Source organism: Bordetella saccharivorans (assembly GCF_045862855.1).
GTDB classification, from domain to species: domain Bacteria; phylum Pseudomonadota; class Gammaproteobacteria; order Burkholderiales; family Burkholderiaceae_B; genus Bordetella_A; species Bordetella_A petrii_F.
In genome coordinates, this window is record NZ_BAAFZO010000001.1 from 4,893,739 (window position 1) to 5,003,645 (window position 109,907).

General features: G+C 69.7%; 103 protein-coding genes, 3 tRNA genes and 1 rRNA gene (1 of these 107 running past the window's edge). 52 read left to right on the forward strand and 55 right to left on the reverse strand.

Annotation, left to right across the window (positions count from 1 at the left end):
• Window positions 1–70: 70 nt before the first annotated feature.
• Window positions 71–1,601: ribosomal RNA gene (locus tag ACKTT0_RS23465) — 16S ribosomal RNA — on the reverse strand.
• 512 nt (window positions 1,602–2,113) lie between these two features.
• Here ACKTT0_RS23465 and rng point away from each other — a divergent pair.
• Complete coding sequence (gene rng, locus ACKTT0_RS23470) at window positions 2,114–3,577, forward strand: ribonuclease G (protein WP_407852133.1); 1,464 nt, start codon at window positions 2,114–2,116, stop codon at window positions 3,575–3,577.
• 15 nt (window positions 3,578–3,592) lie between these two features.
• On the opposite strand, the gene ACKTT0_RS23475 is transcribed toward rng, so the two are convergent.
• Together ACKTT0_RS23475 and msbA are read right to left on the reverse strand one after the other, a co-directional pair.
• Window positions 3,593–4,318: a TerC family protein gene (locus tag ACKTT0_RS23475; RefSeq protein ID WP_407852134.1), complete on the reverse strand. Its 726-nt coding sequence runs from the start codon at window positions 4,316–4,318 to the stop codon at window positions 3,593–3,595.
• A 178-nt stretch (window positions 4,319–4,496) separates the two neighbouring features.
• Window positions 4,497–6,272: a lipid A export permease/ATP-binding protein MsbA gene (gene msbA, locus ACKTT0_RS23480; RefSeq protein ID WP_407852135.1), complete on the reverse strand. Its 1,776-nt coding sequence runs from the start codon at window positions 6,270–6,272 to the stop codon at window positions 4,497–4,499.
• 71 nt (window positions 6,273–6,343) lie between these two features.
• On the opposite strand from msbA, the gene ACKTT0_RS23485 reads away from it, so the two are divergent.
• From ACKTT0_RS23485 to ACKTT0_RS23495, 3 genes are read left to right on the forward strand one after another with little or no spacing between them, the layout of a single operon-like run.
• Window positions 6,344–7,315: a glycosyltransferase family 9 protein gene (locus tag ACKTT0_RS23485; protein ID WP_407852491.1), complete on the forward strand. Its 972-nt coding sequence runs from the start codon at window positions 6,344–6,346 to the stop codon at window positions 7,313–7,315.
• Between the two features lie 13 nt (window positions 7,316–7,328).
• The gene (locus ACKTT0_RS23490) at window positions 7,329–8,093 is read left to right on the forward strand and encodes a YdcF family protein (protein WP_407852136.1); all 765 of its coding nucleotides are present in this window, start codon (window positions 7,329–7,331) and stop codon (window positions 8,091–8,093) included.
• Between the two features lie 4 nt (window positions 8,094–8,097).
• Window positions 8,098–8,376: a YkgJ family cysteine cluster protein gene (locus ACKTT0_RS23495; RefSeq protein WP_407852137.1), complete on the forward strand. Its 279-nt coding sequence runs from the start codon at window positions 8,098–8,100 to the stop codon at window positions 8,374–8,376.
• Window positions 8,377–8,385: 9 nt separating this feature from the next.
• Here the strand turns inward: ACKTT0_RS23495 and ACKTT0_RS23500 are convergent, their stop codons facing one another.
• Genes ACKTT0_RS23500 through ACKTT0_RS23510 form a run of 3 tightly spaced genes read right to left on the reverse strand, consistent with a single transcriptional unit; the run spans window position 8,386 to window position 11,746 of the window.
• Window positions 8,386–8,883, reverse strand: coding sequence for a GAF domain-containing protein (locus ACKTT0_RS23500; RefSeq protein ID WP_407852138.1), 498 nt, complete (start codon window positions 8,881–8,883; stop codon window positions 8,386–8,388).
• The gene (locus ACKTT0_RS23505) at window positions 8,880–9,854 is read right to left on the reverse strand and encodes a Bug family tripartite tricarboxylate transporter substrate binding protein (RefSeq protein ID WP_407852139.1); all 975 of its coding nucleotides are present in this window, start codon (window positions 9,852–9,854) and stop codon (window positions 8,880–8,882) included. Before ACKTT0_RS23505 ends, ACKTT0_RS23500 begins: the two co-directional genes overlap by 4 nt.
• Before the next feature lie 56 nt (window positions 9,855–9,910).
• Window positions 9,911–11,746: a gamma-glutamyltransferase family protein gene (locus ACKTT0_RS23510; RefSeq protein ID WP_407852492.1), complete on the reverse strand. Its 1,836-nt coding sequence runs from the start codon at window positions 11,744–11,746 to the stop codon at window positions 9,911–9,913.
• Window positions 11,747–11,891: 145 nt separating this feature from the next.
• On the opposite strand from ACKTT0_RS23510, the gene ACKTT0_RS23515 reads away from it, so the two are divergent.
• Window positions 11,892–12,833 carry a LysR substrate-binding domain-containing protein gene (locus tag ACKTT0_RS23515; protein ID WP_407852140.1) on the forward strand — a complete coding sequence of 314 codons (942 nt, stop codon included), beginning with the start codon at window positions 11,892–11,894 and terminating at the stop codon, window positions 12,831–12,833.
• 48 nt (window positions 12,834–12,881) lie between these two features.
• On the opposite strand, the gene ACKTT0_RS23520 is transcribed toward ACKTT0_RS23515, so the two are convergent.
• Genes ACKTT0_RS23520 through dnaE form a run of 5 tightly spaced genes read right to left on the reverse strand, consistent with a single transcriptional unit; the run spans window position 12,882 to window position 20,176 of the window.
• Window positions 12,882–13,994 carry a glycosyltransferase gene (locus tag ACKTT0_RS23520; protein WP_407852141.1) on the reverse strand — a complete coding sequence of 371 codons (1,113 nt, stop codon included), beginning with the start codon at window positions 13,992–13,994 and terminating at the stop codon, window positions 12,882–12,884.
• The gene (locus ACKTT0_RS23525) at window positions 13,991–14,740 is read right to left on the reverse strand and encodes a glycosyltransferase family 2 protein (RefSeq protein ID WP_407852142.1); all 750 of its coding nucleotides are present in this window, start codon (window positions 14,738–14,740) and stop codon (window positions 13,991–13,993) included. The genes ACKTT0_RS23520 and ACKTT0_RS23525 overlap by 4 nt, the downstream gene beginning before the upstream one ends.
• Window positions 14,737–15,588 (reverse strand): polysaccharide deacetylase family protein, encoded by an 852-nt coding sequence (locus tag ACKTT0_RS23530; protein ID WP_407852143.1) that lies wholly within the window; start codon window positions 15,586–15,588, stop codon window positions 14,737–14,739. Before ACKTT0_RS23530 ends, ACKTT0_RS23525 begins: the two co-directional genes overlap by 4 nt.
• Complete coding sequence (locus ACKTT0_RS23535) at window positions 15,585–16,685, reverse strand: glycosyltransferase family 4 protein (protein WP_407852144.1); 1,101 nt, start codon at window positions 16,683–16,685, stop codon at window positions 15,585–15,587. The genes ACKTT0_RS23530 and ACKTT0_RS23535 overlap by 4 nt, the downstream gene beginning before the upstream one ends.
• Window positions 16,685–20,176 carry a DNA polymerase III subunit alpha gene (dnaE, locus tag ACKTT0_RS23540; protein WP_407852145.1) on the reverse strand — a complete coding sequence of 1,164 codons (3,492 nt, stop codon included), beginning with the start codon at window positions 20,174–20,176 and terminating at the stop codon, window positions 16,685–16,687. The genes ACKTT0_RS23535 and dnaE overlap by 1 nt, the downstream gene beginning before the upstream one ends.
• A 128-nt stretch (window positions 20,177–20,304) precedes the next feature.
• Between dnaE and lpxO the strand changes: the two genes are divergently transcribed.
• The gene (lpxO, locus tag ACKTT0_RS23545) at window positions 20,305–21,204 is read left to right on the forward strand and encodes a lipid A hydroxylase LpxO (RefSeq protein ID WP_407852146.1); all 900 of its coding nucleotides are present in this window, start codon (window positions 20,305–20,307) and stop codon (window positions 21,202–21,204) included.
• Between the two features lie 138 nt (window positions 21,205–21,342).
• On the opposite strand, the gene ACKTT0_RS23550 is transcribed toward lpxO, so the two are convergent.
• Window positions 21,343–22,734, reverse strand: coding sequence for an L-serine ammonia-lyase (locus ACKTT0_RS23550; RefSeq protein ID WP_407852147.1), 1,392 nt, complete (start codon window positions 22,732–22,734; stop codon window positions 21,343–21,345).
• A gap of 147 nt (window positions 22,735–22,881) precedes the next feature.
• On the opposite strand from ACKTT0_RS23550, the gene ACKTT0_RS23555 reads away from it, so the two are divergent.
• The 5 genes from ACKTT0_RS23555 to ACKTT0_RS23575 all read left to right on the forward strand — a co-directional run bounded on the left by ACKTT0_RS23555 (window position 22,882) and on the right by ACKTT0_RS23575 (window position 28,060).
• Window positions 22,882–24,543, forward strand: coding sequence for a Na/Pi cotransporter family protein (locus ACKTT0_RS23555; RefSeq protein ID WP_407852148.1), 1,662 nt, complete (start codon window positions 22,882–22,884; stop codon window positions 24,541–24,543).
• A gap of 146 nt (window positions 24,544–24,689) precedes the next feature.
• A complete protein-coding gene (locus tag ACKTT0_RS23560) occupies window positions 24,690–25,655 on the forward strand; it encodes a Bug family tripartite tricarboxylate transporter substrate binding protein (RefSeq protein WP_407852149.1) in 966 nt (321 codons plus the stop codon).
• A gap of 3 nt (window positions 25,656–25,658) precedes the next feature.
• Entirely contained in the window at window positions 25,659–26,324 is a 666-nt protein-coding gene (locus ACKTT0_RS23565) for a 3-oxoacid CoA-transferase subunit A (protein ID WP_407852150.1), read from the forward strand.
• A 1-nt stretch (window position 26,325) separates the two neighbouring features.
• Window positions 26,326–27,066 carry a 3-oxoacid CoA-transferase subunit B gene (locus ACKTT0_RS23570; protein ID WP_407852151.1) on the forward strand — a complete coding sequence of 247 codons (741 nt, stop codon included), beginning with the start codon at window positions 26,326–26,328 and terminating at the stop codon, window positions 27,064–27,066.
• 19 nt (window positions 27,067–27,085) lie between these two features.
• The gene (locus tag ACKTT0_RS23575) at window positions 27,086–28,060 is read left to right on the forward strand and encodes a Bug family tripartite tricarboxylate transporter substrate binding protein (RefSeq protein ID WP_407852152.1); all 975 of its coding nucleotides are present in this window, start codon (window positions 27,086–27,088) and stop codon (window positions 28,058–28,060) included.
• Here the strand turns inward: ACKTT0_RS23575 and ACKTT0_RS23580 are convergent.
• Complete coding sequence (locus ACKTT0_RS23580; RefSeq protein ID WP_407852153.1) at window positions 28,032–28,604, reverse strand: TetR/AcrR family transcriptional regulator; 573 nt, start codon at window positions 28,602–28,604, stop codon at window positions 28,032–28,034. The two genes, ACKTT0_RS23575 and ACKTT0_RS23580, sit on opposite strands and share 29 nt — an antisense overlap.
• 42 nt (window positions 28,605–28,646) lie before the next feature.
• Here ACKTT0_RS23580 and ACKTT0_RS23585 point away from each other — a divergent pair, with 42 nt between their 5' ends.
• Window positions 28,647–30,236, forward strand: coding sequence for an MFS transporter (locus ACKTT0_RS23585; RefSeq protein WP_472977671.1), 1,590 nt, complete (start codon window positions 28,647–28,649; stop codon window positions 30,234–30,236).
• On the opposite strand, the gene ACKTT0_RS23590 is transcribed toward ACKTT0_RS23585, so the two are convergent.
• From ACKTT0_RS23590 to polA, 3 genes are all read right to left on the reverse strand, one after another.
• The gene (locus ACKTT0_RS23590) at window positions 30,224–31,015 is read right to left on the reverse strand and encodes a dienelactone hydrolase family protein (RefSeq protein WP_407852155.1); all 792 of its coding nucleotides are present in this window, start codon (window positions 31,013–31,015) and stop codon (window positions 30,224–30,226) included. The genes ACKTT0_RS23585 and ACKTT0_RS23590 overlap by 13 nt on opposite strands.
• Before the next feature lie 51 nt (window positions 31,016–31,066).
• Window positions 31,067–31,924: a ZIP family metal transporter gene (locus ACKTT0_RS23595; protein ID WP_407852156.1), complete on the reverse strand. Its 858-nt coding sequence runs from the start codon at window positions 31,922–31,924 to the stop codon at window positions 31,067–31,069.
• Between the two features lie 70 nt (window positions 31,925–31,994).
• Window positions 31,995–34,712, reverse strand: coding sequence for a DNA polymerase I (polA, locus tag ACKTT0_RS23600; RefSeq protein ID WP_407852157.1), 2,718 nt, complete (start codon window positions 34,710–34,712; stop codon window positions 31,995–31,997).
• Here polA and ACKTT0_RS23605 point away from each other — a divergent pair.
• Window positions 34,711–35,391: an LOG family protein gene (locus ACKTT0_RS23605; RefSeq protein ID WP_472977672.1), complete on the forward strand. Its 681-nt coding sequence runs from the start codon at window positions 34,711–34,713 to the stop codon at window positions 35,389–35,391. The genes polA and ACKTT0_RS23605 overlap by 2 nt on opposite strands.
• Before the next feature lie 9 nt (window positions 35,392–35,400).
• On the opposite strand, the gene ACKTT0_RS23610 is transcribed toward ACKTT0_RS23605, so the two are convergent.
• Window positions 35,401–36,258, reverse strand: coding sequence for a LysR family transcriptional regulator (locus tag ACKTT0_RS23610; RefSeq protein ID WP_407852159.1), 858 nt, complete (start codon window positions 36,256–36,258; stop codon window positions 35,401–35,403).
• A 121-nt stretch (window positions 36,259–36,379) separates the two neighbouring features.
• Here ACKTT0_RS23610 and ACKTT0_RS23615 point away from each other — a divergent pair, with 121 nt between their 5' ends.
• Window positions 36,380–36,778, forward strand: coding sequence for a tautomerase family protein (locus ACKTT0_RS23615; RefSeq protein ID WP_407852160.1), 399 nt, complete (start codon window positions 36,380–36,382; stop codon window positions 36,776–36,778).
• A 64-nt stretch (window positions 36,779–36,842) separates the two neighbouring features.
• Here ACKTT0_RS23615 and typA read toward each other — a convergent pair whose 3' ends face one another.
• The 8 genes from typA to scpB all read right to left on the reverse strand — a co-directional run bounded on the left by typA (window position 36,843) and on the right by scpB (window position 48,089).
• Window positions 36,843–38,666 carry a translational GTPase TypA gene (typA, locus tag ACKTT0_RS23620; protein ID WP_407852161.1) on the reverse strand — a complete coding sequence of 608 codons (1,824 nt, stop codon included), beginning with the start codon at window positions 38,664–38,666 and terminating at the stop codon, window positions 36,843–36,845.
• Complete coding sequence (gene truB, locus ACKTT0_RS23625) at window positions 38,663–39,412, reverse strand: tRNA pseudouridine(55) synthase TruB (RefSeq protein WP_407852162.1); 750 nt, start codon at window positions 39,410–39,412, stop codon at window positions 38,663–38,665. The genes typA and truB overlap by 4 nt, the downstream gene beginning before the upstream one ends.
• A 39-nt stretch (window positions 39,413–39,451) precedes the next feature.
• Window positions 39,452–39,853: a 30S ribosome-binding factor RbfA gene (gene rbfA, locus ACKTT0_RS23630; protein WP_028353952.1), complete on the reverse strand. Its 402-nt coding sequence runs from the start codon at window positions 39,851–39,853 to the stop codon at window positions 39,452–39,454.
• Window positions 39,854–39,880: 27 nt separating this feature from the next.
• Window positions 39,881–42,838, reverse strand: a complete 2,958-nt coding sequence (gene infB, locus ACKTT0_RS23635) for a translation initiation factor IF-2 (protein ID WP_407852163.1) — start codon at window positions 42,836–42,838, stop codon at window positions 39,881–39,883.
• Window positions 42,839–42,928: 90 nt separating this feature from the next.
• Window positions 42,929–44,407, reverse strand: a complete 1,479-nt coding sequence (gene nusA / locus ACKTT0_RS23640) for a transcription termination factor NusA (RefSeq protein ID WP_407852164.1) — start codon at window positions 44,405–44,407, stop codon at window positions 42,929–42,931.
• Window positions 44,404–44,910, reverse strand: coding sequence for a ribosome maturation factor RimP (gene rimP, locus ACKTT0_RS23645; protein ID WP_407852493.1), 507 nt, complete (start codon window positions 44,908–44,910; stop codon window positions 44,404–44,406). Before rimP ends, nusA begins: the two co-directional genes overlap by 4 nt.
• A 342-nt stretch (window positions 44,911–45,252) precedes the next feature.
• On the reverse strand, window positions 45,253–46,953 hold the full coding sequence (rluB, locus tag ACKTT0_RS23650) for a 23S rRNA pseudouridine(2605) synthase RluB (RefSeq protein WP_407852165.1): 1,701 nt from the start codon (window positions 46,951–46,953) through the stop codon (window positions 45,253–45,255).
• Window positions 46,954–47,003: 50 nt separating this feature from the next.
• Window positions 47,004–48,089, reverse strand: coding sequence for an SMC-Scp complex subunit ScpB (gene scpB / locus ACKTT0_RS23655; protein WP_407852166.1), 1,086 nt, complete (start codon window positions 48,087–48,089; stop codon window positions 47,004–47,006).
• 71 nt (window positions 48,090–48,160) lie between these two features.
• On the opposite strand from scpB, the gene ACKTT0_RS23660 reads away from it, so the two are divergent.
• Window positions 48,161–48,237, forward strand: a tRNA-Met gene (locus ACKTT0_RS23660).
• 725 nt (window positions 48,238–48,962) lie between these two features.
• On the opposite strand, the gene ACKTT0_RS23665 is transcribed toward ACKTT0_RS23660, so the two are convergent.
• Entirely contained in the window at window positions 48,963–49,865 is a 903-nt protein-coding gene (locus ACKTT0_RS23665) for a LysR family transcriptional regulator (protein ID WP_407852167.1), read from the reverse strand.
• 72 nt (window positions 49,866–49,937) lie between these two features.
• On the reverse strand, window positions 49,938–50,924 hold the full coding sequence (locus tag ACKTT0_RS23670; RefSeq protein ID WP_407852168.1) for a CobW family GTP-binding protein: 987 nt from the start codon (window positions 50,922–50,924) through the stop codon (window positions 49,938–49,940).
• Window positions 50,925–50,975: 51 nt separating this feature from the next.
• Here ACKTT0_RS23670 and ACKTT0_RS23675 point away from each other — a divergent pair, with 51 nt between their 5' ends.
• Window positions 50,976–51,311 (forward strand): cupin domain-containing protein, encoded by a 336-nt coding sequence (locus tag ACKTT0_RS23675; protein ID WP_094807027.1) that lies wholly within the window; start codon window positions 50,976–50,978, stop codon window positions 51,309–51,311.
• Between the two features lie 108 nt (window positions 51,312–51,419).
• On the opposite strand, the gene ACKTT0_RS23680 is transcribed toward ACKTT0_RS23675, so the two are convergent.
• Window positions 51,420–51,495, reverse strand: a tRNA-Asn gene (locus ACKTT0_RS23680).
• 191 nt (window positions 51,496–51,686) lie between these two features.
• Between ACKTT0_RS23680 and ACKTT0_RS23685 the strand changes: the two genes are divergently transcribed.
• Window positions 51,687–51,762, forward strand: a tRNA-Thr gene (locus tag ACKTT0_RS23685).
• 53 nt (window positions 51,763–51,815) lie between these two features.
• On the opposite strand, the gene maiA is transcribed toward ACKTT0_RS23685, so the two are convergent.
• Genes maiA through ACKTT0_RS23700 form a run of 3 tightly spaced genes read right to left on the reverse strand, consistent with a single transcriptional unit; the run spans window position 51,816 to window position 53,923 of the window.
• The gene (maiA, locus tag ACKTT0_RS23690) at window positions 51,816–52,460 is read right to left on the reverse strand and encodes a maleylacetoacetate isomerase (protein ID WP_407852169.1); all 645 of its coding nucleotides are present in this window, start codon (window positions 52,458–52,460) and stop codon (window positions 51,816–51,818) included.
• Window positions 52,461–52,496: 36 nt separating this feature from the next.
• Complete coding sequence (gene ispH / locus ACKTT0_RS23695; protein WP_407852170.1) at window positions 52,497–53,477, reverse strand: 4-hydroxy-3-methylbut-2-enyl diphosphate reductase; 981 nt, start codon at window positions 53,475–53,477, stop codon at window positions 52,497–52,499.
• Complete coding sequence (locus tag ACKTT0_RS23700) at window positions 53,477–53,923, reverse strand: FKBP-type peptidyl-prolyl cis-trans isomerase (protein ID WP_407852494.1); 447 nt, start codon at window positions 53,921–53,923, stop codon at window positions 53,477–53,479. The genes ispH and ACKTT0_RS23700 overlap by 1 nt, the downstream gene beginning before the upstream one ends.
• Before the next feature lie 216 nt (window positions 53,924–54,139).
• Between ACKTT0_RS23700 and radC the strand changes: the two genes are divergently transcribed.
• Window positions 54,140–54,817: a RadC family protein gene (gene radC / locus ACKTT0_RS23705; RefSeq protein ID WP_407852171.1), complete on the forward strand. Its 678-nt coding sequence runs from the start codon at window positions 54,140–54,142 to the stop codon at window positions 54,815–54,817.
• Between the two features lie 17 nt (window positions 54,818–54,834).
• Here the strand turns inward: radC and ACKTT0_RS23710 are convergent, their stop codons facing one another.
• Window positions 54,835–55,737, reverse strand: a complete 903-nt coding sequence (locus ACKTT0_RS23710) for a LysR family transcriptional regulator (protein ID WP_407852172.1) — start codon at window positions 55,735–55,737, stop codon at window positions 54,835–54,837.
• Window positions 55,738–55,866: 129 nt separating this feature from the next.
• Between ACKTT0_RS23710 and ACKTT0_RS23715 the strand changes: the two genes are divergently transcribed.
• The 7 genes from ACKTT0_RS23715 (at window position 55,867) to ACKTT0_RS23745 (ending at window position 63,513) form a co-directional block, all read left to right on the forward strand.
• Window positions 55,867–57,264: a M20 family metallopeptidase gene (locus ACKTT0_RS23715; protein ID WP_407852173.1), complete on the forward strand. Its 1,398-nt coding sequence runs from the start codon at window positions 55,867–55,869 to the stop codon at window positions 57,262–57,264.
• A 53-nt stretch (window positions 57,265–57,317) separates the two neighbouring features.
• Window positions 57,318–58,289 carry a Bug family tripartite tricarboxylate transporter substrate binding protein gene (locus ACKTT0_RS23720; RefSeq protein WP_407852174.1) on the forward strand — a complete coding sequence of 324 codons (972 nt, stop codon included), beginning with the start codon at window positions 57,318–57,320 and terminating at the stop codon, window positions 58,287–58,289.
• Window positions 58,290–58,316: 27 nt separating this feature from the next.
• On the forward strand, window positions 58,317–58,946 hold the full coding sequence (gene kynB / locus ACKTT0_RS23725; protein ID WP_407852175.1) for an arylformamidase: 630 nt from the start codon (window positions 58,317–58,319) through the stop codon (window positions 58,944–58,946).
• A 50-nt stretch (window positions 58,947–58,996) separates the two neighbouring features.
• Entirely contained in the window at window positions 58,997–59,845 is an 849-nt protein-coding gene (gene kynA / locus ACKTT0_RS23730) for a tryptophan 2,3-dioxygenase (protein ID WP_407852176.1), read from the forward strand.
• Between the two features lie 137 nt (window positions 59,846–59,982).
• Window positions 59,983–60,249, forward strand: coding sequence for a type B 50S ribosomal protein L31 (locus ACKTT0_RS23735; RefSeq protein WP_028353971.1), 267 nt, complete (start codon window positions 59,983–59,985; stop codon window positions 60,247–60,249).
• A 127-nt stretch (window positions 60,250–60,376) separates the two neighbouring features.
• Window positions 60,377–62,107, forward strand: a complete 1,731-nt coding sequence (locus ACKTT0_RS23740; protein ID WP_407852177.1) for an ArnT family glycosyltransferase — start codon at window positions 60,377–60,379, stop codon at window positions 62,105–62,107.
• The gene (locus ACKTT0_RS23745; RefSeq protein ID WP_407852178.1) at window positions 62,104–63,513 is read left to right on the forward strand and encodes an MATE family efflux transporter; all 1,410 of its coding nucleotides are present in this window, start codon (window positions 62,104–62,106) and stop codon (window positions 63,511–63,513) included. The genes ACKTT0_RS23740 and ACKTT0_RS23745 overlap by 4 nt, the downstream gene beginning before the upstream one ends.
• Here the strand turns inward: ACKTT0_RS23745 and ACKTT0_RS23750 are convergent.
• From ACKTT0_RS23750 to radA, 3 genes are all read right to left on the reverse strand, one after another.
• Entirely contained in the window at window positions 63,492–63,716 is a 225-nt protein-coding gene (locus ACKTT0_RS23750; protein WP_407852179.1) for a hypothetical protein, read from the reverse strand. The two genes, ACKTT0_RS23745 and ACKTT0_RS23750, sit on opposite strands and share 22 nt — an antisense overlap.
• A gap of 165 nt (window positions 63,717–63,881) precedes the next feature.
• A complete protein-coding gene (locus ACKTT0_RS23755) occupies window positions 63,882–64,664 on the reverse strand; it encodes a sulfite exporter TauE/SafE family protein (RefSeq protein WP_407852180.1) in 783 nt (260 codons plus the stop codon).
• 64 nt (window positions 64,665–64,728) lie between these two features.
• Window positions 64,729–66,090, reverse strand: a complete 1,362-nt coding sequence (gene radA / locus ACKTT0_RS23760) for a DNA repair protein RadA (RefSeq protein WP_407852181.1) — start codon at window positions 66,088–66,090, stop codon at window positions 64,729–64,731.
• Window positions 66,091–66,244: 154 nt separating this feature from the next.
• On the opposite strand from radA, the gene ACKTT0_RS23765 reads away from it, so the two are divergent.
• The 4 genes from ACKTT0_RS23765 to hpaI are packed head-to-tail and all read left to right on the forward strand — an operon-like array spanning window position 66,245 to window position 70,106.
• Window positions 66,245–67,966, forward strand: a complete 1,722-nt coding sequence (locus ACKTT0_RS23765; protein WP_407852182.1) for a vWA domain-containing protein — start codon at window positions 66,245–66,247, stop codon at window positions 67,964–67,966.
• The gene (locus ACKTT0_RS23770; RefSeq protein WP_407852183.1) at window positions 67,963–68,625 is read left to right on the forward strand and encodes an RNA polymerase sigma factor; all 663 of its coding nucleotides are present in this window, start codon (window positions 67,963–67,965) and stop codon (window positions 68,623–68,625) included. Before ACKTT0_RS23765 ends, ACKTT0_RS23770 begins: the two co-directional genes overlap by 4 nt.
• Window positions 68,622–69,266, forward strand: a complete 645-nt coding sequence (locus ACKTT0_RS23775) for a hypothetical protein (RefSeq protein WP_407852184.1) — start codon at window positions 68,622–68,624, stop codon at window positions 69,264–69,266. The genes ACKTT0_RS23770 and ACKTT0_RS23775 overlap by 4 nt, the downstream gene beginning before the upstream one ends.
• A 42-nt stretch (window positions 69,267–69,308) precedes the next feature.
• Window positions 69,309–70,106 carry a 4-hydroxy-2-oxoheptanedioate aldolase gene (gene hpaI, locus ACKTT0_RS23780; protein ID WP_407852185.1) on the forward strand — a complete coding sequence of 266 codons (798 nt, stop codon included), beginning with the start codon at window positions 69,309–69,311 and terminating at the stop codon, window positions 70,104–70,106.
• 12 nt (window positions 70,107–70,118) lie between these two features.
• On the opposite strand, the gene ACKTT0_RS23785 is transcribed toward hpaI, so the two are convergent.
• Window positions 70,119–70,835, reverse strand: a complete 717-nt coding sequence (locus ACKTT0_RS23785; protein ID WP_407852186.1) for an SDR family oxidoreductase — start codon at window positions 70,833–70,835, stop codon at window positions 70,119–70,121.
• 21 nt (window positions 70,836–70,856) lie between these two features.
• A complete protein-coding gene (gene alr / locus ACKTT0_RS23790) occupies window positions 70,857–71,987 on the reverse strand; it encodes an alanine racemase (RefSeq protein WP_407852187.1) in 1,131 nt (376 codons plus the stop codon).
• A 113-nt stretch (window positions 71,988–72,100) separates the two neighbouring features.
• Between alr and hpnC the strand changes: the two genes are divergently transcribed.
• The 3 genes from hpnC to hpnE are packed head-to-tail and all read left to right on the forward strand — an operon-like array spanning window position 72,101 to window position 75,116.
• Complete coding sequence (gene hpnC, locus ACKTT0_RS23795; protein ID WP_407852188.1) at window positions 72,101–72,943, forward strand: squalene synthase HpnC; 843 nt, start codon at window positions 72,101–72,103, stop codon at window positions 72,941–72,943.
• Window positions 72,940–73,803 (forward strand): presqualene diphosphate synthase HpnD, encoded by an 864-nt coding sequence (hpnD, locus tag ACKTT0_RS23800; RefSeq protein ID WP_407852189.1) that lies wholly within the window; start codon window positions 72,940–72,942, stop codon window positions 73,801–73,803. The genes hpnC and hpnD overlap by 4 nt, the downstream gene beginning before the upstream one ends.
• Window positions 73,800–75,116, forward strand: coding sequence for a hydroxysqualene dehydroxylase HpnE (gene hpnE, locus ACKTT0_RS23805; protein ID WP_407852190.1), 1,317 nt, complete (start codon window positions 73,800–73,802; stop codon window positions 75,114–75,116). The genes hpnD and hpnE overlap by 4 nt, the downstream gene beginning before the upstream one ends.
• A 13-nt stretch (window positions 75,117–75,129) precedes the next feature.
• Here hpnE and crcB read toward each other — a convergent pair whose 3' ends face one another.
• Window positions 75,130–75,516 (reverse strand): fluoride efflux transporter CrcB, encoded by a 387-nt coding sequence (crcB, locus tag ACKTT0_RS23810; RefSeq protein WP_407852191.1) that lies wholly within the window; start codon window positions 75,514–75,516, stop codon window positions 75,130–75,132.
• A gap of 64 nt (window positions 75,517–75,580) precedes the next feature.
• Here crcB and ACKTT0_RS23815 point away from each other — a divergent pair, with 64 nt between their 5' ends.
• The 5 genes from ACKTT0_RS23815 to ACKTT0_RS23835 are packed head-to-tail and all read left to right on the forward strand — an operon-like array spanning window position 75,581 to window position 80,049.
• On the forward strand, window positions 75,581–76,210 hold the full coding sequence (locus tag ACKTT0_RS23815) for a PepSY-associated TM helix domain-containing protein (protein WP_407852192.1): 630 nt from the start codon (window positions 75,581–75,583) through the stop codon (window positions 76,208–76,210).
• A 22-nt stretch (window positions 76,211–76,232) separates the two neighbouring features.
• Entirely contained in the window at window positions 76,233–76,748 is a 516-nt protein-coding gene (locus ACKTT0_RS23820; protein ID WP_407852193.1) for a DUF2271 domain-containing protein, read from the forward strand.
• 25 nt (window positions 76,749–76,773) lie between these two features.
• Complete coding sequence (locus ACKTT0_RS23825; RefSeq protein ID WP_407852194.1) at window positions 76,774–77,574, forward strand: DUF4198 domain-containing protein; 801 nt, start codon at window positions 76,774–76,776, stop codon at window positions 77,572–77,574.
• 53 nt (window positions 77,575–77,627) lie between these two features.
• Window positions 77,628–78,671 (forward strand): FAD:protein FMN transferase, encoded by a 1,044-nt coding sequence (locus tag ACKTT0_RS23830; RefSeq protein WP_407852195.1) that lies wholly within the window; start codon window positions 77,628–77,630, stop codon window positions 78,669–78,671.
• A gap of 7 nt (window positions 78,672–78,678) precedes the next feature.
• Entirely contained in the window at window positions 78,679–80,049 is a 1,371-nt protein-coding gene (locus tag ACKTT0_RS23835; protein ID WP_407852196.1) for a sulfite reductase subunit alpha, read from the forward strand.
• A 22-nt stretch (window positions 80,050–80,071) separates the two neighbouring features.
• On the opposite strand, the gene ACKTT0_RS23840 is transcribed toward ACKTT0_RS23835, so the two are convergent.
• A complete protein-coding gene (locus tag ACKTT0_RS23840) occupies window positions 80,072–81,028 on the reverse strand; it encodes a tripartite tricarboxylate transporter substrate binding protein BugE (RefSeq protein ID WP_407852197.1) in 957 nt (318 codons plus the stop codon).
• Window positions 81,029–81,030: 2 nt separating this feature from the next.
• The gene (locus ACKTT0_RS23845) at window positions 81,031–82,500 is read right to left on the reverse strand and encodes an N-acyl-D-amino-acid deacylase family protein (protein ID WP_407852198.1); all 1,470 of its coding nucleotides are present in this window, start codon (window positions 82,498–82,500) and stop codon (window positions 81,031–81,033) included.
• 124 nt (window positions 82,501–82,624) lie between these two features.
• Here ACKTT0_RS23845 and ACKTT0_RS23850 point away from each other — a divergent pair, with 124 nt between their 5' ends.
• Window positions 82,625–83,608 (forward strand): LysR family transcriptional regulator, encoded by a 984-nt coding sequence (locus tag ACKTT0_RS23850; RefSeq protein ID WP_407852495.1) that lies wholly within the window; start codon window positions 82,625–82,627, stop codon window positions 83,606–83,608.
• Here the strand turns inward: ACKTT0_RS23850 and clpB are convergent.
• Complete coding sequence (gene clpB / locus ACKTT0_RS23855) at window positions 83,589–86,183, reverse strand: ATP-dependent chaperone ClpB (RefSeq protein WP_407852199.1); 2,595 nt, start codon at window positions 86,181–86,183, stop codon at window positions 83,589–83,591. The two genes, ACKTT0_RS23850 and clpB, sit on opposite strands and share 20 nt — an antisense overlap.
• 299 nt (window positions 86,184–86,482) lie before the next feature.
• Between clpB and ACKTT0_RS23860 the strand changes: the two genes are divergently transcribed.
• Both ACKTT0_RS23860 and ACKTT0_RS23865 read left to right on the forward strand, forming a co-directional pair.
• Complete coding sequence (locus ACKTT0_RS23860; protein WP_407852200.1) at window positions 86,483–87,211, forward strand: helix-turn-helix domain-containing protein; 729 nt, start codon at window positions 86,483–86,485, stop codon at window positions 87,209–87,211.
• Between the two features lie 14 nt (window positions 87,212–87,225).
• The gene (locus tag ACKTT0_RS23865) at window positions 87,226–88,392 is read left to right on the forward strand and encodes a hypothetical protein (protein ID WP_407852201.1); all 1,167 of its coding nucleotides are present in this window, start codon (window positions 87,226–87,228) and stop codon (window positions 88,390–88,392) included.
• A gap of 19 nt (window positions 88,393–88,411) precedes the next feature.
• Here ACKTT0_RS23865 and ACKTT0_RS23870 read toward each other — a convergent pair whose 3' ends face one another.
• The 3 genes from ACKTT0_RS23870 to ACKTT0_RS23880 are packed head-to-tail and all read right to left on the reverse strand — an operon-like array spanning window position 88,412 to window position 89,615.
• On the reverse strand, window positions 88,412–88,663 hold the full coding sequence (locus ACKTT0_RS23870) for a DUF3820 family protein (RefSeq protein WP_407852202.1): 252 nt from the start codon (window positions 88,661–88,663) through the stop codon (window positions 88,412–88,414).
• Window positions 88,644–89,246 carry an NUDIX domain-containing protein gene (locus ACKTT0_RS23875; RefSeq protein WP_407852203.1) on the reverse strand — a complete coding sequence of 201 codons (603 nt, stop codon included), beginning with the start codon at window positions 89,244–89,246 and terminating at the stop codon, window positions 88,644–88,646. Before ACKTT0_RS23875 ends, ACKTT0_RS23870 begins: the two co-directional genes overlap by 20 nt.
• Window positions 89,247–89,303: 57 nt before the next feature.
• A complete protein-coding gene (locus ACKTT0_RS23880) occupies window positions 89,304–89,615 on the reverse strand; it encodes a hypothetical protein (RefSeq protein WP_407852204.1) in 312 nt (103 codons plus the stop codon).
• A 174-nt stretch (window positions 89,616–89,789) separates the two neighbouring features.
• Here ACKTT0_RS23880 and ACKTT0_RS23885 point away from each other — a divergent pair, with 174 nt between their 5' ends.
• On the forward strand, window positions 89,790–91,562 hold the full coding sequence (locus ACKTT0_RS23885) for a peptidase M14 (protein ID WP_407852205.1): 1,773 nt from the start codon (window positions 89,790–89,792) through the stop codon (window positions 91,560–91,562).
• Here the strand turns inward: ACKTT0_RS23885 and ACKTT0_RS23890 are convergent.
• Window positions 91,511–92,416, reverse strand: coding sequence for a sigma-70 family RNA polymerase sigma factor (locus ACKTT0_RS23890; RefSeq protein WP_407852206.1), 906 nt, complete (start codon window positions 92,414–92,416; stop codon window positions 91,511–91,513). The genes ACKTT0_RS23885 and ACKTT0_RS23890 overlap by 52 nt on opposite strands.
• Window positions 92,417–92,425: 9 nt before the next feature.
• Entirely contained in the window at window positions 92,426–92,869 is a 444-nt protein-coding gene (locus tag ACKTT0_RS23895) for a carboxymuconolactone decarboxylase family protein (protein WP_407852207.1), read from the reverse strand.
• 199 nt (window positions 92,870–93,068) lie between these two features.
• Between ACKTT0_RS23895 and ACKTT0_RS23900 the strand changes: the two genes are divergently transcribed.
• On the forward strand, window positions 93,069–93,521 hold the full coding sequence (locus ACKTT0_RS23900) for a copper resistance protein NlpE (protein WP_407852208.1): 453 nt from the start codon (window positions 93,069–93,071) through the stop codon (window positions 93,519–93,521).
• Window positions 93,522–93,557: 36 nt separating this feature from the next.
• Here the strand turns inward: ACKTT0_RS23900 and ACKTT0_RS23905 are convergent, their stop codons facing one another.
• Entirely contained in the window at window positions 93,558–93,755 is a 198-nt protein-coding gene (locus ACKTT0_RS23905) for an oxidoreductase-like domain-containing protein (protein WP_407852209.1), read from the reverse strand.
• A 64-nt stretch (window positions 93,756–93,819) separates the two neighbouring features.
• On the opposite strand from ACKTT0_RS23905, the gene ACKTT0_RS23910 reads away from it, so the two are divergent.
• Together ACKTT0_RS23910 and ACKTT0_RS23915 are read left to right on the forward strand one after the other, a co-directional pair.
• Window positions 93,820–94,620 carry an AraC family transcriptional regulator gene (locus ACKTT0_RS23910; RefSeq protein ID WP_407852210.1) on the forward strand — a complete coding sequence of 267 codons (801 nt, stop codon included), beginning with the start codon at window positions 93,820–93,822 and terminating at the stop codon, window positions 94,618–94,620.
• An 82-nt stretch (window positions 94,621–94,702) separates the two neighbouring features.
• The gene (locus tag ACKTT0_RS23915) at window positions 94,703–95,380 is read left to right on the forward strand and encodes a LysE family translocator (protein WP_407852211.1); all 678 of its coding nucleotides are present in this window, start codon (window positions 94,703–94,705) and stop codon (window positions 95,378–95,380) included.
• Here the strand turns inward: ACKTT0_RS23915 and ACKTT0_RS23920 are convergent.
• The 6 genes from ACKTT0_RS23920 to ACKTT0_RS23945 all read right to left on the reverse strand — a co-directional run bounded on the left by ACKTT0_RS23920 (window position 95,263) and on the right by ACKTT0_RS23945 (window position 98,984).
• Window positions 95,263–96,225, reverse strand: coding sequence for a hypothetical protein (locus tag ACKTT0_RS23920; protein WP_407852212.1), 963 nt, complete (start codon window positions 96,223–96,225; stop codon window positions 95,263–95,265). The genes ACKTT0_RS23915 and ACKTT0_RS23920 overlap by 118 nt on opposite strands.
• 151 nt (window positions 96,226–96,376) lie before the next feature.
• On the reverse strand, window positions 96,377–96,502 hold the full coding sequence (locus ACKTT0_RS23925; protein WP_269321379.1) for a hypothetical protein: 126 nt from the start codon (window positions 96,500–96,502) through the stop codon (window positions 96,377–96,379).
• An 86-nt stretch (window positions 96,503–96,588) separates the two neighbouring features.
• A complete protein-coding gene (locus ACKTT0_RS23930) occupies window positions 96,589–97,350 on the reverse strand; it encodes a DUF4336 domain-containing protein (RefSeq protein WP_407852213.1) in 762 nt (253 codons plus the stop codon).
• Window positions 97,351–97,371: 21 nt separating this feature from the next.
• Window positions 97,372–97,797: an organic hydroperoxide resistance protein gene (locus ACKTT0_RS23935; protein ID WP_407852214.1), complete on the reverse strand. Its 426-nt coding sequence runs from the start codon at window positions 97,795–97,797 to the stop codon at window positions 97,372–97,374.
• Between the two features lie 130 nt (window positions 97,798–97,927).
• Complete coding sequence (locus ACKTT0_RS23940; RefSeq protein WP_407852215.1) at window positions 97,928–98,389, reverse strand: MarR family winged helix-turn-helix transcriptional regulator; 462 nt, start codon at window positions 98,387–98,389, stop codon at window positions 97,928–97,930.
• Window positions 98,390–98,474: 85 nt separating this feature from the next.
• Window positions 98,475–98,984: a GNAT family N-acetyltransferase gene (locus tag ACKTT0_RS23945; protein ID WP_407852216.1), complete on the reverse strand. Its 510-nt coding sequence runs from the start codon at window positions 98,982–98,984 to the stop codon at window positions 98,475–98,477.
• Between the two features lie 75 nt (window positions 98,985–99,059).
• Here ACKTT0_RS23945 and ACKTT0_RS23950 point away from each other — a divergent pair, with 75 nt between their 5' ends.
• Entirely contained in the window at window positions 99,060–99,323 is a 264-nt protein-coding gene (locus ACKTT0_RS23950) for a hypothetical protein (RefSeq protein WP_407852217.1), read from the forward strand.
• Window positions 99,324–99,561: 238 nt separating this feature from the next.
• On the opposite strand, the gene ACKTT0_RS23955 is transcribed toward ACKTT0_RS23950, so the two are convergent.
• Window positions 99,562–100,524 (reverse strand): GlxA family transcriptional regulator, encoded by a 963-nt coding sequence (locus tag ACKTT0_RS23955; RefSeq protein ID WP_407852218.1) that lies wholly within the window; start codon window positions 100,522–100,524, stop codon window positions 99,562–99,564.
• An 89-nt stretch (window positions 100,525–100,613) separates the two neighbouring features.
• Between ACKTT0_RS23955 and ACKTT0_RS23960 the strand changes: the two genes are divergently transcribed.
• The 5 genes from ACKTT0_RS23960 (at window position 100,614) to ACKTT0_RS23980 (ending at window position 107,127) form a co-directional block, all read left to right on the forward strand.
• Window positions 100,614–101,846, forward strand: a complete 1,233-nt coding sequence (locus ACKTT0_RS23960) for an MFS transporter (RefSeq protein WP_407852219.1) — start codon at window positions 100,614–100,616, stop codon at window positions 101,844–101,846.
• 113 nt (window positions 101,847–101,959) lie between these two features.
• Window positions 101,960–102,364 carry a DUF2946 family protein gene (locus ACKTT0_RS23965; RefSeq protein ID WP_407852220.1) on the forward strand — a complete coding sequence of 135 codons (405 nt, stop codon included), beginning with the start codon at window positions 101,960–101,962 and terminating at the stop codon, window positions 102,362–102,364.
• Between the two features lie 58 nt (window positions 102,365–102,422).
• Window positions 102,423–104,576 carry a TonB-dependent receptor gene (locus ACKTT0_RS23970; RefSeq protein WP_407852221.1) on the forward strand — a complete coding sequence of 718 codons (2,154 nt, stop codon included), beginning with the start codon at window positions 102,423–102,425 and terminating at the stop codon, window positions 104,574–104,576.
• 5 nt (window positions 104,577–104,581) lie between these two features.
• A complete protein-coding gene (locus tag ACKTT0_RS23975) occupies window positions 104,582–105,955 on the forward strand; it encodes a PepSY-associated TM helix domain-containing protein (RefSeq protein WP_407852222.1) in 1,374 nt (457 codons plus the stop codon).
• Between the two features lie 284 nt (window positions 105,956–106,239).
• On the forward strand, window positions 106,240–107,127 hold the full coding sequence (locus tag ACKTT0_RS23980) for a DMT family transporter (protein ID WP_407852223.1): 888 nt from the start codon (window positions 106,240–106,242) through the stop codon (window positions 107,125–107,127).
• Between the two features lie 34 nt (window positions 107,128–107,161).
• Here ACKTT0_RS23980 and ACKTT0_RS23985 read toward each other — a convergent pair whose 3' ends face one another.
• Entirely contained in the window at window positions 107,162–107,818 is a 657-nt protein-coding gene (locus ACKTT0_RS23985) for a TetR/AcrR family transcriptional regulator (protein ID WP_407852224.1), read from the reverse strand.
• Between the two features lie 147 nt (window positions 107,819–107,965).
• On the opposite strand from ACKTT0_RS23985, the gene ACKTT0_RS23990 reads away from it, so the two are divergent.
• Window positions 107,966–109,453 carry an MFS transporter gene (locus ACKTT0_RS23990; RefSeq protein ID WP_407852225.1) on the forward strand — a complete coding sequence of 496 codons (1,488 nt, stop codon included), beginning with the start codon at window positions 107,966–107,968 and terminating at the stop codon, window positions 109,451–109,453.
• Window positions 109,454–109,599: 146 nt separating this feature from the next.
• Window positions 109,600–109,907 carry the beginning of a porin gene (locus ACKTT0_RS23995; protein ID WP_407852226.1) on the forward strand. 805 nt of this gene lie beyond the right edge of the window, so 308 of the gene's 1,113 nt are visible here — the first part of the coding sequence; it begins with the start codon at window positions 109,600–109,602; its stop codon lies beyond the right edge, outside the window.

A 109,907-nucleotide genomic window follows, 5' to 3' on the forward strand; every position in this document is an offset into this window, starting at 1 on the left:
AACCGATCCCGGCTACACATGTCAACAACCGATAAGCGTGGACGCTTAATAGTCCGCACTTCAAGCTCTTAAAGGAGGTGATCCAGCCGCACCTTCCGATACGGCTACCTTGTTACGACTTCACCCCAGTCATGAATCCTACCGTGGTAATCGCCCCCCTTGCGGTTAGGCTAACTACTTCTGGTAAAACCCACTCCCATGGTGTGACGGGCGGTGTGTACAAGACCCGGGAACGTATTCACCGCGACATGCTGATCCGCGATTACTAGCGATTCCGACTTCACGCAGTCGAGTTGCAGACTGCGATCCGGACTACGATCGGGTTTCTGGGATTGGCTCCCCCTCGCGGGTTGGCTGCCCTCTGTCCCGACCATTGTATGACGTGTGAAGCCCTACCCATAAGGGCCATGAGGACTTGACGTCATCCCCACCTTCCTCCGGTTTGTCACCGGCAGTCTCATTAGAGTGCCCTTTCGTAGCAACTAATGACAAGGGTTGCGCTCGTTGCGGGACTTAACCCAACATCTCACGACACGAGCTGACGACAGCCATGCAGCACCTGTGTTCCGGTTCTCTTGCGAGCACTGCCAAATCTCTTCGGCATTCCAGACATGTCAAGGGTAGGTAAGGTTTTTCGCGTTGCATCGAATTAATCCACATCATCCACCGCTTGTGCGGGTCCCCGTCAATTCCTTTGAGTTTTAATCTTGCGACCGTACTCCCCAGGCGGTCAACTTCACGCGTTAGCTGCGCTACCAAGGGCCGAAGCCCCCAACAGCTAGTTGACATCGTTTAGGGCGTGGACTACCAGGGTATCTAATCCTGTTTGCTCCCCACGCTTTCGTGCATGAGCGTCAGTGTTATCCCAGGAGGCTGCCTTCGCCATCGGTGTTCCTCCGCATCTCTACGCATTTCACTGCTACACGCGGAATTCCACCTCCCTCTGACACACTCTAGCCCGGTAGTTAAAAATGCAGTTCCAAGGTTAAGCCCTGGGATTTCACATCTTTCTTTCCGAACCGCCTGCGCACGCTTTACGCCCAGTAATTCCGATTAACGCTTGCACCCTACGTATTACCGCGGCTGCTGGCACGTAGTTAGCCGGTGCTTATTCTGCAGGTACCGTCAGTTGCCCCAGGTATTAGCCAGGGCCGTTTCTTTCCTGCCAAAAGTGCTTTACAACCCGAAGGCCTTCATCGCACACGCGGGATGGCTGGATCAGGGTTGCCCCCATTGTCCAAAATTCCCCACTGCTGCCTCCCGTAGGAGTCTGGGCCGTGTCTCAGTCCCAGTGTGGCTGGTCGTCCTCTCAAACCAGCTACGGATCGTCGCCTTGGTAGGCCTTTACCCCACCAACTAGCTAATCCGATATCGGCCGCTCCAATAGTGCGAGGCCCGAAGGTCCCCCGCTTTCCCCCATGGGGCGTATGCGGTATTAGCTACGCTTTCGCGTAGTTATCCCCCGCTACTGGGCACGTTCCGATACATTACTCACCCGTTCGCCACTCGCCGCCAGACCGAAGTCCGCGCTGCCGTTCGACTTGCATGTGTAAAGCATCCCGCTAGCGTTCAATCTGAGCCAGGATCAAACTCTTCAGTTCAATCTCTGTAGTTCGCGCACCGCTACCGAAGCAGCGGCACTTTGCTCAAAGGAAGTGAGGTTCGATGAATATCTTTGACATATTCAAGGTTCTTCACTTCGATGTGAGCACTTGGTTCTCTTTGGCCTGGCAAGCCCGGCTTACGCCAGACTCGCCTCGCGCGGCCCACCAAGCGCCCACACTTATCGGTTGTTTCGTTGTTAAAGAACAGGTACCGCTCACTGCCCGCCAGCTGCATCGCAACCGGCCTGCTGTCTCAGCAGCACAGAAACGAGATTATGAGGCCTTTTTTAAAACCTGTCAAATCGATCGATGCCTGATTTGCCGCTTCCCGCTGCCCCGCCGAAACCACCGGCCGAACCGCGAAAAGGCGAGACTATACACGAATTTCCAGCCGCCTGCTAAACATCCGATACGACGCATGCGAGTAGCCCTACAGGCAGCGCAACGCTTGCCACGTGTCTGTCACCGTTTACTATTCGATCTGGACCACGACGCCCTATTCTCAGGCTATGACTGAAGACATCCTGATCAACATTACTCCCTTCGAAACGCGGGTCGCCCTGGTTGAACAGGGCGCGGTCCAGGAGCTGCACGTCGAGCGCAGCATCCAGCGCGGCCATGTCGGCAACATCTACCTGGGGCGCGTGGTGCGGGTGCTGCCCGGCATGCAGAGCGCCTTCATCGATATCGGCCTGGAACGGGCCGCTTTCATTCATATTGCCGATTTGCGCGAGAACCGCAGCGAGCGCAGCCAGGGCCTGACGCCGACGGCCATCGAGAAGCTGCTGTTCGAGGGCCAGACGCTGATGGTGCAAGTGATCAAGGATCCACTGGGCACCAAGGGGGCCCGGCTGTCGACCCAGATCAGCATCGCGGGACGCATGCTGGTCTACCTGCCGCATGACCCGCATATCGGCATCTCGCAGAAGATCGATTCCGAGGCCGAGCGTATCCAGCTGCGCGAGCGGCTGCAGGCGCTGATCCCGCCGGACGAAAAAGGCGGGCTGATCGTGCGCACGCAGGCCGAGGGCGCCACCGACGAGGAACTGGGCGCCGACCTGGAATACCTGCGCAAGCTGTGGAGCCGCGTCCAGGCCGGCGCCCGCAACCAGCCGGCCCCCGCCCTGCTGCACCAGGACCTGACGCTCGCGCAGCGCGTGCTGCGCGACATGGTGGGCCCGAACACCGGCGTGATCCAGGTCGATTCCCGCACCACCACGGCGGCGCTGAAAGAGTGGGCGCGCGTCTACACCCCCTCGGTGGCCGAGCGCATCCAGCACTACAGCGGCGAGCGCCCGCTGTTCGACACCGCCAACGTGGACGAGGAAATTGCGCGCGCGCTATCGCGCCGCGTGGACCTGAAGTCGGGCGGCTACCTGATCATCGACCAGACGGAAGCCTTGACCACGGTGGACGTCAATACCGGCGGGTTCGTCGGCGGGCGCAATTTCGACGACACCATCTTCAAGACCAACCTGGAGGCCGCGCAAGCGATCGCGCGGCAGTTGCGGCTGCGCAACCTGGGCGGCATTGTGATCCTGGACTTCATCGACATGGAAGACCTGGAGCACCGCGAGACGGTCCTGGCCGAACTGAAGAAGGCGCTGGCGCGCGACCGCACCCGCATGACCGTCAACGGCTTCACGCAGCTGGGCCTGGTGGAGATGACCCGCAAGCGCACCCGCGATTCGCTGGCGCACCAGTTGTGCGAGCCTTGCCCGATGTGCGAGGCGCGCGGCAATGTGCGCACCGCGCGCACCGTATGCTATGAGATCCTGCGCGAGATCCTGCGCGAGGCGCGCCAGTTCAACCCGCGCGAATTCCGCATCCTGGCGTCGCAGAATGTGGTGGACTTGTTCCTGGAGGAAGAAAGCCAGCATCTGGCGATGCTGGGCGACTTCGTCGGCAAGCCGGTGTCGCTGGAGGTGGAAACCGCTTATTCGCAGGAACAGTACGACATCATCCTGACCTGACCTGCGCGACCGGCGCTATCTGGGCTCGGAGCCCGGCGACTGCCCGTGCCCGGCCTGCTTGTGGGCCGCCAGGCGCCGGCCGACGGCGACCACCACGAAGGCCCCGGCCATTTCGGCCAGCAGCTTGGCGGCGGTGCTGGGCGGACCGAGCCGCTCGACAAAATAGACATCGGTGACCAGCATGCCGCCGGCGATCCAGCCGAGCAGGCCGGCCCCGAACGCGACCAGCAGCGGGAACCGGTCCATCAGCCTGAGCACCAGCGTGCTGCCCCAGATGATCACGGGCACGCTGACCAGCAGGCCGAATATCACGTAGAAGATCTGGTGTTCCGCATGGGTGTTCTCGGCCGCGCCCGCGATGGCGATGACGTTGTCCAGGCTCATGGCGAAGTCCGCCACGATGATGGTCCTGACCGCCTTGAGCACGGATGTGGTGCTCTGGATCTCGCCATGGCCGTCGTCTTCCGGAACCATCAGCCGGATGCCGACCCATAGCAGCAGCAGGCAGCCGATAATCTTCAGGAACGGGACGTCCAGCAGGACCAGCGCGAAGCTGATGAGGATGACCCGCAGCAGCACTGCCCCCGCCGTTCCCCACAGGATGCCCGCCCATCGCCTGCCGGGCGCCAGCCCCCTGCAGGCCAGGGCGATGACCACGGCATTGTCGCCACCGAGGAGTATGTCGATCAGGATGATCTGGAAGACGGCGCCCCAATGGAGCGTCTCGAAGAACTCGAGCATCTGCGTGATCCGTGACGGCGGGGGCTTTCAGCGCAGCCCGACAGCAGATGCGCGGCGAAGTCCTCAGGGGCTGGAAGATGCGTCCATTCTATTTAAGTTTTCCGTCAGCCATCGAATTCCGCTGCTGCCACCAGGGGAGTTGACGCATCAAGCAACGGCCCCGCGCGGACGGGGCGCGTCAGTCTTCGCGGAACTGCATGTTGTAGAGCGTGGCATACAGGCCCTGGGCGGCCAGCAGGTCGGCGTGCGACCCTTGCTCGACAATCTGGCCGCCGTCCAGCACGATGATGCGGTCGGCGTTCTGGACGGTGGACAGCCGGTGCGCGATGACCAGGGTGGTGCGCCCGCGCATGAGGCGCTCGAGCGACGCCTGCACCTGGCGTTCGGATTCGTTGTCGAGCGCGGAAGTCGCTTCGTCGAGGATCAGGATGGGCGCGTTCTTGATGAGCGCCCGCGCGATGGCCAGGCGCTGCCGCTGGCCGCCGGACAGGCGCGCGGCGTTCTCGCCCACCGGCGTGTGCATGCCTTGCGGCAGGCCTTCGACGAAGTCGAGCAGGTTGGCGGCCGCGAGCGCGTCGCGCACCTGTTCTTCGCTGGCCTGGCCCAGCGCGCCGTAGCCCACGTTGGCCGCGATGCTGTCGTCGAACAAGACGACATCCTGGCTGACCAGCGACAGGTGCGAGCGCAGGCTGCGCAGGCTGAGCTCGTCAATAGGGACGTCGTCGACCAGGATGCTGCCGGAATCCGGCAGGACGAAGCGCGGCAGCATGTTGACCAGCGTGGTCTTGCCGCTGCCCGAGCGCCCGACCAGCGCCACCGTCTGGCCCGGTTCGACCTGGAACGAGACCGCGCTGACGGTATCGCGGTCGGCGTCATGAAAGCGGTGCGTGACCTGGCGGAACTCGATCTTGCCACGCACGGGCTCGGACAGTGTGCGCGTGCCGGCATCGGCTTCCGGCGCCTGGTCCACCAGCGTAAAGACGCTTTCGGCGGCGACCAGCATCTTCTGCATCTTGCCCGCCAGGTTGGTCAGGCGCTTGATGGGGTCGAAGATCTGCGCCAGGGCGGCCATGAACGAAGCGAAACTGCCCACTGTCAGGGTGCCGTTGTTGGCCTGGCCGAGGGCGACCGCGATGATGGCCGCCACCGAGATCGAGATGCAGACCTGGGTGAGCGGAGTCATGGCGGCATCGGCCGTGGCGGTGCGCATGGCGAAGCGGCGCAGCCGCGCATTGACGAAAGAGAAGCGGCTGCGTTCGGCCTCATAGCCGTCGAACAGCTTGATGACCCGCTGGCCGTCGATGCCCTCGCCCACCACCCGGGTCAGCTCGGCGTTCATGTTGACCGTCTCGCGGTTGATGCGGCGCAGCCGGCGGATGAACACGCGGGCGATCAGCACCGAGACCGGCAGCATGATCAGGATGATCAGCGTGAGCATCCACGACATGTACAGCAGCACGCAGATCAGGGCCACCACGACCAGGGTCTCGCGCACCAGCACGGTGATCACGTCGGTGGCGTAGCCCGTGACGTTGCCGGCATCGATGGTGAAGCGGTTGAGCAGCCGGCCGGTGTCGCCACGCTTGAAATCGGCGTCGGGCAGGCCCAGCAGGCGCTCGAACATGTCGCGGCGGATGCCGAGCAGTACGTTGTTGGCGACCCAGGCCAGGAGATAATCGCTGAAGAAATTGCAGACCCCGCGCAGGAAGATCAGGCCGACGACTGCCAGGGGAATGGCCCACACATAGTACGGCTTGGCGCCCGAAAAACCCTCGTCCAGCAGCGGCTTCATGATGACGGCCAGCGTAGGCTGGGTGGCGGCCGCGCCGGCCATCAGCAGGATGGCCAGCAGCAGGCCTTTCCAGTAGGAACCCACGCGGCTGTAGACGCGCTTCCAGAGTTCGGCCTTGACCGGATGGGAACCGGCGGGTGCTTGGCGTGAGGCGGAATTCAAGGGGCGGCTCGCTTTAATACAATTGTGCCCGGGATTGTACCGTCCGCCTGCCGGAGAACCTGTTGCCCTCGATACCCGAGATTTCCTGTGTGTATGTACGACTGCCCAACTGGGTCGGCGATGTTTGCATGAGCCTGCCCAGCCTGGAACTGCTGCGCGCCACCGGCCTGCCGCTGGTAGTGTGCGCGCGGCCCTGGGCGCGCGACCTGCTGGCCGGCGTCCCGGCGCGCGGCTTCATTCCCATGCGCGGCCGCCTGCTGGACGACCGGCGCGCCGTGCGCGAGCACCAGCGCACGCTGGGCGGCGACGCCGCACGCGCGCGCGGCCTGGCCCTGCCGGATTCGCTGTCCAGCGCCGCCGTCTTCCGCCTGGCGGGCGTGCCCAGCGCCGGCTATCGCGACGACGGCCGCAGCCTGCTGCTGCGCTGGCCCATCGCCAAGCCGGCGGCCGGCCTGCACGCCGTCGAGTCGTGGCACTACCTGACCCGCAGTGCGCTGCAGCGCTGGGGGCTGCCGGCGGGCGACGCCCAGCCCGGGCCGCGCCTGCCCCTGCCTCTCACTCCGGAACACCAGGCCGCGGCCGCTGCGCTGCTGCGTGAAACCGGCCTGGCCGGCCAGCCGTTCGTGCTGATCGCCCCCACCGCGACCGGCCTGCACAAGGGCCGCATCAAAGTATGGCCCGGCTTCGACGCCTTGACGCGGACCCTGCAGGCGCGCGGCCATACCGTGGTAATGTGCCCGCCTCCCGCCGAGGCCGACGAGGCGCGGCGCAATGCGCCGACCGCCCGCTTGCTGCCGCCCCTGCCGCTGGGCGCATTTGCGGCCTTGACCGCGCGCGCCGCGCTGGTGGTGTGCAATGATTCAGGGGTATCGCATGTGGCCGCCGCCGCCGATGCGCTTCAATTGACGCTGTTCGGCGTGACCAGCCCGGGGCGCACCGGGCCCTGGTCGCCGCGCGCGGTCTGCCTCGGGTCGGAGCAAGCCTGGCCCGAGGCCGCCGAAGTCGAGCGCCAGGCGTGCGCCCTGTTGGAATCGGCCCCCTGACCGGATTGTTTACATGACTATTACGCATTACCTGGCCAATCTGATCATCCCCCTGAATCTCTGCGTGACCCTGGTCGTGCTCGGCCTGGTGCTGGGCCTGTTCCGCCTGCGCCGCACAGGCGCCGCCCTGGCAGCGTTCGGGCTGGCCTGGGCGCTGGCCTGGTCGCTGCCGGCGACCTCATTGTGGCTGGGCGGCCGGCTGGAATCGCGCTACCCTCACCTGCCCCCGGACCAACTGCCGACGGCGGACGCCATCGTGGTGCTGGGCGGCAACACCGCCAACGGCCGGGCCAACTGGTTCCTGCCGTACGACAAGGAAACCGCCGTCGTGCGCGTGGACACCGCGCTCAACCTGTACCGCGCCCACCGCGCCCCCAAGGTGGTGCTGTCCGGCGGCGCCCTGGAAGGCGACGTCAGCGAGGCGCGCGGCATGGCCTACCAGATGAAGCAGCAGGGCGTGCCGGAAAGCGCCCTGCTGCTGGAGAATTCCAGCCGCACCACCTACGAGAACGCCACCCTGACCGAAGACGAACTGAAGGAACACGGCTTCGGCAAGATCTTGCTGGTGACCTCGGCCCTGCACATGCCGCGCGCCATGGCGGCTTTCTCCAAGCAGGGGGTGGAGGCCATCCCGGCCTCGACACCGCCGCAGATCGTGCTGCCGCGCGACGGCTCGGTGTCGCCCTGGGTACCGCACATGCGCACCCTGGACGCGAGCCGGTCCATCATCAAGGAATACGCCGGCCTGCTGGTGTATTGGCTGCGCGGCTGGGTCTGAGGCCATGGAACATCCGGGCGCCCTCGCCTGCCGGCCCGGCTGCGGGGCTTGCTGCATCGCCCCGTCGATCACCCGGCCGCTGCCCGGCATGCCCGGCGGCAAGCCCGCCGGCGTGCCCTGCGTACAACTGTTGCCGGACATGCGCTGCGCGGTATTCGGCCATCCGTCGCGGCCGGATTTCTGTGGCGGCCTGCAACCCCAGGCCGACATGTGCGGCAGCGACCGCGCGCAGGCGATCGCCTGGCTGGCGCGGCTGGAGGCCGCGACGGCACCCGGGCGCTGACGCCGCGGCTCAGCCGGCCGCCAGCAGGCCGGGCACGGCCAGCAGGCCGGCCAGCCGGGCGGTGGCGACCTGCTCCGGCGTGACCACGTCGGCCGTCATCAGGAAGTTGGCGGTGCCCAGGCACTCGCCGCGAGCCACCACCGGCACATTGATCACCGAGCGCAGCCCCAGCGCCGCGATGGCGGCGTGATCGTCGAAGGCCTGGCGAATCGCCTCGCTGCCCTGCCCGATGAACAGACGCTGCTCCAGCAGGACCTGCCTGCCCCATTCGGTGCCGGCCTTGCGCTTGGAACCGCCGGGCGGATAGGCGCGCGGGTTGGAACTGTAGAGGCGGACCACCGCCATGGGCCCAGGATCGTAGCGGTTGATGGTGCACAGGCGGTGACCCAGCGCCTGGGCGGCGAAGGCATCAATGGCGCGGAACAAGGCCTGCGGATCATGGTCGGCGCAGCCCTGCGCCAGGGCGTCGATGTGCGGCAAGAGGCCGGCGTAGGCATCTTGCATCATTGCAGCGTGATTCCCAGGTCGCGCACCAGCTTGCCGTACTTGTCGGCATCGCGCGCCAGCGTCTCGGCGAACTCGGCCGGCGTGGTCTGCAGCACTTCGACGCCCATGTCGCCCATCTTCTTGATCACTTCGGGCTTGGCCAGCACCGCATTGATTTCCTTGTTCAGCCGTTCGACCAGGGCGGGATCCATGCCGGCCGGGCCGAACGCGCCATACCAGACGGCCAGCTCATAGCCCGGCAGGGTCTCGGCCACGGTGGGCACATCCGGCAGGAGCGGCGAGCGGCGGCTTTCTGTCACGGCCAGCAGCTTGAGCTTGCCGACCTGGACATGCGGCAGCGTCTGGGTGCCGGCGCTGAACAACACCTGCGTGCGGTCGGCCACAGTGTCCATGACGGCCGGCGCGCCGCCGCGGTACGGCACGTGCAGCATGCGGATGCCGGTGGCCTTCTCGAACAGCGCGGCGCTGAGATGATTGGTCGACCCCGCGCCGGCCGAGGCATAGGCCACCTGGTCGGGCCGGGCCTTGGCGTATTCGATGAACTCGGCCACGCTATCGACCGGCAGCGACGGATTGACCACCATGGTGTTGGTGACCAGGGCCAGTTCGGCGATAGGGGTGAAGTCCTTGACGCCGTCGAACGGCATGTTGGAGTACATGGCCTGGTTCATGGTGTGGGTGCTCATGGAACCGACCAGCAGCGTGTAGCCATCGGGCGCGGCGCGCGCCACCTGGGCCGAGCCGATGTTGCCGGAGGCGCCCGAGCGGTTCTCGACCACCACCGGCTGGCCCAGCGACTGGGTCATGTGCTCCGAGAGCAGGCGCGCCAGGATGTCGGTGGAGCCGCCCGCCGCCCACGGCACGATGATGGTCATGGGTTTCTCCGGCCAGGCGGCCTGGGCCGTCCACGGCAGCAGCGCCGCGGCGGCGAGGGCCAGCGGCCCGAGGAATTTGCGTGCGGAAAAGGTCATGGCGATACCCCCTTGCGTCCTGTGCGGACTGTTGTGTGAAACATGATGGCCGCGCTTCAGCGCCCGACGGCATACCCCTGCATGCCGCGCGGATTGGCGCCAGCCCGCAGCAGCAGGCCGCCCGCGGCGGGTTCGCGCGTGCAGGCGCTGACCCGCCCTTCGGACCAGGCCGGCCCGACCCGCACGTCATGCCCCGCGGCGCGCAGCGCCTCGACCGTCTCGGCCGGGAAGCGCGCTTCGAGCGTCAGGCGGTTGAGCACCGTGGTGCGCGGCCAGAACGAACCGGGAAAGTGGTCGACGTGCCAGGCCGGCGCGTCGATGGCTTCCTGCAGGTTCATGCCGAGGGCGGCATGGCGCAAGAAGAAGGCGACGGTCCATTGATCCTGCTGGTCGCCGCCCGGCGTGCCGAACACCATATAGGGCTCGCCGTCGCGCAGCGCCAGGCCGGGCGACAGCGTGGTGCACGGCCGCTTGCCCGGCTGCAGCGTGCCGGGCAGGCCGTCCTCGAGCCAGGTCATCTGCAGGCGCGTGTTGATGGAGAACCCCAGCTCGGGAATGGCCGGGCTGGACGACAGCCAGCCGCCGGACGGCGTGGCGGCCACCATGTTGCCATGACGGTCGATGACATCGAGGTGGCAGGTGTCGCCGACGAAAATCTCGCGGCGCGCCCATTCCTGCACCGGCGGCAAGGCGGCGAAGGTGGGTTCGCCGACGCCATAGCGCGTGTCGGCGGCCGCCAGGGCGCGCTCGGCCGCGTGCAGGTCGGGCAGCCGGGCGACGCGGCCGCCCGGGTTGCCCGGCTGCAGTTGCGTCGCAGCGGCGGGGCCGATGCTGGCGGCGCGCTGGCGCGCATAGGCGTCATCCAGCAAGGCGGCCAGGGGCACGTCGACGTGGTCCGGATCGCCGTACCAGGCCAGCCGGTCGGCGAAGGCCAGCTTGGCCGCTTCGGCCACGCGGTGCGCGAACGGCGCCGAATCGGCCTGCAAGCCCTCGATGCCCAGATGGCGCAGCATGGCGAGCTGTTGCAGGAAGACCGGCCCCTGCGACCAGGGGCCGCACTTGGCCACGGTATAGCGGCCGTAGTCGACCGTGGCCGGCGCGCCGTAGGCCGGACGCCAATCGGCCAGGTCTTCGCGGCGCAGCAGGCCGGCGTTGCGTTCGCCGCTGCAGTCGCGCACTTGCTGCCCGCGGTAGTAGGCGTCGATGGCCTCGGCCACGAAACCGCGGTACCACGCGTCGTGCGCGGCCTCGATGCGGCCGGCCCGGCCGCCGGAAGCGCCGGCGCAGGCGGCCAGGATGCGCCGGTAGGTGCGCGCGATGGCCGGGGTGCGGAACACGCTGTCCGGATGCGGCACGCGGCCGTCCGGCAGCCAGACGGCGGCCGAGGAAGTCCATTCAGTGCGGAACAGCGACTCGACCGCGGCAATAGCCTGCGAAATGCGCGGCACCAGGGGGAAGCCCTGCTCGGCATAGGCGATGGCGGGCGCCAGCACGTCCTCCAGTTCCCAGGTGCCATAGTCGCGCAGCAGGGCCAGCCAGGCTCCGAAGGCCCCCGGCACGGTTGCGGGCAGGAGCCCGATGCCCGGCACCAGCTCGAAGCCGCGCTGCCGGAAGTAAGCGGTCGTGGCCAGCGCGGGCGCGGGTCCTTGCCCGCACAACTCGCGCATGCGCCGTTCGGACTCGCTCCAGAACAGTATCGGCACCTCGCCACCGGGACCGTTCAAGTGCGGCTCGACGACTTGCAGCACGAAGCCGCCCGCCACCGCCGCGTCGAAGGCGTTGCCGCCGCGCTCCAGCACCCCTATGGCGACCTGGGAGGCCAGCCAGTGGGTAGAGGAGACGACGCCGAAGGTGCCGCGGATTTCCGGGCGAGTCGTGAAGGCGGGCGATATAGACACGGGCTGATCAGCGTAGAAGTGGCGGCCGAAGGCAGAGTATAGAAGTCACGAATAACGAATTCTCTTGTTTTACTCATGACCTTATAACCATTAGGTTATATTGCAAACCCGGCCCGATCCCGCCTTTGTGCTGTGCCTTATGTCCACGCTCGTCCGCCTGACCAGCCGCCTGAAGAGCCGCCACCTGACCCTGCTGCTGGCCGTGGCGCGGCACCGCTCGCTGACCCGGGTCGCGCAGGAAGCCGGCGTGAGCCAGCCGGCCGCCACCAAGACCCTGGCCGAGATCGAGGACATCTTCGGTGGCCCTTTGTTCACGCGTTCGCGCCAGGGCCTGCAGCCCACCCCGCTGGGCCAACTGGCACTGGTGCGGGCCCAGCACATGCTGCAGGACCTGGAACACTGGGCGGACGAAATCGACGCGCTGCGCAGCGGCCACGCGACGCACCTGAACATCGGCGCGGTGCCGTTCGTGTCGGGCCCGCTGCTCACGCGCGCCATTGAATGGCTGGGCAGCCGCCATCGCATCACCGTGACGCTGCAGCGCGCCACCACCGACCATCTGCTGCGGGCGCTGCGCAGCCATGAACTGGACTGCGTGATCGGCCGGGCCTCGGCCATTGCCGGGGCGCGCGACGTCTGGCACGAACTGCTCTACCCGCAACGCCCCGCCTTGATCGCCAACCCCCGCCTGGCGCGCCGCCTGGCACGGCGCCGCCCGGACTGGCGCGAACTGGCGGGGATGAACTGGATCCTGCCATCGCCGGCCACCCCGATCGGCACGATGGTCACCGAACTGTTCGTGCGCGCCCAGGCCCAGCCGCCGGTGCCCATCGTGGAAACCTATTCGCTGGAAGTCATCGAGGGGCTGCTGGCCGGCCACGACGACTTGCTGTCGATCGTGCCGCGCGATATTGCGCTGGAATTGTGCCGGAGCCAGCGTGTGGCGCTGGTGCCGTGGCAGTTCGACTGGGCCTTGCCGCCCATCAGCCTGATCCGGCGGATACGCGACGTGCCGCTGCAGGCGGAAGAGCGCTTCGCCGAGATCCTGCGTGAATTGTGCGTCGCCATGGGCGGCGACTGAGCGCGGCGGCGCGCGCGGACATGCTGCCGCGCCCGGCGACGGGTTGCCTCAGGCAGCCAGCGCGCGCTGATAGACGGCCAGCGTGGCGCGGGTGAACGTGGCGAGGTCGAAGGTATCCACGGCGGCGCGGCGCGCGGCCGCGCCCATGGCCGCGACGCGGTCCGGATCCGCCAGCATGGCGCGCAGCGTCGCGGCGATGGCGGCGACATCGCGCGCCGGCACGATCCAGCCGTCCTCGCCGTCCACGACATTCTCGGGCAGTCCGCCGGCGTCGCTCACGAGGGCCGGCAGGCCCAGCGACATGAGCTCGCGGCAGGCATATGACAAGGCCTCGCGATACGACAGCACGAAGCCGGCGTGGCAACAGGCCAACGCATCGCGCACGTCGTCCAGCAAGCCCGGGAACACCACCTGGTTCTGCATGCCGGCGGCGCGCACGCGCGCCAGCTTGGCCTCGGAGGGCGGATCGCCCGCCACCAGGACCAGGATGCGCTCGCGCTGCCCGGGCGGCAAGCTGCCGGCCGCATCGACCAGGTCGAGCCAGCCCTTGCTGTAGTCGGTGCCGCCGGCGCTGCCCAGCAACAGGCGGCCGCGCCAGCGCGGCCCGAAATAGCGGTCGCGCAAGGCCTCCAGCGCCTGCGGCGCGGGCGGCGCGAAATGATCCGTGTCGATGCCGTGCCGGATCGTGGTGATGGGCAGGCGCCGATACGGCGATTGCTCGAGCAGGCCGCGCACGTAGTCGCTGACGGCGATGACCTGGTCGGTGGCCAGCCGCGCGCGCAGCCAGTGCCCCACCGTGTCCAGCGGATGATCGTTGTGCTTGGTGAATACCACGCGCGGCCGGCGGCGCAGGCCCGCCAGCGCCAGCATCACCTGCTTGTGGTCGCCCGTGCCGTTGACGTGGACGATGTCGTAGCCTTCCTGGACCACCAGCCGGCGCAGCGCCGCCCGCTCGCCAAACCACGAGGCGGGCCGGGTCGAATAGCGCATGTCCACCGCCCGCGCGCCGGGAATGGCGGCGACGTAGCGGAACAGCCGGCTGGTGTCCGGAGTGGCCACGCAGACCTGGTGCGCGCCCGATAGCGCCCGCGCCAGGCTGGTCACGTACGTGGCATGTCCTCCACCGTTGCGCGGATGGAAATTGGTGTAGAGGATCTTCACTTGCGGGCGTCGGAGAGGAAGCTGAGCTTCGCGTAGCGGAAGAAGCTGCCAGCCGCCGCCGTCACCGCCAGCACCAGCCCATGGCGGCCATCCAGGAAGCCGCGGCGGATCAGGTAGATGCGCACGAACGTCCAGAAGCCATGGCCGAGGGCACTGAAGATGGTGGCGCGCTTGCCGCGCGCGTGCATCATGGCGGCGGCATCGGACGAATAGCGATTGATCTTGGCGACCAGCGCATCCAGGTTGGGATACGGGTAATGCTCGAGGTGGCCGCGCAGCCGCAGCGCCTGGCCCTGCGGCACGACGCGCTCGTGCACGGCGGCATCGTTGAAGCGCGCGGTGCCGCGCTTGAACAGCCGCAGCACGTAGTCGGGCCACCAGCCGCTATGGCGGATGAAGCGGCCGCAGAAGTCCGACAGGCGCGCCACTTCGTAGGCATCGGCCTGCGGCGCGGCCAGCACCGCCTGGATCTCGCGCGCCAATTCGGGCGTGACCCGCTCGTCGGCATCGATCGACAGCACCCAGTCGCCCGTGGCCAGGTCCAGCGCGCGATTCTTCTGGGGGCCGAAACCGGGCCAGTCGGGCGTGATTTCGACGCGCGCGCCGAAATCGCGCGCCAGCGCCACGGTATTGTCGGTGCTGCCCGAGTCGACCACGATGAACTCGTCGGCGAAGGCAACGGATTCCAGGCAGCCGACGATGTGGGCGGCTTCGTTCTTGGCGATGATGATGACCGACAGCCTCATGCGCGGTTCCTCAAGCGTTTCTTCCAGCCCTTCCAGGCATGATAGCGCGGCCCCACGACCGGATGGCGCGACAGCCAGATCCGGCGGTTGAGCCAGGACCCGCCCAGGTTGCGCACCGCGAAGCGGTAGATGTGGCCGGGGTCGTTGCCCGGCAGGTTCTGGCCCAGCGCATCGGTGGTATACAGGTGGCGAAAGCCCGCCTCGCGGGCAGCCTGTACGTAGTCGGCATCGAAATAGCCCTGCGGCCAGCAGAGATGGTCGCTGACCTGGCCCAGCTCCTGGACCAGCATGGCGCGCGAATCGGCCAGCTCGCGGGCGATGTGCTCGCGCTTGGCGGCCACGTCGGCGCCGCATTGCTTGTCCCAGCGCGTGTGCGTGTGCGTGTGCGAATGGACCTCGAAGGTGCCGGCCGCCAGCATGGCCTGCACTTCGCTCCAGCGCAACATGACCTCGTCGGTGCGGCCCGCCGCCACCAGTTGCTTGGTCTGGCCATGGTCGGGCGATGCCGGCAGCGGCGCGCCCTGCCCCGCATGCGGCCGCACCGCTCCCTGCCCGGCCCATCCGGTGACGAGGAACAGCACCGCCTTCATGCCATAGCGCTGCAGCACCGGATGCGCGTAGGTCCAGTTGTTGAGGTAACCGTCGTCGAAGGTGATGACCACCGACTTCTCGGGCACCCGGCCGCCGGCCAGGTAGGCGGCCAGCTGCGCCGTGCCGAGCGCGGTGTAGCCGGCGCGGGCCAGGCCGGCGATCTGCTGCTCGAACACCTCGGGCGTGACCGCGATCATGCCGCCCGACGGACTGACATGGTGGTACATCAGTACCGGCACATTGGGTGCGTTGTTCATGAGCGCCGCTCCGCCAGCCATTTGCGATAGATTGCCTCGGTGTTCTCGGCCAGGCGGGCGGGCGAGAAGATGCCCTCGTCCCACACCATGGCGCGCCCGGCCTCGCCCATGCGGCGGCGCAGGGCGGGATCGTCGATCAGGCGCTGCAACGCGGCGGTGAGCGCCGGCTGATCCTTGACCGGCACCAGGATGCCTGTGACGCCGTCGCGCATCATCTCGGGCACCCCGCCGACCTGCGTGCCGATGACGGGCAGCCCGGCCGCCTGGGCCTCGACGTAGACCGTGCCGGAGGCTTCCTGCTGCGTGGCCAGGGCGAAGATGTCGAAACCCGCCAGCAGATTCGGCACGTCGCGCCGGGTGCCCATCAAATGGACGCGGTCTTGCAGGCCGAGCTCCCGCACGTACGCCTGGGTCTGCTCGAACGTGGGCGAGCCGGCGCCCACGAACACCAAGTGCAGGTTGGGCCGCTGCGCCATCAGCGGGCGGATGGCGTCGACCAGGTCCTTGTGGCCCTTGGCGGCGCGCATGACCGCGACGCAGCCGACCACGACATCGTCGTCGGCCAGCCCGAGCTCGCCGCGCAGCGTGGAGTGCTCGACCGGCGGCGGCAGCACCACCGGCGAGTAAAGCGTGGCGGTGTGCCCGGCCGGCACGCCGCGGCTGATCAGGTAGCGGCGCACGTATTCGCTGACCGTGGTGACCCGGTGCGGCAGCCAGGTGTACGACAGCATCGAGCCGACCTTGTTGGCCAGGTGGCGCGTGCGCACGATCAGCGGCGTGCCCGACAGGCGCCCCGCCGTGCCGGCGATGAGCGTGTCGATGCGGCTATGGGTATTGACCACGTCGTAGCGGCCCTCGCGCAGGATGCGGCACACCGCCGGGACACCCTTGAGGTAGTTGCCCAGGCCGCCCATGGGAATGGTATGCACCGTGAAGCCCGCGTCGCGCAGGCGCGGCACCAGTTGGGCCTGCGGCTGGCAGACGGCCTCGAGATGATGGCCGCGCGCCCGCATGGCGTGCATTTCCTTGAAGATGCGGTGTTCCTGGCCGCCGAACGCGACGGCGGCCTCGGTGTGGAGAATGCGCAGGGGCTGCATCAGTAGGTGACCTCCACGCCATCGGGCTTGGCCCAGGCGGCCAGGTTTTCGAGCAGGGCATCGGCCATGCGCACGCGCCACTCTTCGCCCAGGCGCACGGTGCACAGGAAGTTGTCGCGCCGGTAGACGATATCGACGGGTACGCCCGGCACGCCGTTCTCGGGTTCGGCGCGGAACGGGTTGAGCATCTGCCGCAGCCGCGCCGCGTCCGCCTGCCCGTTGAGCTTGACGCGCAACGACTTGGCGCGCGCCTCGCGGGCCAGTTGCAAGTCGTAGAGCTGCTCCGCGACGATGCGCATGCCGCCGGAATAGTCGTCGTTGCTGACCTTGCCCTGCACGATGATGAGCTGGTCCTCGCGCAGGCGCGCGCGGTGTTTTTCGTAGAGTTCGTTGAACACCGAGATCTCGACCTGGGCCGTGCCGTCGTCGAGCACCGCGAACACCATCTTGCCGCGCCGCGTCATCATGGTGCGCACGCCGGCCAGCACCCCGCACATCCATTGCAGGTCGCGCTGCGGCTCGAGGCGGGCCAGGGTCATCGGCACGATGCGACGCACTTCGTCGCGCCAGTGGTCGAACAGGTGGCCGCTGAAGTAGTAGCCCAGCGCGGATTTTTCCTCGGTGAGCTTGGCATGCAGGTTCCAGGGCGCTACCTTGCTGAGCTCGCCGGCCACCACGTCGCCGCTGTCGTCGCCGAACAGCGACACCTGGTTGGCGCTGCGGGCCGCCTGCTCGGCGGCTTCCATGGCGGTGCCCACCGAGGCCAGCATGGCCGCGCGGTTGGGTTCGATGGTATCGAAGGCGCCGGCCTTGATCAGCGCCTCGATGGTGCGGCGGTTGACGGCGTGCTTGTTGACGCGCCGGCAGAAGTCGAACAGGTTCTGGAACGGGCCTTCGGCCTGGCGCGCGCGCAGGATTTCCTCGACCGCGCCCTGCCCCGTTCCCTTGACCGCGCCCAGGCCATAGCGCATGGTGCGCGGCGGCTTGCCCTGGCGGGTGTGCTCGTCGGCCACCGGCTCGAAGCGATAGCCCGACGCGTTGACGTCGGGCGGCAGCACCAGCACGCCGTTGTCCTGCGCATCGCGGCAGAACACCTGCACCTTGTCGGTGTCGTCCATGTCCGAGGACATGGTGGCGGCCAGGAACTCGGTGGGATGGTAGGCCTTGAGCCAGGCAGTCTGGTAGGCGATCAGCGCGTACGCGGCTGAGTGCGACTTGTTGAAGCCGTAGCCGGCGAACTTCTCCATCAGGTCGAACAACTTGATCGCCAGGTTGGGATCGTGGCCTTTTTCCTTGGCGCCCTTCTCGAACAGCTCGCGGTGCTTGGCCATTTCCTCGGGCTTTTTCTTGCCCATGGCGCGACGCAGCAGGTCGGCGCCGCCCAGCGAATAGCCGCCGATGATCTGCGAGATCAGCATCACCTGTTCCTGGTAGACGATGACCCCGTAGGTGCTCTTCAGGGTGGCTTCCAGGTCCGGGTGGAAGTAGTCGACCGTGGCGCGCCCGTGCTTGCGGTTGACGAAGTCGTCGACCATGCCGGATTCGAGCGGCCCCGGACGATACAGGGCCAGCATGGCGATGATGTCTTCGAAGGTGCTGGGCCGCAGCTTCTTCAGCAGTTCTTTCATGCCGCGCGATTCGAGCTGGAACACGGCGGTCGTGTTGGCGTCGCACAGCACCTTGTAGGCCGCCGGGTCATCCAGCGACAGAGCCATGATGTCGAAATCGCGCTTGTTTTCGTTGAACTGGCGCACATAGCGCACGGCCCAGTCCAGGATGGTCAGGTTGCGCAGCCCCAGGAAGTCGAACTTCACCAGGCCGGCGGCCTCGACGTCGTCCTTGTCGAACTGCGAGACGGCGCTGTTTTCCTGGCCCGGCTGGCAATACAGCGGGCAGAAGTCGGTCAGCTTGCCGGGCGCGATCAGCACCCCGCCGGCGTGCATGCCGATATTGCGGGTCAGGCCTTCGAGCGGCCGCGCCAGGTCGACCAGGGCGCGGACCTCTTCCTCTTGTTCGTAGCGGTCCTTGAAGGCCGGCTCGTCCTTGAGCGTGCGGTCGAGCGACCAGGGATCGGCCGGGTTGAACGGAATGAGCTTGGACAGGCCGTCGCAGAACAGGTAGGGCATGTCCAGCACCCGCCCCGCGTCGCGCACCACCGCCTTGGCGCCCAGCGTGCCGAAGGTGGCGATCTGGCTGACGGCCTCGCGGCCGTATTTCATCTTGACGTAGTCGATGACGCGTTCGCGGTTGTCCTGGCAGAAGTCGATGTCGAAGTCGGGCATCGACACGCGCTCCGGATTCAGGAAGCGCTCGAACAGCAGGTCGTAGCGGATCGGGTCGAGATCGGTGATGCCCAGCGCGTACGCGACCAGCGAGCCGGCGCCCGAGCCGCGGCCCGGCCCGACCGGCACGCCGTTGTTCTTGCCCCAGTTGATGAAGTCCTGCACGATCAGGAAGTAGCCGGGAAAGCCCATCTGGATGATGGTCTTGCATTCCCAGCGCAGGCGTTCGTAGTACTGGGCGCGCTTGGACTCGCGCTCGGCCGGATCGGGGAACAGGAACTCCAGCCGCTTTTCCAGGCCTTCTTCGGACAGCTGGACCAGGTAGTCGTCCAGCGAGATGCCGTCCGGCGTGGGGAAGTTGGGCAGGCGCGGCTTGCCCAGCACCAGCGTCAGGTTGCAGCGCTTGGCGATCTCGACCGTATTGGCCAGCGCCGACGGCACGTCGGCGAAGCGCCGCGCCATTTCCTCGCTGCTCTGCAGGTATTGTTCCTTGGTGAAGCGGCGCACCCGGCGCGGGTCGGCCAGGATCTCGCCCTGGGCGATGCAGACGCGCGCCTCATGGGCCTGGAACTCGCTTTCGTCCAGGAACTGCACCGGGTGGGTGGCCACCACCGGCAGGCCGGCCTCGGCCGCCAGCCGCATGGCCGCCTGCGTGTAGGCTTCGTCGCCATCCGCGCCGGCGCGCTGCAGTTCGATATAGAACGCGCCGGGAAACAACTGGCCCCACTGGCGCGCCAGCGACAGCGCGGTGACCGCGTTGCCGGCGTCGAGCGCATGGCCGATGTCGCCGGCCCGGCCGCCCGAAAGCACGATCAGGCCCTGGCGGCCCTGCAGCCATTCGCGGCGGATCTCGGCGCGGCCGCGGCCCTGGTTTTCCAGGAAGGACCGGGTCAGCAGTTCGCACAGGTTGAGGTAGCCTTCATGGTTGCGCACCAGCAGCAGCAGGCGGAACGGCTTGTCGGGGTCGTCGTCGTTGGTGAGCCAGACATCGCAGCCGGCGATCGGCTTCACGCCGGCGCCACGGGCGCCCTTGTAGAACTTGATCAGGCCGAAAATGTTGGAAAGATCGGTCAGCGCCACGGCGGGTTGCCCCAGCTTGGCGACGCGCTTGATCAGGTCGGGGATGCGGACGATGCCATCCACCACCGAGAACTCGGAATGGACGCGCAGGTGGACAAATGCAGGCGTGGTTGTAACGGCTTCGGACATGGCCCGAATTGTACCCAGTCGGCCATCGCGCCGGCGGCTTTTCCGTCGGCCGGCAGGCCTGCGCCCGGCGGCCAGCTATGTAACAATAGCGGTTCCCCTATCCCGGCCCTGGATGGGCCTCCCGCACTATGAAATGGCTGATACCGGGCATATGGCTGGCCTCCATTCTGTTTGCCCACTTTCGTGGCCGCGTCCGCTTGCGCCTGTCGCGGCAACTGCTCGATCACTCCGTCCTGCTTGCGCCCGTGAACGCCTTCATGGTGCTGTGCTCGCGGGTGCCCACCACGGCCTACCTGCCGACCCGGGAAATCCCCGAACTGCAGGTGCTGGACGACAACTGGGAAGTCATCCGCGACGAAGCCCTGAAAATGGCCGAGTTGCGGCGCATCAAGGCCGCCGAACGCCATGACGACATCGGTTTCAATTCCTTCTTCAAGTACGGCTGGAAACGCTTCTACCTGAAGTGGTACGACGCGCGCCATCCGTCGGCCGAGGAACTGTGCCCGCGCACCGTGGCGATCCTCAAGGGGCTGCCCAAGGTGAAGGCGGCCATGTTCGCCGAGCTGCCGCCCGGCGGCAAGCTGAACCGCCATCGCGACCCGTTCGCCGGCTCGCTGCGCTACCACCTGGGCCTGGCCACGCCCAACGACGACGGCTGCCACATCATCGTCGACGGCGAGCCCTACAGCTGGCGCGACGGCGAAAGCGTGGTGTTCGACGAAACCTATGTGCACGAGGCCTACAACAAGACCGAGGCCAACCGCATCATCCTGTTCTGCGATGTCGAGCGCCCGCTGAAATGGCGCTGGGCCGAGGCCTTCAACCGCTGGTTCGGGCGGGTGGTCATGTCGGCGGCCAGCTCGCCCAACGACGGCGGCGACCAGACCGGCGCCATCAACAAGCTGACCCACGCCCACTGGGTCATCGACCAGAAGCGCAAGCAGTTCAAGGCCTGGAACCGCACCGTCTACAAGTTGACCAAGTGGGGGCTGATCGTGCTGGCGGTCGTGGCCTTCCTGGCCTGGTAGGCACGGCCTGTCGGCCTGGCCGGTGCCAGGCACCCGCGGAGCCTGACACCCCGGAAGAATCGGGCGCCCCCCGGCCTGGCTAGGTGCCGCCAGCGTCGCCCCCTTGGGGGAGCAGCGCTCCGGGGGTTGGCGCGTCCTTCAGCATTCGACGATATTCACGGCCAGGCCGCCGCGGGCGGTTTCCTTGTACTTGGTCTTCATGTCGGCGCCAGTCTCGCGCATGGTCTTGATGACCGAATCGAGCGACACATAATGGTGCCCATCGCCGCGCAGGGCCATGCGGGCCGCGTTGACCGCCTTGATCGACGCCATGGCGTTGCGCTCGATGCAGGGAATCTGCACCAGCCCGCCGACCGGGTCGCACGTCAGGCCCAGGTTGTGCTCCATGCCGATCTCCGCGGCGTTCTCGACCTGTTCCACCGAGCCCCCCAGGGCCGCGGCCAGCGCGCCGGCGGCCATGGAACAGGCCACGCCGACCTCGCCCTGGCACCCTACCTCGGCCCCCGACAAGGAAGCGTTGTACTTGTACAGCAAGCCGATGGCGGCGGCCGTGAGCAGGAAATCCCGCACCCCCTGCCGGCTGGCGCCGGGCACGAAGCGGTCGTAATAGTGCAGCACGGCCGGGATGATGCCCGCCGCCCCGTTGGTGGGCGCGGTGACGACGCGCCCGCCGGCGGCATTTTCCTCGTTGACCGCCATGGCATACAGGTTGACCCAGTCCATGACCGATAGCGGGTCGGACAAGGTGCGCTCGGCCCGCAGCGTCAGGCTGCGGTAAAGTTCGGGCGCGCGACGCCGCACCTTGAGAGGGCCGGGCAGGTCGCCGTCGGCCTCCGGGTAATTGATGCCGCAGCCGCGGCTGACGCATTCCTGCATCACCTGCCAGATGCGGTCCAGCGCGCCCTCCACCTCTTCCTGGCTGCGCCACGTGAGTTCGTTCTGCAGCATGAGTTGCGCCACGCTGTGGCCGCTCGCGCGGCACATGTCGAGCAGTTCCCGGCCGGTCCGGAACGGGAACGGCAACTGGTCGTGGGCGGCGATGACCTGGGTATTGGCGGCTCCGGCGGTCACGACGAAACCGCCGCCCACGGACAGGTAGCGCGCCTCGCGCAGGCGTTCGCCGGCGGTGTCGAAGGCATGGAACTTCATGCCGTTGGGATGTTCGGCGAGCGCCTCGCGACGGTAGAACAGCAGGTGTTCCTTCTCGATGAACGGCACGGCGTGATGGCCCAGCACCGGCAGCGACCGACTGGCGCGCACCGCCTGCAGCAGGCCGGCGATGGCGGCCGGGTCGACCGTATCGGGCGCCTGGCCCATCAGGCCCAGCAGCACGCCCTTGTCGCTGCCATGGCCCTTGCCGGTGGCGCCCAGCGAACCGTACAGCTCCACCCGCAGCGCGGCCACCCGGGGCAGCAGGCCGTCGCGCTCCAGGCCCTGCGCGAACAGCAGGGCGGCGCGCATCGGGCCGACAGTATGCGAACTGGACGGCCCGATGCCGATTTTGAACAGATCGAAGACGGATACGGCCACAGGACAACCCCGCGAATCAGCAATGGTCGGAGCATCATACGCGGGCGCCAGGGCTGTTCCAAGCGGCCCATTCCCCCGCGCGCCCGGGCGTGCGATCATTGTCTACTTTGTGACACGTCATTTCAGGAGCCGGGATCGGTAGCTGCCATGTCGGGATTGCTTCCTCTGCTTGATTTCGCCGGCTATGTCGCCCTGTTGTTGTGGGGCGTGCACATGGTGCAGACCGGCGTGCAGCGCGCGTTCGGCGCGGCGCTGGGGGCCGCGCTGGGCCGCGCGCTGGGCACCCGGCTGCGCGCCTTCGCGACCGGCCTGGGCATTACCGCCGCGCTGCAGAGCAGCACGGCGACCGGCCTGATGATCACCGGCTTCGCCGCCGGCGGCGTGGTCGCGCTGGCGCCCGCGCTGGCCGCCATGCTGGGCGCCAATGTGGGCACCACGCTGATCGTGCAAGTGCTGTCGTTCGACCTGACCTCGCTGGCGCCGGTGCTGATCCTGGCCGGCGTATGGATGTTCCGCCGCTATCCGCCCGGCCGCACCCGCGACCTCGGGCGCGTGTTCATCGGCCTGGGCCTGCTGCTGCTGTCGCTGCACCAGTTGGTGGAGTTGTTCGCGCCGCTGCAGAACGCGCCGCTGCTGGCATTGTTGCTGGACGCCCTGGCGACCCAGCCGGTCGCCGCCGTGCTGCTGGCGGCCGCGCTGGCCTGGGCGGCCCATTCCAGCGTGGCCATCGTGGTGCTGGTGATGTCCCTGGCCGACCATCACATGGTGGCGCCGGCGCTGGCCTTCGCGCTGGTGCTGGGCGCCAACCTGGGCACCGCCGTCAACCCCATGATCGAAGGCGTCAGCGGCGACGACCCGGCCGCCCGCCGCCTGCCGCTGGGCAACCTGCTGACGCGCGTGGCCGGCGTGCTGGCCGGGCTGATGCTGCTGCCCTGGCTGCCGGCCTGGATGAACGCGCTGGGCGGCGACAGCGCGCGCGAAGTGGCGAACTTCCACACCGTGTTCAACGCCGTCGTCGCGCTGGTGTTCCTGCCGCTGCTGACTCCTTATGCGGCCCTGCTGACGCGCTGGCTGCCCAAGCGCGCCGACCCGAACGACCCGGCCCGTCCGCAGTATCTCGACGAATCGGCGCACGACGTGCCCGCCGTGGCGCTGGGCAATGCCGCGCGCGAAGCCCTGCGCATGGCCGACATGCTGCAGACCCTGCTGCTGTACGCCCGCGCCGGCTTCAAGCGCGACAATCGCCACCGCATGGTGCAGGCGCGCCAGCTCGACAATGCGATCGACAAGCTCGAGAACGCCATCACCACGTACCTGGCGCTGCTCGACCGCGAGAACATGACGGATGCCGACGTGCGGCGCCTCGACGACATCCTGGCGTTCGCCAGCAACATCGGCCATGCCGCCGACATCGCCCACCATGGCCTGCTGAACCACGTGGCGCGGCTGCGCAAGCAAGGCTGGATGCTGCCGGCCGGCCAGCAGCAGCGGCTCGACGAGACACTGGCCCGGCTGGTGTCCAACCAGCGCGAGGCCGCCGCCCTGTTCGTCAACGACGACGTGCGGCAGGCGCGCGAGCTGGCCGGCGAGAAGGCGCGCTTCCGGACGCTCGAAACCCAGGAAGCCGAGGCGCACCTGCAGAAGATCAAGTCGGGCGAGATCGAGGCCGTCGAAGTCGGCGCCCTGTACCTGGACATCCTGCGCGACATGAAAAGCATCAATTCGCACCTGGTGGGCGCCTCGGCCTACCCTCTGCTGGCGCGCCACGGCGAACTGCTGCCCAGCCGGCTGCGCGAATCCAGCGACTGAGCGGCACGGCCTACTTCACCGCGCCGGAAGACTGGCTTAGGCAATAAAAAATAGGCGATCCCGCCGGGCCGCCAGCACACTATCCCCATAAAGAAGCCGCGCGGCATCGCCCGGACGCCGCGCCACACCACCGGCAGGAGACAAGCATGCCGTCGATTCGTTGGGCCGCCGCGGCGGCCGGTGTTCTGCTGTGCGCGTCCGCCTCGGTCTCGGCGGCCTGGCCCGAACGGCCCATCACCATCATCGTGCCGGCGGCCCCGGGCGGCACCACCGACATGGCCAGCCGCATCATCGCCGACAAGCTGGCCGCCCGGCTCGGCCAGTCGGTGGTGGTGGAAAACCGCGCCGGGGCCGCGGGAATCATCGGCACGCAGCAGCTCGTGCGGGCGGCCCCGGACGGCTACACGCTCATCATGGGCAACATCGGGCCCAATGCAATCAACTACAGCATGTATGCCGACCTGCCCTACAGGCCGGCGGACTTCGCGCCCATCACGCTGGTGATCTCGGTGCCCAATGTGCTGGTGGTGAACGCGCAGTCGCCCGCCCGGACCGCCGCGCAGTTGATCGACATGCTGCGCAAGGATGCCGGCAAGGATTCGTTCGGCTCGTCCGGCACCGGCCAGTCGCCGCACCTGTCGGCCGAGCTGTTCAAGCAGCGCGCCGCCGTGCAGGCCACGCACGTGCCGTACAAGGGCGCCGGGCCGGCCGTGGCGGCGCTGCTGGCCGGCCAGTTCACGTTCATGATCGACAACCTGCCGAGTTCCATGCCGCATATCCAGGCGGGCAAGCTGCGGGCGCTGGCGGTGACCAGCGCCGAGCGCGTGCCGCAATTGCCCGACGTGCCGACCATGCAGGAGGCGGGCATCGACGACATGGTGGTGACCGCCTGGTTCGGCCTGATGGCGCCGGCCGGCACGCCGGCCGCGGTGATCGACCGGCTGGCTGGCGCGGCGCGCGAAGTGCTGGCCCTGCCAGACGTGCGCCAGCGCTTCGGCGCCATGGGCGGACAGGCGGGCGGCAACTTGCCGGCCGAGTTCGCCGCTTTCATCGACGCCGAGCGCGCGCGTTGGCACGCCACCGTGCAGGCCGCCGGCCTGGCGCCGAGGTAAGGCATGATCGACAAGATCCAGGCCTCGATCGCCGCCGCGGTGGCGCCCATCCAAGATGGCGCGCAGGTGCTCGTGGGCGGTTTCGGCGACGCGGGAGTTCCCTATGAACTGCTGCACGCCCTGCTCGACCAGGGCACGCGCGACCTGACCCTGGTGTGCAACAACGCCGGCACGCGCGACACCGGCGTCGCGGCGCTGATCCTGGCCCGGCGCGTGCGCAAGATCATCTGCTCGCACCCGCGTCCGCCCATGTCGGACGCCTTCGCCAATGCCTATCGGGCCGGGCAGGTAGAGCTGGAATGCGTGCCGCAGGGTACCCTGGCCGAGCGGCTGCGCGCCGGCGGTGCCGGACTGGGCGCCTTCTTCACGCCCACCGGCTACGGCACCCTGCTGGCCGAGGGCAAGGAACAGCGCGTCGTGGATGGCACCGGCTATGTGCTCGAACAGCCGTTGCGCGGCGACTTCGCCCTGATCAGGGCGCACCTGGGCGACCGCTGGGGCAACCTGATGTACCGCTGGGCGGCGCGCAATTTCAACCCTGTCATGTGCATGGCGGCGCGCCACGCCATCGCCCAGGTCGACCGGGTGGTGGAACTGGGCGCGCTGGCGCCGGAAACCATCATGACGCCCGGCATCTTCGTCAAGACAGTCGTCCCCCTGGAGCACTGAGATGGCACCCGCCCAGACCGCGCCGCGCCAGCCGCCGCCTCACGGCCTGCCCGCGCTGACCCGCGAGCAGATCGCCCAACTGGTCGCCAGCGACATTCCCGACGGCTCGATCGTCAACCTGGGCATCGGCATCCCGACCCGCGTGTCGGACTTCCTGCCAGCCGACCGCGAGATCGTGCTGCACAGCGAGAACGGCATCCTGGGCATGGGCGAGGCCGCCGCCGGCCCGGCCATCGACACGGACCTGATCAACGCCAGCCGCGTCCCGGTCACCCTGGTGCCGGGCGCGTCGATCAGCGAACACACCGTGTCGTTCGCCATGATGCGCGGCGGCCACCTGGACTATACGGTGCTGGGCGGCTTCCAGGTGGCCGCCAACGGCGACCTGGCCAACTGGCTGACCCAGTCGGCCGACGCGATCCCGGCGGTGGGCGGCGCCATGGACCTGGCGGTGGGCGCGCGCCACGTATACGTGACCATGGAGCACCTGACGCGCGACGGACAGCCCAAGCTGCTGGAACGCTGCACCTATCCCCTGACCGGCGCCGGCGTGGTCGACCGGGTCTATACCGACCTGGCGGTGATCGACGTCGACGCGGCCGGCTTCGTCGTCCATGCCTTGCCGGACGGCATTTCGCTGGCGCAACTGCAGGCCCTGACCGGCGCTCCGTTGCGGACCGGCGAACCGCTGCTGCGCATCGTGCGCGACGGCGCGGGCCGCGCGCACTACGCCTCGCCCTGACCCGCCACGGAGACACCCCATGCGCCACGCCCTGTCCCGCCTGACCCTGCTGCTGTCCTGCTGCGCCTTGCTGGGCAGCCCGGCCCTGGCCGCAACGGCCTACCCGGACCGGCCCATCACCCTGCTGATCCCCTACCCGCCCGGCGGCAGCGCCGACATGCTGGGCCGGCCGCTGTCGGCCGCGCTGCAGGAACGCCTGGGGCAACCCGTGGTGCTGGAATACAAGCCCGGGGCGGGCGGGTCGATCGCCACGGCGCAGCTGGCGCGCGCCCGGCCCGACGGCCATACCGTGCTGATGGTGCTGGCCGCCCATGCGATCAACCCCAGCCTGTACAAGTCGCTGCCGTACGACACGCGCAAGGATTTCGCCCCGGTATCGCTGGTGGCCACCCTGCCCATGCTGGTGGCCGCCCCCTTGTCCACGCCGGCCGACAACATCCCGCAGCTGATCGACTATGCCCGCGCTCACCCCGGCAAGCTGACCTTCGCCTCCGCCGGCCCGGGCAACACCAGCCACTTGTCGGCCGAAATGTTCAAGACCGCCACGGGCATACAGATGCTGCACGTCCCCTACAAGGGCAGCGGCCCGGCGGTGGTGGCGCTGCTGGCGGGCGAAGTGTCGCTGATGTTCGACAGCATCTCGACCTCGCTGCCGCAGGTGAAGGCGGGCAAGCTCAAGGCCCTGGCGGTGACCGGCGAAGCCCGCTCGCCCCTGCTGCCGGACGTGCCCACGGTGCAGGAGTCCGGGGTGCCGGGCTTCGTGGTCAACGGCTGGTACGGCATTCTGGCGCCGGCCGGCACGCCGCCCGAGGCGGTGGACAAGCTCAGCCGCGCCATCGCCGACGCGCTGCGCGAGCCCGGCCTGCGCCAGCAACTGACCGGCTACGGCTACGCGCCGGTCGGCAGCACGCCGCAGGCTTTCGGCCAGCTCATCGACAGCGAGCTGCAGCGCTGGAGCAAGGCCGTCAAGGATTCGGGCGCATCGGTACAGTAGCCCGGGCCGGCCCGTCCAGCAAGGACTGCGCGTCGTCGAGCATGGCGTCCCATTCGGCCTGGCCGATGTCCATGAAGCCGAAGAAGCGCAGCATGAAGGCGCCCTCGGTGGCCAGGAACGCCAAGCGGGCGCGGCGGCCGGCTTCGGTCGACAAGTCCAGCCCGGCGATGCGCTCGCGGTACCAGGCCCGCGTGCTGGCCAGGTGTTCGGGCGTCTGTGCCAGGGCGGCCAGCAGGCCTGCCGATTTGGCGCTCGCCTCGTCGGTGGGCCGGGTCGCGGCCACATGGGCCCGCACCTTGTCCAGCGGGCTGCCTTCCGGCCCCGCGACCTGCTCGAAGATACGGTCATAGGCGGCGCCCCAGCGCTCGAACAGCGCGTCGATCAGGGCGTCCTTGTTGCCGAAGCAGTATTGCACCCCGCCTTTGGTGATGCCCGCCGCCTTGGCCACGGCGTCGATGGTCAGCCCGGCGGCCCCGCAGGCCTCGATGATGGCCTCGGCGGCGTCCAGCAACTGCTCGCGGTCTACGGTACGGCGACGACCCATTGTTACCTCTTTTTCAATACATACGTATGGAATGTAATTATAATGGCCTGGACATCGCGGCGCCAGGCTGGAGGCCGGCCTTTCCCGCCGGTCTCGCTTCAGCGCCCCTTGGGAAATTCCATGTCTGCCCGATTCCATCGCTGGCTGGTACTGGCCATCGTGTCCGTCGACCTATTCCTGATCGTCATCGACATGTCGGTACTCTACACGGCCCTGCCGCATCTTACCCAGGCCCTGGGCGCGTCGGCGTCCGAGAAACTCTGGATCGTCAACGCCTATCCGCTTGCGGTGGCGGGCCTGCTGCCGGGCATGGGCACGCTGTCCGACCGCTACGGCCCCAAGCGGCTGTTCACCAGCGGCCTGGCCGTGTTCGGCGTGGCCTCGCTGGCCGCGGCCTATGCGCCGACGCCCGCCGCGCTGGTCGCGGCACGCGTGCTGCTGGCCGTCGGCGCGGCCATGATGATGCCCGCCACGCTGGCCATCATCCGCCATACCTTCGACGACGCGCGCGAGCGCGCGCTGGCCATCGGCATCTGGGCGTCGGTCGCCTCGGGCGGCGCCGCCTTCGGCCCGGTGGTGGGCGGCGCGCTGCTCGAGCATTTCTGGTGGGGCTCGGTGTTCCTGATCAACGTGCCCATCGTCATGGTGGTGCTGCCGCTGGGGCTGCGCTTTGTGCGTCCGCAGCGCGGCGCCAGCCGGCGCGCCTGGGATGTCATCGGCTCGCTGCAGATCCTGGCCGGCCTGACCGGGGTGGTCTACGCCGTCAAGGAAATCAGCCTGCGCGATCCGTCGTATCCGGCCGCCGCCGCTGCGGCGCTGGGCGGCGCGGCCTTCCTGGCGCTGTTCGCGCGGCGGCAGCTGCGCGCGGCCGATCCGTTGATCGATTTCCGGCTGTTCCGCAATCGCATGTTCAGCGGCGCGGTAGGCGTGGCGCTGGTGGCGTCGGTCGCCTTTTCCGGCATCGAACTGATCTTCAGCCAGTGGCTGCAATTGGTGCGCGGCATGTCGCCGCTGCAGGCCGGCCTGTTCATCCTGCCGGCCCCGCTGGCCGCGTTCGTGGCGGGCCCGGTGGCCGGGCTGCTGCTGCCGCGCCTGGGCGAGCGGCGCAGCATGTGGATGGCCATGGCGGCGGCGGGCCTGGGCGCGCTGGCCCTGGCGCTGCTGTACCGGGCCGCGCCGGAATTGCAGCTGGCATGCCTGGCGCTGCTCGGCTTCGGGCTGGGCGCGGCCATGACGGCCGCTTCCAGCGCCATTCTGGTGGGCGCCCCGGCCGACCGCGTCGGCATGGCCGCGTCGGTCGAAGAAATGTCGTACGAGGTGGGCGCGGTGCTGGGCGTGGCGCTGATGGGCAGCCTCGCCACCGCCGCCTACGGGACGGCGCTGGTGCTGCCCGAAGGCCTGGCCGTGCCGGCGGCCGTGCGCGACAGCCTGGACGAGGCGCTGGCGGCGGCGGCCGCGGCGGCGCCCGAGCCGGCGGCGCTGCTGGCCGCCCTGGCGCGGCGGGCATTCGACCACGCTTTTGTGGCGGTGCTCGTCGCCACCGCGCTCCTGTTGCTGGCGACCGCCTGGACGCTCGGCCGGACGGGATCCGGGCCGCAGGGGCAGCCGCGCCGGACGGCTCAGGCCAGGTAGCGCTCGAACCACGCCAGCATGCGCTGCCAGCCGTCGCGCGCATCGTCCTCGCGGTAGCTGGGACGGTAGTCGGCCAGGAAGGCGTGGCCGGCTTCCGGATAAACCACCACCTCGGAGGCGCGCGCCGCCGCGTTGCCCTGCGCCAGGCGGCCCTTCAACGCATCGACATCCTGCAGCGGGATGCTGGCGTCCTGGCCGCCATAGAGCCCCAGCACCGGCGCGTGCAGATCGGCCGCCACGTCCAGCACCACCTGCTTGATCAGCGGCCCGTGGCCGCTGCTGAGCTTGCCGTACCAGGCGACGCCGGCCTTGACGGCGGGGTTGCGCGCAGCATACATCCACGTGATGCGGCCGCCCCAGCAGAAGCCGGTAATGCCCGTGCGCGCGGTGTCGCCGCCGTGGGCCGCCGCCCATGCCAGGCACGCGTCGAGGTCGCCGTAGACTTGTTCATCGGGCACCTTGGAGACGATGTCCGCCACCAGCTTGGGGATGTCCGTGTACTGCGATGCGTCGCCCTGCCGTTGATACAGCTCGGGCGCGATGGCCAGGTAGCCGGCCTTGGCCAGGCGGCGGCAGACGTCCTTGATATGCTCGTGCACACCGAAGATCTCCTGCACCACCAGCACCACCGGCAGGCCGGTCTTGCCCTGCGGCGCCGCGTAGTAGGCGGCAATCGTGCCGTCGGCCACGGGCAGTTCGAAGTCGCCGTGGGACAGGCCCTGGGGATCGGTATGGATGGTCGTGGCGGCCGGCTGGCCGGCCGCGGGAGAAAAACTCATAGCGGGCTCCTGGAGGCGCACCGGCCGGCCCGCGGCGTTGGCGCGCCGGCCCTAGTGCGAGTGGCTGGCCGGCGCCGCCGTGCCGTGCTCCGCGTGGTCGTGCGCGGCGCCGTGGGCATGGTCGTGCAGATGGCCGTGATGCATGAATGAGGTAACGCCATAAATGACGATAACCCCGGCGCCGACCAGCAGCAACTGGGGCACCGCGTCGGCCAGCGAGCCGCGCTCGTGCATCTGCGGGATCAGGTCGGCCACCGAGATGTACAGGAAGCTGCTGGCGGCAATGACGAGCACATAGGGCACCAGGCCTTGCGCCTGTTGCAGCACGAAGTAGCCCGCCAGCCCTCCCAGCGCCGTGCACAGGCTGCTGGACAGGATCAATATGAAGGCCCGCCGGCGCGCCAGCCCGGCATTGAGCAGCACCACGAAATCGCCCAGCTTGTGCGGCACTTCATGCACGATGATGGACGCCGCCGTGAGCAGGCCGAGGAGCGGGTCGGCCAGGAAGGCGGCCGCCACCAGCACGCCGTCGCATAGATTGTGCAGGGAGCTGCCGATCAGGATCAGCACCCCGCCGCGGCCCGCCTCGTGGCGGTCGTGCCCCTTGTGATGATGGTGGCCGTCGCCTTCGTGGTGGTGGCTGTGGCGCAGCAGCGCGATCTTCTCGAGCACGAAGAAGCCCAGCAGGCCCGCCAGCATCAGGCCGAACAGCACGTGCATGTCGGCCTCGGCGCTCTCGAACGCCTCCGGCAGCAAGTGCAGCAGCGCGACCGACAGCAGCACGCCCACCGACAGGCTGACCATGTGATGGAGGTACTTGCTGAAGACGCGATAGGCCAGCCAGCTGGCGATGGACACGGCGATCAGTCCGCCGGCCACGGTGGCCAGCAAGATCCAGAGGAGCAGCATGGGGAAAGGAGGTCGGGATGGGGCACGAAAGCAACATTATATCGTTACAGGGGCGGCCCCGCCCCGCGGCTCAGTGCGCCTGCTCCCAATTGGGGCCGGCGCCGACCTCGGCCACCAGCGGCACCCGCAGCTCGGCCACTCCGCACATCAGTTCGGGCAGGCGCGCCCGCACCAGGTCGAGTTCCTGGTTAGGCACTTCCAGCACCAGTTCGTCGTGCACCTGCATGATCATGCGGGTGCTCAGGCGCTCGGCGTCGAGCCAGTCCTGCACCGCCACCATGGCCATCTTGATCAGGTCGGCCGCGGTGCCCTGCATGGGCGCGTTGATGGCGGCGCGCTCGGCGCCCTGGCGCCGCGGCCCCGAGCCGGCGCGGATGTCCGGCAATTGCAGGCGGCGGCCGAACACCGTTTCGACGTAGCCTTGCTGGCGCGCCAGCTGGCGGGTGTGTTCCATGTACTGCGCGACGCCGGGATAGCGGGCGAAATAGCGATCGATATATGCCTGGGCGGCATCGCGGGTGATGCCCAGGTTCGACGCCAGGCCGAACACGCCCATGCCGTAGATCAGGCCGAAATTGATCGCCTTGGCGGCGCGGCGCTGGTCGGCGGCGACCTCGGCCAGCGGCACGCCGAAGATCTCCGCCGCGGTGGCGCGGTGGATGTCCTCGCCCGCGGCGAAGGCCTGCTGCAAGTTGGCGTCGTCGGACACGTGCGCCATGATGCGCAGCTCGATCTGCGAATAATCGGCCGACAACAGCAGGCCGCGCTCGGCCACGAAGGCCTCGCGCACGCGCCGGCCCGCCTCGGTGCGCACGGGAATGTTCTGCAGGTTGGGATCGGACGAGGCCAGCCGGCCGGTGATCACGGCGGCCTGGGAATAATGCGTGTGCACGCGCCCGGTGCGCGCGTTGATCATGCGCGGGAGCTTGTCGGTGTACGTGGACTTCAGCTTCGACAGGCCGCGATACTCGAGCAGCACCTGCGGCAGCGGGTAGTCCTGCGCCAGCTTGCTGAGCACTTCTTCGTCGGTGGACGGCGCGCCGCTGGCGGTCTTGCGCACCACCGGCAGCTGCATGCGGCCGAACAGGATTTCGCCCAGTTGCTTGGGCGAATTCAAGTTGAAGGGCTGCCCGGCCAATTCGTAGGCGCGCTGTTCGAGCGTCAGCATTTCCTGGCCCAGCCGGTGGCTTTGGCGGCCCAGTTCGTCGGCGTCGACCTTGACGCCGTTGCGCTCGACCACGGTCAGCACGCGCGAGACCTGGATCTCGAGCCGGTAGATGCGCTCCAGGCCCGCGTCCGCGGCCACGCGCGGCCGCAGCGCCTGGTGCAGTTGCAGCGTGAAATCGGCGTCCTCGCAGGCGTAGTGGCCGGCCTTGTCGACCGCGACCTCGTCAAAGCCGATCTGCTTGGCGCCCTTGCCGCAGAGATCCTCGTAGGTGACGCCGCCGCGTCCCAGGTAGCGCTGCGCCAGGTCGTTCAAGCCGACGCTGCGGTGCGACTCCAGGACATAGGCCTGCAGCATGGTGTCTTCCTGGATGCCGGCCAGCGCGATGCCCTCGTTGGCGAATACATGCGTATCGTACTTGGCATGATGCAGCAGCTTGGCGCGCGCCGGGTCTTCTAGCCAGCCGCGCAGGCGCTCGAGCACTTCCGCCTTGGGCAGTTGCTCGGCGGCGTCGGGGCCGCGGTGGGCCAGCGGGATATAGCACGCCACGCCAGGCGCCACCGCCATGGAAATACCCACCAGGCGCGCCTGCATCTCGTCGAGCGAGGTGGTCTCGGTATCGAGCGCGACCAACGGCGCCGCGGCCGCCTGCGCCATCCATTCGTCGAACGCGGGCCAGCCGGCGATGATCTGGTAGCGCAGCTCGGCCGGCGCGGCCGGCGCCTCGGCGATGATGCGCGCGTCGCCCTGCGGCACGCGCTGCGCGTCGCCGGTCAGTTCACGCAGCCAGGTACGGAAGCCGTAGCGCTCGTACAGGGCCTGCAGGGTGTCGGTGTCGGGCTGGCGCGGCGCCAGGTCGCCGACGCTGTCGACATGGCCGGCCAGGTCGCAATCGCATTTCACGGTGAGCAGCTGGCGCGTCAGCGGGAACTGCGGCAGCGCCTCGCGCAGGTTGTTGCCCGCCACGCCCTTGATGCTGTCCGCCTGCCCGGCCAGCGCGTCGATGGAACCGAATTCCGCCAGCCACTTGACGGCCGTCTTGGGACCGACCTTGGTCACGCCGGGGACGTTGTCCACCGCATCGCCCACCAGCATCAGGTAGTCGACGATGCGCTCCGGCGGCACGCCGAACTTGTTCAGCACGCCCGGCTCGTCGAGCACCTCGCCGCTCATGGTGTTGACCAGCGTGACATGCGCGTCGACGAGCTGGGCGAGGTCCTTGTCGCCGGTCGAGACGATGGTGTGGATGCCCTGCTGCGAGGCCTGGCGCGCCAGCGTGCCGATGATGTCGTCGGCCTCGACACCTTCGATGGCCAACACCGGCCAGCCCAGCGCCCGCACCGCCTGGTGGATGGGTTCGATCTGTGCCGCCAGGTCTTCCGGCATGGGCGGCCGATGCGATTTATAGTCGGGATAGAGTTCGTCGCGGAATGTCTTGCCGCGCGCGTCGAAGATGCAGGCGGCGTAGTCTGCCTTATGATCCGAGACCAGCTTGCGCAGCATGTTGACCACGCCGTACAGCGCGCCCGTGGGTTCTCCTTGCGCATTGCGCAAATCGGGCATAGCGTGGAAGGCGCGGTACAAGTAGCTCGAACCGTCTACCAGCAATAAGGTTTTTTTCATGGTTACAAAAGCAGAACGAGAAATGCCCGCCGGCAAGCAAATACCGGTGATTATGTCAGAGATACGGACGGCGGCAGAGAAACTGGCCGACATCGGCCCCGCCGTCAGCGTGTTCGGCAGCGCCCGCATCAGCCGCGACTCGCCTCACTACGAGACCTGCGAAGCCATTTCGGCCGCCCTGGCCGAGGCGGGCTTCGCCGTGATCGCCGGCGGCGGGCCGGGCATCATGGAAGCCGCCAACAAGGGCGCCTTCGAGGCCGGCGGCACCAGCGTCGGGCTGAACATCAGCCTGCCGCACGAAGCGCACAACAACGAGTACCAGACTATCAGCCTTTCGTTCGAATATTTCTACTCGCGCAAGGCCACATTCTTCATGCACAGTTTCGCCTATGTGGCGCTGCCGGGCGGCTTCGGCACCATGGACGAACTGTTCGAGGCGCTGACGCTGATCCAGACCGGCAAGGTGCCGGCCGCGCCGATCATCCTGGTGGGCAGCGAGTACTGGCAGGGCCTGGTGGACTGGCTGGCCGACCAGATGCTGCCCAATGGCATGATCGCGGCCCACGACCTGGAATTGTTCACCCTGGAGGACGACCCCCGCAAGGTGGTGCGGCGCGTGGTGGAATTCCACGCCGAACGCCAGAGCGGCGCCGAATACGCGCCGTCCCTGCCGGGCTGAGCCGGCGCCTCAGGCCAGTGCCTGGGCAACCGCCGCGCGGGCCCGGGCGACGAACTCGTTGTCGGCGGCTCCCGCGAGCAGGCGGAACTGCGCCTGCGGCAGCCCCGGCAGGCCGGCGCGCGCCAGCCGCGCCACGCCCGGCGCCAGGGCCGACTCGTTCAGGCACGCCACCCCCAGGCCGGCCGCCAGGGCGAGCTGCAGGCCCGCCACGCCGGAGGCCACATGGGCCACCGTGTACAGCAGGCGCCGGCGTATCAGCACGGTTTCGGTGAATTGCCGCAGGGCGCAGGTCTCGGGCAGCACCAGCAGCGGCAACGGCGCGCCGCGGTCCAGCTGGAGGCCCTCGGCGGCCATCCACCACAGGGCCTCGCGCCGCAGCAATTCGCCCGGCGGCCGCGCCGCCGCGCCGGGCGCGCGGACGTGCATCGCCACGCCCAGGTCGAACTGGCCGCGCGCGCAGGCGGCCTCGACCTCGCCGCTTTTCAGGATGGCGACGTGCAGGCGCACCTGCGGATATTGCTGGTTGAGCCGCCGCAGCAGCCCGGCGATGTCGCGCGGCCGGAAATAGTCGGTCAGCGCCAGGCGCAGTTCTCCCTGCAGCGGCACCCCACGCAAGTCGCGCAGGGCCTCGTCGCTCAGGGCCAGGATGCGGCGCGCGTGGGCCAGCAGGCGCAGCCCGGCCGGCGTGGCGTGCACGCCGGCCTTGGTGCGCACCAGCAGCAGCTGCCCGGCGCGCTCCTCGAGCTTGCGGACCTGCTCGCTGACCGCCGACTGCGACAGGTGCACGATCGGCGCGGCGGCCGTCAGGCTGCCCGCGTCCAGCACCGCGGTATACGTGCGCAACTGCTCCAGGTCGAATCCAGGCATGGCCGGTCCATCGGTTTTTCCGTTGGATCAGATCTTAAATTCCCGTTTTTCCGCTGTCAAAGAAAGCCCTAGACTGCCCAGGCGGTCGACTTTCCGGCCGCGTCGAACAAGGAGCCCCATCATGCCCCACCTGGTTGTCCATCTTTCCGGCCGCCCCGACGCCGCCCTCAGCCGCCGCGTCGTCGATCGCATCACAACGTTGACCCAGTCCGTCCTGGGCAAGGAACTGCCGCTGATCGCCATCGCGCTGCAATACATCGCCCACGACGCCTGGTTCATCGGCGGCCGCCCGCTGGCCGAAACCGGCCACAACGCCTTTCACCTGGACATCAGCGTGACCGACGAGACCAATACCAAGCAGGAAAAGGCGCGCTTCATCGCCGCGGTATATGCCGCGTTCGAGGAATTACTGGGGAATCTGCACGAATGCTCGTACGTGCATGTGATAGACGCCCGCGCGGCCGCCTATGGCTACGGCGGCGCCACGCAGGAATACCGCCATCAGCGGGCGGGCGTCTGAGCGCCGGCGCGCTCCGCGGACCGGCATGGCGCGGCACCACGCCGCGCCGGGCCGCCGGCAGGCATCAGGCCGCGCTTTCGCGCGCCGCGCGGCGGCGCTCGTGCTCCTGCAGGTGACGCTTGCGCAGGCGGATCGACTTGGGCGTGATCTCGACCAGCTCGTCATCGTCGATGAACTCGACCGCGTACTCCAGCGTCAGCTGGATCGGCGGCACCAGGCGCACGGCCTCGTCCGTGCCCGAGGCGCGGATATTGGTCAGCTGCTTGCCCTTGATGGGGTTGACCACCAGGTCGTTGTCGCGGCTGTGGATGCCGATGATCATGCCTTCGTACAGCGCCTCGCCGGGGCTGACGAACATGCGGCCGCGGTCCTGCAGCTTCCACAGCGCGTAGGCTACGGCCTCGCCGTTGTCCTGGCTGATCAGCACGCCATTGCGGCGTTCGCCGATGGCGCCTTCGCGCACGGGCGCGTATTCGTGGAAGATGTGGCTCATCAGGCCGGTGCCGCGCGTCAGCGTCAGGAACTCGTTCTGGAAGCCGATCAGGCCGCGGGCCGGGATCAGGTATTCCAGGCGGGTGCGGCCGCGGCCATCCGGCTGCATATCCTGCAGGTCGCCCTTGCGGCGGCCCAGCTCTTCCATGACGCCGCCCTGGTGGGCGTCTTCCACGTCGATGGTCAGGGCCTCGAAGGGTTCGCAGCGAACGCCGTCGATCTCCTTGAACACCACGCGCGGCCGCGACACGGCCAGTTCATAGCCTTCGCGGCGCATGGTCTCGAGCAGGATGGTCAGGTGCAGTTCGCCGCGCCCCGACACTTCGAACACCGTGTCGTCGCCGGTATCGCGCACCCGCAGGGCCACGTTGGACTTGAGCTCGCGGTCGAGCCGGTCGCGCAGCTGGCGGCTGGTGACGAACTTGCCTTCCCTGCCGGCCAGCGGCGAGGTGTTGACCATGAAATTCATGGTCAGCGTGGGCTCGTCGATGCGCAGCATGGGCAGCGGCTCGGGCTGGCCCGGATCCATCACGGTGCAGCCGATGCCGATCTCTTCGATGCCGTTGATCAGCACGATGTCGCCGGCCTCGGCCTCGTCCACCAGCTCGCGCTCCAGGCCCTTGAACTTCAGCACCTGGTTGATCCGGCCTTTGCCGGCCGCGCCATCGGGGCCGAACTGGTATGCCACGTCCATGCCGGGCCGCATGCGGCCGCGATTGATGCGGCCCACGCCGATCTTGCCCACGTAGCTGTTGTAGTCCAGCGAGATGATCTGCATCTGCAGCGGGCCATTGGGATCGTCGTCACGCTGCGGCACGTGCTGCAGGATGGCTTCGAACAGCGGCCGCATGTCGCCGTCGCGCACGTCGGGCGTGAGGCCCGCGTAGCCCGACAGGCCCGAGGCATAGATCACCGGGAAGTCGAGCTGCTCTTCGGTGGCACCCAGCTTGTCGAACAGGTCGAAGGTGGCATTGATAACGTAGTCCGGACGCGCGCCGGGACGGTCGATCTTGTTGACCACCACAATGGGCTTGAGACCCAGCGCCAGCGCCTTGCGGGTCACGAAGATGGTCTGCGGCATCGGCCCCTCGACCGCATCGACCAGCAGCAGTACGCCGTCGACCATCGACAGCACCCGCTCGACCTCGCCGCCGAAGTCGGCGTGCCCCGGGGTATCGACGATGTTGATGTGGGTGCCCTGGTACTCGACCGCGCAGTTCTTGGCCAGGATGGTGATGCCGCGCTCTTTTTCCAGGTCGTTGGAATCCATGACCCGTTCCGACACGGCCTGGTTCTCGCGGAAGGTGCCGGATTGGCGCAGTAGCTGGTCGACCAGCGTGGTCTTGCCGTGGTCGACGTGGGCAATGATGGCGACGTTGCGCAGGGCGCGAGTCATAGCGTGTCCTTTAAGGTCTTGGCGGGCAGCAGGCCCGCCGGCAATTCAGTCAGTGCAAGCAAGGCCTGCTTGGGGTCTGGCATGGCCTGCAGGGCCTCCAGCGTGACGGCGCGGTCCAGCGAAAATGGCCCGACGTGCGTGCGCCGCAGCGCCGCCAGGTGGGCATGGCAGCCCAGCACCCGCCCGATGTCCTGGGCCAGGGTGCGGATGTACGTGCCCTTGCTGCAGGCTACGTCGATCTCGGCCCGCGTGCCCGACAGCGCCAGCAGCTCGATGCGATGGATCGTGACCTGGCGCGCCGGGCGCTCGAGCTCGATGCCCTGGCGCGCGTACTCGTACAGCGGCTTGCCATCGCGCTTGAGCGCCGAGTACATCGGCGGCACTTGCTCGATGGTGCCCTGGAAACGTGACAGCGCATCGCGCAGGCTGGCTTCGTCCACGGCGAAACCGTCGGGCGCGCGGGCCACCACGTTGCCGGTCAGGTCGCCGGAGTCGGTTTCCTCGCCGAACTGCAGCGTGGCGCGGTACGCCTTGTCGGCGTCCAGCATCGCGCCGGATATCTTGGTGGCGCGCCCCATGCAGCACACCAGCAGGCCGGTGGCGAACGGGTCGAGCGTGCCGGTGTGGCCGGCCTTGGCCGCGTCCAGGCAGCGCCGCGCCCGTTGCAGGGCGTGGTTGCTGGACAACCCCACGGGTTTATCCAGCAACAGGACACCGTCGAGCGCAAGCCCGCGTCGTTTGGCCATCGTCGAATCCGGAAAAAAGAGTGCAGAGACGACAGCCGGTCAGGACTGGTCTTCAGGTTCGTCCGGGACGCCCGAGGACGGGCCGGACCGGTTGGCGCGGTCGATCAGGGCCGACATTTCGATGCCGCGCGCCACCTGGGCGTCGTGCACGAAGCGCAGCGTGGGAACGGTATGGATGTGCAGCAGCTTGTACAGCTGCGAATGCAGCCAGCCGGCCTTCTCGTTGAGCAGCGCGGCGGCGGCATCGGGCTCGGCGCCCAGCACCGTGAAATACACCTTGGCGTGCGCGTAGTCGGCCGACAGTTCCACACCGGACAGCGTGATCAGCCCCGCGCGCGACGTGTCGATCTCGCGCTGGATCAGCCCGGCCAGGTCCTTCTGGATCTGGTCGGCCAGCCGCAGGTTGCGGCCGGGGATGGATTTGGACTTGTGACGGCTCATGAAAAACTTGCGGATACGCCGCACCCTTTACAGGGTGCGGGCGATCTCCTTGATTTCGAACACTTCCAGTTGGTCGCCCACCTGGATGTCGTTGCTGCCGCGCAGCGTCAGGCCGCAGTCGAAGCCGGACTTGACTTCCTTGACGTCGTCCTTGAAGCGGCGCAGCGATTCCAGGTGGCCGGTCCAGTGGACGACGTTGTTGCGCAGCAGGCGGACCTGGGAATCGCGGCGCACCACGCCGTCCAGCACCATGCAGCCGGCGACGTTGCCGATACGCGAGATGGAATAGACCTCGCGGACCTCGACCAGACCGATGACCTCTTCCTTCTTCTCGGGCGCCAGCATGCCGGACATGGCCGCCTTCACTTCATCCACGGCGTCGTAGATGATGTTGTAGTAGCGCAGGTCGATGCCGTTGGACTCGGCCAGCTTCTTGGCGCTTTGCTCGGCACGGACGTTGAAGCCGATGACGACCGCGTTGGAAGCGATGGCCAGGTTGACGTCGCTTTCCGAGATGCCGCCCACGGCCGCGTGCACCACCTGAACCCGCACCTCGTCGGTGGAGAGCTTGGTGAGCGAGGCGACCAGGGCTTCCTGGGAGCCCTGCACGTCGGTCTTGACGATGAGCGGCAGGGTCTGCGTGCCCTCGCCCATGTTGTCGAACATGGACTCGAGCTTGGCGGCCTGCTGGCGGGCCAGCTTGACGTCGCGGAACTTGCCCTGGCGGAACAGCGCGATCTCGCGCGCCTTGCGCTCGTCGGCCAGCGCGATGAGCTCGTCGCCGGCGGCGGGCACGTCGGTCAGGCCCTGGATTTCGACCGGGATGGACGGGCCGGCTTCCTGGATCTGCTTGCCGTTCTCGTCGACCATGGCGCGCACGCGGCCGAAGCTCGCGCCGGCCAGCACTACGTCGCCGCGCTTGAGCGTGCCGCTCTGCACCAGGATGGTGGCCACCGGGCCGCGCCCCTTGTCGAGACGGGCCTCGATGACCAGGCCCTTGGCGGGGGCATCGACAGGCGCCTTGAGTTCCAGGATTTCCGCCTGCAGCAGCACGTTCTCGAGCAGGTCATCGATGCCGGCGCCGGTCTTGGCCGACACGGGCACGAACGGTACGTCGCCGCCGTATTCTTCGGGCACGACCTCTTCCGCCACCAGCTCCTGCTTGACGCGCTCGGGATTGGCTTCCGGCTTGTCGATCTTGTTGACCGCCACGACCAGGGGTACGCCGCCCGCCTTGGCATGGTGGATGGCTTCACGCGTCTGGGGCATGACGCCGTCGTCGGCGGCCACCACCAGGATGACGATGTCGGTCGCCTTGGCGCCGCGCGCCCGCATGGCGGTAAATGCCTCGTGGCCCGGAGTGTCGAGGAACGTGACCACGCCACGCTCGGTCTCGACGTGATAGGCGCCGATGTGCTGGGTAATGCCGCCGGCCTCGCCCGCAGCGACCTTGGCGCGCCGGATGTGATCCAGCAGCGAGGTCTTGCCGTGGTCGACGTGGCCCATGACGGTGACCACGGGCGCACGCGGCAGCAGCTCGGCCTCGGTGGCGGCCGGGGTCTCGTCCAGGAAGGCCTCGGGATCGTCGAGCTTGGCGGCGATGGCCACGTGGCCGAGTTCCTCGACCACGATCATGGCGGTTTCCTGGTCCAGCACCTGGTTGATGGTGACCATCTGGCCCAGTTTCATCAATTGCTTGATGACCTCGGCGGCCTTGACGGACATCTTGTGCGCCAGGTCGGCCACGCTGATGGTTTCGGGCACGTGCACTTCGCGCGCGATGAATTCCTGCGGCGCGGGCTCGTGGCGACGCTCGGCCTGCTGGTTGCGGCTGTTGCGGCCGCCCTTGCCGCCCTTGCCACCGGCGCGCCAGCCGTCGCGGCTGGGCGCGGACGGCTTGTCCGCGGGTTTCTTGCGCGACGCGTCGTCGCTCCAGGTGGAAGCGACTTCGGCCGTCTTGATGGTCTTCTTGGAACCGCCGGCCGGCTTGGCGTCTTTCTTGGCGCCCGCGCCTGCGGCGGCCTTGGCGGCCGGCTTGTGCAGGGTGCCCGACAGCGCCGCGGGATTCTCGGGCTCGGGCGCGCGCAACACCTTGCGCGGGCGGTTCAGCATTTCGCGCAGCGCGGCCGCTTCGGCTTCGGCGGCACGGCGGGCTTCCTCGCGCGCGGCGGAATCGCCCGTGGCGGCCGGGGCGGCCGGCGCGGCCGGCGCGGCGCGACGCACGTCGGGGCGGCCAGCCTTGGGCGCCGCCTCGGGCGCGGGCTTGGCGGCCTCGGTCTGCTGCGGCTTGGCAGGCGCGGCGGGTTCGGCCGCAGCCGGCTGCTCAGCGGCAACCGCGGGCGGCTCGGCCGGCGCTTCGGGCTCGGCGGGCGTGGCGGCCGGTTCCGGCGCGGCGGGCTCGGCTTCGCGTTCGGCCTCGCGCTCCGCGGCCGGCTCGGCCGCGGGCGATGCCGGCGCCTCGACCGGCTCCTGCGCGACCACGTCGGGCTCGGGCTGCGGCTCGGGCTGGACCTGCGGCGCGGACTGCGGCGCGGCCGATTGCGCCTGCGGCGTCGGCTCCGCCACGGCGGGCGTCGCCGGCGCTTCGGCCACGGCCGGCGCGGGCTGCTCGGCGGGCGTCGCGGCGGCCGGGGCCTCGGGCGCCGCTTGCGCGGCTTCGGCGCGCGCAGCCTCGAGCGCGATCTCGGACGGATCGCGCTTGACGAACACGCGCTTCTTGCGGACCTCGACCTGAATGGTGCGCGACCGGCCGGTGGCATCGGCCTGGCGGATCTCGGAGGTCTGGCGACGCGTCAAGGTGATTTTCTTGCCCTCGGTCGCGCCATGGGCGCGGCGCAGCGAGTCGAGCAACTTCGCCTTGTCGCTGTCGGTAACCGCGTCGTCCACCGAGTTGAGGTCAACACCGGCCGAACGCAGCTGCTCCAGCAGCACGTTGGCGGGCATCTTCAGCTCGGTAGCGAACTGGGCGACAGTATTACTCGACATTAGGCTCTCTTCCCTATATGCAGCGATTACAACAAAGCAAAGGCGGATGGGCGGCCAGGCCGTGCATCCACCGGACGGTACCCTTGCCGGTTACTCTTCATTGAACCAGTGGGCCCGGGCGCGCATGATCAGCTCGCTGGCTTGCTGTTCGTCGAGATCGGCGATTTCGGCCAATTCGTCGGTGGCCAGCTCGGCCAGATCGTCGCGCGTCAGCACTTGCCGTTCGGCCAGCTTGGCGGCCAATTCCGGCGTCATGCCTTCGAGTTCGAGCAGGTCCTGGGCCGTTTCAAGGCGCTCTTCCTGGGCGATGGCCTCGGTCAGGAGCGCATTGCGGGCGCGGGCGCGCAGCTCGTTGATGGTGTCTTCGTCAAACGCCTCGATTTCCAGCAGCTCCTGCATGGGCACGTAGGCGATTTCCTCGATACCGGTAAACCCTTCGTCGATGAGGATGTCGGCGACTTCTTCATCGACGTCGAGCTTGTTCATGAACGTGGCGCGCAGCCCGGCGCGCTCGGTTTCCTGGCGGCTCAGGCTTTCTTCCGGCGTCATGATGTTGATCTGCCAGCCGGTGAGCTCGGACGCCAGGCGCACGTTCTGGCCCTTGGCGCCAATGGCCTTGGGCAGGTTTTCCTCGTCGACCACCACGTCCATGGCGTGCTTGTCTTCGTCCACCACGATGGACTCGACATTGGCCGGCGCCAGGGCGCCGATGACGAACTGGGCGGGATCTTCCGACCACAGGACGATGTCGACCTGTTCGCCGCCCAGCTCGTTGCGCACCGCGGTGACGCGCGAGCCGCGCATGCCGACGCAGGTGCCGATGGGGTCGATACGCTTATCGTACGCCACCACGGCGATCTTGGCGCGCACGCCCGGATCGCGCGCGGCGGCCTTGATCTCGAGCAGCCCCTGCTCGATCTCGGGGACTTCGTTCTCGAACAGCTGGCGGATGAACTCCGGCGAGGTGCGCGACAGGATGACCTGCTGGCCGCGCGCGGCGTGGTCGACCCGCAGCACGTAGGCGCGCAGGCGGTCGCCGACCCGGAAGTTCTCTTTCGGGATCATCTCGGAGCGCGGCAGGCGGGCTTCGATCTTGCCGGTCTCGACAATGATGTCGCCCTTGTCCATGCGCTTGATGGTGCCCGAGATGATCGTCTCGCCGCGGTCGAGGAAGTCGTTGAGAACCTGCTCGCGCTCGGCGTCGCGGATCTTCTGCAGGATGGCCTGCTTGGCCGCCTGGGCGCCGATGCGGCCGAACTCGACCGGCTCGAGCGGTTCCTCGATGTACTCGCCGACTTCGATATTGGGCACCAGCTCGCGCGCATCGGACAGCATTTCCTGCTTGTCGGGCTCTTGCAGGCCGGCTTCGTCGGGCACCACCAGCCACCGGCGGAAGCCTTCGTGGCTGCCGGTTTCACGGTCGATGGAGACGCGGATCTCGGCGTCTTCCTTGAAACGCTTTTTCATGGCCGAAGCCAGCGCGCTTTCGAGCGCTCCGAAAACCACTTCGCGCGTGACGTTCTTTTCACGCGCCAAGGCATCGACCAACAGAAGAATTTCGCGACTCATCGCTTTTTGCCCTTGAAATCCAGAACGGGATCCAGTTTGGCACGCTCGATGTCGGCGAGCGTGAAGTTCAGCACCTGGATGTCGTCCTTCTTTGCCTCAAATTCGAGACCGAACACGGTCTGGTGCGCATCGGCGGCCGTGCCGCCATCGGCCGCCTGGCCGGCCTCGGGGGCGGTCAGGATGCCGGAAAACACCTTGCGGCCGTCCAGCGGCTGGCGCAGTTTGATCTCGACGCGCTCGCCCGCGAAGCGGCGCAGCTCGGCCTCGGTGCGCAACGGGCGATCGACGCCCGGCGAGCCGACTTCCAGCCGCTTGTAGTCGATGTTCTCGACTTCGTAGACGCGCGACAACTGGCGGGAGACCTGTTCGCAATCTTCGATGCGCACGCCGCCCGCCTTGTCGATGGTGACACGCAAAAGACCGAGCGCAGCACGTTCGACGTCGACCAGTTCGACGTCCATGCCAGCCAGTGCCTCTTGGGTCAATGCGTATAAATCAGCCATACACTCAAAAAAAATGGGCTGCATGCCCAGCCCACCGTATCGCCCGGCGCCCGGATCGGGTTCCTGCGAAGCGCCAAGCTTCGCGGCGGGATGCCCCGCCAGGAAACCCAATACCGGGCCCGAGCCCAAATATTGCGACCTTGTTTTCCGCCCCGGGCCCAATCCGGCGACCGCGCTTCGGGTCGGACCGGATACCGCCGGGCGCGGCATCCGGCGCGCAACCAAAGCGTGCGCGCCATGAAAACCAACAATTTTACCAGATAACCGGGAAAATTACCTGATGCGTCGCGGGTTTACGGCAAGGGCGCCATGCCGGCGCGGGCATGGCGCGGCGGCGCCGGATCAGCGGCCGCCCCGCCCTCGTCCGCCGCCCAGGAATCCGAGCCGGGATTCATGCGCCGAAGCGCTCTTGGGCTGCCAGTCGTCGCCACGGCCGCCGCCGCGCTGCGAGCGGGATTTGCCGGACGACGCCTTGCCCGCCCGCGCAGCCTGGTTGCCGCGCGCCGGCCCCTGGCCGCCGGGCTTGGCCCGGCCGCCCTTGCGGGGGCCCGCCGGCGCGGCCGCGACGTCGGCCGGACTGGCCGCCGCGGCGCCAGCCGGGGCACTCTTGCCACGGCGCGGCTTGCCGCTCTTGGCGGCCTTGCCGCCAGCCGCCGCCTTGCCGCCGGCCGGCTTCGGCTTGCCGCCAGCCGCCTTGCCGCCGCCCTTGCCGGCCTTGCGGCCGGAATCCTTGCCCAGGGGGTGGCCGTTGGCGTATCCCCCCGTGAACATCAGGCCGGTGCCGAACGGATCGGAAGGACACGCCGCCACCTGCCCCGCGCTGCCCTGCCGGCCACCCTGCAGCTTGCCGCGCCGGCCGATGCGCGCGCCGTTCATGCCGTTGCGCTCCATGGTGCCGAAACCGGGGGGCAGCGCGCTGTCGTGCGAACGCGGCTGGCGGGCGTGGCGCCCGTCCTCGTCGGCGTCGTCGTCGCGCAACAGGCCGAGCTGGACCATCAGCGCCGTCACCAGCGACGGCTCGAGCTCCTCCCAGCGGCCGCGCCGCAAGGTGCGAGGCAGGACGATATCGCCGAAACGCGTGCGGATCAGGCGGCTGACCGTGACACCCACCGCCTCGAACATGCGGCGCACCTCGCGGTTGCGTCCTTCTTGCAGGGTCACGCGGTACCAGCGGTTGCTGCCGTCGCCGCCCAGGTAGTCGAGCGCGCCGAAGGCGGCCTGGCCGTCTTCCAGCTCGATGCCCTCGACCAGCGACTTGCGCGCCGCCTCGTCCATTTCGCCCAGCACCCGCACCGCATATTCGCGTTCGGTGCCATAGCGCGGATGCATGATGCGGTTCGCCATGTCGCCCGACGTGGTGAAGATCAGCAGGCCTTCGGTATTCAGGTCCAGGCGCCCCACCGACAGCCACTTGCCGGTCCGCAGCTTCGGCAGGCGGGCGAACACGCTGGCCCGGCCGCCCGGATCGTCATGGCTGACGATTTCGCCGGCTGGCTTGTGATACAGGATGACGCGCGGCGGTTTCTTGGCATTCGGCCGGGCGATCGGCTTGCCGTTGACGCGCACCTGGTCCGACGGCGACACGCGCTGTCCGATATGCGCCGGTTCGCCATTGACCGACACCCGCCCCGCGGTGATGAGTTCTTCCATTTCGCGGCGCGAGCCGATGCCGGCATCCGCCAGCACTTTGTGCAGCTTGGGCATGGCCGCATCGCTGTTGAGGTATTTGCCCAGCCGCTGCTCGAGGCGGGCGGACTGGTCCAGGTAGGCCAGCGCCTGCTCGGCCTCGCGCTCGGCGGCGCGGGGATCCGCCTCGGGAGCCGGCGCGGCCGGTTCGGCCCGGGGTTCGCCCTGGCCCTGGCCAGCCGCCGCGGCATCGCCGCGGCGGCGCCGGAACGGCGTGCGCAGCTTGCGGCCGCGACCGCGATTGCCCGCCGCGGCGTCGCCGCCCTCACCCGCCGCGCCATCGGCCGGCGCGGGTTCGGCCACCGCCGGCGCCGCCGTGGCGCCCAGTTCTGAAACAGGGAAATCGTCTTGTTGCATCGTATTGGTTGTATTCGTTGTATTGGTTGTCACGGAGACAGCTCCAGATTTCAAGCTTGGGCGAGCCCGCCGCGGGCCGGCTCGTCTTCGTCGGGGGTCGGCGGCGCTTCAGGCGCATGATCGGGCGCGGGCGGCTCGACGTCGGGCCCGGGTTCCTGTGGTTCCACTTCGGGTTCGGGCGGCTGCGGCTCGACCTCGGGTTCGGGCGGTTGCGGCTGGACATCCGGCTCGGCAGGCTGCGGCTCGACTTCCGGCTCGGGAGCATGCGGCTCGACTTCGGGCGGGGCCGCAGGCGGTTCGATTTCCGGCGACGACGGGGGAGTGATCTCGGGGCCCGGCGCCACGGGTTCGGCCTCGGGGGGCGTTTGCCCAGGCGCGACGGTATCGGGCGCCGGCGGCGCGACTTCGGGCTCGCGCGGAACGGCATTGTCCGCCTCGGCCCCGGCGGCGGCCGCCACGGCGACCCCTGCGCCTTGCACGGCGGCCTCGCTCTCGCCTTCCGTCCCGCCCTCCGCGGCAACTTCCTCGTCTTGCACGCCGCCGGCCTCGGCCGGCGCGTCAGGCTCGAGAGTGACTTCCGAACCGCCCAGGTCCAGCCCCTGCAGGGCGGCGGCCGCCTGGGCCGTATCCAGCGGCGGCAGCTCGTCCAGGGCGTGCAGCCCGAGGTCGTCCAGGAACTGGCGGGTGGTGCCGAAGAGGGCCGGACGCCCCGGGGCGTCGCGATGGCCGATGACCTCGATCCAGCCCCGGTCTTCGAGTGTCTTGACGATCTGCGACGAGACGGTCACGCCGCGGATGTCTTCGATGTCGCCGCGCGTCACCGGCTGGCGCCAGGCCACGATGGCCAGCGTTTCCATCACGGCGCGCGAGTATTTGGGCGGCTTCTCGGGGTTGAGCCGCTCGAGGTAGCGCTGCATCTGCGGCCGGCTCTGGAAGCGCCACCCGGTGGCCAGCTGGGCCAGTTCCAGGCCGCGCTCCGTCCATTGGGCCTGCAGCCCCTCCAGCAGCGTGCGCAGCCTGGCGCTATCGAACTCCGGATCCTCGCCGAACAGCTTGCGCATGTCGGCTATTTGCATCGGCTGGCTCGCGCACAGCAGCGCAGCCTCCAGCACGCATGTTGCCTCGCTATCGTTCATCGATATTCTGTCTGTAAAAATGGGCTAATTTGCGCTAACTGTAAAAAAAGGCTATGATCTTTCTTCTCAGACGCGGGGTGGAGCAGTCTGGCAGCTCGTCGGGCTCATAACCCGAAGGTCGTAGGTTCAAATCCTGCCCCCGCAACCAGTTTTCTTGAAAGCCCGGCGCATCGCCGGGCTTTTTTGTTGGGCGCCGTCGCGTACGACACGGCCGGCACCCGCAGCACGGCCGCCGGCGGCAGACGCGACCCCGCCCTGCCCCGCGATGCGGAGGCTGGTCGAAATGGCGCAGACTTGCGTAATGTTCACGACGTTCCTGTAGACACGGCCTGTGCGCAGATGCGCCGCAACGCCGGCGCCTCGGACCCGCACAATGCCGCGCGTATCAGTGCGCAGCGCCGCCACGGCGGCATTTGCTGAAAAAATGAACCTGAATCGCCTGGCGCCAGGAAACTGGACGGTGACGCAGGATACCCCTTGCCCCGAGGCAGCCACCGTGCCGGATCAGGTGCGGCTCGATGAACGAACCCTGCTGACCATGCGGCGGCGCCGAGCCGGCGATTCTTAGACGTATGGGACGACCATGCTGCCTGCGTGAGCGACCGGCGTATGTGCGGCCTGCCAACCTACCTGGCAACCACCACGCGGAACCCTGGGCCCGCGGTAGCGGCACCGGTTGTCGTGGAGCCCGCGACGGCGATATCCGCTGCGGCGTTGCCTGCGACCCCGAACCTGCGACATGGCCATTGCCATGGGTTTCGCGGTTGCCCATGCGGGCAGTACCGGCCGGGACGATGTTGGTCTTCACGAAGACAGTGTGTTCATTATACCTGCAATACCTGGCCGCACAAAGCATGACGGCCGCTCGTGCCGTCATGTACGCGCATCCCACGGAGCATCGCCGAAGCGCTCGGCGAGGAAATCGAGCATGGCCCGCAGGATCAGCGGCATCTGGCGCCGCGAAGCATAGACGCCATAAATGCCGAGCTCCTCGGGCGGAGTGCCCGTCAATAGCGGGACCAGGCGACCGGCGGCGATCTCGGGCCCAGCCAGGTAAGTGGGCAGCATGGCGATGCCACTGCCTCGCACCGCCGTGCGGGCCAGCAGCAACGCGTCGTTGGCGGTGATGCCGCCGCTGACCGGCACGTCGATCCATTCGGCGTCGCGGCGGAAGCGCCATAGGCTCTTGCCAAAATGCGTATGCGTCAGGCAATTGTGCTTGGCCAGGTCCTCCGGCCGCCCCGGCGTGCCGTGCGCCTGCAGGTACGCCGGGGCCGCGCACACGACCGAGCGGCACGGCGCCAGCTTGCGGGCAATCAGGTTGGGATCGAGCTCGTTGGTGATGCGCACCGCGAGGTCAATGCCGTCCTCGACCAGGTTGACGATGCGGTCGACCAACTGCAGGTCGATCGATGCCCCCGGATAGCGGGCGACAAAATCGGCCACCGCGCCAGCCAGTTGCGCGGCGCCGAACGACAGGCTGACGCTGATGCGCAATTGGCCGCGCGGTTCGGTATCGGGCGCGGCCACGGCTTCGTGCATGTCGCCCATCAAATCCAGCATGCGGCGACAGCGCGGCAGCGTCTCGGCGCCGGCCGGCGTGAGGCTGAGCCGGCGGGTCGTGCGGTGCAGCAGGCGCGCGCCCACCCAGGCCTCGAGCTCGGCCAGGTAGCGCGACACCATGGCGCGGGACATGTCCAACCGCTGCGCCGCCGCCGACAGGCTGCCCCGGTCGACGACTTCGACGAACACCTGCATGGCTTTCAGGCGGTCCATGATTGTCTCGTTCTCTGCACCAGTGCCTGTTTATACCGTATTCCCCGAGCCTGCGGCACGGCTCGCCGACACTCAGGCGGGCTGGCCCAGCGCCTGGCGCACCGCCCCGGCGACGGCATCGGGATCCAGCTCGCGCAGAATGAACACCAGGCGCGTCTGCGGCTGGCCGTCCGGCCAGGCGTCGAGCGGCTCGAGGGGGTACAGGTCGCGGTGCACCGCGTGCGCGACGCTGGGCCCGCCTTCGTCCTGCAAGCGCACCAGCCCTTTCATGCGCAGCAGGCCGCGGTGATGCACCTCCAGCACGCGCGCCATGCCGGTCAGGAAGGCGGCGCGGCTGACCGGCCCGGGCAGCGTCAGCACCGTATGACGCACCTGCGGATGGCGCCCCGCGGCCGCGGACGCGAAGGCGCCCAGCCAGCGACCCAGCGCCCCCGGCTCGCGCCGGGCCGGCGCCAAGCCGAACAGCCGGCGGTCCGGCTCGACGCCAGGCCACACTACACATTGCGCCGCCGCCGGATTGACCTGGGCCACCGCCTGCCGGGCGGCGGCCAACTCGCCCGGGCCCGCCAGGTCGGCCTTGGCGCAAGCCACGACATCGGCCAGCGCCACCTGCTGGAGCGCCTCCGGCTGGTCCAGCAGTTGCCGTCGGATGTGCCGGACGTCGATGACAGTCAGCGTGCCGCCATAGATATAACGCTCGGCCAGGAAGCGCTCGTGACGCAGGGAGAACAGGATCGCCGCCGGCGCGGCCAGCCCTGTGGTCTCGATCAAGACACGGCGGAATGGCTTGATCTGGCGCCGCAGCGACAGCATGAACAGGTCCCGCAAGGTATCGACCAGGCCGCCATTGACGGTGCAGCAGATGCAGCCGCCCTCGATCACGGCTACGCGGCCGTCGGCATGGCGCACCAGGTGATGATCCACCCCCACCTCGCCAAGTTCATTGACGATCACGGCAGCATCGGCATAGGCTGGATCCCGCACCAGGCGGTTCAGCAACGTGGTCTTGCCGCTACCGAGGAACCCGGTCAGCACGGTGACGGCAATACGCGGATCCACGGCCGGGCCCGCCGATTGCTTGGCCGGAGCATCTTCTTTCAAGGAGTCAGTATGGCGCTGCATCATGCCCGCTCGGGTGAATTGATCGACATCCGGCCGCTGGGGCCGGCCCTGAAGCACGCGCGCTCGCAGGCGCTGGTGCGGGCGGACCAGATGGAAATACTACGCCTGGTGCTCCCTGCGGGCCACGTGCTGCCCACCCACGACATCGACACCAGCGCAGTCGCCCTGCAATGCCTGGAAGGCATTGCCGAACTCGAGGCGCACCACACGACGCAGGTCCTGCGGGCCGGCACGCTGGTGTACCTGGCGCCAGGCGTGCCGCGCCGCCTCACGGCGCTGGAAGACTGTGCGCTGCTGGTCACTCTGTTCCTGGACCGGTCGTAGGTGACGCGCACCCGGCGCGGCATGGCCGCCCAATGGACGCCAATGCGCGCGAGCGTCGGCCAGAATGCCAAAAGGGCCGTTCACTTGCGTGAACGGCCCTGCATACTTTGGCTCCCCGAGCTGGGCTCGAACCAGCGACCTGCGGATTAACAGTCCGTCGCTCTACCGACTGAGCTATCGGGGAACTGCTAAAGAAGCGAGATTATGACGCATCTTTTTTCTTGATGCAAGTGGTGCCGATGCCATCGTGCAGCAATCGACTTCAACAACTGGCCATGCGTGGCATGGCAAACTCTGATATGATCTCGGTCTTTCGAGGCGGCGCGCCATGGGGCGCGGCAACTTGGAAAGCGGCGCACAGCGCGCCTGTGCCAGGCCGGCATAGCTCAGTTGGTAGAGCAGCGCATTCGTAATGCGAAGGTCGTAGGTTCGACTCCTATTGCCGGCACCAGTTTCAAGCAAAAAGGGCAGCCCACGTGGGCTGCCCTTTTTGCTGCGCGCGCCCTATTCGGCGTCGGGCTGCTTTTCCGGCGCGGCCAGGTCGAAGGCCGGCAGCTCGCGGCAGGCGGCGTCGATGCGCGTGATGGTGGTCAGCGCGGACAGGTCGCAGTCGAAGCGGCGCGCGTTGTAGACCTGCGGCACCAGGCAGAGGTCGGCCAGGGTCGGCGTATCGCCGTGGCAAAAACGGCCAGTGGACGAGGAATGCGCCAGCATGGCCTCGACCGACTCCAGGCCCAGCTTGACCCAGTGCCGGTACCAGTCGTTCTTGGCTTCTTCGCTGACCTGCAGGTCGCGCTTCAGGTACTTGAGCACGCGCAGGTTGTTCAGCGGATGCGTGTCGCAGGCGATGGTCTGCGCGATGGCGCGCACCCGCGCACGGCCGACGGGGTCGGCCGGCAGCAGCGCGGGCTGTGGATGGGTTTCGTCGAGGTATTCCATGATGGCCAGCGACTGCCCGATGACGGCGTCGCCGTCGACCAGGGTGGGCACCAGGGCGCTGGGGTTGAGCGCCCGGTACGACTCGGCCAGTTGCTGCCCGCCGTCTTTCAGCAGATGCACGCCCAGGTATTCGTAAGACAGGCCTTTCAGGTTCAGCGCGATGCGCACACGGAAGGCGGCCGAACTGCGAAAGTAGCTGTACAACTGCATGGGGTCTCCTTGGACGGACGTAGGGGCCGGGATGGCTCAGGACGAAGCGGGTGCGTCGGGCGCCGCCTTGCGCGACAGCCCCTTGGGCAGCGGAAAGGCGACGTTCTCTTCGAGGCCGGGCATGGTGCGCACCGAGACCGCGCCGAGCTCTTTCAGGCGCTGCACCACCTGCTGGACCAGGATCTCGGGCGCCGAGGCGCCGGCGGTGATGCCGATGCGCTGCTTGCCCCGCAGCCAAGCCGGGTCGATGGCGTGCGCGCCGTCCACCAGGTGCGCGTCGGTGCCGATGCGTTCGGCCACTTCGCGCAGGCGGTTCGAGTTGGAACTGTTGGGGCTGCCCACCACCAGCACCAGGTCGCAATCGGGCGCCAGCAGCTTGACCGCGTCCTGGCGGTTCTGCGTGGCATAGCAGATGTCGCTTTTCTTGGGTTCGACGATGTCGGGAAAGCGGGCCCGCAGCGCGGCCGACACGGCCGCCGCGTCATCGACCGACAGCGTGGTCTGGGTGACGAAGGCCAGGTTGGAGGGGTCCGTCACCTGGAGATTGGCGACATCGGTGGCGGTCTCGACCAGGTACATGCCGCCCTGGGCCTGGCCCAGGGTGCCTTCGACCTCGGGGTGGCCCTTGTGGCCGATCATGATGATCTCGCGGCCGGCGGCGCGCATGCGCGCGACCTCGATGTGGACCTTGGTAACCAGCGGGCACGTGGCGTCGAATACCCGCAGGCCGCGCGCCTCGGCTTCCTGGCGCACGGCCTTGGATACGCCGTGGGCCGAGAACACCACGATGGCGCCGGGGGGCGCCTGGTCGAGCTCGTCGATGAAGACGGCGCCCTTGGCGCGCAGGTCTTCGACGACGTAGCGGTTGTGGACGATTTCGTGGCGCACGTAGATGGGCGCGCCATGCAGTTCGAGCGCGCGCTCGACGATGTCGATGGCGCGGTCGACGCCGGCACAGAAGCCGCGCGGCTGGGCCAGCACGACCTCGGCGTCGGCGGCGGTGACGTGGTCGGCCATTAGAGGACCCCCAGGATATCGACATCGACCCGCAGCGCGGTGCCCGCCAGCGGATGGTTGAAATCGAACAGCGCCCAGTCGGGCGTGATCTGCTTGAGCACGCCGGAATAGCGCCCCCCGTTGGGCGCGCTGAACTCGACCAGGTCGCCGGGCTCGAAGGCGGCGTCGGCGCCGGCGTGCTCGGCCAGCATGGCGCGGGTGATTTTCTGGATGAGGTCGGGGTTGCGGTCGCCGTAGGCCTGCGCCGGCTCGAGCGTGATGCTGAAGCGCTCGCCCTCGACGTGACCGAGCAGCGCGTCTTCGAGGCCCGGCGCCCACTGGCCGCTGCCCATTTGCAGCGTGGCGGGACGCCCGTCGAAGGTATCGGCGAACACCGAACCCTGCCCGGGCCCGGAGGCCAGCACGATGCGGTAATGCAGGGTCAGATAGGAGTCGGAACGGACGATGGGGGTCGCCTGGTCGGCGGCGGTGCTGCTCAAGGTGGTCACCGTGGAAAATGAATCGGTAAACCTGGATTTTAGAACGTCTTGGCGCGACGGGCCGGCGCCCGCCCCCGGCCGCGGCATGGCGTAGTTCGACGGCCGGACAAAATCGTTCACTGGCGGCCCGTCGGCGCCCGGGCCCTGGCATCTTGGCGGCTGGTCCGCTTCCCCCGCCCCGCCATGAGCCTGCCCCACGACCTGCCCGAACACGAACGCCCGCGCGAGCGCCTGCTGCGCCATGGCCCCGCCTCGCTGCGCGACGCCGAATTGCTGGCGCTGGCCTTGCGCACCGGCACGCGCGGCCGCACCGCCATCGACATGGGGGCCATGCTGATGCACCGCTACGGCGGCCTGCGCGGCCTGTTCGCCGCCACGCCCCAGGAGCTCATGTCGCTGCCCGGCCTGGGCACGGCCAAGGCTGGCTCGCTGGCGGCCGTGCTGGAACTGGCGCGCCGTGCCACCGAGGAACGCCTGATGCGCACGCCGGCGCTGGCCGAGCCCGGCGCCGTCAAGCTCTACTTCAAGACCGCGCTGACGCACCGCACGGTGGAACACTGCCTGGCGCTGTACCTGGACAACCGGCTCAACCTGATCGCCAGCGGCGAACTGGCGCGCGGCACGCTGGCACAGGCGCCGGTCTATCCGCGCGAGGTGGTGCGCGAGGCGCTGCGCCACCACGCGGCCGCCCTGATCCTGGCGCACAACCACCCGTCCGGCACCGCGCAGCCCAGCCAGGCCGATCGCGAACTCAACACCCGCCTGAAGCAGGCGCTGGCGCTGGTCGACGTACGGCTGGTGGACCACCTGATCGTGGCCGCCGACTCGGTCGTGTCCATGGCGGAACTGGGCCAGCTGTAGCACCGCGCGCGCCGGCATTAGGGCCGGGCTGCGCGGGCCAGCTCGCCGCCGACGAAATCAAGGAACGCGGCGGCCATGGGCGGCAAGCCGTGGCCTTGAAGCGTCAAGATCTGGATGGTGCGCTGGTGCATTTCGGGGTTCGAGAAGGGCACGGCCGCCAGGCGCCTGGCATGCGGTTGGCCGCGTACCACCAGGTACCCGGACAGGGCCACGATGAGGTTGCCCGGCAGCAGCGGCAGGAAGGCCGCCGAGTAGTTCGACACATAGGCCGGCTCGAGGTGCAGACCGGCATTCGCACAGCAGGTGTCGAACAATTGCCGCACGGTCGTCTCGCTGTCGCCCAGCGCCAGCGGATACTCAAGCAATTGGCGTACGTCGACCGACTTGCGGCTTGCCAGCGGATGCTTGCGGCACATGATGGCGTACACCGGCGCGGCGCATAATGCGTAGGTCTCCAGCCGGGGATCGGCGGCCACGCTGTAGCGGATGCCGATGTGCGACAGGCCTTCGGCCACCCGCCGGCCGACCTCCTGGCCATGGCCCACGTGCATGTGGAACCGCACGTCGACATGCTGGCGCTTGAAGCGGGCCATCGCCTGGGACAGGAACTGCTGGGCGAACCCTTCGGTGCTGGCAATGTGCACCGTCACATCGCCCAGCGCACTGTGCTGGCGTATCGAACTGAGCACCCGCTCCGCCTCCAGGGCGCTCGCGCTGGCATAGGCCGACAACCTGCGCCCGGCGTCGCTGAGCCGCATGCCACGCGGCAGCCGCTCGAACAAGGGCACCCCTACCATCGCCTCCAGCTTGCCAATCTGCCGGCTGATGGCCGATGGCGCCACATGCAGGCGCTGCGCCGCCCGCGCAATGGACCCGCTGCGCACGACCTCCAGGAAATGCCGCATCGCGGTCGAGATCATCGGTGTCGCTCCTTGTTGAATTGCCATAAAAGCAATGATTATGTGCAAAAGTTCTAATTGTGGCATTCATACCTCTGTAATAAGTTTGGCGTTTTCAACCCGACGCGCCTTCCGCCGGCGCCGCTCCCAGTGACCCGCTCCGAAGCCATCTCGTCCGCCATCCAGCAATTCGACGACGGCCGTTTTCTTGCCACGCTCGCTCGCCGGATCGCGTACCGGACTGAAAGCGAGGAACCCGCCCAGGCGGCCGCGCAGCACGCCTACCTGCGCGAAGAACTGGCCCCGCTGTTACGGCGGCTGGACTTCGCGCCGACCATCCACCCCAACCCTGCCGGCGTCGACCTGCCGCTGCTGGTGGCCCAACGCATCGAAGACCCGGACCTGCCCACGGTGCTGATGTATGGGCACGCCGACGTGGTGCTCGGCAACGCCGCCAGATGGAGTGCCGGACGCGATCCCTGGCGCCTGCAGGTCGAGGGGGATCGCTGGTACGGACGGGGCACGGCCGACAACAAAGGCCAGCACTCCATCAACCTGGCCGCGCTAGAATCGGTCATGGCCGCGCGCGGAGGCCGGCTGGGCTTTAATGCCAAGCTGCTGGTCGAAACCGGCGAAGAGGCCGGCTCGCCAGGCTTGGCCGCCTTCTGCGCCAGCCAGCGCGCGGCCCTGGCGGCCGACCTGTTCCTGGCCAGCGACGGCCCGCGCCTGGCGGCCGGACGGCCGACACTGTTCATGGGTTCGCGCGGGGCCGTGAATTTCGAGCTGTCAGTGCATCTGCGCGAGCGCGCCTACCATTCGGGCAATTGGGGTGGCCTGCTCGCCAACCCGGCGATCCTGCTGGCGCATGCGCTCGCCTCGCTGGTGGATGCGCGCGGCCGCATTGCGGTAGACGCCCTGCGGCCTCCGGCGATGCCGCCGCAGATCCGCCAGGCGCTGGCCGGCCTGCCGGTGGGCGGCGGCGTCGACGACCCTGACGTCGACCAGGATTGGGGCGAGCCAGGGCTGTGCCCAGCCGAGCAGGTCTTTGGCTGGAACAGTCTTGATGTACTGACCCTGTCGGCGGGCGACTCCGCCAAGCCGGTCAATGCCATCCAGCCGCGGGCCAGCGCCTGGTGCCAGTTGCGTTTCGTGGTGGGTACGGACTGGCGCGGCCTGCAACAGCATGTGCGCGACCATCTTGACCGCCACGGCTTCCCGATGGTGCAGGTGCGCCTGGGCGCGCAGGCTGCGGCGACCCGGCTCCTGCCCGACCATCCCTGGGTGCAGTGGGCGGCGCAGTCGCTGCGCCAGACTACCGGCCGCGACGCCGTGCTGCTGCCCAACCTGGGGGGCTCGCTGCCGAACGACATCTTCGCCGACCAGCTCGGGCTGCCCACCGTGTGGGTGCCGCATTCCTATCCGGCCTGCGCCCAGCACGCGCCCGACGAACACCTGCTGGGCAGCGTCGCCCGCGAAGGCCTGGCCGTCATGGCGGGCCTGTACTGGGACCTCGGCGAAGCCGGCCTGCGGCCCGCGCTGCGGCGCTGAGCCGGTCGCGGCGCGCGGCAACTCGGACCAAACCAAGACAGAGGGGAATACACATGAAGCGCATCCTGGGCCTGGCCATCATGGCCTGCTTCCTGGCCGGCACCGCGCCGGCGACGGCGGCGTATCCGTCCAAGCCGGTCAAGATCGTGGTGCCATTCACACCCGGCGGCGCCACTGACGCCGTCGCGCGCCAGCTGGCCAGGAAGCTGGCAGCGCGGCTGGACCAGCCATTCATCGTGGAGAACCGTCCGGGCGCCTCGACCATCATCGGCGCGCAGGCCGTGGCCGAGGCCGCGCCCGACGGCTACACCCTGATGCTGTCCGGATCAACCACCTATACAGTATTGCCGGCGTTGAAGAAAAACCTGCCGTACTCGCCCCTGGCCAGCTTTGCGCCGATCGCGATCGTAGCCCTGGCCCCGGTGGTGCTGCTCGCCAAGAACGACCTGCCGGCCGGCAATGCTGCCGAACTGGCGGCCCTGGCGCGGCAACGATCAGACCAGGCGGGACTGATGTACGGCACCTTCGGCGCGGGCTCCGCCCCGCACCTGGCCGGCGAGATGTTCGCGCAGGCCGCCGGGGCCACCCTGTCGCCGGTGCCCTACAAGGGCAGCGCGCAACTCGTCACGGCGCTGATCGGCGGCGAAATCGACCTGGGCGTCGACACGGTCTCGTCGGCCGCGCCGCATGTCAAGGCCGGCAAGGTCCGCGCCATCGCTGTCACCGGCAGCCAGCGCGCCGGGCAATTACCGCATGTCCCCACCTTCGCCGAGGCCGGCATGCCGTCTGTCTCGTTGATGGGATGGTACGGCCTCGCGGCGCCGGCCGGCACGCCCGCCCCGGTGCTGTCTACCCTGGAACAGGCGGTTGCCGCTATCATGCAGGATGCCGAGATCGACACGGCTTTCTCCGCCATGGCGCTGGAGCCCGTAGCATGGGGGCCGGCGGCGTTCCGACGACAAATCGGGCAAGAGCTGCAGGTCTTCGGCGACATCGGCGCGCGCGCCGCGATTTCCCTTGACTGAACCGGGCCCTCCGCCATTTCCGCATCCATGAAACGCCTCTGGGATATTTCGCCGCCGGTATCGGCCGGCTCGCCGGTATTTCCGGGCGACACCCCATACCGGCAACAATGGAAGTGGTCGCTGACGCCGGACTGCCCGGTCAACGTCAGCGAGATCACGCTGTCGCCGCACACCGGTGCGCATGCCGACGCGCCACTGCATTATCGCAACGGTGCACCGGCCATCGGCGCGCTGCCGCTCGAGCCGTTCCTGGGGCCGTGCCGGGTAATCCATGCCCTGGACTGCGGCCCCCTGATCCTGCCCGAACACCTGCGGCACGCGGCCGACGGCCTGCCGCCGCGCGTGCTGGTGCGCACCGCCAAGCACGCCGCGCTGGACTGGTGGACCGACGATTTCACGGCCTACGCGCCGCATACCATCGAATGGCTGGCCGAGCGCGGCGTCATGCTGATCGGGCTGGACACGCCCAGCATCGACCCCGCCAGCAGCAAGACCCTGGACAGCCATCACGTCATCTTGCGGCGCGACATCCGCGTGCTGGAAAACCTGCTGCTCGACGACGTCGCGGAAGGCGACTACGAACTTATCGCCCTGCCGCTGGCGCTGGCCCAGGCTGACGCCAGCCCGGTGCGCGCGGTATTGCGCGAACTGGGCTGACCCGCCCTGCCGGGCCGCGCGCCCGGCGGCGGCATCATCCCGAGACCGCCATGAATACACCCGAACGACCCGAAGACATCGTCCGCACCGAAAACGCGCAACTGGACTACGCGCAGGACATGACCTATGGCGACTACCTGCACCTGGACGAGCTGCTGGGCGCGCAGCATCCGCTGTCGCCGGAGCACAACGAGATGCTGTTCATCGTGCAGCACCAGACTTCCGAGCTGTGGATGAAGCTGATGCTGCACGAATTGCGCGCCGCGATCGCCTGCGTGGCCGCCGACCGCCTGCCGCCGGCCTTCAAGATGCTGGCGCGCGTCAGCAAGATCATGGAACAGCTCGTGCACGCCTGGGACGTGCTGGCCACCATGACGCCGCCCGAGTATTCCGCCCTGCGCCCGTACCTGGCGCGGTCCAGCGGCTTCCAGAGCTACCAGTACCGCCAGATCGAGTTCCTGCTGGGCAACAAGAATGCCGCCATGCTCAAGCCGCACGCCCACCGGGCCGACCTGCTGGCGCAGGTGCAGGCAGCCTACCAGGCGCCCTCGCTGTACGATGAATCGCTGCGGCTGCTGGCCCGCAACGGGCTGGCGGTGCCGGCCAGCCACACCGAGCGCGACTGGACCCGGCCCTACCAGGCCGACCCCGCAGTCGAGGCCGCCTGGCTGGAGGTCTACCGGCAGCCCGAAAAATACTGGGACCTGTACCAGCTGGGCGAGAAGCTCACCGACCTGGAGGACGCTTTCCGCCTGTGGCGCTTCCGCCATGTCACCACGGTGGAGCGCGTCATCGGCTTCAAGCGCGGCACCGGCGGCACGTCGGGCGTGGCTTATCTGCGCAAGATGCTGGACGTGGTGTTGTTCCCGGAAATCTGGGCCTTGCGCACCGACCTGTGAACCATGCTAGAATGTGTGGTTACTTCCTGGATACGTGGCTGACGTGACCGCAACCCTGGCGAGCCCTGGCGTTGTGTGACCGCTTGGCTGGCGACCCGCAAACCCCCGGCCCAGCACCGGAAGAACTGGAATAGATCATGAAAGAAGGCATTCACCCCGAATACCGTGAAGTGGTGTTCATGGACGTGCAAACGGGCGGCAAGTTCGTGACCCGCTCGACCATCCACACCCGCGAAACCATCGAGCTCGACGGCAAGACGTACCCGCTCTTCAAGTGCGACGTCACGTCCGAGTCGCATCCCTTCTATACCGGCGCCCAGACCCGCATCGTCGAGACCGGCCGCGTCGAGAAATTCCGCGCCCGCTTCGCCCGCACCACCGGCGCGGTCAAGTCGGCGTCGTAAACTTGCTGCTCCAGCGGCGCAGTCAGAAAAGCAGCCTCCGGGCTGCTTTTTTTTCCGCGCCGCACCGATCCATCCCCATTTCAATGGCGACGCGGCCCGAGCCGCCCGGTTACGTTACATTAGCCCAGTGTCTCCCATTACGCGTTCGACCCCGGCCCGGCTGACCATTCCGGCCACCGCCAAGCTGCCCCGGCTGGTGCTGCTCGGCCTGTCGCTGGCCTATATCGTGGCCGGCCTGTTCATGCGCGACCCCTGGAAGACCGACGACGCGGTGGGGCTGGCAACAATGATCACCGCGGTGCGCGAAGGCGGCCTCACCTGGCTGCTGCCGCAAGTGGGGCAACTGGCCTACGCCGAGGAAGGCCCGCTCATCACCTGGGCCGGCGCGATCTGCATCTGGCTGTTCGGCCCGCTGATCGGCGACATCCCGGCCGGCCGCCTGCCCAACCTGTTGTGGTTCGGCATCACCACGGTCAGCGTCTGGTACGGCACTTATCTGCTCGGGCGGCGCGCCGAAGCGCAGCCGCTGGCGCTGCCGTTCGGCGGCGAGCCTTCCGCGCGCGACTACGGCCGCATGCTGGCCGATGCGGCGCTGCTGCTGTTGCTGGCCACCGTGGGCATCCTGCAGCGCACGCACGAATCATCCGTGGTGCCGGCCATCATGGCGGCCCAGGCCCTGGCGTTCTACTCGCTGGCACGCACCCTGGATCGCCCGGCCACCGGCGCCGCCACGCTGGGCGTGGCGCTGGCGGCCAGCTTCCTGATCCGCGGCTGGCTGGGCGCCCTGCCGGTCATGGCGGCGGCGCTGCTGGCGTTCCACCCGCGCAGCGCGCTATGGGCGCGGCGCCAGTGGCTGCCGCTGGCAGCCGCCATCGCCGCCGCGCTGATCCTGGCCTGGTGGATTCCCGCCACGCAAGGCAGCGAATACTGGATCCGCAGTTGGAAGATCTGGAACCTGACCTTGTTCGACTGGCCCAGCCTGTCGGATACCGGCCGCACCTTGCGCGACCTGCCCTGGTACCTGTGGCCGACCTGGCCGCTGGCGGTGCTGGCGGTGTGGCGCTGGCGCGACTGGCTGTACGCGCCGCATATCTGGCTGCCGCTGGTCGCCGTGGCCTGCGCGGGGCTGGAACTGTTCTTCCTGGAAGAGCCCACCGACTCCGAGTTCATCATGCTGGCCGTGCCCTGCGCGATCCTGGCGGCGTTCTCCCTGCCGACGCTGCGGCGCGGCGTGGTCAACACGCTGGACTGGTTCGCGGTGATGTGCTTTTCGCTGACCGTCGCCACCGCCTGGCTCGGCTGGATCGCGCTGCATTTCGGCTGGCCGGCGCAGATCGCGCGCAACATCGCGCGCCAGACCACCGGCTATGAGCCGGTCATTTCGTGGCTGGCCTTCGCCCTGGCGCTGGTGGTCACCGCGGCCTGGGTGCGGCTGGTGGTATGGCGCCTGCGCTCGCACCCCGCCGCCCTGTGGCGCGGCACCGTGCTGTCGGCCAGCGGCCTGACCGCCACGTGGATCCTGCTGGTGCTGCTGTGGCAACCGGCGGTGGACTACGCGCGCAGCTACCGCGACATGTCGGCCGAACTGGCGGCGGCGCTGGCGCAGTATCGCCAGCCCGGCGAGTGCGTGCGCGGCCTGAGCGTGGGCAGCGGCCAGCGCGCTTCGCTGCTGATTTTCGACAACCTGACCCTCAGCTACGATTCGCGCTGCCCGCTGGTGTTGCAGCAGACCACGCGCGAGCGCCTGCGCGATGGCGAAGCGGCCTACAGCGAAGGCGCCGAGGAACTGTGGCGGGGCGGCCGGCGCGCCGACCGGCACGAGATATTCCGCCTGCTGCGCGTCACCCCATCGCGATGAACCCGCCCGCCGCTCCCGCCGGCGGCTTCGGCGCCGCGATGCTCGGCATCGCGCGGCAGGCCTGGCCGGTGCTGATCAGCCAATGGGCCGGCATCGCCTTCGGCGTGCTGGACACCGCGATGAACGGCCACGCCAGCGCCGCCGACCTGGCGGCCATGTCGCTGTCCATGTCGGTGTACATCACCATCTTCGTGGGCCTGATGGGCGTGGTGCACGCGCTCATCCCCATCCTGGCCCAGCACTTCGGCGCCGGCCGCCACCACGAGGTCGGCCGCACCTGGGGCCAAGGAGTATGGCTGGCGCTGGGCCTGGCCGCCGTGGGCGCGGTGCTGATGATGTTTCCCGACACCTGGCTGTCATTGTCGGGCGACGTGGCGCCGGAAGTGCGCGACCGCGTGGCCGGTTATCTGCGCGCCCTGGCGCTGGCCCTGCCGGCGGCGCTGGTGTTCCGCACCATCTATGCCCTGGGCACCGCCCTGTCGCGCCCCAAGATCGTGATGACCATCAACCTGGCGGCCGTGGGGGTAAAGGCGCTGCTGAACTGGGTGCTGATCTACGGCCACCTCGGCCTGCCGGCCATGGGCGCCACCGGCGCCGGCCTGGCCACCGCCATCGTGTCCTGGATCAGCCTGGGGATCGGCCTGCTGGTGATCACCCGCGACCGCTACTTCCACCGCTTCGCGCTGACGCTGGGACGGCCGTCCTGGCCGGCCCAGAAGGAATTGCTGCGGCTGGGCCTGCCGATGGGTGGCTCATATCTGGTGGAAGTGTCGGCCTTCACGTTCATGGCGCTGCTGGTGGCGCGCGAAGGCACGTATGTCAGCGGCGGCCACCAGATCATGTCGAACCTGGCCGCGCTCTGCTACATGATGCCGATGGCGCTGGGCGTGGCCACGGCCGCGCTGACCGCGCAGGCGATCGGCGCCCGCGACCTGGCGCTGGCCCGGCGCACCGGCGCGGCGGGCATGGCGCTGGGCCTGCTCGGCGCCATGCTGACCGCGGCGGTGCTGCTGGCGGGGCGGCCGCTGATCCTGGCGGCCTATACCGACGACGCCCGGGTCGCCGCCGTGGCCGGCGCGCTGTTGACGATGATCCCGCTGTTCCACTTGTGCGACTCGATGCAATGCATCAACTCGTATGTGTTGCGGGCGTACAAGGTCGCCGTGGTGCCGCTCTTGCTGCAGATCGTGGCGCTCGCCGTGGTGGGCCTGCTGGGCGGCTGGTGGCTGGGTTTCGGCCCCGGCCGCGGCGGGCTGGACTGGCTGCGCCTGCTGGTGATTCCGGACTCGCCGGTGGGCGCCGGCACCATGTGGCTCATGGCCATGATGGGCCTGGCGCTATCGGCGCTGCTGCTGCATGCGTGGTACCGGAAGATCGTGCGCGACTACCGGCTGCGCGAGCGCTGAGCGTCGCGCCCCAGCGAGACATCGGCGGGGCGGGCGGTTGCGGCGGCGGACTCGCCCGTGGCCGGCTCGCGTTCTTGCGCCAGGGAACGGGCCTCGCGCTGGCCATCGGCGTCGCGCTGCCCGGCCTGCGCCGGGCCGGTGGCCAGGCCCAGGCACAGCGCCGACGTGGAAAGAAAGGCGGCGATTCGAGCGGGAGTGGTCATGCGGGTACCTCCTGTGAAACCATCCGGACCGGCGGCCCGGGCTTTATTGGAGCACGCGCGCGGCCACAGGTTCCGCGGCAAGGGAAAGTCTTGCCGACATTAACCTCCGGTCATGACTGCGTTGGCGCAAGTATCCATCGATGTAGACATGCTGCCGGCCTGGTCCTAGGCTTCGAAAATCAGCAGCGCCACCGTGGCGAACAGCATGGCCGCGAAGCACGCGCGCAGCTTGCGTTCCGGCAGGCGGTAGGCCAGGCGCACGCCCACCGGCACGAACACGAGGCTGCCGACCGCCAGCGGCAGCCCGACCCACCAGTTGGCCTGTCCGGCCCAGCTGTAGGCCACCAGGGCAATGGTGGAGCCGGGAATGATCATGGTCAGCGCCAGGGCTTGCGCCGAGGTCTGCGGCAGGCGGAACAACGAGGTCAGGATGGGCACCGCCATGACCGCCCCGCCCACGCCGAAGAAGCCGCCCAGCGTGCCGCAGGCCACGCCCAGCAGCGCGGCGCGCGGCCGCGTGAAGGCCGGCGCGGGACGTGCGCGCTCGGGCCGGCCCGGCGCCGCGGCGCGCGGCCGATGCGCGATCTTGTAGACGTAGAAGACCGCCACGAAGAACAGGAACACCGCGAAGCTCAGGCGCAGCGTGCGCGAGGGAATGCCGAGCGCCAGCTGCGCGCCGACCCAGGTGAACGCCACCGCGCCGGCCGCGCCCGCGAGGGCCACCGGCCGGTCGATGCGCGCGTGCTGGTTGTACTTGCGCACGGCCATCATGATGGTGGGCAGCACCATGATCAGCGCCGTGCCCTGCGCCAGTTGCTGCGACATGCCCATCAGCAGCACCAGCGCCGGAATGGCGATCAGCCCGCCGCCGATGCCCAGCACGCCGCCCAGGAAACCGATCAATGCGCCGCACGCCAGGCAGATGCCCACGACTACCCACAGGCTCATGCCCGCGACTCCTCGATGATGAAGGGAAATGGCCGGGACGGCGCGCGCGCTGGCGCGGCGCCGCTCATCGCAATTTGTCCAGCGCGGCGTCCAGGCGCTCGACGGCCCAGATTTCCAGCCCTTCGATAGGCTGGCGCGGGGCATTGGCCTTGGGAATGAGCGCCACGCTGAAACCGAGTTTGGCCGCTTCGCGCAGGCGCTCCTGCCCGCGCGGCGCGGGCCGGATCTCGCCGGCGAGGCCGACTTCGCCGAACGCCACCAGGCCGCGCGGCAGCGGCCGGTCGCGCAGCGACGACATGATGGCCAGCAGGACCGGCAGGTCGGCCGCCGGCTCGGTGATGCGCACGCCGCCCACCGCATTGACGAATACGTCCTGGTCGTAGGTGGATACCCCCGCATGGCGATGCAGCACCGCCAGCAGCATGGCCAGGCGATTGCCCTCCAGGCCGACGGTCAGGCGGCGCGGGTTGGGCGCGTGGGAGCTGTCGACCAGCGCCTGGATCTCGACCAGCAGCGGCCGGGTGCCCTCCTGGGTGGCCATGACGCACGAGCCGGCCACCTGCTGCGCATGCTGCGACAGGAACAGCGCCGAGGGGTTGGCCACGCCGCGCAGGCCGCGGTCGGTCATGGCGAATACGCCCAGTTCGTTGACCGCGCCGAAGCGGTTCTTGAAGGCGCGCACCAGGCGGAACGAGGAATGCGTGTCGCCCTCGAAGTACAGCACGGTGTCGACGATGTGCTCCAGCACGCGCGGGCCGGCCAGCGCGCCGTCCTTGGTGACGTGGCCGATCATCACGATGGCGATGCCCGTCTGCTTGGCCAGGCGCGTCAACTGCGCCGCGCACTCGCGCACCTGCGAAACCGAGCCCGGCGCGGCGGTCAGCTCGCCGCTGTAGAGCGTCTGGATGGAATCGATGACGGCCACCGCGGGCTGCTGTTCGGACACGGCCGCCTGGATCGCTTCGAGGCGGATCTCCGCGAGCAGGTTGACATCCCCGGTGGGCAGCCCCAGCCGCTTGGCGCGCAGCGCCACCTGTTCGGCGGACTCTTCGCCGGTGACATACAGCACGCGCGCGCTGGCCGACAGGGACGCGAGCGCCTGCAGCAGCAGGGTCGACTTGCCGATGCCCGGATCGCCGCCGATGAGCACCACGGCGCCGGCCACCAGGCCGCCGCCCAGCACGCGGTCGAATTCGTCCAGGCCGGTGGGCTGGCGCGGCGTCTCGCGCGCCTCGATGTCGGCCAGGCTGCGCACCGGGCTGGACGCGGCCAGTGGCGCATAGCGATGCGCGGCGGCGGCCGGGCCGCCCGCCTCGACGGTTTCTTCCAGGGTGTTCCAGGCGTTGCAATGGGGGCATTTGCCCTGCCATTTGGGGCTGGTGCCGCCGCATTCGGCGCAGACGTAGACAGTTCGGGGCTTGGCCATGGCGCAAGTTTACCGGCAATGCGGTGGCGGCCGCGGCGGCCGCGCGCCGGCATGGCGCGGATACGATTTCTTGCAAAAACCATGGCCGCCGTCCAACCCCGCCGGGCAGCCTGGCGCGTTTAACAGATACGCCCACCAGACAAGGATCGGAACCATGAACCCGAACAAGACCCCGGCTCGCCTGATCTGCACCACCCTGGCCGCCGCGCTGCTGGCGGCATGCTCGCCGGCGCCGCAACAGGAAGGCGCCGGCGCGGCCCGGCCCGCCGAGCCGGCCGCGGCAACGCCGGCCACCCAGCCGCCGCCGGCCGCCGACGCGACGCTGGCCACGCCGCAAGCAACGCGCGGCGCGGCCAGCGCGTCGGCGGCACTGCGCCGGGAATACGCGCCGCATACCTACCTGGCGCGGCCGGCGCCCGCGCCGTTGCCGCCCGACCACTACCCCGCGCCGCAAGCGGAGGACCGCGAGAACTATGCAAGCTATCGCGACAACCCGGTCCATGCGACCCAGGCGCAGCCGGTATCCACCTTTGGCGTGGATGTCGACACCGGCTCGTACACCAACGTGCGCCGGCTGCTGAACGAGGGCCGCCTGCCGCCCGCCGATGCCGTGCGCGCGGAGGAATTCATCAACTACTTCGACTATGGCTATGCGCCCCCGCCGTCGCGCGCGACGCCGTTCAGCATCGCCACCGAAGTGGCCGCCGCGCCGTGGAACCCGGCGCGCCAGTTGCTCAAGATCGGCGTGCAGGGTTGGCGCGTGGCGCCGCAGGAGATCCCGGCCGCCAACCTGGTGTTCCTCATCGACACCTCCGGCTCGATGGCCGACCGCGACAAGCTGCCCCTGCTCAAGGGCGCGCTCAAGCAGTTGGTGGCCGGGCTGCGTGCGCAGGACCGGGTGGCGATCGTCACCTATGCCGGCGAAGCCTCGATGACGCTGGGCTCGACGCCGGGCGACCAGAAGGCGCGCATCAATGCCGCCATCGACGGGCTGCAAGCGGCCGGGTCCACCAACGGTGGCGCCGGCCTGGACCTGGCCTATGCGCAGGCCGCCAAGGGCTTCATCCAGGGCGGCGTGAATCGCATCCTGCTTGCCAGCGACGGCGATTTCAATGTGGGGGCCACCGACCTGGACACGCTGAAGGACAAGATCGCGCGCCAGCGGCAAAGCGGCATCGCCCTGACCACGCTGGGCGTGGGCGGCGGCAACTTCAATGATGCGCTGGCCATGCAATTGGCCGATGCCGGCAATGGCAGCTATCACTACCTGGACAGCCTGCGCGAGGCGCGCAAAGTGCTGGCGGGCGAACTGTCGGCCACGCTGATGACGATCGCCCGCGACGTGAAGATCCAGGTCGAGTTCAATCCGGCCGTGGTCGCCGAATATCGGCTGATCGGCTATGAAAAGCGCGCCCTCGCGCGCGAGGATTTCAACAATGACCGGGTCGATGCCGGCGAGATCGGCGCGGGCGCCAATGTGACCGCCCTGTACGAGATCACGCCGGTGGGCGCGCCGCAAGCGCGGCTGGACCCATTGCGCTACGGCAAGCCCGCGGCGGCCGCGGCGCCGGGCGATGAGCTGGCATTCGTGCGCATCCGCTACAAACTGCCGGACGCCCAGGCCAGCCGCCTGGTCGAGCAGGTGGTGGTGAACGCCGCCGCGCCCGGACAGGGCTCGGAGGGCCTGCGCCGCGCCGCGGCGGCCGCGGCCTTCGCCCAGTGGCTGCGCGGCGGCAAGTACCTGGACGGCTACACCCCGGCGCAGATCGCCGCCCTGGCGCGCGAAGCGCGCGGCGCCGATCCGCAAGGCCTGAACGCCGAGCTGGCGGCCCTGGCCGAACTGGCCGCCGGCCTGGGCACGCCGGCCGTGCAATGAGCCTGGCGGCCCCGGCCACGCAGGCCGCCCGGGCGGCCTGCGGCGGATGCGCGATCCCGGCCGAACGGATACACTCGGCCGCCATGGACATCCCGGGCGCCGACGATGAAACCCTGATGCAGGCCTACGCCGCCGGCAACCTGGCGGCGTTCGACGCGCTGTACGCGCGCCACCGCGCCGGGCTGTACCGCTACATCCTGCGCAGCGTCCGCAATCCGCACCTGGCCGACGACATTTTCCAGGAAACCTGGAGCCGGGTGATCGACGCGCGCGCGCGCTGGCAACCCCGCGCGAAATTCACCACCTGGCTGCTGCGGATCGCGCATAATCTGGCGGTGGATGCGCATCGGCGCCATGTTCCGCAGGCCGGCGAAGAAGCCGAGGCAGCGTTGGCGGCCCTGCCGGCCGCCGAGCACGAGCAGCCCGACCGGCAGCTATCCGATTTCCAGATGCGCCGCCGGCTGCAACTGGCCATCGAGCGCCTGCCGGATGAACAGCGCCATGCCATACTGCTGCGGCTGGAACACGAATTGAGCCTGGACGAGATCGCCGCCGTGACCGGCGCGCCGCGCGAAACCGTGAAGTCGCGCCTGCGCTATGCCACGCAGCGCATCCGCGACGAACTAGGGCCTGTTGCCGCTGAAAGGAGCCCCGCATGACGGCCCATCATCGCCCGCCCCACGACGAACAGGACGACCTGGACCTGCGGGCGCTGTATCGCACCCTGCCGGACGCCGAGCCGGGGCCGGAACTCGACGCGGCAGTGCGTGCGACAGCGGCGCGCGCCGCCGCGGCCGACCGCCGCGTGCAGCGCCAGCGCCGGCTCTGGCATCCCGGCTGGGGCGTGGCCGCCTCGATCGTGCTGGCCAGTTCGCTGTTCCTGTTGACCGACTTCCAGGATCCGGAAGTGGCGGGACTGGCCGATGCGCCGCCCGTCGACCGCGAACTCGCCAGCCCGCCTCGCACCCTGGAACGCCCCGCCGCGCCGCCGGCCGCCGCCCCAACCCGCCCCGAAGCGCCCGCGGCGCTGCGCCGTGCCGCGCCCGCCGCCCCGCAGGCCGACCAGGCTGCGCCGGCCGAGCCCGGCGCGCGCGCCCCACGCTACAGCGCCCGGCCGCAGCCGGAAGCCGCGCCGCCGGCCGGACCGGCGGCCGAATCCGACCCGCGCATCGAGCGCGTGCGCGAACTGCTGCGGGCTGGTGAACGCGAACAGGCCCTGGCGGCGCTGCGCGCACTGCAGCGCGAAGCCCCCGGCCTGGCGCTGCCGCCCGACCTGCGGGCGCTGCTGCCGCGCCAGTGAAGCCCCCGCGCCTTTCGTTTCCCTCCCGCCAAGCCACCAACCATGGACCTCCTCACCAATACCTTCAAGCAAGCCTTGTACGCCAAGCGGCCCCAGATCGGCCTGTGGGTCGGCCTGGCCAACGCCTATACCGCCGAGATCTGCGCCGGCGCCGGTTTCGACTGGCTGGTGATCGACGGCGAGCATTCGCCCAACACCCTGCAGACCACGCTGGCGCAACTGCAGGCGGTGGCGCCCTACCCCGTCATGCCGGTCGTGCGGCCGGCCTGGAATGATCCGGTCGAGATCAAGCGCATCCTGGATGCGGGCGCGCAGACGGTGCTGGTGCCGATGGTGCAGTCGGCCGCCGAAGCGGCGGCCGCGGTAGCCGCGGTGCGCTATCCGCCGCAGGGCATCCGCGGCGTGGGCAGCGCCCTGGCGCGGGCGGCGCGCTGGAATCGCGTGCCCGACTACCTGGCGCGGGCCAATGCGGAAATGTGCGTGCTGGTGCAGATCGAGACGCCCCAGGGCCTGGAAGCGCTGGAAGAGATCGCCGCGGTCGAGGGGGTGGACGGCGTATTCATCGGGCCGGCGGACCTGTCGGCCAGCATGGGCTACCTGACCCGGCCCGACCATCCGGACATGCTGCGCACGCTGGACGACGCCATCGCGCGCATTGCGCGCACCGGCAAGGCGCCCGGCATCCTGCATGGCGATCCGGACCTGGCGCGCCGCTTCCTGCGGGCCGGCGCCCTGTTCGTGGCCGTGGGCGCCGATGCCAGCCTGCTGGCGCGCGCCACCGAGCGCCTGGCGGCCGAGTTCAAGGACATGCGGCCCGCGAGCGGCGCCGGGCCGTACTGATCCGCGCCGGGCTCAACGGCCGGCCAGGCTGCCGCCGCCGTCCACGCCCAGGACCTGGCCGGTGATGAAGCCGGCCTCGTCGGACAGCAGGAAGGCGATGGCGGCCGCGACCTCGGCCGGCGTGCCCAGCCGCTTCATCGGGATGGACGCCAGCGCGCGCTTCTCGCCGTCGCTGCCGGCCGGCTGGGCCTTGCGGAACAGCTCGGTCTCGATGGGGCCGGGCGCGACCGCGTTGACCGTGACGCCGTATTCCGCCAGCTCGAGCGCCCAGGTGCGCGTGCACCCGACCAGCGCGCTCTTGGCGGCCGAATAGCTGGTGCGCTCGTAGCCGCCGTGGATGACGCGGCTGCACACGTTGACGATGCGGCCGGTGCGGCGCACCTTCATCGAGTCGACGAACGCCTGGGTGACTTGCACCGCCACGCGCACGTTCAGGTCCATGACGCTGTAGAGCGAAGCCAGGTCGATTTCGCCCAGCGGCTGCGGGCGCACGATGCCGACGTTGTTGACGATGGCGTCGACCGGGAATTTCTCGCGGATCTCGCGCAGCACTTCCTCGGTGCGGCCGGCGTCGGCCAGGTCGCAGGCGTACAGGTAGCCGGGAAAATCGACATGGTCGGTATTGCGCGCGATGCCCACGACATGACAGCCGAGATCGGTCAACCGCTGGGTCAATGCCCAGCCGATGCCCTTGGTCGCGCCCGTGACGAGCACACATTTGTCTTTCATGGGAACCTCGCTAAAGAATGATCAGGGGTCGCGCTTGACCGGCACGCGGGGAGTCGGCGCGCACAGCAGTTCGTACCCGATGGTGCCGGCCGCCTGGGCGACCTCGTCGACCGACGGGCCGTCCTGGCCCCACAGCGACACGGGCGTGCCCACGCCGGCCGCGGGCACCGGGTCGAGATCGACCGCCAGCATGTCCATGGACACCCGCCCGACCAGGCGCGTGCGCACCCCGCCGACCACCACCGGCGTGCCGGTGCCGGCATGGCGCGGATAGCCGTCGGCGTAGCCGCAGGCCACCACGCCGACGCGCATGGGGCGATCGGCCCGGAACGTGGCGCCGTAGCCGACCTCGGCGCCAGCGGCCAGGTCCTGCACGCCGATGATCTGCGAGCGCAACGACATGGCCGGGCGCAGGCCGAATTCGGCGGCGCTGACATCGGTGAACGGCGAAGCCCCGTACAGGCAGATGCCGGGCCGTACCCAGTTCGGCTGGCGGGCGCGGTCCACGGCGACCTCCGGGTAGCGCAGGGTGGCGGCCGAATTGCAGATGCTGACCGGCCCCTCGCCCAGCTTGCCGGTGACGGCGTCGAACACGCGCAGCGGCTCGGCCACGCCCTGCGGGCCGTCGGCGCAGGCGAAATGGGTCATCTTGCCGATGGCGCCCACCACGCCCTGCTCGCGCAACTGCAGGGCGCGGGCGTGCGCGCTGCCGTAGGCGTCCGGCATGAAGCCAAGGCGGTTCATGCCGGTGTTGAGCTTGAGCATGATGTCGACCCGCCGCGACAGCCGGGCGTGCGCCAGCATGTCCAGCTGCTCGCGCGTGTGCACGGTGGCGCTGAGGTGATAGCGGTCGACCAGTTCCAGGTCGGCGGGCTGGAAGAAGCCTTCCAGCAGCAGGATGGGGCCGCCCCAGCCCGCTTCGCGGCAGCGCACCGCCTCGGCCAGGTCGAGCATGGCCAGGCCCTGGGCGGCCGAGAAGCCGGCCACCGCCGTTTCGATGCCATGCCCATAGGCATTGGCCTTGATGACCGCCCAGACGGACGGCACGGTGCCGCCGGCGGCCTGCGCGGCCTGCTCGAGGCGGCGCCTGACCACGTCCAGGTTGTGGCTGAGCGCGGAGAGCGAAATGGATGCTTGGATGGGGCGTGGCATGGCGCGGATAGTCTAACTGATCTGGCCGGCGGCCGGCGATGGCGCGGCGCGCCGATGAAGCCCCACTAAAATAACCCGCATCGCGGCAAAAGGTCCGCTGCTGTGCATGATTTATGGCTGTCGATCATTACGAAAATTTTCCGGTGGCATCGCTGCTGTTGCCGCGCCGGCTGCGCGGCGCGGTGCGCGACATCTACCGCTATGCGCGCGCTGCCGACGACATTGCCGACGAAGGCAACGCCCCGGACGCCGAGCGCCTGGCCCGCCTGGCCGCCTTCCGCGCCGAACTGCACCGCATCGGCGCCGAGCCGGGCAGCGTGCCGGCCGCCGCGCCCGAACTGGCGCCCATCTTCGCGCCGCTGGCCGCCACCATCGCCCGCCACCAGTTGCCTATCACGCCGTTCTTCGACCTGCTGTCGGCCTTCGAGCAGGATGTCTCCGTCAAGCACTACGACGACTACGCCAGCCTGCTCGACTACTGCTCGCGCTCGGCCAACCCGGTCGGCCGCCTGATGCTGCACCTGTACGGCGCCGCCACCCCGGACAACCTGGCGCAGGCGGACGCCATCTGCACCGGGCTGCAGCTCGTCAATTTCTGGCAGGATGTGCGGGTGGACTGGCGCAAGCAGCGCATCTACCTGCCGGGCGAAGACCTGCGCCGCCATGGCGTCAGCGAGGAAGACCTGGCGGCCTGCCGCCTGACGCCCGCCTGGCGGGCCCTGATGGCGTTCCAGGTCGAGCGCACGCGCGCACTGCTACACTCTGGCGCTCCGCTGGCGCATCGCCTGCCGGGCCGCGTGGGCCTGGAACTGCGCATGGTCGTGCAGGGCGGGCTGCGTATCCTCGAGCGCATCGAGCACGCCGGCTATGACGTGTTCATGAACCGCCCCGAACTGGGCGCGCGCGACTGGGCCGCCATGGCGTGGCGCACACTGAGAACCTTCACCCATTTATGACGCCTGACGACTACTGCCAGGAAAAAGCCGCCAAAAGCGGTTCGAGTTTCTACTATTCGTTCCTGTTCCTGCCGCCCGAGCGCCGCCGCGCGATCACCGCGCTGTATGCGTTCTGCCGCGAGGTCGACGACGTGGTCGACGAATGCTCCGACCCGTCGGTGGCGCGCATCAAGCTGGCCTGGTGGCGCACCCAGGTGGACCAGCTGTTCGCGGGCCACGCCGAGCATCCGGTGGCGCGCGCGCTGCAGCCGCACCTGCAGGCCTGCGACATTTCGCGCGAACGCATGCAGGCCGTGATCGACGGCATGGAAATGGACCTGGACCAGACCCGCTACCTGGACTGGCCGGGCCTGCGCAAGTACTGCTGGCACGCGGCCGGCGTGGTGGGCGAACTGTCGGCCGGCGTCTTCGGCTATACCGACCCGCGCACGCTCGAGTATGCCAGCAAGCTGGGGCTGGCCTTCCAGCTCACCAACATCATCCGCGACGTGGGCGACGACGCGCGGCGCGGCCGCATTTACCTGCCGGTCAACGAGCTGCAGCAATTCGACGTCAAGGCCGCCGAGATCCTCAACGGCACCTATTCCGACCGCTTCTCGGCGCTGATGAAATTCCAGGCCGAACGCGCCCGCCAACTGTACGGCGAAGCGATGGCCAGCCTGCCCGAAGCCGACCGCCGCGCGCAGCGGCCGGGCCTGATGATGGCGGCCATCTACCACGCGCTGCTCGACGAAATCGAGCGCGACAACTGGCAGGTGCTGCACCAGCGCATCTCGCTCACGCCGCTGCGCAAGCTGTGGCTGGCCTGGAAAATCTGGGTGGGCGGCGGCCGCGGCCTGGTGCGCCGCCTGGCGCGATGAAGGCCGCCGTCATCGGCGCCGGCTGGGCCGGCCTGGCCGCCTGCGCCGCGCTGCGCGAGGCGGGCGCGCAGGTCACGGTGTTCGAGGCCGGGCGCACCCCGGGCGGACGCGCCCGGCGCGTGGTGCACCCCGAATTCGGCAGCCAGCTCGACAACGGCCAGCACATCCTGTTGGGCGCCTATGACCAGACCCTGGCGCTGATGCGCCGGCTGGGGCGCAATCCGGCCGCGCTGCTGATGCGCCGGTCGCTGCGCCTGGCCAGCCTGGACGGCCGGTTCCGCCTGGCGGCGCCGCCCCTGCCCGCCCCCTGGCATGCCGCGGCCGCGCTGCTCACGGCGCGCGGGCTGTCCTGGCGCGACCGCCTGGACGCCATGCGGCTGATGCGCGGGCTCAAGAAAATGGCTTGGATGCCACCGCGCGACTGGACCGTTGCGCAGCTGCTGGCGCACTATCGCCAGCCGGATACGCTGGTGCGCGCGGTCTGGGAACCGCTGTGCCTGGCGGCGCTGAACACACCGCCGGCCGAAGCCAGCGCGGGCCTGTATGCCCGCACCCTGCAGGACAGCCTGACTGGCGAACGCCAAGACAGCGACCTGCTGCTGCCCTGCGTCGACCTGTCGGCGCTGTGGCCCGATGCCGTGGCGCTGCATGCCACCATGCGCTATGGCGCCACGGTGCGCCACCTGGTGCCGTCCGCGCGCGGCGTGGACGTCAACCGCGAGCGCTTCGACGCCGCCGTGCTGGCCGTGCCGCCTTCAGTGGCGGCGCGCCTGCTCGGCGAGGCGCTGCGCGAAGCGGGCACGCCAGGCCTGCTGCGCGCGCTGCAGGCCTTCGACTACGAACCCATCGCCACCCTGAACCTGCGGCTGGCGGCGCCCTGGCCGCTGCCGGAGCCGATGATGATGCTGCGCGACGATCCGGCGCGCGGCCACGTCGGCCAATGGGTGTTCGACCGCGCGCGGCTCACCGGCAAGGCGCGCGCCGGCGAACTGGCCGTGGTGGCCAGTGCCGCGCGCGGCCTGGCCAACGCCGACCGGGCCTCCGCCATCGCCGCCCTGACGGCCCAGGTGGCCGAGCAGGCGGCGCGCCACCCGGCGCGCCTGGCGCCGATGCCGGCCGTGGAGGCCGCCGAGCTGTTCATCGAGAAGCGCGCCACCTTTGCCGCGGTGCCCGGACTGGTGCGCCCCTTGAACACCACGCCCTGGCCCACCCTGGCGCTGGCCGGCGACTGGACCGATACCGGCTACCCGGGCGTGCTGGAAGGCGCCGTGCGCAGCGGCCTGCAAGCCGCCCGCGTGCTGCTGGCGCGCTGAGCCGCGGCGGGCGCTAGCGCAGCGCCTGCACGCTGGCCAGCCCGAGCGCGGTCAGGGCCAGCGACCCCAGCAGGCTGGCCGCGGCATAGCCCAGGGCGCCGGCATAGGCGCCGCGCTCCAGCATGCCGACCGTCTCGGCCGAAAAGGTCGAGAACGTCGTCAGCCCGCCCAGGAAGCCCGTGACCGCCGCCAGCCGCACCCACTGCGGCCACTCCGGATGGCCCGCCAATACCGCCAGGGCCACCCCGACCAGGTAGCCCCCCAGCAGATTGACGGCCAGCGTCCCCCAGGGCCAGTTCGGCACGTTCAGCCACACGCCGAGCAGCCAGCGCGCCCACGCGCCCATCGCCGCGCCGATGGCGATGGCCAGGAAGTTCAGCGGAATCAAGGTCTGGGTCATGATTTTTTGAGATTCATTCTCATTTAAGTGCTAGAATCCGCAGCCTCCGACACCCTAATGTCTCATGGACGGCACCGCTACTTCCCGTCGACGAGCCTATTGGCTCAAGACGCTGCATCAATGGCACTGGATCAGTTCGGCATTATGCCTGCTGGGCATGCTGCTCTTCGCCGTCACCGGCCTGACCCTGAATAATGCCGCGCTGATCGACTCCGCCGCCGAGGTCACCGTGCGCCAGGGCCGGCTGCCCCCGCCCCTGCTCGACACGCTCAACGCCGCCAACCGCAATGTCAAGCACGCCCGGGTGCCGGAGCCGGTAGCGCAATGGCTGGACGAGCAGTTCGACGTGCGAGTGGCCGGCCGCCACGTCGAGTGGTCGCCGGACGAAATCTACGTGTCGCTGCCGCGCGCCGGCGGCGACGCCTGGCTGTCCATCGACCTGGCCGAGGGTGCGCTCGAGTACGAGCGGACCGACCGGGGCTGGATCGCCTACCTGAACGACTTGCACAAGGGCCGCCACACCGGCGCGGCATGGAGCTGGTTCCTGGACCTGTTCGCCGTGGCCTGTCTGGTGTTTTCGCTGACGGGGCTGGTGCTGCTGAAAATGCACGCCGGCCAGCGCGCCGCCACTTGGCCCATGGTCGGCCTGGGCGTGCTGATCCCGCTGCTGCTGGCCCTGCTGTTCATTCATTGAAGACCGTTCGACCGGAGAATTTATGCGCAAGCTGCTGCTGTCCGCCCTGCTGGCCGGCCTGATCGCCCGCACGGCCCAGGCCGCCGACCTGGGCCTGAGCGTCGAGATCCCCCGCCTCGACGTGGCCGAATACCACCGGCCCTATGTGGCGATCTGGCTGGAGAACGCCGACCAGGGCGTGGCCGCCGACCTGGCCGTCTGGTACGACGTGGCCATGAAGAACAACGAAGGCACCGAATGGCTCAAGGACATGCGCCAATGGTGGCGCCGCAGCGGCCGCAACCAGCAGTTCCCGGTGGACGGGGTGAGCGGCGCCACGCGCCCGGCCGGCCAGCACCAATTGTCGTTCGCCGGCGCCTCCAGGCCCCTGGCTAGCCTGCAGCCGGGACGCTATGCGGTCGTGGTGGAGGCCGCCCGCGAAGTGGGCGGCCGCGAACTGGTGCGCGTGCCGTTCGACTGGCCCCCTGCCAAGGCCGAACGCCTGACGGCCCAAGGCGAACACGAGCTCGGCGCCGTGGCCATCGACCTGAAACCCTGATTGCACGCGACCCTACGGAGCACTGATGAAAAACGCTGTTCGATTCGCCGCCGCCCTGGCGCTTTGCCTGCCCGCCGCAGCCCACGCCCACGACATGTGGATGGTGCCATCCTCCACCGTGCTGTCGGCCACCGGCGGCTGGATCACGGTGGACGCCGCCGTCGGCAACGACAAGTTCTATTTCAACCACGCGCCGCTGCGCCTGGACAACCTGGCGATCCAGGCGCCCGGCGGCCAGCCCGCGCAAGCCGAGAACCTCAATCGCGGCAAGCTGCGCAGCACCTTCGACCTGCAACTGGCCGCGGCCGGCACTTATCGCATCGCGGTGGTCAACGACGGCGTGTTCGCGCGCTGGAAGGAAGATGGCAAGCCCAAGCGCTATTTCGGCAAGCCCGAAGGCCTGGCCAACGCCGTGCCCGCGCAGGCCCAGGACCTGGAAATCTCGCAAAGCATGGGCCGGGTGGAAACCTTCGCCACGGCGGGCAAGCCCAGCGCCATCAAGCCGGCCGGCAAAGGCCTGGAAATGATGCCGGTCACGCACCCCAACGACCTCTACGCCGGCGAGACCGCCACCTTCCAGATGCTGCTGGATGGCCAGCCGGCCGCCGGCCTGCAGATGACCATCGTGCCCGGCGGCAGCCGCTACCGCGACCAGGTCGGCGAGATCGAAGTGCGGACCGGCCAGGACGGCAAGTTCGCGGTCAAGTGGCCGCAGCCCGGCCTGTACTGGGTGGAGGCCCGCGCCGAAGACGACCAGACCAGCGTGCCGCAAGCCAGCAAGCGCCGGCTGTCATACGTGGCGACGCTGGAAGTGCTGCAACCGTAATCCCCCCGTTGCACACCGGCGCCGCACACGCGCGGCGCCGGCGCGCCTGCCTCATGCCCGCCACGCCCTCGTACGCCCCTGCCGGTCCCGGGCCGGCCGCCGCGCCCCGCCTCGCCGCGCGGCCGGCCGGCTACGGGGCGCTGCCTGACGTCGCCGTCCCGGCGCCGGCCGCGCTGGCCGGCGCGACCATGGGCACGACTTGGTCGGCCCGCCTGGCGCTGCCGCCGGGCGTGGCCGCGCCAGCCGCGCGCGCCGCCATCCAGCAGGCGCTGGACCAGGTGGTCGCGCAGATGAGCACCTGGGACGACCGCTCCGACCTGTCGCGCTACAACCGCGCGGCGACCGGCTGGCAAACGCTGCCCGACGACTGCCTGTTCGTGCTGGACCATGCCTTGCGGCTGGCCGCCGCCACGGACGGCGCCTATGACCCCACGGTGGGACCGCTGGTCAACGCCTGGGGCTTCGGCCCGCCGCCGCACCCCAGCGAGCCGCCGTCGGCCGCCGTGATCGACGCGCTGCGCCAGCGCTGCGGCTGGCGGCGGGTGCGGCTGGATGCCGCCGGGCGGCGCGCCTGGCAGCCGGGCGGCGCCTATCTGGACTTGTCCGGCATTGCCAAGGGCCACGGGGTCGATCGCGCCGCGCAGGCCCTGGAGCACCTGGGCGTGCGCGATTATCTGGTCGAAGTGGGCGGCGAACTGCGCGCCGGCGGCGCGCGCCCCGACCGCCAGCCCTGGCGGGTGGCCGTCGAAGTGCCGGACGGCAGCGCCGACCATGCCCTGGCGCTGGCGCTGCACGACCGCGCGATCGCCACTTCGGGCGATTACCGGCGCTACCGCGAAGGCGCCGCCGGCCGCTATGCCCATACGCTGGATCCGCGCAGCGGGCGCCCGGTCGACAACGGCGTCGCCTCGGTAACGGTGGTCCACCGCTCCTGCATGCAGGCGGACGCGCTCGCCACCGCCCTCGCGGTGCTGGGCGAGCGCGACGGCCTGGCCTACGCGCAACGCCACGAGGTGGCGGCGCTGTTCATCGTGCGCGCTGCCGGGCGGCTGCGGCTGGCCGCCAGCAGTGCATTCACCGCGCTGGCAGGCGCCTGAGCCGCCAATGACCGCGCGCCTGCTCGCCGCCTGTTGCGCCTGCGCGTCGTGGCTGTTGCTGTGCCTGTGGGCCTGGCGCCAGGCCCGCCGCCGCGCCGCGCAAGCGCTGGAGGCCGCGCGCGAACTGCGCGCGCCCGCCGGCGACGCCGTGCTGGTGGCGCACGCCAGCCAGACCGGGCAGGCCGAGGCGCTGGCCCGCCAGACCGCCGAATTGCTACGGCTGGGCGGCCTGCAGGCGCGCGTGGCCGCGCTCGGCCAACTGGACGTGGACGCGCTGCGTGCCTACCCCCGCCTGCTGGTGGTGGCCAGCACTTATGGCGAAGGCGATCCGCCCGACAGCGCGGCGGGCTTCGCCGATACGCTCATGGCCACGGACGGCGCGGTCGCGCTCGACGGGCTGGCCTACGCCGTGCTGGCGCTGGGCGACAGCGGCTACCGCCATTTCTGCGGCTTCGGCCGGCGCCTCGACGCCTGGCTGCGCGGCCGCGGCGCCACGCCGCTGTTCGACCGCGTCGAGGCCGACAAGGCCGATGCGGCGGCGCTGCGCCACTGGCAGCACCACCTGGGCCTGCTGGCCGGCCGCGGCGACCTGCCCGACTGGGAGCCCCCTGCCTACCAGCCATGGCGGCTGGCGCGGCGCACCCTGCTCAATCCCGGCAGCCAGGGCGGACCTTGCTTTCACCTGGAATTGACGCCGCCCGAGGGCCTGAACGCCGACTGGCAGGCGGGCGATATCGCCGAGGTCGGCCCGCGCGACGCGCGCGGCGGCGCGCTGCTGCCGCACCGCGAGTATTCGGTCGCCTCGTTGCCCGCCGACGGCGCGGTCCACCTGCTGGTGCGGCAGATGCGCGGCGACGATGGCCGCCTGGGGCTGGGCAGTGGCTGGCTGACGCACATCGCCGAGCCCGGCGATCTCATCGACCTGCGCCTGCGCGCCAACCCCAATTTCCACCCGCCGCGCGACGCCCGCCCGCTGCTGCTGATCGGCAACGGCACCGGGCTGGCCGGCCTGCGGGCCCTGCTCAAGGCCCGCATCCAGGCGGGCCGGCATCGCAACTGGCTGGTGTTCGGCGAACGCCATGCGGCGCACGACTGGTTCCATCGCGACGAAATGCAGGGCTGGCTGGCCGCCGGCGCCCTGCAGCGCCTGGATGCGGTGTTCTCGCGCGACACGGCCGAACGGCGCTATGTGCAGCACGCCTTGCTGGACACCGCCGAGGCGGTGCGGGCCTGGGTCGCCGCGGGCGCCGACATCTATGTGTGCGGCAGCCTGCGCGGCATGGCGGAGGGCGTCGACACTGCCCTGGCGCGCATCCTCGGCGCGGACGGCCTGGCCGCCCTGAGGCGCGACAACCGCTACCGGCGCGACGTGTACTGAGCGGCGCGCCGCCCGGCCGCGCCTACTGCAGCTTGATCTGCGCCTTGGCGATCACCTCGCCCCAGCGGTCCCGCTCGGCCTGGATCTGCGCGCCGAACTCATCCGGACTGTTGCCCAGCGCGAACGCGCCGGTCTCCGCCAGCTTGGCGGCCGTGGCCGGGTCGCGCACCGCCTGGGCGAACGCCTGGGCCAGCTTGTCGCGCACCTCGGCGGGCATGCCGGCCGGGCCCACCACGCCGTACCAGGCGGTCACGTCGTAGTCCTGGTAGCCCTGCTCGGCAAAGGTCGGCACGTCCGGCAGTTGCGGATTGCGCTGCGCGCCGGTGATGGCCAGGGCGCGCAGGTGGCCGCTCTTGACGTAGGCCTGCGACGACGGGAAGTTGTCGAACACCACCGGGACCACGCCGCTCACGGCGTCGGTCAGCGCGGGCGCCGAGCCGCGGTACGAAATGCTGTTCATCTTGCCGCCGATGATCTGCAGGAACCAGATCATGCCCAGGTCGTTCACCCCGCCCGCGCCGGCGTTGGCGTAGCCTTCCTGGTCCGGGTGGGCGCGCACGTGCTCGACGAAGCCCGCCAGGTCCTTGGCCGGATACGACGGATGGACGCTCAGGATGTTCGGGCTGGTGACCAGATTGCTGATCGGCGTGAAGTCCTTGACCGGGTCGTACGCCAGCTTGGGGAACAGGTGCGGCGCCGTGCCGTGGGTGCTGACCGTGGCCAGGCCGACGATGTAGCCATCGGGCTGGGCGCGCGCGGTGGCGGTCATGCCGATGGTGCCCGACGCCCCGGTGCGGTTCTCGACCACGATCTGCTGGCCGAGGATCTCGCCGGCCTTGGCGGCCGCGATGCGGCCGACGATGTCGGTCGGGCCGCCGGCCGAGAACGGCACGATCAGGGTGATGGGACGGTCCGGGAAATCGGCCCGGGCCGCCGGCACGGCCGCCAGCAGGGCCAGCACCAGCAGAGTCTTGCGCATCTTCATGTTTCCTCCTTGGGTTTGTGATTCTGAGTGTCGCGCCGCAGGATATGGCCGGGACGGCGGCCCTGCGGCGGTTCGGGGTAGACTTGCACGCCGTTGACCAGCACCGCTTCGATGCCGTCCGACGCCTGGGTAGGCGCGTCCCAGGTCGCGCGGTCGATCACGCTGTCGGCATCGAACACCACCACGTCGGCCCAGGCGCCGGCCTGCAGCAGGCCGCGGCCGGCCAGGCCGAACACCCGGGCGGGCAAGGCCGTCATCTTGGCGACGGCCTGCTCCAGGCTGACGATCCGCGCCTCGCGCACGTAGCGGCCCAGCACGCGCGTGAAAGACCCCCACAGGCGGGGATGCGGATGCGCGTCGTTCGGCAGGCCGTCGGAGCCGACCATGCAGCATTCGTGCCGGAATATCTGCCGCACCTCGGTCTCGTCCATGGCGAAATAGATCGCGCCCGCGGGCGACAGGCGCCGCGCCGCCTCGGTCTTGTCGCAGCCCCAGCGCGCGGCGATGTCGCTCAGGTATTCGCCGCTGCATTCCGGGTGCGGCGTCGACCAGGTGATGCGGATGTCGTCGATCAGGTCGGCCCGCTCGGCGATGAGGATGGTTGAACTGCCCGGGTACGGGTAGATGTCCAGCGCGACCTCCACACCGTCGGCGCGGGCGCGGTCGATATTCGCCAGCGTGGCGCGGCTGCGGCCCCAGTTGCGGGCCAGCATGCACTTGTGATGCGACAGCACGGTGGCGCATTGCGTGGCCCGCCCCACTTGCAGGACCTCGTCCACGGCGCTTTCCACTTCGTCGCCCTCGTTGCGGATGTGGCTGGTATGCAGGCAGCCATGGCGCGCCGCCACGCGCGCCAGGCCCTCCAGCTCGGCGGGCCGGGCGGCGCCGCCCGGTTCATAGGCCAGGCCCGTGCTGAAACCCACCGCCCCCGCTTCGAGCGCCTGGGCCAGCATCGCTTCCATGGCGGCCTGCTCCTGCGCCGTGGGCGTGCCGGACGGGTCGGCCATGGCGGCCAGCCGCAGGTTGGCGTGGCCGATCAGCGCCGCGACGTTGATCATCGGCTGCTGCGCGCGCAGCGTCTCGAAATAGCTGGCCATGTCGGCGAACAAGGGCGTTTCGCCCAGCAGCGCGAGCGCCGCCGCCGTATTGCCCGGCCGCGGCGCGGGCGCCCCGCTGACGCCGCAATTGCCCACCACCACCGTGGTGATGCCCTGTGAAATCTTCCAGGGTAGGCCCGGCCGCTCCACGAACATGAGGTCATCGTGGCCATGCACATCGATGAAGCCGGGCGCCACGATCTTGCCGCGCGCGTCGAGTTCGCGGCGCGCCGGCCGGCCGGCCAGGTCGCCCACCGCCGCGATGCGTTCGCCCACGATGCCGAGGTCGGCGCGGCGGCGCGCCGCGCCGCTGCCGTCGATGACCCAGCCGCCGGTGATTTTCAGATCCAGGATTGTTGCGTCGTCCATGCCTGTCGCCTGTCGCGCGCCGCCCGGCGGCGTGCGCAGTTGCCGATTGGGAAAAGCGACGAGTATCGTCCGGGATATCAATCTGTGAAAATCATTTTAGTTTATCCATCAATCTGAATTCATGATCAATCGGCTGCCCAAGCATGTCACCTTGAAGCACCTGACCGCCTTCGTCGCGGTGGCCCAGGAAACCAGCTTCACCCTCGCCGCGCGCCGGCTGTTCCAGACGCAGTCGTCGATCACCGGGCTGGTGCGCCAGCTCGAGGACGCGCTTGGCATCCAGCTCTTCACCCGCACCAGCCGGCACGTGGCGCTCACGCCCATCGGCCAGGAATTCCTGCCGCGCGTGGTGCGCCTGCTGGCCGACTTCGACGGCACCATCGAGGATGTGGTGCGCTACGGCATGCTGGAACGGGGCCGCGTCGCGGTGGCGGCGGCCCCCTCGGCCATCACCGAGATCATCGCGCCGGCGGCGGCCGGCTTCGTGCAGCGGCGGCCCGGCATTCGCCTGTATCTGCGCGACGACAACTCCGGCCGCATCCAGCGGCTGGTGGCCAGCCAGGAAGTCGATTTCGGCCTGACCAGCCATTGGGCCGACGCGCCCAGCCTGGTGTTCGAAGCGTTGCTGGAAGACCGTTTCGGCGTGCTGTACCGCGCCGACGACGAGACGCTGCGGCCGGACCGGGCCGGCTACGTCCGCTGGCCGAGCCTGGCCGGCCGCAAGCTGGTGGGAGTGGTGGACGAGACCGGCATCATGGCGCTGCTGCGCGGCCGCGCCGACTTGCCGATCGCCGCCGCGGCGCCGTTCTACGAAGCTTCCAGCACCACCTCGCAGGCGGCGCTGGTGAAGGCGGGGCTGGGCGTGGCCTTGTTGCCGGCCCTGGCGGCGCAGCGCGTGCAGGAACCACAATTGCGCTTTGCGCTGCTGGCGCGGCCGACACTGGTGCGCACGCTGTGCCTGATACGACATCGCGACCATGCCCTGGCGCCGGCCGCGCAGGAACTGATGCAGGCCCTGCGCGCCCATGTGGTGGACATGGCGCTGCCGCGCGGCTGCCGGGCAGTGCCGGCGCCGCGCGGCCAGGGGCTTACTGCAACGTCCGGGTGAACACGAACTTGCCGTCGTTCCAGTCCACCGGCACCACGTCGCGCGGCCCGAACTCGCCTTCCAGGATCAGCTTGGCGACCGGGTTTTCGATCTGCTGCTGGATGGCGCGCTTCAACGGCCGCGCGCCGAACACCGGATCGAAGCCCGCCCGCGCCAGCTCGGCCAGCGCCGCGTCGGTCACCTCCAGGCGCATTTCCTGGCGCTCCAGGCGGTCGGCCAGGCGCTTGAGCTGGATGCGCGCGATCGATTCGATATGCTGCGCTTCCAGTCCGTGGAACACCACGACCTCGTCGATGCGGTTGAGGAACTCGGGGCGGAACGACTGCTTGAGCTCGTCCCACACCACTTCCTTGATCACCTCGTAGGGCTGCCCGGTCATGCTCTGGATGTGTTGCGACCCCAGGTTGGAGGTCATCACGATGACCGTATTGCGGAAGTCCACCGTGCGCCCCTGGCCGTCGGTCAGGCGACCGTCGTCCAGCACCTGCAGCAGCACGTTGAAGACATCCGGGTGGGCCTTCTCGACCTCGTCGAGCAGCACCACGCTGTACGGCTTGCGCCGCACCGCCTCGGTCAGGTAGCCGCCTTCCTCGTAGCCCACGTATCCGGGCGGCGCGCCGATCAGGCGGGCCACCGAGTGCTTCTCCATGAACTCGCTCATGTCGATGCGGATCATGTGCTCTTCGGAATCGAACAGGAAGTCGGCCAGCGCGCGGGTGAGCTCCGTCTTGCCGACGCCGGTCGGGCCCAGGAACAGGAACGAACCGTAGGGGCGCGAGGGATCGGCCAGCCCGGCGCGCGAGCGGCGGATGGCGTCGGACACCAGGCGCACGGCCTCGTCCTGCCCGACCACCCGCTTGTGCAGGTGGTCTTCCATCTGCAGCAGCTTCTCGCGCTCGCCCTGCATCATCTTGGCCACCGGGATACCGGTGGCGCGCGACACGACCTCGGCGATTTCCTCGGCGCCCACCTGCGTGCGCAGCAGGCGCGGCTGGCCGGATTCGGCCTGGCCGCCCTGCTCGGCGCTATCAGCCGCCTGCAAGCGCGCCTCGAGCTCCGGCAGCTTGCCGTACTGCAGCTCGGCCAGTTTGTCGAACTGGCCCTTGCGCTGCAGTTCGGCCATCTCGGCGCGCACGCGGTCGATCTCTTCCTTGATGGCCTGCGTGCCCTGCACGGCGGCCTTCTCGGCTTTCCAGATTTCCTCGTAGTCGTTGTATTCGCGCTGCAGCTTCTCGAGCTCTTCCTCGATGACGGCCAGGCGGCGCTTGGAAGCGTCGTCGGTTTCCTTGCGCACCGCCTCGCGCTCGATCTTGAGCTGGATGATGCGGCGGTCGAGCTTGTCCATCACTTCCGGCTTGGAGTCGATTTCCATGCGGATGCGCGCGGCCGCCTCGTCGATCAGGTCGATGGCCTTGTCGGGCAGGAAGCGGTCGGTGATGTAGCGATGCGAAAGCTCCGCCGCGGCCACGATGGCCGGGTCGGTGATCTCGACGCCGTGGTGGATCTCGTAGCGCTCCTGCAGGCCGCGCAGGATGGCGATGGTGGACTCGACATCGGGCTCGTTGACCAGCACCTTCTGGAAGCGGCGTTCGAGCGCGGCGTCTTTCTCGATGTACTTGCGGTATTCGTCGAGCGTGGTCGCGCCGATGCAGTGCAGCTCGCCGCGCGCCAGCGCCGGCTTGAGCATGTTGCCCGCGTCGATGGCGCCCTCGGCCTTGCCGGCGCCCACCATGGTGTGCAGCTCGTCGATGAAGACGATGTTCTGGCCGTCGTCCTGCGCCAGCTCTTTCAGCACCGCCTTCAGGCGTTCCTCGAACTCGCCGCGGAACTTGGCGCCGGCCAGCAGGGCCGCCAGGTCGAGCGACAGCACGCGCTTGCCGCGCAAGGTCTCCGGCACTTCGTCGTTGACGATGCGCTGCGCCAGGCCTTCCACGATGGCGGTCTTGCCCACGCCAGGCTCGCCGATGAGCACCGGGTTGTTCTTGGTGCGGCGCTGCAGGATCTGGATGGTGCGGCGGATTTCGTCGTCGCGGCCGATGACCGGATCGAGCTTGCCCTGGCGGGCGCGGTCGGTCAGGTCGAGCGTGTACTTGGCCAGCGCCTCGCGGTTGGATTCGCCCTCGGCGGCGGAAACGCTCTCGCCGCCGCGCACCGCGTCGATGGCGGCTTCCAGGGCCTTTTTCTGCAGGCCCGCATCGCGCAGGATGGTGCCCGCCGGGCCCTTGTCGTCGGCCAGCGCCAGCAGGAACAGTTCGCTGGCGATGTAGGTATCGCCGCGGCGCGCCGCTTCCTTGTCGGTGCGCGTCAGCACGGCCTGCAGGTCGCGGCCCACCTGGACGTTCTCGCCGCCCTGCACTTGCGGCAGCGACTTCAGCGCCGAGTCGAGCGCGGGCCCGACCCGGTTGACGGCGACGCCGGCGCGCGCCAGCAGGCTGGCGGCGCCGCTGTCGGGATCGCCGAGCAGCGCCGCCAGCACATGGACGGGCTCGATGTAGGGGTGGTCGTTGCGGCCGGCCAGGCTTTGCGCGTCGGCCAGCACCTGCTGGAATTTGGTCGTGAGTTTGTCGAATCGCATAGTGGTCGCAAGGCTTGATGGGGAGCCTGACCGGCTGCTGCGCGGCGGGCTCGATGACCTGAATGTGCGGACGCGGCAAGGGTTTTTCAAGACCTGGCGACCGCCTGGACGAGGCGCGGGCCTGTGCCTCCAGCATAGACCGTTCGCGCCGCCGCCGCCACCGCGCGCCCCTTGGCATGCGCCGGCCCGGCCCCGGACGCGGTTCGGCATCATCTCCGCCAGGGAATACAATAGGGTTTCCTGTTCATTTGCTGCCAAGCACCGGCTCGCATCAGGGCTTGAGCAACATAAGGTAAATCATGCAAAAACGAGTCCCCCTGCCGCCGGATTCGCCCCACTGCTCCACCTGCATGCTCGGTCATGTCTGCATTCCCGTCGGCATGGCTGCCAACGAGGTCGAGCAGCTCGACGAGCTCGTGCAAGAGCGCGTGCGGGTCGACAAGGGCAAATCCCTCTATACCCTGCAAGACCCGCTCGACGCGGTCTACAGCCTGCGCTACGGCAGCATAAAGACCCAGATCGAGGACGCGGCCGGCCACGTCCAGATCACCGGTTTCCACCTGCCCGGCGAGGTCGTCGGCCTGGACGGCATGCTCGAAGGCAAGCACGTCTCGACCGCGCTGGCCATGGAAGACTCCGAGGTCTGCGTCATCCGCCTGTCACAGATCGACCACGTGGCCAGCCACCTGCCGTCGCTGCAGCACCAGTTCCGCCGCCTCATGAGCCGTGAGCTGGGCCGCTCGTACCAGATGCTCGCCTCGCTGGGCGCCATGCGCTCCGAACAGCGCCTGGCCGCCTTCCTGCTGAACCTGTCGCAGCGCTACGCGGCGCTGGGCTACTCCTCCACCGAGTTCGTGCTGCGCATGAGCCGCGAGGAAATCGGCAACTACCTGGGCCTGACCCTGGAAACAGCCAGCCGCCTATTTTCGCGTTTTGCACGCGAAGGTTTGATCCGCATCAATCAACGTGAAGTTCGTTTGCTCGACGTACCGGCCCTGAAGCAGTTGCTGGGCCAGGAACACTGCTGAGCGTCGCGCCGCCCATGCGTACCCGCCGTCCCCGCCTGCGTTCGCGTACGTGGGTGGCGGCCGGGCTGGCCATGGCCCTGGCCGGTCCGTCGGGCATGGCCCGCGCCCAGACCCCGCTGCCGCCTCCCTACAACTACGACGAGCCGCTGCCGCGCGCGCCGCGCCCCGCGCCGCCCTGGCAGGACCTTGCCCTGGGCCCGGAGGGCCAGCGCTACCGCATGCCGGTGTATGCCAACCGCAAGCTGGGCGGCAAGCTGGATACGGTGCGGCGCGCCATCGTCGTGCTGCACAGCGCCCGCCGCGACGCCAGCCGCCACTACCAGGACATTGCCGCACTGGTCGAGCGCGATCCGGCGCGGCGGGCCGACACGCTGATCCTGGCGCTGGAGTTCCCCGCTCCGATCGACGCGGCCTTCGCCGGCCGCCCGGCCTGGCGCCGCAACAGCTGGGAGAACGGCGCCGACAGCGTGCGGGCGTCCGGACGGCCGGCGCCCGTCAGCGCATTCCAGGTGCTGGACGACGTCCTGCGCTGGCTGGCCGGGCGCGAGCGCCTGCCGGCGCTGGCCGACATCGTGCTGGCCGGCCACGGCAGCGGCGCGCAACTATTGCAGCGCTACGCGGTGCTCAACGATATCGACGGCCAGGTGCGCCGGGCCGGCCTGGGGCTGCGCTACGTGATCGCCAATGCGCCGTCCTACCTGTACCTGACCAATGAGCGGCCGCGCCGCAACGGCTCTGGCTACGCCCCGTACGAGCGCGGCATCTGCCCCACCTACAACCAGTATCCGTATGGGCCGCAGCAGTTGCCCGCCTATGCGGCCGATCAGGACCCGGCCAGCCTGTACGTGCGCTACGCCGCGCGCGACGTGGTGTACCTGCTGGGCAGCGCCGACACCAACCCCGAGGACCACGGGCTCGACAAGCGCTGCGGCGCCGAGGCGCAAGGCGCCACGCGGCTGTCGCGCGGCCTGGGCTACGTGCGCTACGACCTGCTGTTGGCCGGCCGCGGCACCCGCCGCGTCACGCTGGCGCACGAGCAGCAGCAGGTCATGGGCGTCGGCCACGAAAGCGCCGCCATGTTCGGCTCGCTGTGCGGCACGCGCGCCCTGCTCGGCGACGCCGCCCGCACCGCGACCGATGCGGCCGCCTGCCAGCCGGTCGACCGCGCCGCCTCGCGCTAGGGGGAGCGCATCCGGCGCATCAAGCCGAGCTGCCCGGCGGCTTCGTCGTCGCGGAACCCCCGCCCTGGCGCAGCGGCTGCAACAGCCCGGCCAGGCCGTTGTGGTCCAGTTCATGCATCAGCGCCAGCAGCCGGCCGATTTCCCCGGGCGGGAAACCCTTGCGCGCGAACCATGCCAGGTACGGCCCGGGCAGGTCGGCGATGAGGCGGCCCTGGTACTTGCCGTAGGGCATTTCGCGGCTGACCAGCAGTTCAAGGTCGCGCGGGTTCATCGACGTCCTGCCAGTCGAGCGGCCAGCCGTTTTGCAGCACGTTCTGCAGCCACAGGGTGCAGGCCAGCGTCTTGGAATCGGTGACCAGGCCGGTGCGGCAGGCGTCGTACAAGTCGTGCGGAATGGCCGCGTGCGTGTCGAGGAATTCGTCCTGGTCCAGCCGGGCCGGGCCGGCGACCAGGTCGCGGGCGAAGAAGATGTGGATGACCTCGGTGGAATATGAGATCGCCAGGTGCATGGCGCCCGCCTTCGCCCACTGGCGGGCCGTGTAGCCGGTTTCCTCGATCAGTTCGCGGCGCGCGCAGGCCAGCGGGTCCTCGCCCGGGTCCAACTTGCCGGCGGGGAATTCGGTCATGACGCGGCCCATGGGGTGCCGGTACTGGCGCTCCAGCAGTACCCGCCCATCGTCCAGCAGCGGGATCACGACCACCGCGCCGGGGTGCAGGATGTACTCGCGCTGGCCCAGGCGGCCGTCGGGCAGCCGCACGGTGTCGCGGCGCGCCTTCAGGAAAGCGCCTTCGAACAGGGTCTGGCTCTCGACCAGGGTCTCGATCAGGTGCGCGTCTTCGTCGGGTTCGATCATGGCATGTGCGGCCGGCAGTGGAGTCAGCCGGCCAGCTTACCATCCGCGCCGGCCCTGCTACTGCTGGCCGCGGCGCGCCTCGAGGTCCTTCAGGCAGGCAGCCACGCCGATCTGCAGCTGTTCGTTGCCGATGGCTTCGCGATCGACTTTGTTGCGGCAGCGCTGGTATTGCTCGATGCTTTGCGGGGTATCGCGCACGGCGGGCGCCGCGCCGGCCTGCGGCTGCTCGGTGATGCGCAGCGTCGACGGCGGCGACTTGCTGCCGTCGGTCGAGGGGAACGAGTATTCCTGCGCCGGCTGCGCCTGGGCCACGCCCAGCGGACCCAGCAGGCACGCCAGGGCAAGGCCGGAAATCGCGAGTATCTTCATGACGATGCTTCCTCGTAGGTCTCTGGCGGACGCCGGACCGGGCATCCGTGCCAAGCCGGTATCGTAACGTCGCGCCGGCCCGCGGTGGTGCCAAACCGCAACAATCGCAAGGGGCTGTTAACCTGGCGGCCGCATGCCGCATACTGTGCGCCATCGACCGCCCCGGGAAAGCGCATGATTCTGCTGGATACCTACTTCGAGCGCACGCTGGAGGCCTGGCAGCGCGAGTACGCCGGCGGCGCCTGGCGCGGCGCCACGCTGGAAGGCTGGCTGTTCGAGGACCGCGCCGCGCGCCGCACGGCCGAGGGCCGCCTGGCGCGCGCCGGCGTGGCGGCGCGGCTGCGCAGCGCCTACAAGCCGCTGCTGCATTTCTTTCTGGAAGAAGTCGAGCTCGCCGGCCTGGCGAGTGCCACCGTGCATTACCCGGTGCATCCGCTGGCCCGGCCCAACCGCTTCACGCTGGAAGCCTACCCGCTGGTCGACCTGCTGGCGGGCGCGACGCTGCGCTTCGTAGCCGGCACCGCCGACCTGCATTACCGGATCGAGCTGCGCTACGCCGACGGCCGGCAGGCGCAGGCCAGCGTGTTCGCGCCGAATGCCGCCGGCAGCGCCGACGACGGCACGCCGCTGCTATCGCCCACCGGCTGGCTGCGGCTGCGCGATGCCGGCGGCGCCATGGTGGAGGACGCGGCCTGCGACACGGAATGGCGCGCCGCGTTCGACGCGGCGGTCCAAGCGGTGCGCAGCCACCCCTGGAGCCATGAGGCGCCGCATTTCGAACGCCTCGACATCCGCGTCGACATTCCCGGCATGGAGTTCGACGCCGGCGGCGACGCCGGCCTGGTCAGCACTTACGAAGCGCTGCATGAAGACCTGTATTTCACGCTGATCGAGTACTTCCAGCGCCATGCCGGCCTGCCGCCGGGCGACCGCCGGCTGCGGCCCGGGCAGATCGTGCCCGACGTGCGCCCCGCGGCGGGACCGGCGCGGGTGCGCGTGGCGCTGCGGCCCTTCGCCAGACCGGTGTCCGAGCCTGCGGCCGTGCCGCCGCTCGACCTGGCGCGCGCCGAGGCGCCGCTCGAGCCCGCCCAGATCGCCGCCCACATGGCGGCGCTGGGCGGCGAGCCGTTCCAGGCGCAGTCGCGCCAGGGCCGGCCGGTGCTGGGGGCCTATTTCGCCGGGCCGGGCCCGGCGGTGTTCATTTCCGGCGCACAGCACGCCAACGAGACCTCCGGCGTGGTGGGCGCGCTGCGCGCCGCCCAGGCGCTGCGGGCGGCCGGCCCGGCCCACTTCGCCCTGGTGGCGGCCGAGAATCCGGACGGCTATGCGCTGCACCGCGAGCTGTGCGGCCAGCACCCGCGCCACATGCACCATGCGGCGCGCTACAGCGCGCTGGGCGACGACATCGCCTACCGCAGCGGCGAGCCCGTCTGGGAGCAGGCGGCGCGCCGCCACGCCCTCGCCCGCAGCGGCGCGCGCCTGCACATCAACCTGCACGGCTATCCGGCGCACGAATGGACGCGCCCGCTGTCGGGCTACCTGCCGCGCCAGTTCGAATCCTGGACCCTGCCCAAGGGCTTCTTCCTGCTGTTGCGCCATCACCCCGGCTGGGGCGAAGCGGCGCAGCAGCTCATGGACGGCATCGCCATGCGCCTGGCGCGGGTGCCGGACCTGGTGGCGTTCAACGCGCGACAGGCCGCGCGCTACCGCGCGCACGCACTGGAAGCCGGCTTCGACACGCGCCACGGCATTGCCTGCGTGGTGGCCGAGAGCAGCGTGGAAATGGCGCCGCTGTCGCTGATCTCGGAATTCCCCGACGAAACGGTGTACGGGGCCGCCTTCCGCTACGCCCATACGGTGCAGATGGAAACCGTGCTGGCCGCCGTGGCGGTGTATCAGGAACTGGCGCCCAGGTGCGCCAGCTTGTCCGGGTTGCGCACCATGTAGAGCGCGGCGATGCGGCCGTCGCGGATCTCCAGCGAGATCGCGCGCGGCAACCCGTCGGGCTCGGTGACGACCAGGCCGGGCATGCCGTTGAGCCAGGCCAGGCGGGCCGCCAGCGTGCGGCTGCTGTCCTTGTGCGCGATCCCGGCGAAGAACCGGGCGATCTTGGCGCCGCCGCGGATGGGACGCAGCGTCGCCAGCTTGCGGCCGCCGCCGTCGGTGTGCAGCACGGCGTCCTCGGCCAGCAGTTGCTGCAAGGCCGCCAGGTCGCCGTCGCGCGAAGCCCGCAGGAATGCCTCGGCCAGCCGCTGGGCGTCCTGCTGGCTGGCGCCGAAGCGCGGCCGGGCCTCGCGCACGCGGGCGCGCGCTCGCGCAGCGAGCTGCCGGCACGCGGCCGCGTCGCGCTCCAGAATGGCGGCAATCTCCGCGTAGGGCACATCGAACACATCGTGCAGCAGGAACGCCGCCCGCTCGGCCGGCGCCAGCCGCTCGAGTGCCAGCATCAGCGCCATCGACAAGTCCAGCGCGTACGGCCCGGCGCCCATGCCGGCATACTGCTCGGCATCGGGCAGCGGCTCGGGCAGCCACTGGCCCACATACTGCTCGCGCTGCACGCGCGCCGATTTCAGGTGGTCCAGGCACAGGCGCGTGACCACCCGCGACAGGAAGGCGCGCGGCTCGCGCACCTGGACGCGGTCGGCCGTGCGCCAGCGCAGCCAGGCGTCCTGCACGATGTCCTCCGCTTCCGACCACGAACCCAGCATGCGATAAGCCAGGCCCAGCAGGTGGCGGCGGTGCGGCGCGAAATCGTCCTGGGCGGCGGACGCGTGGCCGGCGGCGGGCGGCTGGGTCTGCATGGCGGCGCGTCAGTCCTGCGGATGCTGCGAGCGGAAGCCGACCGCAATGCGGTTCCAGGTGTTGATGGTGCAGATCGCCACCGTCAGGCGGGTCTGCTCGGCCGGCGAAAAGTGCGCGTTCAGCAAGGCGTAGTCGGCGTCGGGCGCCTGGGTGTCGGGCAGCCGCGTCAGGGCCTCCGTCCAGGCCAGCGCCGCGCGCTCGCGCTCGCTGTACAGCGACGACTCGCGCCAGGCCGCCAGCAGGTGCAGGCGCACTTCGGTCTCGCCGTGCTTGCGCGCGTCGGCGGTGTGCATGTGCAGGCAATAGGCGCAGCCGTTGATCTGCGAGGCGCGGATCTTCACCAGTTCGATCAGGCTGTGCTCCAGGCCGCAATCGTCGACGTAGGCCTGCAGCGCGAGCACGGCGCGCATGGCCTGGGGATCGGCCTGGTGGGGATTGAGACGGGGGGTCATGCGGAACTCCTTGGTCGGACGGCGCCGGACGGGCGCCCTTGCATACATGACGAGCCAGCATGATGCGTTGTGACAACGCGTCCCGCCGATTATGTAACAACACGCGGCACGGCAACGCGGCTTGCCGTACGCCCGGTAACAACCATGGCGCGGCCGGCGGGCTATCTTCGGAGAGCCGCAATGTTGCAAAGGACCCCGCATGAAAGCCACTGCGCCGCTCTCCCTCCTGGTTGCCGCCACGCTGGCGGCCTGCACCGGCCCGCAGGACGCCGCGCCGCCCCAGCCCAGGCAGGGCCCCGCCCTGGCTGCCGGCCAGGGCGACGGCCACAACGCGCGCAATGCGCTGGACTGGGCCGGCGCCTACGAAGGCACGCTGCCCTGCGCCGACTGCCCCGGCATCCAGACCCGCCTGGTGCTGATGGATCATGGCGCCTACGAGCTGCAGACCCGCTACCTGGACCGCCAGCCCCACCCCACCGTGGTCCGGGGCACTTTCACCTGGCAGCCCGACGGCAGCACCATCCAGCTCGACAAGGCGGGCGACGGGCAGCGCTATTTCGTGGCCGAGGGACGCCTGATCCAGCTGTACCAGGACGGCACGCGCCCAAGCGGGCCGCTGGCGCCGCATTACGTGCTGACGCAGCAGCGCTAGGACCGGTTCAGGCTAAAAGGCCTGCACGAGCCGCTTCTAGGCCTGCATGCCATGGCGCGCCCGCCAGGCGCGCAATTGCTCGCGGTACTGCTCCATGGCGTCGTCGTACAGGTCGTAGACACAGGGGATGCAGCCGCTCTGGCAGCAGTCGCCCGGCTCCGGCGGGGTCGGCGGCACGGGTGGCGGATCCTCGGCCAGGGCGGGGGCGCCGCGGGAAGGCTGATTCTCGGTCATCGCCTTATTATCGCGCGCGGCCGGCGGTGGTAATCTGGCCGGCATTGCCGCAGCCTTGAATCCCATGTCCGACACCCAGTTCTGGCGCGACCCGCGCCTGCCTTATGTCGAAAGCCGGCGCGCCGTCCATAGCCGCGCCTGCTACGCCGCCCACACCCACGACACCGTCTCGGTCGGCGCGGTCGACAGCGGCGGCAGCGTCTTCACCAGCGGCGCCCTGCGGCGGCGCCTGCGGCCCGGCAGCCTGGTCATGGTGCCGGCCCATTGCGCCCACGCCTGCAACCCGGACGCCGATGCCTGGAGCTACCAGATGCTGCACCTGGATGCCGGCTGGGTCGCCGCCCTGCTGCGCGAGACGACGCCCGACGCGCCGCTGCCCGCGCAGCCCTGCGTCAGCGATGCGCGCACCGCCTACCAGCGCTTCTGCGAACTGAACGCGCTGCTGTTTTCCGCCGCGGCGCCGGCCGACAAGGAAGCCGCCCTGGTGCTGTACGTGGGCGGCCGCTCGTGGCTGGGCCGGCCGCCGCGCCAGGCCGCCCCGCGCCTGGCGCCGGCCGGCCTGCGGCGGGTCGAGGCCCTGTTGCGCGAGGCGCGCGGCCAGGCGCTGCCGCTGGCAGAGCTGGCCGCGCTGGCGGGCATGAACCGCTACCGCTTCATCCGCGCCTTCCGCGCCGCCACCGGCATGACCCCGCACGCCTACCAGCTCGACCTGCGCATCGTGCAGGCGCGCCGCCTGTTGCGCGACGGCCAGAGCCTGAGCCGCATCGCCCAGGACCTGGGCTTCGCCGACCAGAGCCATTTCCAGCGGGCGTTCAAGCAGCGCGTGGCCGCCACGCCGGGCGCTTATCGCCGGGCCGGCGCCTGACCCTGCGGCGCCGCCGCGCATTTTTCTTCAATACACGCGCCGCGCCCGCGGCCAGAATCGCCTCCGATCAGCGAGGGGCGACATGGCAATTTCGTGGCAACAATTCATCGTGGTGGCGGGCGCGCATTTCCTGGCGCTGCTCAGCCCCGGACCCGACTTTTTCCTGATCGTGCGCGGCGCGCTGCTGCATGGCTGGCGCAAGACGGCCGCCGTGTGCCTGGGCATCGCGGCGGCCAACGGGGTGTTCATCGCGCTGGCCATCGGCGGCTTCGCGGCGCTGCGCCCGGGCAGCCCGCTGTTCCATTCGCTGCAGGCCGCAGGCTGCCTGTACCTGGGCTACCTGGGCATCCTGTTCATCCGGCATGCCCGCGCGGCCGATACCGCGCTGCGGGCCGCGGCCGCCGGCGGCGGCGCGGCCCCGCCCTCCTGGCCAAGGCGCTTCGCCGCCGGCTTCGGCTCGGGCATCCTGAACCCCAAGAACGCCCTGTTCTACGCCAGCCTGTTCGCCCTGCTGGCGGGCGAACGCGCGCCTGCCGGGACGCAGCTCGCCTACGGCCTGTGGATGTTCGCCGCGGTGCTGGGCTGGGACCTGCTGGTGGCCGCCGGCATCGGCCATCCGGCCGTCATGGCCCGCTGCGCCCGCTACAGCGTGGCGGTCGAGCGCGGCACCGGGGCAGTCCTGCTGGCGATCGCGGCGGGCGGATTGTGGCTGCTGGCCGAATCCGTCATGCCGGCGTGGCTGGCGTCCGCGGCCCAGTAGCCGCAGACCAGCGCGTCGGGGCGCGCGCTGGCGCTGACGCGCGCCGAGACGTCCCAGGCGTCCATGCGCACCCGCAGGCCCGCATAGACCCCGTGGCCAGGGCCGGCCAGGATGCGGCCGCCCGCCTCGATGCCCTCGCCCACCCGGATCGCGCCGTCGGCGATCACGTCGCCGCCGGCCTTGATGCCCCATTCAGCCTGCAGATGGTCGCCGCACACGACCGAGCCGGCGGCCAGGATGCCGCGGCCCGCCTGCACTTCCTGGTGGGCCCGCACATCGCCGTCGGTCTTGATGCCCTGGGCGCAATACAGCGCCGCGCCGATGTCCAGGCCCTGGGTCGCCAGCACCGGGCCGCCGGCGCGCAGTTCCTGCCCGGTGCGCACGTCCCAGGCGGCGCGCAGCCCGCCGCCGCAATGCAGGCGCGTGCCCGCGCACACGCCCCAGCCGGCATGGATATCGCCGCCCGCCCGGATCTCGCCGTCGCAGACGATGCTGCCACGCGCGTCGATATCCTCGCCGGCCACGATGGCCGTGCCGGCGCGCACTCCGCCGCCGGTCACGATGCGCCGTCCGGCCCGCACCACCGTGTCGACGCTGATGCCCTGGCGCGCCACCACGGTGCCGGCGAATACGATGGCGGCCGCATCGATGGCCTCGACCTGCAGCACGCCGTCGGTCGGGCCGAACTGGTCCAGCAGCCAGCAGGCATCGTCGACGCGGCCGTCCGCCACCAGGGCATCCAGGACGGCCTGGTAGTCGCCCTGGCCATGGTGATCGCGCAGGAACCACTTATAGCCGCTGGCGCAGGGGTTCTTGGCTTTGACGAAGTTCTTGGTAAGTTGCATGACGCTACACGCTCTGAATGAGTTGCCGGCCCCCGTCCGGTCGCCGCGTGGCAGTGGCAGCGGCCCCGGCCCGCGCGCGGCATGGCGTGCGGGCCCTGGGACAACCGGAATGCGGGGAAAGGATGCGGACGGCCCGCGCGGGCCGCGCCGATTAGCCGGGTTTGGCGCGCGCGTAGGCCGAGCGCACCGCCACGTCGTGCGAACCGATCAGGGTCGGACGATGCGTGGCCAGGTGGGCGCGCAGGGCGAAATAGGCGGAAGACGCGGGGTGGGTCATGACGGCGGCATGCTACCACTCCCAGCAGGTCCGTCAAGCGGGGCCGGCGCGCGGCCGCCGGCATGCGCCCGCCTGGGGCGCCCGCGCTACTCCCCCAGCCAGCGGAACGCCCGCCGCAGCTCGGCCGCGCCGTCGCGCTCGTACCAGCGGCCGTGCGCCAGGATCACGCGCTCCGGGTCCCAGGCGATCATCTGGTCCACGGCGGCGCGCAGCTCGGCGCGCCGCCGCGCGAAGGTCAGGCGCATGTCGCGCGGCATCTGGCCGTCCGGGTCCTGGGTGCCGCCCAGCCGGGTCAGCCAGCGGGCGAAGCGCGACTCGAGCTTGCCGGGCTCGAAGTTCTCGATCAGGTCGGTGAGGATCAGCGTGCGGCTGGCGTGGTGGAAGAACTCCACCTCGGTCAGGTAGCTGCCGGCGATCGGCAGCGTGGCGAGTTCGGCGTCCCACGGATAACCAGCCGGCTCGGCCAGCGGCAGTGCGGGGAAATCGATGTGGCGGCCCGCCTGTTCGCGCACGCGCGGCGCCAGGTAGACGGCCGCCTCGGCGAATGCTTCGCGCCACTGCGGCACCCACCAATAATGGATGCGGCTGGGCGCGATGATCCAGCGCGGCCGGCCGCGTTTCTGGATGGCGTCACGCAGCTCGGGCACGAGCGCGGTGGGCGAATGGATGAACAGGTCGTCGCGGCCCAGCCGCAGCACCGTCATGCGCGTCGGAAAGCGCATCTTGGGCCACGGCGGGCCGTAGCGGATCACCGGGCCGTCGACGACCCACACCGCATCGGCCACCGGCTTGAGCGTGTTGATGGGCGCATACAGCAGGCGCCCATCGTCGCGCGGATGCCCGCCCATGGCGGCTGGCGCGGCAGCGCGCTACACCACCGTCAGCGTCACGTCGATGTTGTTGCGCGTGGCGTTGGAGTACGGGCACACGATGTGGGCCCGCTGCACCAGGTCTTCGGCCTGGTCGCGCGCCATGCCGGGCAGCGAGATCTTCAGTTCGACCTCGATGCCGAAACCATTGGGAATGGGCCCGATGCCGACCGCGCCTTCGACCGAGACGTCGGCGGGAATGGCGATCTTGTCGCGGTTGGCCACGAATTTCATGGCGCCCAGGAAGCACGCCGAGTAGCCGGCCGCGAACAGTTGCTCGGGGTTGGTGCCGTCGCCGCCGGCGCCGCCCATTTCGCGCGGGGTGGTCAGTTTCACGTCCAGCACCTTGTCGGACGACACAGCGCGGCCGTCGCGGCCGCCGGTGGCCTTGGCATGGGCACGGTATACGACTTTTTCGAGAGACATGGCAGTTCCTTTCAGTGGGGTTCAGGGACAAGGGCGATTTCATCAAAGTACGGCTCGCCGCGGCCGGATACAAGTTGCTTGCAATTAAATAGTGCACTACCTTTTTCGCGGATAAATGGCCTGGCGGTTTTCATGCGTTGGCGCCCAGGCTATCGCGCAAGTGTTCGAGCCGGGCCTTCAGGGCCGCCAGGTCGGCCGGCGCGCACTCCGTGGCGCCCAACACCCCCACCGGCACCTGGGCCGCCTTCTGCCGCAGCTCGCGCCCGGCGCGGGTCAGGCCGACGATGACCTGGCGCTCGTCCTGCGCGGCGCGCAGGCGCGTGACCAGCCCGGCCGCTTCCATGCGCTTGAGCAGCGGCGTCAGCGTGGCCGAATCCAGGTACAGGCGGCGGCCGATGTCGGACAGCGTGAGCTGGTCCTGTTCCCACAGCACCATCATCACCAGGTATTGCGGATAGGTCAGCCCCAGCGGGCGCAGCAGTTTGCGATACACCTTGTTCATGGCCAGTACCGTGGAATGCAGGGCGAAGCAGAGCTGTTCGTCGAGCAGCAGCGACGGAGCGGCGGAGGAAGGAGCGCGGCGGCGGGTCATGATGGACGCATAATACATAGTGCGCTATTTAATCGCAAGTTATTTTTCTGTGGCGCGCGGACGCGCTTGCGGACCCTCGCTGCGCTCAGCCCGGCGCGGCGTCGAATGCCGTGTGGTATTGCACCGTGCCGCGCGCCCCGGCACGCCAGGCCAGCGCCATGAAATATTCGGGCGGCACATCGGGCAGCACCAGGGCCGGATCGGCGCGAAAGCCGAAGCGCCGGTAGAAATGCGGCTCGCCCAGCACCACGCAGCCGGCCGCGCCGCGCCCTTGCAGGCGCGCCAGGCCTTCCTGCACCAGCATCGAGCCGATGCCCCGGCCCTGCCAGGCCGGCGCCACGCTCACCGGCCCCAGGCCATACCAGCCCACGGCCTGCCCGGCCGGCCCGGCGATGCTGACCGGCGAGAACGCGGCGTGGCCCACCACCCGGCCGTCGTGCTCGGCCACCAGCGACAGCGCCAGCGCGCCTGCGGCGCGCAGCGCATCCACGATGGGGCCCTCGTTATGCTCGCTGAACGGCTGGTCGCGGAAAGCGTCCTGCGTGGCGGCGAAGATGGCGGCGATGTCGGCGTCGGTCTCGGAACGGATCAGCATGGCAACAGGTGGAAACTGCGTGGCGGGCGGCAGTACGTAGAATAGGCGGATACCGACCCGATATTACAGGCTCCCATGGAAACCGAACTCGACGGCCGCCTGCTCGCGCTGCGGCAGACCGTGGCGCTGGCCCTGGCGCTGTCCACCCGCAGCAATCCCCAGGCGACCGAGCTGGCGCTCGACATTCTGCAAGACCTGAAAGCCAGCGTGGACCGCGCGCCGGCCGACAGCCCGTTTGCCACGCCGCCCTGGGCGGGCGGGGCGCAGGATGAACTGGACAACATCGCGCGCCTGGTGCGCGCCTTCACCGAGCAGCCCGGATCCGACGCCGACACCTGAGCGCGACGTTGCCGGTCTGTTCGCTGCAAGGTGTTGCGGCGAAGTGTTAGACGCCCTGCGCGGTGGGGTGTCAGACACCCTGCGAGAAAGCGCGGCAGATCTCGGGCCGTCTCCCCGGGTGTCTGACACCTGGGTAGCGCGATACTCGCCGCGAGGTGTCTGACAGCTGGGTAACGACTGTCCTTCAGGCGCCTGGCATTCGCATGACTTGCAGGCGCTCTTCCCGGATGCCTGGCGCCTAGGCCAGCGCTTCGCGCGCGGCGCGCCGCAGCGCTTGCGGCGGCTGCCCATAGCGGCGGACGAAGGCGCGGCGCATGCGCTCGGCGTCGGCGAAGCCGGTCAGGCGGGCCACCGCGTCGATGGTCATGCCGCCCGCCTCGACCCGCGCGCGCGCCGCCTCGGCGCGGATGCGCTCGACCGCCTTGGCCGGCGTCTGCCCCGTCTCGGCCTTGAACAGGCGGATGAACTGGCGCGGGCTCAGGCAGGCGGCCGCGGCCAGTTCCTCGATGGTCAGCGGCGCGGTCAGGTGCTGGCCGATGTAGCCCAGCACGCGCCGGATGCGCTCGCTCTGCGGCGCCAGGTCCTGCAGCGCGGAAAACTGCGACTGGCCGCCGGCGCGCCGGTGATACACCACCATGTCGCGCGCGGCCTGGCGCGCCACCTCGGCGCCCAGATCGTCTTCCACCATGGCCAGCGCCAGGTCGATGCCGGCGGTGATGCCGGCCGACGTCCACACCGTGCCGTCGCGCAGGTAGATCTTGTCGCTGTCGACCTTGATGGCCGGGTAGCGGCGCTGCAGTTCGGCGGCGTGGCGCCAGTGCGTGGTGGCGCGGCGGCCGTCCAGCAGGCCGGCGTGCGCCAGCACGAAGGCGCCCGTGCACACGCTGGCCAGCCGCGCGCCCTGCGCCTGCGCGTCCAGCAGGAAGGCCCGCGGGCCGGGCGCCGCGCCGGCCAGCCGCGGACCCTCGCCGCCCGGCACCAGCACGATGCCGGGCCGCGCGTCGCGCCATGGACGCGTGATCACCTCCACCCCGGACGAACTGGCGACCCGCCCGCCGCGCGCCGACACCAGCTGCGGCGCATAGGCGGGGCCGCGGCGCCCACCGGCGAGTTCGCCGGCGGTCTGGAACACCGACAACGGGCCGGCCATGTCCAGCAACTGGAACCCGGGAATCATCAGGAAAGCGACCGAGATGCTCATGGCAATTTTCAAGGGAAATATGTCATTCGTGACATAGCATCGATCGCTACAGTGGGGCCTGTCAACCCTCCTTCGCCACTTGCTGCCCCATGTCTCCGTCTTCCCGCTTGCTCGCCGGGCGCCGCAACGCCCGCATCCTGGCCGTCTGCCAGGGCCTGTACATTGCCGCGATTTCCATCGACCTGACCCTCACCGCGCTGACCGGCCACATGCTGGCGCCCGACAAGGCGCTCGCCACGCTGCCCTTTGCGCTGATCACCGTGGCCGGCGCCATCGTGACCTGGTTCGCCTCGCTGTTGATGCAGCGCATCGGCCGGCGCGCCGGCTTCGCCCTGGGCGGCCTGGCCGGCGCGCTGGGCGGGCTGATATCCGTCTGGGCGGTATTCCGCGCCGATTTCTGGCTGTTCTGCGCCGGCACCGCCCTGGTCGGCGTATTCCAGGCCTTCGCCCAGTACTACCGCCTGGCGGCGGCCGACGCGGTCGAGGACGACGCCAAGGCGCGCGCCATTGCCGTGGTGATGGCCGGCGGCGTGATCGCCGCCCTGGCCGGCCCGGCGCTGGCGGCCTGGAGCCGCGACCTGTTCCCGCTGGCGACTTTTGCCGGCGCCTACCTGATGGTGGCGCTGCTGGGCGCGGCCAGCGTGGCGCTGCTGCTGGCCGGCTACCGCGACCTGGACGATGTCCCGGCCGGCGCCGGCCCGCGCGAGCCGGCCGCGCCGCCCCGCCCCCTGCGCGTGGTGGCGCGCCAGCCTATCTTCGTGGCGGCGCTGGCCAACAACGTGGTCGGCTCGGTCTCGATGATGTTCGTGATGACCGCCGCGCCGCTGGCGGCCGTGGCCTGCCACCACACCATCGACGACGGCGCCAACATCATGCAGTGGCACCTGGTCGGCATGTACGGCCCGGCCTTCTTCGCCGGCGCGCTGATCAAGCGCTGGGGCCTGCCGGTCATGCTGGGCCTGGGCATGGCCATCAACCTGGTCTCGGCCGCCGTCGCGATCGCCTCCACCAGCCTGCCGGCCTTCTACGTGGCGCTGTTCTGCCTGGGCGTGGGCTGGAATTTCATGTTCGTGGGCGGCACCACCCTGCTGGCGCAATCGTACCGGCCCGCCGAGCGCGGCCGCGCGCAAGGCGCCGCGGAGATGCTGCGCTACGCCGCCACCGCGCTGGCCACGCTGGCCGCCGGCCCGGCGCTGGACCGCTACGGCTGGCAGGCGGTCAACGCCGCCATGCTGCCCGTGGTGGCGCTGGCGGCCGCCATGACGGCCTGGTGGGTGATCGACACGCGGCGCCGTCCGCGGGCCGGCGTCGCGCGCGCCTAGGGCCTATCATGAACAGGCCCTAGCGGCGGGCCCCGGAAGCCATCGCCGAGGCACTGCATCGATCCCTGGAGAGGGCCGTACCGCTGCAATCTGTAGTTTAGAATTGCAACATCATGCGCCTTTCCGCCCGCGCCCTCGTCACGAGCCGCCACCGCGCCGTCATCTGGCTGGCGCTGTGCCTGTTCGCGCTGAAAGCGCTGGTGCCGCAGGGCTTCATGCCCAGCAGCCAGCCCGGCGCCACGCTGATCCAACTGTGCTCGGCGGCCGGCCCGGTATGGGTGGAAGGCCCTCACAAGGCCGGCCATCACCAGGACGCGCAGCACGCCGAGCAATCGGCGGTCTGCCCGGTCGGCGCGGCGCTGGCCGCCCTGCCCCTGGCCGCCGCGCCGGCCGCGGTGGCGCAGCCGCCCTCGGTGGTGGCGCTGCGCATCGCCGCGCGCGCGCCACCGCCGGCCGCCGCACTCGCCCCGCCTGGCGCCCCGCTCGGGGCGCGCGCCCCGCCTTTCTTCCTCGGTTAGTGCTGCCCGGACCGTCGCCCGACGCGACGGCCTCGTCCTTTTACTACCGAGAGATCCCATGCCTGTTCCATCCGCCAGGACATCCGTCCTGCCGCGGCGCACGGCCGTTTCCGCCGCGCTGGCCCTCGTGCTGGCGCAGCCGCCGGCGCGCGCGCAAGACGCCGACGCCGCGTCCGTGGCCACCCTGCCCGCCATTTCCGTATCCGGCGACACGCCGCTGCCCACGCTGCGCGAAAGCGCCGCCACCGGCTCGTTCCTGCAGCTCACCCCGTTCGAGACGCCCGCCAGCATCGACGTCATCACCAACGAACAACTGCGCCAGCGCGGCGACGTGACGGTGATGGACGCGGTCACCCAGGCCGCCGGCATCAGCGCTTTCCGCCATCCCGGCAACGGCGGCTCGTCGCTGTCCTCGCGCGGCTTCACCGACTCGAACTCGGTGGCCATCCTGTACGACGGCCTGCGCCAGTACGGCGGCCTGGGCCAGACTTTTGTCTACGACCCCTGGTCGGTCGACCGCATCGAAGTGCTGCGCGGCCCCGCCTCGGTGCTGTACGGCGAAGGCGCCATCGGCGGCGTGGTCAACGTGATCCCCAAGAAGCCGACGCGCGGCCCGGTCGAGAACGAGATCCAGGCCGCCGTGGGCACGCACGACACGCAGCGCCTGGCGTTCGGCAGCGGCGGCGCGCTCGACGAGCGCTGGTCGTACCGGCTGGACATCAGCGGCAACCGCAGCGACGCCGACATGAGCCTGGGCGAATCGAAGAACGCCGCCGTCACCGCCGCGCTGCGGCTGGACGTCTCGCCCGAACTCAACTTCACCCTGACGCAGGCCTATGCGTGGCAGGAGCCGACCCGCTATTTCGGCACGCCGCTGGTCGACGGCGAGATCGATTATTCGCTGCGCCACAAGAACTACAACGTGGCCGACAGCAAGATCATCTACCGCGACAGCCGCACCGAACTGCAGGCCGAATGGATGCCGAACGCCGCCACCACGGTGCGCGGCCGCGTCTACTACCTGGGCAGCAACCGCGACTACCGCGACGCCGAGAACTACACCTGGGTGCCGGCCAGCGGCCTGATCGAGCGCAGCGCCTACACCGACATCCGCCACGATCAGTCGCAGGTGGGCGCGCGCGCGGATGCCGCCTTCGACGGCCACCTGTTCGGCCTGCGCAACCAGGTCTCGGTGGGCGCCGAGCTGAACCGCAGCAAGCTCAAGCACACCAACAACTCGCCCTACGGCGGCACCTCGCTGGTGGACCCGTACGATTTCGAGCACGGCGACTTCATCAACGAGGCCGGCACCACGCCGCGCTATCGCAACACCGCCACGCAGTACGCGCTGTTCGCCGAAGACCGCCTGATGCTGACGGACCGCTGGTCGGTGCTGGGCGGCGTGCGCTACGACCACATCGACCTGGAGCGCGAAGACCTGGTCGCCGGCACCACCGCCTACCGCACCACCTTCACCAACGTGGGCTGGCGCGTCGGCACGGTATACGACTTGCTGCCGGACCTGGCGCTCTACGGGCAGTACTCGGAAGCCGCCGACCCGGTCGGCGGGCTGCTGTTGCTGTCCCCCGCCAACAAGGATTTCGACCTGGCGCAAGGCCGCCAGGTCGAGATCGGGCTGAAGCAGACCTTCTGGGACAACAAGGGAGAATGGACCCTGGCCGCCTATCACATCCGCAAGAAGGACCTGGTCACGCGCGACCCCGACGACCCGTCGCTGCGCGTGCAGGTGGGCAGCCAGTCGAGCCGCGGCCTGGAGCTGACCGTGGGGGTGGAGCTGGCGCGCGACTGGCGCATCGACTTCAACGGCGCCATCCTGGATGCCCGCTACGACGATTTCACCGACACCTCGGGCGGCGCGGCGGTGTCGCGGCGCGGCAATGTGCCGCCCGACGTGCCCGAGCGCCTGGCCAACCTGTGGGTCAGCTGGAAGTTCATGCCGCGCTGGACCGCCAGCGCGGGCCTGCGCTACGTCGGCAAGCGCTACGCCGACAGCGCCAATGAGCTGGAAATGGCCGCCTACACCACCACCAACCTGGCGCTGCAATGGGAGCCGCGCCGCGACCTGAGCCTGGCGCTGCGCGCCTACAACGTGTTCGACAAGCAATACGCCGAAACCGCCTACTACAACCAGACCCAATGGCTGCTGGGCGCCGGACGGCGCGTGGAGCTGTCGGCCAACTACCGGTTCTGAACGACATGACGACAACCCCTTCTAACATCGCCGCCCAGGACAGCGTTCGCCGCGCCGACGTCTACCGCGCGGTATGGCGCTGGCATTTCTACGCCGGCCTGCTGGTGCTGCCCTTTCTCATCCTGCTGGCGGCCACCGGCGCGCTGTACCTGTTCCACAACGAGATCGAGGATGCCTGGTACCACGACCTGCGGCACGTCGAGGCGCGCGACGCGCCGGCCCTGCCGCCCTCGGCACTGGCGCAGGCTGCCCTGCGCGCCCACCCCGGCACCCTGGCCAAGTACCTGCCGCCCGCCGCGCCGGACGCCGCCGCCCAGGTGGTGGTCAAGCCGGCCGGCGGCGCCAGCCTCGGTGTGTACGTCGACCCCTACGACGGCCGGGTGCTGGGCGCGCTGGGCGAACGCGACACCCTGATGTGGACCGTCCGGCGCTTGCACAGCCTGGACTACTTCGGCCCCATCGCCAACGGCGCGATCGAGATCGCCGCCGGCTGGTCGATCCTGCTGGTGCTGACCGGCGCCTACCTGTGGTGGCCGCGCGGGCGCCGGCAGGGCGTGGTGAGCGTGCGTGGCGGCCCGCGCCAGCGCGTGTTCTGGCGCGACCTGCACGCGGTCACGGGCGCGGCGGTGGCGCTGTTCATCCTGTTCCTGGCGCTGACCGGCATGCCGTGGTCGCTGGTGTGGGGCGGCAAGGTCAACCAATGGGCCAACGGCAACAACTTCGGCTATCCTGCCGGCGTGCGCGTGGCCGTGCCGATGTCCGACGAGCACCTGGCGCACATGGGCCACACCACCTGGTCGCTGGAGCAGGCGCGCGTGCCGGAGTCGGCCGCGCCGCACCACGCCGGCCAGCCGATCGGCCTGGACGCGGCGGTGCGCGCCGTCGAGCGCCTGGGCCTGGCGCCCGGCTACGCCATCAACGTGCCGCAGTCCGCCACCGGGGTCTACACCGCGTCGGTGTACCCCGACGACCTGGCGCGCCAGCGCGTGGTGCACCTGGACCAATACACCGGCCAGCCGCTGCTGGACATGAGCTACCGCGACTACGGCCCGCTGGGCAAGGCGCTGGAATGGGGCATCAACGTGCACATGGGGCAGGAGTTCGGGCTGGCCAACCAGTTGATCCTGCTGGCCGCCTGCCTGGGCATCGTGCTGCTGTGCGTGGCCGGCGCGGTCATGTGGTGGAAGCGCCGCCCGGCCGGCGGTCTGGGCATCCCGCCGCTGCCGGCCTCGCGCGGCGCGCTGCGCGGCGTCCTGGCCCTGCTGGTGGCCGGCGGGATCGTGTTCCCGCTGGTGGGCGCCTCGCTGCTGGTCATGCTGGCGCTCGACCTGGCGGTGCAGCGCCGCGCCCGCGTTGACACCCGTTCGTACGGCGTGTAGCTTAAGCACCTGTCATGAACCGACGCGCGCCCCATACTCACCTGCATACCGCACCGGCCCTTGCCGGCGCGGCGCGCGCGTCGCGTCTTTTCCTCGTCGTAGCCCCCGTCGCCCCGCCGCCGGGCGTCGTCGCGGGCCGCGCGGCCCCGCCGCCGCCGCCCGCCGCCGTCCTGGGCTGATCCCAGCCCGCCTGGCCGCTCCCGCAGCTTCCCCTTGAATTCGCCGTCCGGCGCCTGCGCCGGCCGCGTGCGGGAGCCCGTTCGTTTCCTTGACGGGACACTACGATGATCGATGCAAAAACGGCCTGCAAGGCCTATGGCGCCACCACCCTGTTCGTGCTGCTGTGGGGCAGCGGCGCCATCTTCTCGAAATGGGGCCTGGCGCACGCCACGCCCTTTGCCTTCCTGGCGCTGCGCTTCGCGCTGGCGCTGGCGGCCCTGCTGGCGCTGGGCGGCCTGGCCCGCCAGCCCTGGCTGCCCCCGGCCGGGACGCGCGGCCGCGTGGCCGCCACCGGCCTGACCATGATCGGCGGCTATTCCATCTGCTACTTCCTGGCCCTGGACCACGGCATCACGCCGGGCGTGCTGGCCACCACCCTGGACGCGCAGCCGCTGCTGACGCTGGCGCTGCTGGAACGCCGCTTCCCGCTGCCGCGCCTGCTCGGGCTGGCCCTGGCCATGGCCGGGCTGGCGCTGGTGGTGTGGGACAGCATCGGCCTGGCCCGCTACTCGGCCGTCGGCATGCTGTACGCGCTGGGCGCGCTGTTGTGCATGACGGGCGGCGCGATCCTGCAGAAGAGCCTGCGCCAGCCGCCCCTGCGCGCCCTGCCGCTGCAATATGCGGCCGGCTTGCTGCTGTGCCTGGCGTGCGTGCCGTTCCAGCCCTGGCGAGTGGACGCCGGCCCGCAGTTGCTGGTGCCGCTGCTATGGCTGGGGCTGGTGATTTCGGTGGGCGCCACGCTGCTGCTGTACCGCTTGATCCAGGCCGGCAACCTGGTCAACGTCACCAGCCTGTTCTACCTGGTGCCCGGGGTCACGGCGCTGCTGGACTACCTGCTGCTGGGCAACCGCCTGTCGCTGCCGGCCCTGGCCGGCATGGCCGCCATCCTGGGCGGCCTGGCGCTAGTGCTGCGCACGGCGCCCGGACCGGCGCCCGGCAAGCAGCCCGCGTGAGGCCCGCGCCGGCCATGGGCGCGGCCCCGGGGGATCAGGCCGCCGGCCCCCGCGCGCCGGCGGCCGGCCCGCGCAGCAGGCCCAGGAAGATCTCCGCCAGTTGCGCAGCGAGCGCCTGGCCATCGTGCTCGCCGCGCGCGATCGCGTCGTCCACCGCGCCGTGCATGCCGTGGAACAGCACGATGGCGGTCAGGCGCGGCGCGGCCAGCGTCCAGTTGCCGGCGCGCTGGCCGTCGGCCAGGATCCGCTCCAGCTGGTCCAGTACGTCGTGCTTCTCGCGCGTGCCGCGGTCGCCGTGGCGCGCGTCGTGGAACACCACGTCGTGCAGCCGGTAGTCGGCCAGGTAGGCGGCCACGCCGGCGTGGGTCCAGGCCCGCACCCGCGCCGCGCCGTCTTCCGGCGCGCAGGCCCGCACCGCCTCGTCCACCCGCGCCAGGAACCCCTGCGAGAACTTGGCCCGCAGCGCCAGCAGGATGTCGTGCTTGGAGGCGAAGTAATGATAGAAAGTGCCCTTGGCCACGCCGGCCGCCTCGACAATGTCGCTCACCGTGGCCGCCTCGACCCCCTTGGCGATGAACAATTGCTCGGCGGCCGCCATCAGCTCGTCCAGCCGCACCTCCGGCGGCTTGGTGCGGGGCGGCCGGACGGGGCCGGCGGGCGGCGGGGTGGATGGACGGCGGGCCGGACGCATGGGCAGGGATAAGCGGGCAAAACCCCGAGTGTAGAAGATGCGCCGCCTGGCATCCTGCCTTACATAGGAATGATTCTTTTTTCAATTGACCGACGGTCGGTCGATAAATAAAATGAACCCTTCCCGGATCAACCATGCGCCCGCCCCATGCTGCCCGCCCGCCAACTCGCCCTGGTCGCCGCCGTGTGCCTCGGCACCTTCATCACGGTGCTGGACATCAGTATCGTCAACGTCGCCCTGCCCACCTTGCAGGCCGCGCTGGACACGGACATCGCCGGGTTGCAGTGGGTGGTGGACGCCTACGCGCTGTGCCTGTCGGCCTTCATGCTGTCGGCCGGCCCGCTGGGCGACCGCTACGGCCGGCGGCGCGCCTGGCTGGGCGGCGTGGCGCTGTTCATGCTGGGGTCGGCGCTGTGCGCCGCCGCCACCGGCCTGCCTTTGCTGCTGGCCGGCCGCGCCGTGCAGGGCGTGGCCGGCGCGCTGCTGATCCCAGGCGCGCTGTCGATCCTGACCCAGGCCTTCACCGAACCGGCCCGACGCGCCCACGTGATCGGCGCATGGTCCTCGTTCACCGCCATTTCGCTGATCGTCGGCCCCATGCTGGGCGGCGTGCTGGTCGACCATGCCGGCTGGCAGAGCATCTTCCTGATCAACCTGCCGGTGGGCGCGCTGGCGGTCGGCCTGGGCCTGTGGGCCATTCCCGAAAGCGCGCACCCCGAGCATGCCGCGTTCGACCCGGCCGGCCAGGCTCTCAGCATCGGCTGGCTGGGCGCGCTGACCTACGGGCTGATCGCCGCCGGCGAACACGGCTGGCGCCACGCCGGCACTCAATGGGCGCTGGCCCTGGCGGCCGCCGGCCTGGTTGCGTTCATCGCGGTGGAGCGGCGCGCCGCCCGGCCGGTGCTGCCGCTGGCGCTGTTCCGCCACAACGGCTTCGCGGTCAACAATTGCGCCTCGTTCGTGCTGGGCTTTTCGGGCTACAGCAGCCTGTTCTTTTTCTCGCTGTTCCTGCAGCAGGTGCAGGGGCTGTCGCCCATGGCCACGGGCTGGCAGCTAGCGCCGCAATTCGTCGCCATGGGCGCCATGGCGGTGCTGTTCGGCCGGCTGAGCGCGCGCATCGCGCTGCCGCGGCTGATGATCGCCGGCTATGCGCTGATGGGCGCGGCCATGCTGGCCATGGCCTCCTTCACCGCCGCCACCGGCGCGGGCCGGGTCAGCGCCCTGATGACGCTGCTGGGCATCGGCATGGGCCTGGCCGTGCCGGCCACCAGCATGGCGGTCATGGGCTCGGTGGCGCGCGAGCGCTCGGGCATGGCCTCGGCCACCATGAACGCGCTGCGCCAGACCGGCATGGCGGTGGGCATCGCGCTGCTGGGCACGCTGATGAGCGCCCAGGCCGTCGAGGCCCTGGCCCGGCGGCTGGCGCAGGCCGGCGCCGCCGACGCGCTTGCCGTGGCGCGCGCCGCCATCACCCAGCACAGCATGCCCGCCGCGCTGCGCGGCGCCTATGCCGAGGCCATGGCCGGCGGCTTCCAGGCGGCCATGATCGCGGCTGGCGGCGCGGCATTGCTGGCCGCCGCCCTGCTGGCCGCCGAGCGCTTCCTGCGCCCGGTTCCGCACCGGGAATTAGCGTGAAATAGAAGCTTTTGGCCACAAAACACGACCGATTCAGCAGCCTGTACGGTGCAATGCTTTACCATTGCCCCCTAGGAATGACCCGCCTGCGCTTGCAATGCTGGCGGGTCATGCCTTTTTCCCCCTCAATCAAGGAGATCTCACTGATGACGAAAAAGACGCTGCTCGCCGCCGCATTGCTGGCTGGTTTCGCAGGTGCGGCCCAGGCTGAGACGTCGGTCACTCTCTATGGTGTCATCGACACCGGCATCGGCTACAACAAAATCAAGGGCGACGGATACGACGGCAGCCGCATCGGCATGATCAACGGCATCCAGGCCGGCTCGCGCTGGGGCCTGCGCGGCACCGAAGACCTGGGCGACGGCCTGCGCGCCGTGTTCACCCTGGAAAGCGGCTTCGATTCCGGCAACGGTTCCCGCGCGCAGGGCGACCGCCTGTTCGGCCGCCAGGCCAC

What these genes read in the sequence shown, in the direction of transcription:
- ACKTT0_RS23665 (WP_407852167.1), bottom strand. Translation starts at nt 49,865, where the DNA reads ATGGACCGCCTGAAAGCCATGCAGGTGTTCGTCGAAGTCGTCGACCGG.
- ACKTT0_RS23675 (WP_094807027.1), top strand. Translation starts at nt 50,976, where the DNA reads ATGGCGCTGCATCATGCCCGCTCGGGTGAATTGATCGACATCCGGCCG.
- radC (WP_407852171.1), top strand. Translation starts at nt 54,140, where the DNA reads ATGAGCCTGCCCCACGACCTGCCCGAACACGAACGCCCGCGCGAGCGC.
- ACKTT0_RS23955 (WP_407852218.1), bottom strand. Translation starts at nt 100,524, where the DNA reads ATGAGCATCTCGGTCGCTTTCCTGATGATTCCCGGGTTCCAGTTGCTG.
- ACKTT0_RS23880 (WP_407852204.1), bottom strand. Translation starts at nt 89,615, where the DNA reads ATGAAGATACTCGCGATTTCCGGCCTTGCCCTGGCGTGCCTGCTGGGT.
- ACKTT0_RS23775 (WP_407852184.1), top strand. Translation starts at nt 68,622, where the DNA reads ATGACGGCCCATCATCGCCCGCCCCACGACGAACAGGACGACCTGGAC.
- ACKTT0_RS23575 (WP_407852152.1), top strand. Translation starts at nt 27,086, where the DNA reads ATGCGCCACGCCCTGTCCCGCCTGACCCTGCTGCTGTCCTGCTGCGCC.
- ACKTT0_RS23595 (WP_407852156.1), bottom strand. Translation starts at nt 31,924, where the DNA reads ATGCTGCTCCTCTGGATCTTGCTGGCCACCGTGGCCGGCGGACTGATC.
- maiA (WP_407852169.1), bottom strand. Translation starts at nt 52,460, where the DNA reads ATGCAGTTGTACAGCTACTTTCGCAGTTCGGCCGCCTTCCGTGTGCGC.
- ACKTT0_RS23960 (WP_407852219.1), top strand. Translation starts at nt 100,614, where the DNA reads ATGTCTCCGTCTTCCCGCTTGCTCGCCGGGCGCCGCAACGCCCGCATC.
- alr (WP_407852187.1), bottom strand. Translation starts at nt 71,987, where the DNA reads ATGCCACGCCCCATCCAAGCATCCATTTCGCTCTCCGCGCTCAGCCAC.
- scpB (WP_407852166.1), bottom strand. Translation starts at nt 48,089, where the DNA reads ATGAACGATAGCGAGGCAACATGCGTGCTGGAGGCTGCGCTGCTGTGC.
- ACKTT0_RS23950 (WP_407852217.1), top strand. Translation starts at nt 99,060, where the DNA reads ATGGAAACCGAACTCGACGGCCGCCTGCTCGCGCTGCGGCAGACCGTG.
- ACKTT0_RS23560 (WP_407852149.1), top strand. Translation starts at nt 24,690, where the DNA reads ATGCCGTCGATTCGTTGGGCCGCCGCGGCGGCCGGTGTTCTGCTGTGC.
- crcB (WP_407852191.1), bottom strand. Translation starts at nt 75,516, where the DNA reads ATGACCCAGACCTTGATTCCGCTGAACTTCCTGGCCATCGCCATCGGC.
- ACKTT0_RS23615 (WP_407852160.1), top strand. Translation starts at nt 36,380, where the DNA reads ATGCCCCACCTGGTTGTCCATCTTTCCGGCCGCCCCGACGCCGCCCTC.
- ACKTT0_RS23530 (WP_407852143.1), bottom strand. Translation starts at nt 15,588, where the DNA reads ATGAACAACGCACCCAATGTGCCGGTACTGATGTACCACCATGTCAGT.
- rluB (WP_407852165.1), bottom strand. Translation starts at nt 46,953, where the DNA reads ATGCAACAAGACGATTTCCCTGTTTCAGAACTGGGCGCCACGGCGGCG.
- ACKTT0_RS23830 (WP_407852195.1), top strand. Translation starts at nt 77,628, where the DNA reads ATGCCCGCCACGCCCTCGTACGCCCCTGCCGGTCCCGGGCCGGCCGCC.
- ACKTT0_RS23770 (WP_407852183.1), top strand. Translation starts at nt 67,963, where the DNA reads ATGAGCCTGGCGGCCCCGGCCACGCAGGCCGCCCGGGCGGCCTGCGGC.
- ACKTT0_RS23925 (WP_269321379.1), bottom strand. Translation starts at nt 96,502, where the DNA reads ATGACCCACCCCGCGTCTTCCGCCTATTTCGCCCTGCGCGCCCACCTG.
- radA (WP_407852181.1), bottom strand. Translation starts at nt 66,090, where the DNA reads ATGGCCAAGCCCCGAACTGTCTACGTCTGCGCCGAATGCGGCGGCACC.
- ACKTT0_RS23970 (WP_407852221.1), top strand. Translation starts at nt 102,423, where the DNA reads ATGCCTGTTCCATCCGCCAGGACATCCGTCCTGCCGCGGCGCACGGCC.
- ACKTT0_RS23585 (WP_472977671.1), top strand. Translation starts at nt 28,647, where the DNA reads ATGGCCTGGACATCGCGGCGCCAGGCTGGAGGCCGGCCTTTCCCGCCG.
- ACKTT0_RS23915 (WP_407852211.1), top strand. Translation starts at nt 94,703, where the DNA reads ATGGCAATTTCGTGGCAACAATTCATCGTGGTGGCGGGCGCGCATTTC.
- infB (WP_407852163.1), bottom strand. Translation starts at nt 42,838, where the DNA reads ATGTCGAGTAATACTGTCGCCCAGTTCGCTACCGAGCTGAAGATGCCC.
- ACKTT0_RS23525 (WP_407852142.1), bottom strand. Translation starts at nt 14,740, where the DNA reads ATGAGGCTGTCGGTCATCATCATCGCCAAGAACGAAGCCGCCCACATC.
- ACKTT0_RS23570 (WP_407852151.1), top strand. Translation starts at nt 26,326, where the DNA reads ATGGCACCCGCCCAGACCGCGCCGCGCCAGCCGCCGCCTCACGGCCTG.
- polA (WP_407852157.1), bottom strand. Translation starts at nt 34,712, where the DNA reads ATGAAAAAAACCTTATTGCTGGTAGACGGTTCGAGCTACTTGTACCGC.
- ACKTT0_RS23885 (WP_407852205.1), top strand. Translation starts at nt 89,790, where the DNA reads ATGATTCTGCTGGATACCTACTTCGAGCGCACGCTGGAGGCCTGGCAG.
- ACKTT0_RS23490 (WP_407852136.1), top strand. Translation starts at nt 7,329, where the DNA reads ATGACTATTACGCATTACCTGGCCAATCTGATCATCCCCCTGAATCTC.
- ACKTT0_RS23515 (WP_407852140.1), top strand. Translation starts at nt 11,892, where the DNA reads ATGTCCACGCTCGTCCGCCTGACCAGCCGCCTGAAGAGCCGCCACCTG.
- ACKTT0_RS23920 (WP_407852212.1), bottom strand. Translation starts at nt 96,225, where the DNA reads ATGCAACTTACCAAGAACTTCGTCAAAGCCAAGAACCCCTGCGCCAGC.
- ACKTT0_RS23745 (WP_407852178.1), top strand. Translation starts at nt 62,104, where the DNA reads ATGAACCCGCCCGCCGCTCCCGCCGGCGGCTTCGGCGCCGCGATGCTC.
- ACKTT0_RS23605 (WP_472977672.1), top strand. Translation starts at nt 34,711, where the DNA reads ATGGTTACAAAAGCAGAACGAGAAATGCCCGCCGGCAAGCAAATACCG.
- ACKTT0_RS23930 (WP_407852213.1), bottom strand. Translation starts at nt 97,350, where the DNA reads ATGGGCGGGCATCCGCGCGACGATGGGCGCCTGCTGTATGCGCCCATC.
- ACKTT0_RS23720 (WP_407852174.1), top strand. Translation starts at nt 57,318, where the DNA reads ATGAAGCGCATCCTGGGCCTGGCCATCATGGCCTGCTTCCTGGCCGGC.
- ACKTT0_RS23505 (WP_407852139.1), bottom strand. Translation starts at nt 9,854, where the DNA reads ATGACCTTTTCCGCACGCAAATTCCTCGGGCCGCTGGCCCTCGCCGCC.
- hpnD (WP_407852189.1), top strand. Translation starts at nt 72,940, where the DNA reads ATGACGCCTGACGACTACTGCCAGGAAAAAGCCGCCAAAAGCGGTTCG.
- ACKTT0_RS23580 (WP_407852153.1), bottom strand. Translation starts at nt 28,604, where the DNA reads ATGGGTCGTCGCCGTACCGTAGACCGCGAGCAGTTGCTGGACGCCGCC.
- lpxO (WP_407852146.1), top strand. Translation starts at nt 20,305, where the DNA reads ATGAAATGGCTGATACCGGGCATATGGCTGGCCTCCATTCTGTTTGCC.
- ACKTT0_RS23985 (WP_407852224.1), bottom strand. Translation starts at nt 107,818, where the DNA reads ATGCGTCCGGCCCGCCGTCCATCCACCCCGCCGCCCGCCGGCCCCGTC.
- ACKTT0_RS23895 (WP_407852207.1), bottom strand. Translation starts at nt 92,869, where the DNA reads ATGACCCCCCGTCTCAATCCCCACCAGGCCGATCCCCAGGCCATGCGC.
- ACKTT0_RS23500 (WP_407852138.1), bottom strand. Translation starts at nt 8,883, where the DNA reads ATGATGCAAGATGCCTACGCCGGCCTCTTGCCGCACATCGACGCCCTG.
- truB (WP_407852162.1), bottom strand. Translation starts at nt 39,412, where the DNA reads ATGGCCAAACGACGCGGGCTTGCGCTCGACGGTGTCCTGTTGCTGGAT.
- ACKTT0_RS23785 (WP_407852186.1), bottom strand. Translation starts at nt 70,835, where the DNA reads ATGAAAGACAAATGTGTGCTCGTCACGGGCGCGACCAAGGGCATCGGC.
- ACKTT0_RS23965 (WP_407852220.1), top strand. Translation starts at nt 101,960, where the DNA reads ATGCGCCTTTCCGCCCGCGCCCTCGTCACGAGCCGCCACCGCGCCGTC.
- dnaE (WP_407852145.1), bottom strand. Translation starts at nt 20,176, where the DNA reads ATGTCCGAAGCCGTTACAACCACGCCTGCATTTGTCCACCTGCGCGTC.
- ACKTT0_RS23940 (WP_407852215.1), bottom strand. Translation starts at nt 98,389, where the DNA reads ATGACCCGCCGCCGCGCTCCTTCCTCCGCCGCTCCGTCGCTGCTGCTC.
- kynB (WP_407852175.1), top strand. Translation starts at nt 58,317, where the DNA reads ATGAAACGCCTCTGGGATATTTCGCCGCCGGTATCGGCCGGCTCGCCG.
- ACKTT0_RS23735 (WP_028353971.1), top strand. Translation starts at nt 59,983, where the DNA reads ATGAAAGAAGGCATTCACCCCGAATACCGTGAAGTGGTGTTCATGGAC.
- nusA (WP_407852164.1), bottom strand. Translation starts at nt 44,407, where the DNA reads ATGAGTCGCGAAATTCTTCTGTTGGTCGATGCCTTGGCGCGTGAAAAG.
- ACKTT0_RS23945 (WP_407852216.1), bottom strand. Translation starts at nt 98,984, where the DNA reads ATGCTGATCCGTTCCGAGACCGACGCCGACATCGCCGCCATCTTCGCC.
- ACKTT0_RS23555 (WP_407852148.1), top strand. Translation starts at nt 22,882, where the DNA reads ATGTCGGGATTGCTTCCTCTGCTTGATTTCGCCGGCTATGTCGCCCTG.
- ACKTT0_RS23890 (WP_407852206.1), bottom strand. Translation starts at nt 92,416, where the DNA reads ATGCAGACCCAGCCGCCCGCCGCCGGCCACGCGTCCGCCGCCCAGGAC.
- ACKTT0_RS23495 (WP_407852137.1), top strand. Translation starts at nt 8,098, where the DNA reads ATGGAACATCCGGGCGCCCTCGCCTGCCGGCCCGGCTGCGGGGCTTGC.
- ACKTT0_RS23900 (WP_407852208.1), top strand. Translation starts at nt 93,069, where the DNA reads ATGAAAGCCACTGCGCCGCTCTCCCTCCTGGTTGCCGCCACGCTGGCG.
- ACKTT0_RS23860 (WP_407852200.1), top strand. Translation starts at nt 86,483, where the DNA reads ATGCAAAAACGAGTCCCCCTGCCGCCGGATTCGCCCCACTGCTCCACC.
- ACKTT0_RS23835 (WP_407852196.1), top strand. Translation starts at nt 78,679, where the DNA reads ATGACCGCGCGCCTGCTCGCCGCCTGTTGCGCCTGCGCGTCGTGGCTG.
- ACKTT0_RS23610 (WP_407852159.1), bottom strand. Translation starts at nt 36,258, where the DNA reads ATGCCTGGATTCGACCTGGAGCAGTTGCGCACGTATACCGCGGTGCTG.
- ACKTT0_RS23710 (WP_407852172.1), bottom strand. Translation starts at nt 55,737, where the DNA reads ATGATCTCGACCGCGATGCGGCATTTCCTGGAGGTCGTGCGCAGCGGG.
- ACKTT0_RS23765 (WP_407852182.1), top strand. Translation starts at nt 66,245, where the DNA reads ATGAACCCGAACAAGACCCCGGCTCGCCTGATCTGCACCACCCTGGCC.
- ACKTT0_RS23910 (WP_407852210.1), top strand. Translation starts at nt 93,820, where the DNA reads ATGTCCGACACCCAGTTCTGGCGCGACCCGCGCCTGCCTTATGTCGAA.
- ACKTT0_RS23475 (WP_407852134.1), bottom strand. Translation starts at nt 4,318, where the DNA reads ATGCTCGAGTTCTTCGAGACGCTCCATTGGGGCGCCGTCTTCCAGATC.
- rng (WP_407852133.1), top strand. Translation starts at nt 2,114, where the DNA reads ATGACTGAAGACATCCTGATCAACATTACTCCCTTCGAAACGCGGGTC.
- hpaI (WP_407852185.1), top strand. Translation starts at nt 69,309, where the DNA reads ATGGACCTCCTCACCAATACCTTCAAGCAAGCCTTGTACGCCAAGCGG.
- ACKTT0_RS23875 (WP_407852203.1), bottom strand. Translation starts at nt 89,246, where the DNA reads ATGATCGAACCCGACGAAGACGCGCACCTGATCGAGACCCTGGTCGAG.
- ACKTT0_RS23975 (WP_407852222.1), top strand. Translation starts at nt 104,582, where the DNA reads ATGACGACAACCCCTTCTAACATCGCCGCCCAGGACAGCGTTCGCCGC.
- ACKTT0_RS23825 (WP_407852194.1), top strand. Translation starts at nt 76,774, where the DNA reads ATGAAAAACGCTGTTCGATTCGCCGCCGCCCTGGCGCTTTGCCTGCCC.
- hpnC (WP_407852188.1), top strand. Translation starts at nt 72,101, where the DNA reads ATGGCTGTCGATCATTACGAAAATTTTCCGGTGGCATCGCTGCTGTTG.
- ACKTT0_RS23905 (WP_407852209.1), bottom strand. Translation starts at nt 93,755, where the DNA reads ATGACCGAGAATCAGCCTTCCCGCGGCGCCCCCGCCCTGGCCGAGGAT.
- hpnE (WP_407852190.1), top strand. Translation starts at nt 73,800, where the DNA reads ATGAAGGCCGCCGTCATCGGCGCCGGCTGGGCCGGCCTGGCCGCCTGC.
- ACKTT0_RS23815 (WP_407852192.1), top strand. Translation starts at nt 75,581, where the DNA reads ATGGACGGCACCGCTACTTCCCGTCGACGAGCCTATTGGCTCAAGACG.
- ACKTT0_RS23755 (WP_407852180.1), bottom strand. Translation starts at nt 64,664, where the DNA reads ATGAGCCTGTGGGTAGTCGTGGGCATCTGCCTGGCGTGCGGCGCATTG.
- ACKTT0_RS23840 (WP_407852197.1), bottom strand. Translation starts at nt 81,028, where the DNA reads ATGCGCAAGACTCTGCTGGTGCTGGCCCTGCTGGCGGCCGTGCCGGCG.
- ACKTT0_RS23565 (WP_407852150.1), top strand. Translation starts at nt 25,659, where the DNA reads ATGATCGACAAGATCCAGGCCTCGATCGCCGCCGCGGTGGCGCCCATC.
- ACKTT0_RS23750 (WP_407852179.1), bottom strand. Translation starts at nt 63,716, where the DNA reads ATGACCACTCCCGCTCGAATCGCCGCCTTTCTTTCCACGTCGGCGCTG.
- ACKTT0_RS23535 (WP_407852144.1), bottom strand. Translation starts at nt 16,685, where the DNA reads ATGCAGCCCCTGCGCATTCTCCACACCGAGGCCGCCGTCGCGTTCGGC.
- clpB (WP_407852199.1), bottom strand. Translation starts at nt 86,183, where the DNA reads ATGCGATTCGACAAACTCACGACCAAATTCCAGCAGGTGCTGGCCGAC.
- ACKTT0_RS23845 (WP_407852198.1), bottom strand. Translation starts at nt 82,500, where the DNA reads ATGGACGACGCAACAATCCTGGATCTGAAAATCACCGGCGGCTGGGTC.
- ACKTT0_RS23870 (WP_407852202.1), bottom strand. Translation starts at nt 88,663, where the DNA reads ATGAACCCGCGCGACCTTGAACTGCTGGTCAGCCGCGAAATGCCCTAC.
- ACKTT0_RS23865 (WP_407852201.1), top strand. Translation starts at nt 87,226, where the DNA reads ATGCGTACCCGCCGTCCCCGCCTGCGTTCGCGTACGTGGGTGGCGGCC.
- ispH (WP_407852170.1), bottom strand. Translation starts at nt 53,477, where the DNA reads ATGGCCGACCACGTCACCGCCGCCGACGCCGAGGTCGTGCTGGCCCAG.
- rimP (WP_407852493.1), bottom strand. Translation starts at nt 44,910, where the DNA reads ATGGCTGATTTATACGCATTGACCCAAGAGGCACTGGCTGGCATGGAC.
- ACKTT0_RS23590 (WP_407852155.1), bottom strand. Translation starts at nt 31,015, where the DNA reads ATGAGTTTTTCTCCCGCGGCCGGCCAGCCGGCCGCCACGACCATCCAT.
- ACKTT0_RS23980 (WP_407852223.1), top strand. Translation starts at nt 106,240, where the DNA reads ATGATCGATGCAAAAACGGCCTGCAAGGCCTATGGCGCCACCACCCTG.
- ACKTT0_RS23990 (WP_407852225.1), top strand. Translation starts at nt 107,966, where the DNA reads ATGCTGCCCGCCCGCCAACTCGCCCTGGTCGCCGCCGTGTGCCTCGGC.
- typA (WP_407852161.1), bottom strand. Translation starts at nt 38,666, where the DNA reads ATGACTCGCGCCCTGCGCAACGTCGCCATCATTGCCCACGTCGACCAC.
- kynA (WP_407852176.1), top strand. Translation starts at nt 58,997, where the DNA reads ATGAATACACCCGAACGACCCGAAGACATCGTCCGCACCGAAAACGCG.
- rbfA (WP_028353952.1), bottom strand. Translation starts at nt 39,853, where the DNA reads ATGAGCCGTCACAAGTCCAAATCCATCCCCGGCCGCAACCTGCGGCTG.
- ACKTT0_RS23935 (WP_407852214.1), bottom strand. Translation starts at nt 97,797, where the DNA reads ATGTCTCTCGAAAAAGTCGTATACCGTGCCCATGCCAAGGCCACCGGC.
- ACKTT0_RS23820 (WP_407852193.1), top strand. Translation starts at nt 76,233, where the DNA reads ATGCGCAAGCTGCTGCTGTCCGCCCTGCTGGCCGGCCTGATCGCCCGC.